At 65.4% G+C, this 113,948-nt stretch carries 108 protein-coding genes, 2 tRNA genes, 3 pseudogenes and 2 riboswitches (1 of these 115 running past the window's edge); of the genes and pseudogenes, 76 read left to right on the top strand and 37 right to left on the bottom strand.

Features of this window, described 5'->3' with window-relative positions:
• A protein-coding gene (locus E3O23_RS00655; RefSeq protein ID WP_134486794.1) for an LCP family protein crosses the window boundary here: on the top strand, positions 1-1,179 show its 3' portion. The gene continues 60 nt to the left of window position 1, outside the view; the window shows 1,179 of its 1,239 coding nt (coding positions 61-1,239); its start codon lies off the left edge, out of view; its stop codon occupies positions 1,177-1,179.
• A gap of 87 nt (positions 1,180-1,266) precedes the next feature.
• Positions 1,267-1,357 (top strand) — tRNA-Ser (locus E3O23_RS00650).
• A 232-nt stretch (positions 1,358-1,589) separates the two neighbouring features.
• Here E3O23_RS00650 and E3O23_RS00645 read toward each other — a convergent pair.
• Positions 1,590-3,350 (bottom strand): hypothetical protein, encoded by a 1,761-nt coding sequence (locus E3O23_RS00645; protein ID WP_134486791.1) that lies wholly within the window; start codon positions 3,348-3,350, stop codon positions 1,590-1,592.
• Positions 3,347-4,600, bottom strand: a complete 1,254-nt coding sequence (locus E3O23_RS00640) for a site-specific integrase (RefSeq protein ID WP_134486788.1) — start codon at positions 4,598-4,600, stop codon at positions 3,347-3,349. The genes E3O23_RS00645 and E3O23_RS00640 overlap by 4 nt, the downstream gene beginning before the upstream one ends.
• 184 nt (positions 4,601-4,784) lie before the next feature.
• Here E3O23_RS00640 and E3O23_RS00635 point away from each other — a divergent pair, with 184 nt between their 5' ends.
• Positions 4,785-5,123 carry a hypothetical protein gene (locus tag E3O23_RS00635; RefSeq protein WP_134486785.1) on the top strand — a complete coding sequence of 113 codons (339 nt, stop codon included), beginning with the start codon at positions 4,785-4,787 and terminating at the stop codon, positions 5,121-5,123.
• 353 nt (positions 5,124-5,476) lie between these two features.
• Here the strand turns inward: E3O23_RS00635 and E3O23_RS00630 are convergent, their stop codons facing one another.
• Together E3O23_RS00630 and E3O23_RS17925 are read right to left on the bottom strand one after the other, a co-directional pair.
• On the bottom strand, positions 5,477-5,830 hold the full coding sequence (locus E3O23_RS00630; RefSeq protein ID WP_134486782.1) for a hypothetical protein: 354 nt from the start codon (positions 5,828-5,830) through the stop codon (positions 5,477-5,479).
• A 107-nt stretch (positions 5,831-5,937) separates the two neighbouring features.
• Positions 5,938-6,090, bottom strand: a complete 153-nt coding sequence (locus E3O23_RS17925; RefSeq protein ID WP_166790354.1) for a hypothetical protein — start codon at positions 6,088-6,090, stop codon at positions 5,938-5,940.
• 420 nt (positions 6,091-6,510) lie between these two features.
• On the opposite strand from E3O23_RS17925, the gene E3O23_RS00625 reads away from it, so the two are divergent.
• On the top strand, positions 6,511-7,110 hold the full coding sequence (locus tag E3O23_RS00625) for a Helicase associated domain protein (protein WP_134486779.1): 600 nt from the start codon (positions 6,511-6,513) through the stop codon (positions 7,108-7,110).
• 312 nt (positions 7,111-7,422) lie between these two features.
• Here E3O23_RS00625 and E3O23_RS00620 read toward each other — a convergent pair whose 3' ends face one another.
• Positions 7,423-7,683 carry a DUF3892 domain-containing protein gene (locus tag E3O23_RS00620; protein WP_134486776.1) on the bottom strand — a complete coding sequence of 87 codons (261 nt, stop codon included), beginning with the start codon at positions 7,681-7,683 and terminating at the stop codon, positions 7,423-7,425.
• 513 nt (positions 7,684-8,196) lie between these two features.
• On the opposite strand from E3O23_RS00620, the gene E3O23_RS00615 reads away from it, so the two are divergent.
• The 7 genes from E3O23_RS00615 (at position 8,197) to E3O23_RS00585 (ending at position 16,747) form a co-directional block, all read left to right on the top strand.
• Positions 8,197-8,562 carry a restriction endonuclease subunit S gene (locus E3O23_RS00615; protein ID WP_134486773.1) on the top strand — a complete coding sequence of 122 codons (366 nt, stop codon included), beginning with the start codon at positions 8,197-8,199 and terminating at the stop codon, positions 8,560-8,562.
• Positions 8,559-10,076 (top strand): type I restriction-modification system subunit M, encoded by a 1,518-nt coding sequence (locus tag E3O23_RS00610; protein ID WP_134486770.1) that lies wholly within the window; start codon positions 8,559-8,561, stop codon positions 10,074-10,076. The genes E3O23_RS00615 and E3O23_RS00610 overlap by 4 nt, the downstream gene beginning before the upstream one ends.
• Positions 10,069-10,293: a hypothetical protein gene (locus E3O23_RS00605; RefSeq protein WP_134486767.1), complete on the top strand. Its 225-nt coding sequence runs from the start codon at positions 10,069-10,071 to the stop codon at positions 10,291-10,293. Before E3O23_RS00610 ends, E3O23_RS00605 begins: the two co-directional genes overlap by 8 nt.
• Positions 10,290-11,516, top strand: a complete 1,227-nt coding sequence (locus E3O23_RS00600) for a restriction endonuclease subunit S (RefSeq protein WP_134486764.1) — start codon at positions 10,290-10,292, stop codon at positions 11,514-11,516. The genes E3O23_RS00605 and E3O23_RS00600 overlap by 4 nt, the downstream gene beginning before the upstream one ends.
• A complete protein-coding gene (locus E3O23_RS00595; RefSeq protein WP_134486761.1) occupies positions 11,509-14,739 on the top strand; it encodes a type I restriction endonuclease subunit R in 3,231 nt (1,076 codons plus the stop codon). Before E3O23_RS00600 ends, E3O23_RS00595 begins: the two co-directional genes overlap by 8 nt.
• Positions 14,736-15,449 carry a M48 family metallopeptidase gene (locus tag E3O23_RS00590; protein WP_134486758.1) on the top strand — a complete coding sequence of 238 codons (714 nt, stop codon included), beginning with the start codon at positions 14,736-14,738 and terminating at the stop codon, positions 15,447-15,449. Before E3O23_RS00595 ends, E3O23_RS00590 begins: the two co-directional genes overlap by 4 nt.
• Positions 15,450-15,976: 527 nt before the next feature.
• On the top strand, positions 15,977-16,747 hold the full coding sequence (locus tag E3O23_RS00585; RefSeq protein WP_134486755.1) for a hypothetical protein: 771 nt from the start codon (positions 15,977-15,979) through the stop codon (positions 16,745-16,747).
• A 396-nt stretch (positions 16,748-17,143) separates the two neighbouring features.
• On the opposite strand, the gene E3O23_RS00580 is transcribed toward E3O23_RS00585, so the two are convergent.
• The 5 genes from E3O23_RS00580 to E3O23_RS00560 are packed head-to-tail and all read right to left on the bottom strand — an operon-like array spanning position 17,144 to position 22,471.
• Positions 17,144-18,631: an aldehyde dehydrogenase (NADP(+)) gene (locus tag E3O23_RS00580; RefSeq protein WP_134486752.1), complete on the bottom strand. Its 1,488-nt coding sequence runs from the start codon at positions 18,629-18,631 to the stop codon at positions 17,144-17,146.
• On the bottom strand, positions 18,628-19,545 hold the full coding sequence (locus E3O23_RS00575; protein WP_166790352.1) for a nitrilase-related carbon-nitrogen hydrolase: 918 nt from the start codon (positions 19,543-19,545) through the stop codon (positions 18,628-18,630). The genes E3O23_RS00580 and E3O23_RS00575 overlap by 4 nt, the downstream gene beginning before the upstream one ends.
• 47 nt (positions 19,546-19,592) lie before the next feature.
• Positions 19,593-20,873 carry an amidohydrolase family protein gene (locus tag E3O23_RS00570; RefSeq protein ID WP_134486746.1) on the bottom strand — a complete coding sequence of 427 codons (1,281 nt, stop codon included), beginning with the start codon at positions 20,871-20,873 and terminating at the stop codon, positions 19,593-19,595.
• Positions 20,866-21,648 carry an amidohydrolase family protein gene (locus E3O23_RS00565; RefSeq protein WP_166790351.1) on the bottom strand — a complete coding sequence of 261 codons (783 nt, stop codon included), beginning with the start codon at positions 21,646-21,648 and terminating at the stop codon, positions 20,866-20,868. Before E3O23_RS00565 ends, E3O23_RS00570 begins: the two co-directional genes overlap by 8 nt.
• Positions 21,649-21,667: 19 nt before the next feature.
• Positions 21,668-22,471 carry an IclR family transcriptional regulator gene (locus E3O23_RS00560; RefSeq protein ID WP_134486740.1) on the bottom strand — a complete coding sequence of 268 codons (804 nt, stop codon included), beginning with the start codon at positions 22,469-22,471 and terminating at the stop codon, positions 21,668-21,670.
• Positions 22,472-22,600: 129 nt separating this feature from the next.
• Here E3O23_RS00560 and E3O23_RS00555 point away from each other — a divergent pair, with 129 nt between their 5' ends.
• From E3O23_RS00555 to E3O23_RS00510, 10 genes are all read left to right on the top strand, one after another.
• Positions 22,601-23,572 (top strand): 5-dehydro-4-deoxyglucarate dehydratase, encoded by a 972-nt coding sequence (locus E3O23_RS00555; RefSeq protein ID WP_198415096.1) that lies wholly within the window; start codon positions 22,601-22,603, stop codon positions 23,570-23,572.
• The gene (locus E3O23_RS00550) at positions 23,569-24,039 is read left to right on the top strand and encodes a RidA family protein (protein ID WP_134486737.1); all 471 of its coding nucleotides are present in this window, start codon (positions 23,569-23,571) and stop codon (positions 24,037-24,039) included. The genes E3O23_RS00555 and E3O23_RS00550 overlap by 4 nt, the downstream gene beginning before the upstream one ends.
• The gene (locus E3O23_RS00545; RefSeq protein ID WP_134486734.1) at positions 24,036-25,148 is read left to right on the top strand and encodes a D-cysteine desulfhydrase family protein; all 1,113 of its coding nucleotides are present in this window, start codon (positions 24,036-24,038) and stop codon (positions 25,146-25,148) included. Before E3O23_RS00550 ends, E3O23_RS00545 begins: the two co-directional genes overlap by 4 nt.
• The gene (locus E3O23_RS00540; RefSeq protein ID WP_134486731.1) at positions 25,145-26,746 is read left to right on the top strand and encodes an ABC transporter substrate-binding protein; all 1,602 of its coding nucleotides are present in this window, start codon (positions 25,145-25,147) and stop codon (positions 26,744-26,746) included. The genes E3O23_RS00545 and E3O23_RS00540 overlap by 4 nt, the downstream gene beginning before the upstream one ends.
• An 87-nt stretch (positions 26,747-26,833) precedes the next feature.
• The gene (locus E3O23_RS00535; RefSeq protein ID WP_134486728.1) at positions 26,834-27,775 is read left to right on the top strand and encodes an ABC transporter permease; all 942 of its coding nucleotides are present in this window, start codon (positions 26,834-26,836) and stop codon (positions 27,773-27,775) included.
• Entirely contained in the window at positions 27,772-28,692 is a 921-nt protein-coding gene (locus tag E3O23_RS00530; RefSeq protein ID WP_134486726.1) for an ABC transporter permease, read from the top strand. Before E3O23_RS00535 ends, E3O23_RS00530 begins: the two co-directional genes overlap by 4 nt.
• Position 28,693: 1 nt before the next feature.
• Positions 28,694-29,713, top strand: a complete 1,020-nt coding sequence (locus tag E3O23_RS00525) for an ABC transporter ATP-binding protein (protein ID WP_134486724.1) — start codon at positions 28,694-28,696, stop codon at positions 29,711-29,713.
• Complete coding sequence (locus tag E3O23_RS00520; RefSeq protein WP_166790350.1) at positions 29,710-30,735, top strand: oligopeptide/dipeptide ABC transporter ATP-binding protein; 1,026 nt, start codon at positions 29,710-29,712, stop codon at positions 30,733-30,735. Before E3O23_RS00525 ends, E3O23_RS00520 begins: the two co-directional genes overlap by 4 nt.
• A 13-nt stretch (positions 30,736-30,748) precedes the next feature.
• Positions 30,749-31,885, top strand: coding sequence for an aminotransferase class V-fold PLP-dependent enzyme (locus E3O23_RS00515; protein WP_134486721.1), 1,137 nt, complete (start codon positions 30,749-30,751; stop codon positions 31,883-31,885).
• Positions 31,882-32,865: a Gfo/Idh/MocA family protein gene (locus tag E3O23_RS00510; RefSeq protein ID WP_166790349.1), complete on the top strand. Its 984-nt coding sequence runs from the start codon at positions 31,882-31,884 to the stop codon at positions 32,863-32,865. The genes E3O23_RS00515 and E3O23_RS00510 overlap by 4 nt, the downstream gene beginning before the upstream one ends.
• Here the strand turns inward: E3O23_RS00510 and E3O23_RS00505 are convergent.
• Positions 32,826-33,173: a hypothetical protein gene (locus E3O23_RS00505; protein ID WP_134486718.1), complete on the bottom strand. Its 348-nt coding sequence runs from the start codon at positions 33,171-33,173 to the stop codon at positions 32,826-32,828. The two genes, E3O23_RS00510 and E3O23_RS00505, sit on opposite strands and share 40 nt — an antisense overlap.
• Positions 33,174-33,243: 70 nt before the next feature.
• Between E3O23_RS00505 and E3O23_RS18785 the strand changes: the two genes are divergently transcribed.
• Positions 33,244-33,888: a hypothetical protein gene (locus tag E3O23_RS18785; RefSeq protein WP_420897627.1), complete on the top strand. Its 645-nt coding sequence runs from the start codon at positions 33,244-33,246 to the stop codon at positions 33,886-33,888.
• 216 nt (positions 33,889-34,104) lie between these two features.
• On the opposite strand, the gene E3O23_RS00495 is transcribed toward E3O23_RS18785, so the two are convergent.
• From E3O23_RS00495 to E3O23_RS00485, 3 genes are all read right to left on the bottom strand, one after another.
• Entirely contained in the window at positions 34,105-34,461 is a 357-nt protein-coding gene (locus tag E3O23_RS00495) for a DUF202 domain-containing protein (RefSeq protein WP_134486716.1), read from the bottom strand.
• Positions 34,458-34,835, bottom strand: coding sequence for a YidH family protein (locus E3O23_RS00490; RefSeq protein WP_134486713.1), 378 nt, complete (start codon positions 34,833-34,835; stop codon positions 34,458-34,460). Before E3O23_RS00490 ends, E3O23_RS00495 begins: the two co-directional genes overlap by 4 nt.
• A gap of 268 nt (positions 34,836-35,103) precedes the next feature.
• Complete coding sequence (locus E3O23_RS00485; protein WP_174776571.1) at positions 35,104-36,003, bottom strand: formylglycine-generating enzyme family protein; 900 nt, start codon at positions 36,001-36,003, stop codon at positions 35,104-35,106.
• Positions 36,004-36,426: 423 nt separating this feature from the next.
• Here E3O23_RS00485 and E3O23_RS00480 point away from each other — a divergent pair, with 423 nt between their 5' ends.
• From E3O23_RS00480 to E3O23_RS00460, 5 genes are all read left to right on the top strand, one after another.
• Positions 36,427-37,431: a LacI family DNA-binding transcriptional regulator gene (locus E3O23_RS00480; protein WP_134486710.1), complete on the top strand. Its 1,005-nt coding sequence runs from the start codon at positions 36,427-36,429 to the stop codon at positions 37,429-37,431.
• A gap of 315 nt (positions 37,432-37,746) precedes the next feature.
• Positions 37,747-38,526 (top strand): carbohydrate ABC transporter permease, encoded by a 780-nt coding sequence (locus tag E3O23_RS00475; protein ID WP_166790348.1) that lies wholly within the window; start codon positions 37,747-37,749, stop codon positions 38,524-38,526.
• Positions 38,523-39,359, top strand: a complete 837-nt coding sequence (locus E3O23_RS00470; RefSeq protein ID WP_241983250.1) for a carbohydrate ABC transporter permease — start codon at positions 38,523-38,525, stop codon at positions 39,357-39,359. The genes E3O23_RS00475 and E3O23_RS00470 overlap by 4 nt, the downstream gene beginning before the upstream one ends.
• Positions 39,360-39,409: 50 nt before the next feature.
• Complete coding sequence (locus E3O23_RS00465) at positions 39,410-40,783, top strand: ABC transporter substrate-binding protein (RefSeq protein ID WP_134486704.1); 1,374 nt, start codon at positions 39,410-39,412, stop codon at positions 40,781-40,783.
• Between the two features lie 119 nt (positions 40,784-40,902).
• Complete coding sequence (locus E3O23_RS00460) at positions 40,903-42,249, top strand: sulfatase family protein (protein WP_166790347.1); 1,347 nt, start codon at positions 40,903-40,905, stop codon at positions 42,247-42,249.
• A 19-nt stretch (positions 42,250-42,268) separates the two neighbouring features.
• Here E3O23_RS00460 and E3O23_RS00455 read toward each other — a convergent pair.
• The 3 genes and pseudogenes from E3O23_RS00455 to E3O23_RS00445 form a co-directional block, all read right to left on the bottom strand.
• Positions 42,269-43,240 (bottom strand): annotated as a pseudogene (locus tag E3O23_RS00455) (IS481 family transposase).
• A gap of 400 nt (positions 43,241-43,640) precedes the next feature.
• Positions 43,641-43,919, bottom strand: coding sequence for a cupin domain-containing protein (locus E3O23_RS00450; protein WP_134486698.1), 279 nt, complete (start codon positions 43,917-43,919; stop codon positions 43,641-43,643).
• Positions 43,920-43,986: 67 nt separating this feature from the next.
• Positions 43,987-45,237, bottom strand: a complete 1,251-nt coding sequence (locus tag E3O23_RS00445; protein ID WP_134486695.1) for a PucR family transcriptional regulator — start codon at positions 45,235-45,237, stop codon at positions 43,987-43,989.
• 214 nt (positions 45,238-45,451) lie between these two features.
• Between E3O23_RS00445 and E3O23_RS00440 the strand changes: the two genes are divergently transcribed.
• From E3O23_RS00440 to E3O23_RS00430, 3 genes are all read left to right on the top strand, one after another.
• Positions 45,452-47,497 (top strand): hydantoinase/oxoprolinase family protein, encoded by a 2,046-nt coding sequence (locus E3O23_RS00440; RefSeq protein WP_134486692.1) that lies wholly within the window; start codon positions 45,452-45,454, stop codon positions 47,495-47,497.
• Positions 47,490-49,469 carry a hydantoinase B/oxoprolinase family protein gene (locus tag E3O23_RS00435; RefSeq protein WP_134486689.1) on the top strand — a complete coding sequence of 660 codons (1,980 nt, stop codon included), beginning with the start codon at positions 47,490-47,492 and terminating at the stop codon, positions 49,467-49,469. Before E3O23_RS00440 ends, E3O23_RS00435 begins: the two co-directional genes overlap by 8 nt.
• Positions 49,470-49,796: 327 nt before the next feature.
• On the top strand, positions 49,797-51,182 hold the full coding sequence (locus E3O23_RS00430) for a purine-cytosine permease family protein (protein WP_092323286.1): 1,386 nt from the start codon (positions 49,797-49,799) through the stop codon (positions 51,180-51,182).
• Positions 51,183-51,283: 101 nt separating this feature from the next.
• On the opposite strand, the gene E3O23_RS00425 is transcribed toward E3O23_RS00430, so the two are convergent.
• Entirely contained in the window at positions 51,284-52,750 is a 1,467-nt protein-coding gene (locus E3O23_RS00425; RefSeq protein WP_134486686.1) for a PucR family transcriptional regulator, read from the bottom strand.
• A gap of 97 nt (positions 52,751-52,847) precedes the next feature.
• Here E3O23_RS00425 and pxpA point away from each other — a divergent pair, with 97 nt between their 5' ends.
• The 11 genes and pseudogenes from pxpA to E3O23_RS00380 all read left to right on the top strand — a co-directional run bounded on the left by pxpA (position 52,848) and on the right by E3O23_RS00380 (position 62,433).
• Complete coding sequence (pxpA, locus tag E3O23_RS00420) at positions 52,848-53,585, top strand: 5-oxoprolinase subunit PxpA (RefSeq protein WP_092323289.1); 738 nt, start codon at positions 52,848-52,850, stop codon at positions 53,583-53,585.
• A gap of 83 nt (positions 53,586-53,668) precedes the next feature.
• Complete coding sequence (locus tag E3O23_RS00415) at positions 53,669-53,905, top strand: acetyl-CoA carboxylase (protein ID WP_134475495.1); 237 nt, start codon at positions 53,669-53,671, stop codon at positions 53,903-53,905.
• Between the two features lie 34 nt (positions 53,906-53,939).
• Positions 53,940-55,295: an acetyl-CoA carboxylase biotin carboxylase subunit gene (locus tag E3O23_RS00410; protein ID WP_134486683.1), complete on the top strand. Its 1,356-nt coding sequence runs from the start codon at positions 53,940-53,942 to the stop codon at positions 55,293-55,295.
• On the top strand, positions 55,292-56,185 hold the full coding sequence (locus tag E3O23_RS00405) for a 5-oxoprolinase subunit B family protein (RefSeq protein WP_092323293.1): 894 nt from the start codon (positions 55,292-55,294) through the stop codon (positions 56,183-56,185). The genes E3O23_RS00410 and E3O23_RS00405 overlap by 4 nt, the downstream gene beginning before the upstream one ends.
• On the top strand, positions 56,175-57,140 hold the full coding sequence (locus E3O23_RS00400) for a 5-oxoprolinase subunit C family protein (RefSeq protein ID WP_134486680.1): 966 nt from the start codon (positions 56,175-56,177) through the stop codon (positions 57,138-57,140). Before E3O23_RS00405 ends, E3O23_RS00400 begins: the two co-directional genes overlap by 11 nt.
• Positions 57,141-57,189: 49 nt before the next feature.
• Positions 57,190-57,384 carry a tautomerase family protein gene (locus E3O23_RS00395; protein WP_134486677.1) on the top strand — a complete coding sequence of 65 codons (195 nt, stop codon included), beginning with the start codon at positions 57,190-57,192 and terminating at the stop codon, positions 57,382-57,384.
• Positions 57,385-57,746: 362 nt separating this feature from the next.
• Positions 57,747-57,851: riboswitch (TPP riboswitch) on the top strand.
• Between the two features lie 96 nt (positions 57,852-57,947).
• A complete protein-coding gene (locus tag E3O23_RS00390; RefSeq protein ID WP_241983249.1) occupies positions 57,948-58,388 on the top strand; it encodes an ECF transporter S component in 441 nt (146 codons plus the stop codon).
• Positions 58,358-58,897: pseudogene (locus E3O23_RS18780) on the top strand (ATP-binding cassette domain-containing protein); the annotation flags it as partial. The gene E3O23_RS00390 and the pseudogene E3O23_RS18780, both read left to right, overlap by 31 nt.
• Positions 58,871-58,976 (top strand): annotated as a pseudogene (locus E3O23_RS18775) (ATP-binding cassette domain-containing protein); the annotation flags it as partial. The pseudogenes E3O23_RS18780 and E3O23_RS18775, both read left to right, overlap by 27 nt.
• Entirely contained in the window at positions 58,958-60,790 is a 1,833-nt protein-coding gene (locus E3O23_RS00385) for an ATP-binding cassette domain-containing protein (RefSeq protein WP_420897629.1), read from the top strand. The pseudogene E3O23_RS18775 and the gene E3O23_RS00385, both read left to right, overlap by 19 nt.
• A 38-nt stretch (positions 60,791-60,828) precedes the next feature.
• A riboswitch (TPP riboswitch) is annotated at positions 60,829-60,927 on the top strand.
• Positions 60,910-62,433, top strand: a complete 1,524-nt coding sequence (locus tag E3O23_RS00380) for a bifunctional hydroxymethylpyrimidine kinase/phosphomethylpyrimidine kinase (RefSeq protein ID WP_166790346.1) — start codon at positions 60,910-60,912, stop codon at positions 62,431-62,433. It overlaps the preceding riboswitch by 18 nt.
• 25 nt (positions 62,434-62,458) lie before the next feature.
• On the opposite strand, the gene thiE is transcribed toward E3O23_RS00380, so the two are convergent.
• On the bottom strand, positions 62,459-63,103 hold the full coding sequence (thiE, locus tag E3O23_RS00375; protein WP_134486671.1) for a thiamine phosphate synthase: 645 nt from the start codon (positions 63,101-63,103) through the stop codon (positions 62,459-62,461).
• A 70-nt stretch (positions 63,104-63,173) separates the two neighbouring features.
• Here thiE and thiO point away from each other — a divergent pair, with 70 nt between their 5' ends.
• The 10 genes from thiO to E3O23_RS00325 all read left to right on the top strand — a co-directional run bounded on the left by thiO (position 63,174) and on the right by E3O23_RS00325 (position 73,324).
• Positions 63,174-64,442, top strand: a complete 1,269-nt coding sequence (gene thiO / locus E3O23_RS00370; protein ID WP_134486669.1) for a glycine oxidase ThiO — start codon at positions 63,174-63,176, stop codon at positions 64,440-64,442.
• Positions 64,435-64,689 (top strand): sulfur carrier protein ThiS, encoded by a 255-nt coding sequence (gene thiS, locus E3O23_RS00365; RefSeq protein ID WP_241983247.1) that lies wholly within the window; start codon positions 64,435-64,437, stop codon positions 64,687-64,689. The genes thiO and thiS overlap by 8 nt, the downstream gene beginning before the upstream one ends.
• A gap of 2 nt (positions 64,690-64,691) precedes the next feature.
• Entirely contained in the window at positions 64,692-65,483 is a 792-nt protein-coding gene (locus E3O23_RS00360) for a thiazole synthase (RefSeq protein WP_134486667.1), read from the top strand.
• Positions 65,480-66,652, top strand: coding sequence for a molybdopterin-synthase adenylyltransferase MoeB (gene moeB, locus E3O23_RS00355; RefSeq protein ID WP_134486665.1), 1,173 nt, complete (start codon positions 65,480-65,482; stop codon positions 66,650-66,652). The genes E3O23_RS00360 and moeB overlap by 4 nt, the downstream gene beginning before the upstream one ends.
• Positions 66,653-66,816: 164 nt before the next feature.
• Positions 66,817-68,064 carry an ROK family transcriptional regulator gene (locus E3O23_RS00350; RefSeq protein ID WP_241983246.1) on the top strand — a complete coding sequence of 416 codons (1,248 nt, stop codon included), beginning with the start codon at positions 66,817-66,819 and terminating at the stop codon, positions 68,062-68,064.
• 166 nt (positions 68,065-68,230) lie between these two features.
• Positions 68,231-69,148, top strand: a complete 918-nt coding sequence (locus E3O23_RS00345) for a BadF/BadG/BcrA/BcrD ATPase family protein (protein WP_134486661.1) — start codon at positions 68,231-68,233, stop codon at positions 69,146-69,148.
• Entirely contained in the window at positions 69,145-70,449 is a 1,305-nt protein-coding gene (locus E3O23_RS00340; protein WP_134486658.1) for an extracellular solute-binding protein, read from the top strand. The genes E3O23_RS00345 and E3O23_RS00340 overlap by 4 nt, the downstream gene beginning before the upstream one ends.
• Before the next feature lie 5 nt (positions 70,450-70,454).
• The gene (locus tag E3O23_RS00335; RefSeq protein WP_134486655.1) at positions 70,455-71,417 is read left to right on the top strand and encodes a carbohydrate ABC transporter permease; all 963 of its coding nucleotides are present in this window, start codon (positions 70,455-70,457) and stop codon (positions 71,415-71,417) included.
• Positions 71,414-72,262 (top strand): carbohydrate ABC transporter permease, encoded by an 849-nt coding sequence (locus tag E3O23_RS00330; RefSeq protein ID WP_134486651.1) that lies wholly within the window; start codon positions 71,414-71,416, stop codon positions 72,260-72,262. Before E3O23_RS00335 ends, E3O23_RS00330 begins: the two co-directional genes overlap by 4 nt.
• Before the next feature lie 9 nt (positions 72,263-72,271).
• Positions 72,272-73,324: an SIS domain-containing protein gene (locus tag E3O23_RS00325; protein WP_134486648.1), complete on the top strand. Its 1,053-nt coding sequence runs from the start codon at positions 72,272-72,274 to the stop codon at positions 73,322-73,324.
• Between the two features lie 60 nt (positions 73,325-73,384).
• Here E3O23_RS00325 and E3O23_RS00320 read toward each other — a convergent pair whose 3' ends face one another.
• Entirely contained in the window at positions 73,385-74,056 is a 672-nt protein-coding gene (locus E3O23_RS00320; protein WP_134486645.1) for a GntR family transcriptional regulator, read from the bottom strand.
• 217 nt (positions 74,057-74,273) lie between these two features.
• Between E3O23_RS00320 and E3O23_RS00315 the strand changes: the two genes are divergently transcribed.
• The 10 genes from E3O23_RS00315 (at position 74,274) to E3O23_RS00270 (ending at position 85,919) form a co-directional block, all read left to right on the top strand.
• On the top strand, positions 74,274-75,746 hold the full coding sequence (locus E3O23_RS00315) for an aldehyde dehydrogenase family protein (protein ID WP_134486642.1): 1,473 nt from the start codon (positions 74,274-74,276) through the stop codon (positions 75,744-75,746).
• A gap of 78 nt (positions 75,747-75,824) precedes the next feature.
• A complete protein-coding gene (locus E3O23_RS00310) occupies positions 75,825-77,099 on the top strand; it encodes an ABC transporter substrate-binding protein (RefSeq protein WP_166790345.1) in 1,275 nt (424 codons plus the stop codon).
• 182 nt (positions 77,100-77,281) lie between these two features.
• A complete protein-coding gene (locus tag E3O23_RS00305; protein ID WP_198415095.1) occupies positions 77,282-78,166 on the top strand; it encodes a carbohydrate ABC transporter permease in 885 nt (294 codons plus the stop codon).
• A gap of 17 nt (positions 78,167-78,183) precedes the next feature.
• Entirely contained in the window at positions 78,184-78,996 is an 813-nt protein-coding gene (locus E3O23_RS00300; protein WP_198415094.1) for a carbohydrate ABC transporter permease, read from the top strand.
• Positions 78,993-80,687, top strand: a complete 1,695-nt coding sequence (locus E3O23_RS00295) for an N-acyl-D-amino-acid deacylase family protein (RefSeq protein ID WP_166790344.1) — start codon at positions 78,993-78,995, stop codon at positions 80,685-80,687. The genes E3O23_RS00300 and E3O23_RS00295 overlap by 4 nt, the downstream gene beginning before the upstream one ends.
• Entirely contained in the window at positions 80,674-81,603 is a 930-nt protein-coding gene (locus E3O23_RS00290) for an aldo/keto reductase (RefSeq protein WP_166790343.1), read from the top strand. The genes E3O23_RS00295 and E3O23_RS00290 overlap by 14 nt, the downstream gene beginning before the upstream one ends.
• 73 nt (positions 81,604-81,676) lie before the next feature.
• Positions 81,677-82,837, top strand: a complete 1,161-nt coding sequence (locus E3O23_RS00285; RefSeq protein ID WP_134486624.1) for a D-TA family PLP-dependent enzyme — start codon at positions 81,677-81,679, stop codon at positions 82,835-82,837.
• Entirely contained in the window at positions 82,834-83,880 is a 1,047-nt protein-coding gene (locus tag E3O23_RS00280) for an ornithine cyclodeaminase family protein (RefSeq protein WP_134486622.1), read from the top strand. The genes E3O23_RS00285 and E3O23_RS00280 overlap by 4 nt, the downstream gene beginning before the upstream one ends.
• A 106-nt stretch (positions 83,881-83,986) precedes the next feature.
• A complete protein-coding gene (locus tag E3O23_RS00275) occupies positions 83,987-84,529 on the top strand; it encodes a YgjV family protein (RefSeq protein ID WP_166790342.1) in 543 nt (180 codons plus the stop codon).
• A gap of 505 nt (positions 84,530-85,034) precedes the next feature.
• Complete coding sequence (locus E3O23_RS00270; RefSeq protein WP_198415093.1) at positions 85,035-85,919, top strand: CHAP domain-containing protein; 885 nt, start codon at positions 85,035-85,037, stop codon at positions 85,917-85,919.
• Here the strand turns inward: E3O23_RS00270 and E3O23_RS00265 are convergent.
• Together E3O23_RS00265 and E3O23_RS00260 are read right to left on the bottom strand one after the other, a co-directional pair.
• Positions 85,916-87,484 carry a carboxylesterase/lipase family protein gene (locus E3O23_RS00265; protein ID WP_134486613.1) on the bottom strand — a complete coding sequence of 523 codons (1,569 nt, stop codon included), beginning with the start codon at positions 87,482-87,484 and terminating at the stop codon, positions 85,916-85,918. The two genes, E3O23_RS00270 and E3O23_RS00265, sit on opposite strands and share 4 nt — an antisense overlap.
• 5 nt (positions 87,485-87,489) lie before the next feature.
• Complete coding sequence (locus E3O23_RS00260) at positions 87,490-88,224, bottom strand: flavodoxin family protein (protein ID WP_134486610.1); 735 nt, start codon at positions 88,222-88,224, stop codon at positions 87,490-87,492.
• A gap of 165 nt (positions 88,225-88,389) precedes the next feature.
• Here E3O23_RS00260 and E3O23_RS00255 point away from each other — a divergent pair.
• Positions 88,390-88,465: transfer RNA gene (locus tag E3O23_RS00255), tRNA-Arg, on the top strand.
• A gap of 256 nt (positions 88,466-88,721) precedes the next feature.
• Positions 88,722-89,828, top strand: a complete 1,107-nt coding sequence (locus E3O23_RS00250) for a hypothetical protein (RefSeq protein WP_198415092.1) — start codon at positions 88,722-88,724, stop codon at positions 89,826-89,828.
• Positions 89,829-89,852: 24 nt separating this feature from the next.
• Here the strand turns inward: E3O23_RS00250 and E3O23_RS00245 are convergent, their stop codons facing one another.
• The 3 genes from E3O23_RS00245 to E3O23_RS00235 form a co-directional block, all read right to left on the bottom strand.
• Entirely contained in the window at positions 89,853-92,411 is a 2,559-nt protein-coding gene (locus E3O23_RS00245; RefSeq protein ID WP_134486607.1) for a hypothetical protein, read from the bottom strand.
• 361 nt (positions 92,412-92,772) lie between these two features.
• Positions 92,773-94,002 (bottom strand): GAF domain-containing protein, encoded by a 1,230-nt coding sequence (locus tag E3O23_RS00240; protein WP_134486604.1) that lies wholly within the window; start codon positions 94,000-94,002, stop codon positions 92,773-92,775.
• A gap of 99 nt (positions 94,003-94,101) precedes the next feature.
• Entirely contained in the window at positions 94,102-94,293 is a 192-nt protein-coding gene (locus E3O23_RS00235) for a DUF1918 domain-containing protein (RefSeq protein ID WP_134486601.1), read from the bottom strand.
• A 104-nt stretch (positions 94,294-94,397) separates the two neighbouring features.
• Between E3O23_RS00235 and E3O23_RS00230 the strand changes: the two genes are divergently transcribed.
• Complete coding sequence (locus tag E3O23_RS00230) at positions 94,398-94,817, top strand: DUF302 domain-containing protein (protein WP_134486598.1); 420 nt, start codon at positions 94,398-94,400, stop codon at positions 94,815-94,817.
• 294 nt (positions 94,818-95,111) lie between these two features.
• On the opposite strand, the gene E3O23_RS00225 is transcribed toward E3O23_RS00230, so the two are convergent.
• The 3 genes from E3O23_RS00225 to upp form a co-directional block, all read right to left on the bottom strand.
• On the bottom strand, positions 95,112-95,561 hold the full coding sequence (locus tag E3O23_RS00225) for a MarR family winged helix-turn-helix transcriptional regulator (protein ID WP_241983245.1): 450 nt from the start codon (positions 95,559-95,561) through the stop codon (positions 95,112-95,114).
• A 352-nt stretch (positions 95,562-95,913) separates the two neighbouring features.
• The gene (locus tag E3O23_RS00220) at positions 95,914-96,615 is read right to left on the bottom strand and encodes a winged helix-turn-helix domain-containing protein (RefSeq protein ID WP_134486595.1); all 702 of its coding nucleotides are present in this window, start codon (positions 96,613-96,615) and stop codon (positions 95,914-95,916) included.
• Between the two features lie 501 nt (positions 96,616-97,116).
• Entirely contained in the window at positions 97,117-97,749 is a 633-nt protein-coding gene (upp, locus tag E3O23_RS00215; RefSeq protein ID WP_134486592.1) for a uracil phosphoribosyltransferase, read from the bottom strand.
• A gap of 32 nt (positions 97,750-97,781) precedes the next feature.
• On the opposite strand from upp, the gene tadA reads away from it, so the two are divergent.
• Positions 97,782-98,261 carry a tRNA adenosine(34) deaminase TadA gene (gene tadA, locus E3O23_RS00210; RefSeq protein WP_134486589.1) on the top strand — a complete coding sequence of 160 codons (480 nt, stop codon included), beginning with the start codon at positions 97,782-97,784 and terminating at the stop codon, positions 98,259-98,261.
• Here the strand turns inward: tadA and E3O23_RS00205 are convergent.
• Together E3O23_RS00205 and E3O23_RS00200 are read right to left on the bottom strand one after the other, a co-directional pair.
• Positions 98,218-98,931, bottom strand: coding sequence for a glutamine amidotransferase (locus tag E3O23_RS00205; protein WP_134486586.1), 714 nt, complete (start codon positions 98,929-98,931; stop codon positions 98,218-98,220). The two genes, tadA and E3O23_RS00205, sit on opposite strands and share 44 nt — an antisense overlap.
• Positions 98,928-99,890: a cation diffusion facilitator family transporter gene (locus E3O23_RS00200; RefSeq protein ID WP_134486583.1), complete on the bottom strand. Its 963-nt coding sequence runs from the start codon at positions 99,888-99,890 to the stop codon at positions 98,928-98,930. Before E3O23_RS00200 ends, E3O23_RS00205 begins: the two co-directional genes overlap by 4 nt.
• Positions 99,891-99,961: 71 nt before the next feature.
• Here E3O23_RS00200 and proC point away from each other — a divergent pair, with 71 nt between their 5' ends.
• Positions 99,962-100,810 (top strand): pyrroline-5-carboxylate reductase, encoded by an 849-nt coding sequence (gene proC, locus E3O23_RS00195; RefSeq protein ID WP_134486580.1) that lies wholly within the window; start codon positions 99,962-99,964, stop codon positions 100,808-100,810.
• A gap of 118 nt (positions 100,811-100,928) precedes the next feature.
• Here the strand turns inward: proC and E3O23_RS00190 are convergent, their stop codons facing one another.
• Entirely contained in the window at positions 100,929-101,600 is a 672-nt protein-coding gene (locus E3O23_RS00190) for a potassium channel family protein (protein WP_134486577.1), read from the bottom strand.
• Positions 101,593-103,035 (bottom strand): TrkH family potassium uptake protein, encoded by a 1,443-nt coding sequence (locus E3O23_RS00185; RefSeq protein ID WP_420897626.1) that lies wholly within the window; start codon positions 103,033-103,035, stop codon positions 101,593-101,595. Before E3O23_RS00185 ends, E3O23_RS00190 begins: the two co-directional genes overlap by 8 nt.
• A 75-nt stretch (positions 103,036-103,110) precedes the next feature.
• Here E3O23_RS00185 and E3O23_RS00180 point away from each other — a divergent pair, with 75 nt between their 5' ends.
• From E3O23_RS00180 to E3O23_RS00160, 5 genes are all read left to right on the top strand, one after another.
• Positions 103,111-103,554 (top strand): ArsR/SmtB family transcription factor, encoded by a 444-nt coding sequence (locus E3O23_RS00180; RefSeq protein ID WP_134486571.1) that lies wholly within the window; start codon positions 103,111-103,113, stop codon positions 103,552-103,554.
• A gap of 109 nt (positions 103,555-103,663) precedes the next feature.
• The gene (locus E3O23_RS00175; RefSeq protein ID WP_134486568.1) at positions 103,664-103,858 is read left to right on the top strand and encodes a helix-turn-helix domain-containing protein; all 195 of its coding nucleotides are present in this window, start codon (positions 103,664-103,666) and stop codon (positions 103,856-103,858) included.
• Positions 103,859-103,940: 82 nt separating this feature from the next.
• Entirely contained in the window at positions 103,941-104,039 is a 99-nt protein-coding gene (locus E3O23_RS00170; protein WP_003792170.1) for a 30S ribosomal protein bS22, read from the top strand.
• 169 nt (positions 104,040-104,208) lie between these two features.
• A complete protein-coding gene (locus tag E3O23_RS00165) occupies positions 104,209-104,478 on the top strand; it encodes a glutaredoxin family protein (RefSeq protein ID WP_134486565.1) in 270 nt (89 codons plus the stop codon).
• Positions 104,475-104,774: a Dabb family protein gene (locus E3O23_RS00160; protein WP_134486562.1), complete on the top strand. Its 300-nt coding sequence runs from the start codon at positions 104,475-104,477 to the stop codon at positions 104,772-104,774. Before E3O23_RS00165 ends, E3O23_RS00160 begins: the two co-directional genes overlap by 4 nt.
• Before the next feature lie 69 nt (positions 104,775-104,843).
• Here E3O23_RS00160 and E3O23_RS00155 read toward each other — a convergent pair whose 3' ends face one another.
• Both E3O23_RS00155 and aspS read right to left on the bottom strand, forming a co-directional pair.
• The gene (locus tag E3O23_RS00155; protein WP_134486559.1) at positions 104,844-105,785 is read right to left on the bottom strand and encodes a hypothetical protein; all 942 of its coding nucleotides are present in this window, start codon (positions 105,783-105,785) and stop codon (positions 104,844-104,846) included.
• Positions 105,786-105,909: 124 nt separating this feature from the next.
• The gene (gene aspS / locus E3O23_RS00150) at positions 105,910-107,223 is read right to left on the bottom strand and encodes an aspartate--tRNA(Asn) ligase (RefSeq protein ID WP_420897628.1); all 1,314 of its coding nucleotides are present in this window, start codon (positions 107,221-107,223) and stop codon (positions 105,910-105,912) included.
• A gap of 80 nt (positions 107,224-107,303) precedes the next feature.
• Between aspS and E3O23_RS00145 the strand changes: the two genes are divergently transcribed.
• Genes E3O23_RS00145 through ccsB form a run of 5 tightly spaced genes read left to right on the top strand, consistent with a single transcriptional unit; the run spans position 107,304 to position 112,000 of the window.
• Positions 107,304-107,948: a histidine phosphatase family protein gene (locus tag E3O23_RS00145; RefSeq protein WP_134486553.1), complete on the top strand. Its 645-nt coding sequence runs from the start codon at positions 107,304-107,306 to the stop codon at positions 107,946-107,948.
• The gene (locus E3O23_RS00140) at positions 107,945-108,544 is read left to right on the top strand and encodes a TlpA family protein disulfide reductase (RefSeq protein ID WP_134486550.1); all 600 of its coding nucleotides are present in this window, start codon (positions 107,945-107,947) and stop codon (positions 108,542-108,544) included. Before E3O23_RS00145 ends, E3O23_RS00140 begins: the two co-directional genes overlap by 4 nt.
• A 2-nt stretch (positions 108,545-108,546) precedes the next feature.
• Complete coding sequence (locus E3O23_RS00135; RefSeq protein ID WP_134486547.1) at positions 108,547-109,305, top strand: cytochrome c biogenesis CcdA family protein; 759 nt, start codon at positions 108,547-108,549, stop codon at positions 109,303-109,305.
• Positions 109,289-110,959, top strand: coding sequence for a cytochrome c biogenesis protein ResB (resB, locus tag E3O23_RS00130; RefSeq protein ID WP_134486544.1), 1,671 nt, complete (start codon positions 109,289-109,291; stop codon positions 110,957-110,959). Before E3O23_RS00135 ends, resB begins: the two co-directional genes overlap by 17 nt.
• Before the next feature lie 51 nt (positions 110,960-111,010).
• Positions 111,011-112,000, top strand: a complete 990-nt coding sequence (ccsB, locus tag E3O23_RS00125) for a c-type cytochrome biogenesis protein CcsB (protein ID WP_134486817.1) — start codon at positions 111,011-111,013, stop codon at positions 111,998-112,000.
• A gap of 118 nt (positions 112,001-112,118) precedes the next feature.
• Here ccsB and E3O23_RS00120 read toward each other — a convergent pair whose 3' ends face one another.
• The 3 genes from E3O23_RS00120 to E3O23_RS00110 form a co-directional block, all read right to left on the bottom strand.
• A complete protein-coding gene (locus E3O23_RS00120; RefSeq protein WP_134486542.1) occupies positions 112,119-113,099 on the bottom strand; it encodes an o-succinylbenzoate synthase in 981 nt (326 codons plus the stop codon).
• A gap of 80 nt (positions 113,100-113,179) precedes the next feature.
• Positions 113,180-113,446 (bottom strand): hypothetical protein, encoded by a 267-nt coding sequence (locus tag E3O23_RS00115; RefSeq protein ID WP_174776568.1) that lies wholly within the window; start codon positions 113,444-113,446, stop codon positions 113,180-113,182.
• A complete protein-coding gene (locus E3O23_RS00110) occupies positions 113,443-113,772 on the bottom strand; it encodes a DUF7882 family protein (RefSeq protein WP_134486539.1) in 330 nt (109 codons plus the stop codon). The genes E3O23_RS00115 and E3O23_RS00110 overlap by 4 nt, the downstream gene beginning before the upstream one ends.
• Positions 113,773-113,948: the final 176 nt, after the last annotated feature.

The following is a 113,948-nucleotide window of genomic DNA, read 5'->3' as shown; positions in this document are numbered from 1 at the left end:
GGCCGGCTGAAGAAGTCCAACCCGGTCACGACCGTGTTCAAGTTCCTCGCGGCCGCCCTGGCCGTGCTCATGGTCAGCAGCGTGTCCGTCGCCGCGATCGCGGCCTACGACGTCGCGTCCAGCGTCAAGCCCGGCGTCCACCTCGAGAACGAGGTCAAGGGCAAGCCCGCCCAGGAATTCAGCGCCATCAAGGGCGGCGTGAACCTGCTGCTGGTCGGCAGCGACAGCCGCAAGGGCCAGCCGGCGGTCTTCGGCGCCGAAGACGCCACCGGCGACCTCAACGACGTGACGATGCTGCTGCACATCTCCGAGGACCACAGCAACGCCTCGGTGATCAGCTTCCCCCGCGACATGTACGTGCCCATTCCCGGCTGCCCGGACGGCAAGGGCGGCACCTACGACGCGATGAGCAGCCAGAAGATCAACACCACGCTCACCTACGGCGGGCTCGCCTGCACCGTGCTCACGGTCGAGGCGCTCACCGGGCTGAAGATCCCCTACGCGGCCGAGGTGCAGTTCAGCGGCGTGATGGCCATGTCGACCGCCGTCGGCGGCGTCGAGGTCTGCGTCGCCGAGGACATCGAGGACAAGCACACCGACACCTACCTCAAGGCCGGCAAGCACACCCTGCAGGGCCTGGCCGCCCTCCAGTTCCTGCGCACCCGCCACGGCATCGGCGACGGCAGCGACCTGACCCGCATCAACAACCAGCAGGTCTTTATGTCGGCCCTGCTGCGCACGATCAAGAGCTCCGCGACCCTCTCCGACCCGACCAAGGTGTACTCGCTCGCCAAGGCGGCGACGGCGAACATGCAGCTGTCGACGAGCCTGAACAACGTCGACACGCTGATCTCGATCGCGCTGGCGCTCAAGGACATCGACCTGAACAAGGTGATCTTCGTGCAGGTGCCCACGGGCAACGTCGACAGCGGCGTCATCCCGATCCAGCCGGACTTCGACGACCTGTTCACGGCCGTCGCCTCCGACCAGCCGCTCCAGCTCGGCGGCTCCACCGGCCGGGGCGCGACAGTGGACCCGAACGCCCCGGCGACGCCCGCCCCCACCGCCACGCCCACCCCGACCCCGGGCGCCCCGGTCACGGTGCTCCCCGACACGGCCACCGGCCAGACAGCCGGCGAGTTCACCTGCTCGGTCGGCCGCACGCTCAACAACCAGTAGGCCGGCCGGCGGCATCCGGGCCTCGATTCCTCCGGATGCCGTCAGTGCGGTTATGATTGCTCTCGTGTGTTTGCGCGCAAGCACCAAGGAGACGTCGCATAGTTCGGCTTAGTGCACCACCCTGCTAAGGTGGAGTGCCCTTCACAGGGCACCGTGGGTTCAAATCCCACCGTCTCCGCACTGGCCAATTCGGTTTTTTCAGCGATCGAGTTCGTTAAATTCCGACGATGCCCGGATATGTGCGGGTTTTCGGCCAATCGGCGCCCTATTTGTGCGGGTTTTCATTCCGGAGCGCCGTTGATTTGATGCGTTCGTTGTGCGCGGGTGTTTAAATGATGCTTCGCCCTGCTTTTGGGCAGGGCGAAGCATTCGGTACGCGGGTGGAGCAAGAATTGTTGGTGTCGCTGGGGCTAGTCCTCCGGCGGCGGCGACTCCGGTGGGGTGGCGGCCGATTTGTTGTCGTAGCTGGGCAGGTCTTCGGCTGAGTAGTAGGTGTTCTCGAACGAGCGGTTCTTTGAGGTCACTTCCACGCGTGAGAGATGCGCGCGGATAAAGGTGAGAATCTTCCGGATGTTCGCGCTCACCAGTGCCATGGTCACGGCGAGCGACGCGAAGGTGTTACCGCGCGCTCGACGTTTCTTGGGGTCCTCGATGTCTTCGGTGGACGAGTCCTTGATGTACGCGTTCTGGGATTCCACGGTGTTGCGGAGTCCGTAGTACCCAGCCCACTTTTCTTCGTCGTGAGGGTATTCCTGGCCGAACTTGACCGCTTCGTGTGCCTTGTCGCCTTTTCCTGTAGCCAAGGGAACGACGATGGTCTTCTTGTCGATGGAGAGCAGTTCGCCGGTCTTTGGGTTGGCGACGGTGTACGTACTGGGGTCTGGGTACATGAACTGGCGCGAACCGTTCGGGCGTCGGATGCCCTTCGGCTTCATGCGGAATGTCTTGCGCTCTGAGAGCCGTTGGGTGAGATTCTCTTTGGCGGTACGGATTGCTTCCTTGTCCTTGCCGGCCTTCTCGTGGGCCTGCTCGTATAGGGCGTGCGCGTTGATGAGGGATTTGGGCATGATGTTGATGTACCAGACACCGCCGACCAGAATCAGGTCTTCGTACTGCGCCATCTTGCCGCGCTCCTTGTCCTTGTAGTCGAAAACGAGCTTCACGCCCAACTTGGCCAGCGGGAGTTGCAGCTCTTCGGCGACGGAGTTCGGCAGGTATGCGCGGTCCGCGATGAAGTGGTCGATGATGTATCCACGGCTAAGGAGTGATTCGACGAGCCGAAGCCCTTCGCCCTTGATGGCTCCTGGCTTGTGGAAGCTGACGCCGTTGGCAAGGAGTGGAAAGGTTGCTGCTTCGCCGGGGGTGTTCGCGACCATCGTGGTGATTTCCGCTTCGATGGCCCAGCAGCGTTTGTCGTGCGAGGTCGAACCGCTGCCGTCGTGGCTTCCGTTTCGTACCCACCAGCCGCCGTCGTAGCTTGCGCTCAGGTGATGCCCGTCCGGACGAGCTGAACTCGGGCCGCCGTATTTGCCGTTGAGCGGAATCTTTGTCGCATCCAGTGCGTGGTTCCCTTGGAAGCGTCGACGCAGTTCGCGCGGCATGAGGAGCACGGAGCCCTCGACCAACCTGTTGCACAGCAGGGAGAGCCTCACTCGCTTGCGCTCGCAAGCTTCTGGGTCCCGCGCAGCAAGGATGGCCGCGTAGCTCTCAGGAGTGGGTAGCTTCTTCCGCGGGCCGGGGTAGGCGTCGACGAGGCGTTGGAGGCGCTCGACAGCGCTCCAGATGCGGTCGTACCAGTTTGACTGAGTGATGTCGTGTTTGCGGATGCCCATGCGCTCGCGCTGCGAGTTCGTGAGCATGGTGATGGTGTTGGCCATGTTGTTGAAGCGCAGGTCGCCGTCGACGCGCATCTGAACAAGCATGAGGGCGATGACGGCGCGCTCGCTGATGATTTGCTTGGCGCCCCGTGGGCCAAGTCCTTCTTCGCGTCGCCATTTGGGGATGAGGTCGTCGACTCCGGCGTTGTCCATGACGCGCAGCGCGTCATGGAGGCAGACCTCGAGGCTCTCCTGTCTCTGCTTGCGCGTGTAGCGCCGGTTGGTCATCCCGAAGGATTCCTGCATCCACGCCTCAGCGTGATTGACGCGGTCGTGATGGCGAGCCGGAATCATCGGTTCGCCTCCCCGCGGAGGTGGCGACGGTATTCGACGGTGTCGAGTTCCGGGACGAACTTCAGCAGCCGGGCGAGATTTTCGAACTTTTCGACACCGCCGGCACGCATGAGCGCACGCATGTTCGTGCGGTTCGCGAGGTGGGTGACGAGCCAGGTCGCTCGCATCCGGTTGGTTTGGGGGACAGGCATTTTCGCCGTCCTGCCGACACGCTGGATGAACTCGTTGACCACATTGCGACTTCCCTGGCGGGACGGGTCGCCAAAGACGAAATCACCGTCGTGCAGGTCGGCAATAGCCTCCTGCAGCCACGGTTCCCACTTAGCGAGCAGGGGCACGTACCGCGCCTTTGCGCCGCGGACGGTCGCGAGTACGCCGTCTTCGTCGAAGAGAAAGTCCTCGTGGCGTGCGGTCAGTATTTCGCCTGCCCAAAATCCCGCTCCCATGCTGAGAGAGAGCAGGACCATGGCGTTCCGTTCGCGCTCCGGAGACTTCTGCCCGCGTGCCCAGTTCTCGAGGCGCACCTCCTCGTTCGGCGTGTATGGACGCATCGAGTCCTTCGCGCTCAACGGTTTGAACGCCGTGGCGGGCGCGTCAGGAAGGAGCACCTCCGACACGCGCATCAGCGTTGCGCGGTAGTTGCGCCGAGTAGTCGCTGCGAGGTTCAGGCTCGGGTGGCTGACATAGCGTGCGACGACCTCGGGGCGGAACAGAACATCGGCGCGAAGCGGGAGCCCGGCCTCGTTGACCGCCCAGTCGACGAACCTGCCGCAGATGACCAGGAGGCGTTCCTGAGTGTAAGCGCAGCGTGGTGCCGCGATAGCGGTGGCGTCTTCGACGAAGACCTGGATGCGTTCCCATCGCGCTGTGCTGATGTTGCGTGGCGTGTAGGTCGTCATGGCGCGCACGCACACGTCGGGGAGGCCCCGGTGAACTCGCGTCGCCGTGTCGGCAACAGCGGCGGGCAGGTCGGCGGGAAGGGCGCGGAGAAGCCCGACGAGGAGGACGAGCGCGGCAGCGTGTGCCCGCACGCGGCTCGAATCACCCCAACACGGCCGCGCGAAGCACTGCGCAACCGAGCCGTCCGCGGGGTGTACTCGGAGGTCGTCATCGTCGTCAGTCAGACGGTTGTTGGCGGTCGGTTTGAGGGAGGCGTGGCGGAACGGCAGGGACAGGTACGGTTCCTTGTCGGGCAGGGGCCGGTCGGCCACCGCGATTTCTTCTCCGTTCTTGCGATTTTGCCAGAGCACGACAGAGTCGGCCGCTTCGGGGGTTGAGGGACGGTTTGGGTTCAGTTGCGTTGTATTCACATATACCCAATGCGCGGCACTTCGCGCCGGCTGAGTTTTGCCCCAATTTTCGGATGCACTGACAGCGTTGGCGTGCTAGCACCGCGTATTTACGTCCTATCAGCGTGCGACTATGCTCGTCAGCATGGCTGAATCCATCGATGACCTTCGCTGCCCTCGTGACCTCACGGAGGAGCCAGACGGATTCGGACGGGTCCGGGCGTTGCCGTGGAAAACAGCGGTGTCGAGAGAGTCGGAAGCGTTTCTGCTCGTCGCGCAACGGCAGCACACCTACTCGGTCCGAATCCGGCGTCGCATCAAAGAGACGGGAAGTAATCTGAAGGCATATGCGCGTGAAGCCGGCACGAGTTACGACCGTTTGGGGAAGTTGCTCCGTGGTGTGATCGTGATGCGGTTGGAGGATATTGCGATGGCTGACGTCGTCCTCGGAGGCATCAGCGAAGCCCGCGATTACCAACCGTGAGAGTGGCATGCACCCGGTGTCAAGCCGGGCGCTTCGGCCTGCAATCAGATGGTCGATTCTGATCGGGAGGAAGGCTGAGAGTGGCCTTACCCCTGATCGAGTGGAGCGCCCCTCAGGCTTCCACGCCCGGTTCACTCTGCGCCTTACCCAGGCTGGCCGACACGACCATTCCGGAGATCGGGGACGTGACGTGCAAGTTGGTGGACCTCGTCGCCGGTCTTCGGCGATCTGTCGCGCTTCCGGGGCACCACCCAGCTCGCACTCGCAGTCGGTGCCGACTGGAAGCTAGTTCGCAGGGTGAGAATGGAACGACGGTACGACGCGAGCCTATGACGGATGGAGCACGCCGCGCCTCACACGCCCACGCCGGATCCACTTTGCACCTGGTTATCCAAAGCCGGCGGCACCTGCCGGGAAATGCGGGAGATCGTGGATGAAATGTGCCAGTAGTATTCCACGTCAGGCGAGGGCTGGTCCTCGTGCATCGTCCACTCGCCGCGATCGCCAACCCGGCACCAATCGATTGAGCGGATGGGACGCGTCTGGTCATTGACGGTCGGCACGGAGGCGGGGCCCGGTAGTCGGGTAATGGTCATGGCGTCGAGATCGAAAATGTGGACGCTGGAGACCGTGAAGACTTGCCAGACGCCTCCTTCGTCACCGGTGAGTTCGGTGACGCTGTCGTCACCGTGGATGTCATTTTGCACTGGAGCTCCTTTCGATGGGTGTTGCGTTCTGGCTCGGGAGCCGGGGATTCTCTGATCGCGGTGATGCGGTCTGCCTGCGGCGAGAATCGCGCCAGGCTCTGGCGCAGCTACTGCTGAGCATCCCCACGACCCGTCTCGAGGACGTCGTCCCAGGTGCCGACTACGCCGGTGAACTCGGCGATGAGTGACGAGTTCCCCAGGCCGGGTCCGATCCGATCGATGCTCACCACGGTGGTGGTGACGCGTGTTGTGCAGGCCACGCCAGCGTGGCTCAGGTCCACGAGGAAGATCGCCGGGCTCCCGACGGTGAGTATGACGATTTCCAGCAGAAGGAGGGGGCTTCGTCCCTGCGGAGGGGATTTGGCTCCTGGGTGCGCGCCGTCGGATGCCGCGTGAGCGTCGAGTTGTCCAAGTCAACCTCGTAAACCGACGCGGACGTTGTCGTCACGACCCAGCAGCCTCCAGAAGCGCCGACCTGCATGATCATGGGTTCTCCTTCGCCTTCTCCGTGCCACCTCTGGCCGTGATCTGCCATTCGTCCTATTTGGTGTTGCAGTGGCGTGAACATAACGGGCCTCCGACATAGCCGTTGGCGTGCAGGAAGACGGCCTGTCCCTCACCGCGAAGTGCCGCGCATAGGGCTTCCGACACCGCGTATCCGTGCGGGTCGGAAAGGCACCATGTCCCCCTCAGCCGCCGTGCAAGCGCTGCACCAGTTCTATACCGAGTTGAGCCAGCGCGGATCGAGGTCACAGACCGGAGACGAGGTGCTGTCGCTTCGCTTCTATCGCACCGACCTCGCCGTCTTCGCGGACCCCCACGCCTTCGTCGGTAGGCGCGAACAGGTCGCGCGCTGGACATTGAACACCCACGATCTGGAAGCGTTCGTTGCCCGAGAGGATCGCATTCCGCGGCAGAACAACCGTGCGCGAGAGAGGATCTCCGATGAGGAGTGGCGCCTCGCCGGCTGGCTGGCCGACGAGCGCGCCGCCATCCGCACTGGCTGCCGCTGCGCGTATCAGGCAGAGCGCCTGTTGTGTATTCCGGGAGTCAGCCTCAATCCCCTTGGCGACCTGTGGGATGCCCAGTTCGAGAAGTATCGCCGGTTTATCGATATTCACCGGCGGGCGCCGCTGGAACGGAGCGATGACGAGTCGGAGGGCCGTCTCGCGGGGTGGGCCGCCAAGCAGCGTCTGTACTACCGGGCCGGCACACTGCCGCCTCACCGGGCGGAGGCACTCTCCGGTCTGGAGTTCTGGACTTGGGGTAAGTCGAGGTGACTCGAACATCGCGCGAGGTTGCCCATCCAGTGGGTTCCCATCAACGCCAACGCGCTGAACACGTTCAGGAAGTGCCCTAACCGTACTTGAGATGGTGCGCGAAGTCCGTCAGGCCGACGCCGTACGGTGGCGGGCTGAAGTCATCTCCTGGCTGCAGGAGTTCGGGGGTGAGTCCATTGGCGCCGGGCCAGGCTGATCAAACGATTCCTTCAACAAGTTCTAACCCGTGCGGACTCATCGACCGGTGTGATCGTCGGCTGTGCGAGCGCGGGCGGACGGCCGGCGTGGCTAACCGCCCACCCAGCGCTCGGACTAGCAGTTCGGCAGGTCGTCGAGGTTGTTCTTCATGGTGTTGTCGCGGTCGGTGCGAAGGTACTTCCCGCCCGGACCGCTCACCACCCTGATCTCAGTGCGCCCGCTCGTCCACGGAACGAAATACGTCTGCAGTCCATACTCAATGTCCGCGATGACGTTGGCGCTACCGCGTGGCGACCACCCGGCCCCCACATCGCCAAGCGCGGTGATGTTCCCATTGACGTCTTTACGGCTCTGCCGTACGGCGCGATCAGTCATTGTTTTGCTCCCAAACGCAACGCGGCCAGAGCGCCCCTTGGACATGTGGTGCTCAAGTTCTAGGGGTTAGGCTTGTGTGATTCCTGTCTAGGGAAAATCGCACGAGCCTCGTTCAGCCGCTGCCTCATCTGATGGCCAGCACCATGCTGACCGAGGCTTGTCGCGTCTAGGCCGACTCTAGCGGAATCCGATCCACATTATTTGCAGTTAGGTAATACTGCACGGATTTCGTGTGTGTTACAGTTCTCAAATAGTGCGGGGAACGCGGAAGGAGCTGCTTTGAGACTGTCAACAATGTGCACAGTTCAATCTGGCTTATCGCTTCGAACCGGGTTGGAGATAAGCGATGAGGGAGTCCTCGCTGTGCAATCGGGCGACCTCGAGTCTGGCCGGCTCCTTGACCCGCCGACAGCGCGGATAGCCTCCAATGGAATTGCACAGCGCCACTTGATCGGTCTAGGGGATGTGCTATTCAAATCTCGAGGTGTGCGCCACGCGGCATGGGCAGTGAGCGTGGAACTCAAAGAACCGGCAGTGGCGATAATGCCCTTGTTCGTTCTGCGGCCGCTCGCAGATGTTGTTGATGCCGGGTATCTGGCATGGTTTTTGAACCAGCAGCCGGCGGAGCAGCACTTCGCGCAAGGCGCCACGGGCACAACGGTTCGTATCGTTAATAAGCCGATCCTAGAGAGTTTGGACGTCATCCTTCCTCCCTTGGAAACCCAACGGAAGATCGGATCGCTCGCGCTTTGCGCCGCTACCGAGCGGAACCTCATCGAGCGCATCTCTGAGCGTCGGTACGAGCTTCTCAATCGCCAGCTTGCCGACCTGGTCAACAACTTCGCGCAGTCCCACATGAACGAAAGGCCACACACGTGACAGACCAGATCACCCAGCAGCGCATTAACCAGGCTGCATGGGCAGCATGCGACACGTTCCGCGGCGTGGTCGATGCCACGCAGTACAAGGACTACGTGCTCGTGATGCTCTTCCTGAAGTACATCTCAGACATCTGGGTTGACCACAAGGTCCAGTACGAGAAGCAGTTCGCGGGCGACAGCAGGCGGATCGACCGCCGTCTTGAGCGCGAGCGCTTTCCGCTCCCCGAGGGTGCGAGCTTCTCGGACCTGTACAAACAGCGCGAAGCCGCGAACATCGGCGAGCTCATAAATGAAGCGCTGGAGGCGATCGAAGACGCCAACCGCGCCAAGCTCGACGGTGTGTTCCGCAACATCGACTTCAACTCCGAGGCGAACCTCGGGCAAGTGAAGGATCGCAACCGACGCCTGAAGAACCTGCTTGAGGACTTCGCCAAGCCCGATCTCGACTTGCGGCCGTCGCGAGTGAGCGATGACATCATCGGGGAAACCTACATCTACCTGATCTCACGCTTCGCCTCCGACGCAGGCAAGAAAGCCGGGGAGTTCTACACGCCCAGCTCGGTCTCCGAGCTTCTGGCGAAGATCGCGGCGCCGAAGTCCGGCAATGAGATCTTCGACCCCGCCTGCGGGTCGGGCTCGTTGCTGATCCAGGCGGCGTCCGAGGTTGGATCGCACGACTACGCATTGTACGGTCAGGAATCCAACGGCGCCACGTGGGCGCTTGCGCGCATGAACATGTTCATGCACGCCAATGACTCCGCGCGCATCGACTGGTGCGACACGCTCAATAACCCGACGCTGCTCGAACATGACCAGCTGAAGAAGTTCGACATCGTTGTGGCCAACCCGCCGTTTTCGCTCGACAAGTGGGGTGCCGAGAACGCAGAACACGACCGCTTCGGCCGTTTTTGGCGCGGCGTGCCTCCCAAGGGCAAGGGCGACTACGCCTTCATCAGTCACATGATCGAGACGGCTAAGCGCCTGACGGGTAGGGTCGCGGTGATCGTCCCCCACGGTGTCCTGTTCCGGGCTGGCTCGGAGGGTCGTATCCGCCAGGCCCTCATCGAGGAGAACCTGCTCGACGCAGTTGTGGGGCTGCCCGGAAACCTGTTCACCACCACCGGCATTCCCGTCGCCATCCTCGTGTTCGATCGGTCTCGTGAGGCGGGCGGCGCCAACGAGTCACGCACAGATGTGCTTTTCGTAGACGCAAGCCGCGAGTTCACTCCTGCCAAGGCGCAGAATCTCCTCGATGCTGGGCACATCGCGAAGATCGTCGACGTCTACCGCAGGCGCGCCGACGTCGATAAGTATTCGCACCTGGCGAGCCGCGAAGAGATTGTGAGCAATGAGTTCAACCTCAACATTCCTCGTTACGTCGACACCTTCGAGGCGGAAGAGCAGGTAGATGTTGCCGCCGTACAGCGAGAGATCGAACAGATCGAGGCCGAACTGGTTGAGGTGCGCGGCCGGATGAAGGGCTACCTCAAGGAGCTAGGGCTCGATGACTGAATTCATGGAGGCCGCGGTCGAGAGCTCGCCGCGTATGACCGACCCTAGGTCGTTGGATGGCGCGGCGCGACAGACCCGAGCACAGCTCCCGGAGCGGTTCCCGACGACGGGACAGGCGAGGACGGCGGAGGATACCGCGGACGCCGATGCCGCGGACATCGCCGAGTCCGGCCGGTTGAGGTCTGAGCTGAAGCTGGTTGGAGACCTGACGAAATGAACCCAGAATTCCGTAGCTACTCACTCGGTCACTTGACTTCGCTGATCACTAGTGGTCCCCGTGGATGGGCTGGCCACTATTCCGATTCGGGCTCTCCATTCTTGCGGATTGCCAACCTGGGCCGAGGAGGAATTCGACTTGACCTGGATGTCGAGAAACTCCGCTTTGTACGCCCGCCCTCGGATCGATCCGAAGGGACGCGAACGAACCTCAAGTCAGGTGACGTGCTGATTTCGATCACAGCGGAACTTGGCAAGATCGGCTACGTGGCTGAGGCATTTCCGGGGCAAGCTTTCGTGAGTCAACACCTGTGCCTCGTGCGTCCCCGCCCGGACAGGGTCGACGGGGAGTATCTCGCCTATCTCCTTAGCTCTGCTCCGTATCAAACCAAGTTCAATCGGCTCAGCGACGCCGGCGCGAAAGCGGCGCTGAATCTCCGTGCAGTTCGAGAACTTCGAGTCCCAGTGCCCTCCCTTGATCGCCAGCGCAAGATCGCCGAGATTCTCTGCGCCTGGGATGACTCGATCGATGAATTGGTCCGCCTGCGTGACGCCCGAAAGTTGGAGTTCACGGGCTTGCGAGTTCAGGTGTTTGGTGAACAAAGTGCGATTCGTGAGCGATGGGCTGCCGTATCAATCCGCTCAATCGCCACGAGGGTGGTCCGCAAGTCAGATGGGGCAGCACACCCCGTCATGACTGTCTCCTCGAGGTCCGGTTTCGTACTTCAGTCCGACAAGTACAGTCGGGATATGGCGGGGTTGAGCGTCGCCAATTACACGCGCCTTCACGAGGGCGAATTCGCGTACAACAAGGGCAACTCACTCACGTACCCGCAGGGTTGCGTCTTCGCGCTGTCCGCTTCGTCGGCGTTGGTTCCTAATGTGTATTTCTGCTTCAGACTAAATGGTGACCTCAACCCGCGGTTCTATGAACATCTGTTTGCAGCCGGAACCTTGAATAGGCAGCTGGCACAGGTGATCAGTTCAGGGGTCCGGAACAACGGTCTTCTCAACTTGAGCGCTGAAGATTTCTTCAACTCTCGAGTTCCAATGCCGTCCCGAGCCGAGCAGGACGCGGTTGCAGATGTCTTTGACGCAGCCACGCAGGAGATTGACCTCCTCGACCGGAACCTGGCGCTTCTCCGCACTCAGAAGCGAGGCCTCATGCAGAAGCTGTTGATCGGTGACGTCCGCCTCGCCCCCGAGGCGGCCACCCTTGTCTGACGAAACGTTCAACGCAACCGAGAAGCACCAATCGCAGATTCCGGCGCTGCAGCTGCTGGTTGGGGTCGGATTCACCCCCTTGTCGCAGGCGCAGGCGCTGGTCCTGCGGGGGGACCGGAAGCGCAATGTGCTACTCGAAGATCTTCTTGCAGAAAAGTTGCTGGAGCTCAACTCGTTCACCTATCGCGGCCGTGAGTACGACTTCGATTTGGCCGACGCCCACGAGGCCATCCGCAAGCTCAAGCCCAGTCCCGACAAGGTCTCCGGGCTGCAGGCCACGAGCCAGCAGGTGTACGACACCCTCGTGCTCGGTACCACCATCAGCAAGACCATCGGCGGGGACAGCAAGAGCTACTCGTTCCGTTACATCGACTGGCACAAGTCCGCCAACAACGTCTTCCACGTCACGGCCGAATACAGCGTCGAACGCACCGGCAGCACCACCACAAAGCGCTGCGACATCGTCGCTTTTGTCAACGGAATCCCATTTATCGTCATCGAGAACAAGCGCCCTACCGAGTCGATCAAAAAGGCCGGTAGCCAGCTCATCGGTTACCAAGACGCCGACAATATCCCACAGCTTTTCCACTACGCCCAGGTGCTGCTCGCCATGAATCGGCAGGAAGCCCGCTACGCCACCGTCGGCACCCCCCGCCGCTTCTGGCACACCTGGCGCGATGACGAAGACATCGAAACCACCATCGCGGCCGCCGCCAACCGGAAGCTCACCGACACAGAGAAGGACGCCCTGTTCAGCGGCGATTTCGCTCCCGCCCGCCCCTATTTCGACGCGCTCGCTGCCGCTGGTCCGCGCGTGATCAGCGAACAGGATCGACTGCTGTACGCCCTCTGCCGTCCGGAGCGCTTGCTCGACCTCGTGCGCCGGTTCACGGTATTCGATGGCGGCATCCGGAAGATCGCTCGTCACCAGCAGTACTTCGCCGTGCGCAGCACCGTCGACCGCGTGGCAGGCCTCACCCCGGACGGTGTGCGTCGTGGCGGCGTTGTCTGGCACACTCAGGGGTCCGGCAAGTCACTCACCATGGTGATGCTCGGCAAGGCGATCGCGCTTGACGCGCGCATCCCCAACCCGCGCATCCTGATTGTCACCGACCGCGATGACCTCGACAAGCAGATCGCAGGCACTTTCCGTGCCTGCGACATCACCCCCGTACGCGCCACCAGCGGCAGCCACCTCGCCCAACTGCTCAGCGCCCGCACCCCCCTAATTACCACAATCATCAATAAGTTCGACACCGCCACCCGGCGAGCGGATCTCAGCGACGACGACCCCAACCTGTTCGTGCTCGTCGACGAAAGCCACCGCAGCCAGTCGGGAAAGTACGGCGGGCACGGCACCTTCGCGGTCGCCATGCGTCGGATGCTGCCGGCAGCCTGCTACCTCGGGTTCACCGGCACCCCGCTGCTTGGTAGCGAGAAGAATACAGTTGCGAGCTTTGGCGGTCTCATCCACCGATACACAATCGACCAGGCCGTCGCCGACGGTGCCGTCGTGCCGCTTCTATACGAAGGTCGGATGGTGGAACAGCAGGTCGCCGATGATGTCATCGACCGCTGGTTTGAGAAGATCAGCGACGGGCTCACCCTCGAACAGAAGGCCGATCTGAAACGCAAGTTCTCTCGGGCCGACGCGCTCTCCAAGGCGGGTCAGGTCGTCCGGGCCAAAGCCTTCGACGTCTCGGAGCACTACCGCCGGCACTGGCAAGGTACCGGGTTCAAGGCGCAACTCGTCGCGCCCGATAAGGCCTCCGCGATCCGTTTCAAGGAAGTGCTCGACGAGATCGGCCATGTCACCAGTGAAGTCATCATCTCCGCGCCCGGTGAATACGAAGGAACCGAACAGGTCGATCAGGAGTCCCGCGATCTCGTGCGACGCTTCTGGGACCGACAGATCGCGCGGTTCGGCGGAGAAGCCGAGTACAACCGGCAGATCATCGAGTCGTTCAAGGGAGCCGATGACCCCGAGATTCTCATTGTCGTCTCCAAGCTGCTCACCGGCTTCGACGCTCCGCGCAACACGGTGCTCTACCTCTGCAAACGACTCAAGGAACACACACTCCTGCAGGCCATCGCTCGGGTCAACCGCCTTTTCGAGGAGGACGGCACCGAGAAGGAATTTGGAATCATCATCGACTACGAAGGGCTGCTCGGCGAACTCGACAAGGCACTCACTGCTTACTCCGCCTTGAGCGGATACGACGGTGACGATCTTGTTGGAACCGTTCACGACATCCGGGAGCAGATCAGACTGCTTCCCGTTCGCTGTGCTGACGTGTGGGACGTGTTCAAGGCGGTGCCTAACAAGCTCGACATGGAGGCCCTCGAACGACACCTCGTTGACGAGGCAGTCCGTCAAGAGTTCTACGCGCGTTTGGCTGTGTACGGTAAGTGCCTGCACATCGCCCTCTCCAGCGACAAACTCCACGAAGTGATTGACGACGCTCAGGTGCGCGTCTATAGGAATGACTGGAAGCACTTCAGCCAACTGCGGCGAGCCGTGCGCGTACGTTACCAGGAGGTTGTCGACCTGCACGACTATGAGCCGCGTATCCAGAAACTGCTTGACGATCACGTCACCGCGCTGCCTGCCGAGGTGATCATCGGACTCGTTAACGTGAATGATTCCGACGCCCTGAGGTCCGTCGTCGAAGAGACTGGGGTGTCCACTGCCTCGAAGGCTGATCGCATTGCCAACGCCACCAAGAAGACCATCACGGAGCGTATGGATGAGGATCCCGCCCTCTACCAACGTTTCTCGCGAATGCTGCAAGACACCATCGATGACTATAGGGCATCGCGCCTCGCCGAGCGGGATTATCTGCAGCGGATCCTTGAGCTCGCCGAACAGGTTGGTGCGCGCAAGCGGGACAACACCCTGCCAAAGTCGATCGAACACGACGATGATGCCGCTGCAATTTACGGCGCGCTCGACGGGCTGTTGGTCGGCGCGAACGCTGAGGCCGCGCCACTCGGCCACGAGGCACTCGCGCAGATCGCTATCGAAATGCTCTCTATTGTTCGCGAACACCTGATCGTGGGCATCTGGTCGAACGGGCCCGCGCAGAATGCGCTGCTCAACGCGCTCGATGATTATTGCTTCGATGAACTGGAAGCAAAACGACATGTCGACGTTCCACCTGAGCTGACCGACGAGCTGCAGCAACGCATTTTGTCCATTGGAAGGGCTCGATTCCCACGATGACTGCCGTTCATCAGGTGATGTTCGGCGGCATCAAGATTGAGTTTCAACTGGAACGCCGTGACCGCGTCACTCTGGAAATCTCCGTGCTGCCGGACGGCCGCGTACTTGTCGTCGCGCCCGAGTTGGCATCGCTTGACGAGGTCTCCGCTCGCGTGCGCAAACGCGCGCGGTGGGTTCAATCGCAGCAACGCTACTTCGCCCAGTTCGCCCCACGCACTCCCGTGCGGCGGTACATCCCTGGAGAGACCCACCTCTACCTCGGTCGCCAGTATCGGCTCAGGTTGCAGCCGGGCGAGCAGGGAAAGGTTCGGATGCTGCGCGGGTTCATCCAAGTCGAAGGCGTTGAGTTCGACGACAGCGTCAGCGTCGAGCGTCTCGTTACTGCCTGGTATCGCGAGCGGGCGAAGGTCCAGCTCCCGCGCCGACTTGAGATCAACTACGCACGTTTTGCCGAGCCCGACCGATTCAGGCCGATTGAAGTTCGACTGCACCGGATGAGCTCGCGTTGGGGTTCGATGTCACCGAGCGGCCGTCTGCTTTTGAACCCCGAGCTCGTTCGGGCGCCGGTCGACGCCATTGACTACGTGATCACCCATGAGCTTTGCCACCTCGCGGTGCCGAATCACAGCCGTCAGTTCTACGACCTGCAGAGGCAAGTAATGCCGGATTGGGAGCAGAGGAAGCTGCGCCTCGAACGGGCTTTGGCTTGAGACAAGCCCCAGACCCCGAAATACCGTGCACTCGATTTGCGGGTTGATACCTCGAGGTTAGTGCTCGTCCACCCGCCACGCTTAGTTCACGAAGCTGGCCTAAGCCAAGCCTGATCGCGGCCTTGGTACTGCGGCCGGAAGTGACTTCAGGAAATGCCGAAAGCGTTTCCGTCGAACCTCGTTTTGACAGAGACAGATCTCATCTGTCGCGAGAACTGATACCCGCCTGAGAATGACTGGAGCGGAGGGCGGGAAGTCGAACCCTCGCGTTCAGCTTGGGAAGCTGCCGGGCCGCCGTGGAGCTATAGCACGGATGGACGCGAGCACGTCCTCTCGGTCGCTATGTTGGGATAGGAATAGCGGCAGCAATCGTCTCGCCGGCACGGGATTGATTCTTGGGGTGGCAGTTGGAGCAATTAGCGACGTACACGCCGAGCATCGATCCGGGACATTGATCCGAAATCGGTCCTTTCGTCACCGGATCCGTCACGGAAGCCGCCCCGCTCACGGCGTATTCCGAGCGTGAGTTGTTCACGGCGGTGACGCCAATGGTTCTGTGGGCGTGGAAAGGCGCGGACCTTCCGTTGCGGCGCGACGCAGTGTTCGTGCAGCACATCATCGAGCGTTACGTCGACGAAGGCATGGCCAGTTACACCGATGCAGGCCGGGGGACGATCCGCTCACGACTGCTTCGAACCGCGGAGGCGCTCACCGGCATGACGGTCGACAAGGCTGCGCTGCAAGGCCTCAGCCCCTCCGATCCGACAACCCCGTATTCGAAGGGCGATCTCGCAACACTGCGAACGTGGGCACAGTCGCAAGCGACCGGTGGCCGGCAGACCAGCGCGGCGGTCCTGCTGGCCCTCGGCATCGGTGCCGGGCTGGCCGGCCGGGAAATTCTGGCGGTTCGAGTCCGCGACATCGAAGTGAGCGACCACGGCGTGGTCGTAACCGTGTGCGGTGACCGACCGCGCGACGTGGGTGTTCTCCGCTCGTGGGAAGCGGCGCTGATCGACCGGTCGCGGTCCGGGGATGCTGACAAATACGCCTTCCGTGAGGCGCGCACCTCGGAGAACCACAACGCCATCACCGACTTCGTTGCGCGTTCGGCGGCGCCGATCACGATCCAGGCGCGACGAATGCGCACCACCTGGATCGTGCACCACGTGAATGCCGGAACGCCGATCCCCATCTTCCTGGAGGCCGCCGGGATCCAGTCGCTGGAGGCCTTGGACCGCTTCCTGGTCTTCGCCGACAAGCCGAGCCGGGCGGAGTCGCTGCGTTCCCTGCGCGGGTAGCCCGGCCAGCCGGCGCCTCCTGCTCCGGACATATGGATCGTTATCGGCGCCCTCATGAGGGGGAACTTTGGGTCAGATTGGTGCGAGGCTCACATCGGCGTTGCAGCCGGCATCGCCCGGGACCGCCTGATAGGCCTTGGTCGCCCGATTGAACGGGGAAGATCTGGTTCCACGGATATAGCGGATGTCAACGACGCGCTCTCCGAATCGGCTCGATGTCCTGTCGCCGTCCCTTTTTTGGGTCGGCGATCGGATTAGTCGCGGCCAAATTCATTCCGCGGGGGAGCTCGGCGGACGAATTCGCGCCATGACGTTCGTCGCGTTTGCATGATCGGCTGCGATTCAGCAGCGGGATGACACGGGTTGGAGCCTGAGCGTCTGCAGTCCTGACCCTGCCTAAACCGATCGGTACGACTCGCCCCACGACCGGGATTCCCCAGCGGCCGCGCGCTGCTGCGGAACGTGCCAGGGGTTGTCATCTCTGAGCGGCTCGGGCAGCAGTCGCTGCGGAACCGACTGGTAGGCGACGGGGCGCAGGAATCGCGAGATCGCGGTGCCGCCCACCGAGGTGCCCGTGTCGTTGGTGGTGGCCGGCCACGGTCCGCCGTGCTGCTGCGCGGAGGTTACGGCAACCCCCGTCGGCCAGCCGCCGAAGAGCACGCGCCCGGCGTGGCCGGCGATCCAGGCGATTAGGGATCGCAGCGCGGACGAGTCCTCGTCGCGGCCTGCGTGCACGGTGCCGGTGAGGTTGCCGTCGAAGAGCTCGTCGACGAGGGCGACGAGGGACTCCTCGCCCTCGTACTCCACGATCACGGAGAGCGGGCCGAACGCCTCGTCCAGCAGCCTGTCGCGCTGAGCGATGAGGTCACCGGCGGAGACGCGCACGATCGTGGGGGTGGCCCAGCCCTGCGCCTCGTTGTCGAGCCGCAGTGAGCCCTCGACGATCGTCTCTACGCCCGGGGTAGCGAGGATGGTGTCGCGCCGCTCGCGGTATCCGCCTGCGATCGAGGGGTTGAGTAGGCGGTGCTCCGATGCGGCGACTCGTGACGCGATGAGTTCGGCGAAGCCCTCGGCGGCGGGTGCGAACAGGAAGCCCGGTTTGGTGCAGAGCTGGCCGGCCGACCCCGAGACGCTCGTGACGAATTCATCGGCGATCTCCTCCGCCCTCTCGTCGAGCGCCGCCCGAGTGACGAAGACTGGGTTGACGCTTCCCAATTCGCCGTAGAACGGGATGGGCACAGGCCTCGCGGCCGCAATGTTGGCGAGCATGCGGCCGATGCGGGTCGAGCCCGTGAAGCTTCCCGCGGCGATGCGCGGATCGTTGAGCAGATCAATGCCGGTCTGCTGCCCCGCGACGAGCTGCAGGATCCCGCTGGGTGCGCCGCTGCCCTCGAGCGCCGCTGTGACGATCTCGACGGTGCCCAGCGACAGGCGCGGATGCCCGGGGTGGCCCTTGACGATGACGGCGCAGCCCGCTGCTAACGCAGACGCCGTGTCACCGCCCGCGACGGAAAAGGCGAAGGGGAAATTGCTCGCCGCGAAGTTGAGCACGGGACCAACCGGCTGGCGGTAGCGGCGCAGGTCGGGGCGCACGCCGAGCACGAACTCGGTATCGGCTTCGTCGATGCGTACGTCGAGGTACCCGCCATCGACGACGACGTCGGCGAACATCCTGAGCTGTACGGCCGTGCGCATGAGCTCGCCGTTCAGCCGCGCCTCGGTGAGGCCGGTCTCCTCTCGGGCGATCCGGACGAGCTCTTCCTGCGCCGGCGTGAGGGCGTCGGCCGCGGCGACGAGCGCACGTGCCCGCTCGCGCGGCGGCATCGCCGCCCACGCCGCAGAGGCTGTCGCGGCGGTGCTGGCGACGACGTCAAGGTCGATCATGCCGCGGTCTCCGCGAGCTTACCGGCGCGGTGACGGCGGCAGCGGTTGAGGAAGTCGTCGAGCAGCTCGATGTCGAACTCCTTGACGATGTCGGCCGCCGAGAAGTCGGACGACTCGCTCGTGATGAGCACGGAGCCCAGTCGGCCCGGGTCGTGCACGCCGACCTCTGGACCGTACTTCTTGCGCGCTGCGGCGAGCTTCTCCCAGTTGCCGTCGAGGTGGGCGACGGCGAAATCGAGGTTGATGCGCTGCGTGACGTGGGGGAAGTAGTTGGTGCTTTCCTTGAGGGTCTCGCCGAGCGGTGAGATGATCGCCGAAGGGGCGGGTGGGCGGATGCACGCCGCTACGTAGGCGCGCAGCGAGTAGGCCCAGTAGTTCTGCATGAGGCTGCCGTGGTACTCGGAGCTGAAGATGATGAGCTCCGGCTTCGCCTGCGCGTACTGCGCGCGCAGTTCCTCGAAGTTGAGGTCGAAGCAGATCGCGGCACCCACTCGGCCAAAGTCCAGGTTGAAGACGGTGGGCCCTGTGCCGTATTCGAGGCCGATTTCCTCGTTCTCGGGAACCGTGGGGTGGTTCTTTACGTACTCGCCGACGATCGCCCCGGAGCGGTCGATGATCTGGGTCGCATTGCGCTTTCCATCGTCGTCAATGAGTCCGCTCGAGTAGGCGATGTAGCACCCGTTCTCCGCGGCGCGCGATGAGAAGTAGTCGCGGACGCGCATCCCCCGGTGCACGTAGTACTCGTGCTGGCGATCGGTGCGGAAGCCCGTGCTGTCGGGACGGTCGGCTGCCTCGGGCAGCACGATGATGTCGGGTCGGTCGGGCAACACCGCCTCGAGCCGCTCGGCCCAGTGCGCGATCTCTCGGTCGATGACCTCATCGACCGACACGTCGGCTCCGATCGTGAGAGGCACAGCTGTGAGACAGCTGACGGTGACGGGTCGAGACATGGTGGTCCTTTCTACGGCCGTGCGGGGTCGATGAGTTCGGGAACGATCAGGCGCGAGTCGGCCACGATCAGGCGGCCGTCGCGGTAGACAGATCGCACCTCGCCCAGTCGCTCGCTCGCGTCAGTCCCGTCGAGCACGACCAGGTCGGCGATGTACCCGGATGCCACGAGCCCGACCTCGCCATCGATCCCGAGCGCCTTCGCGGCGTTGCGAGTAGCCATTGCGACCGCTTGGGCGGGTGTGACCTGAAATCCCTCGATACCGCAGCGTAGGGTCTCGTCGAAGCGCCGGAACGGGGTAAACCGCACTCCGGCGTCGCTCGCGAGCACGAGGGTGATGCCCGCCTCCCAGACCTCGCGGGCCCACCGGTAGTCGGTGGCGAGCGCACCCGTCGGTGAGGCAGCCTTGGCCGCCTGCTGCTCGATGGGGCTTCCCGGTTCGCGGTCGGGCAGCAGCGCCCGCGCGATGCCTGCCATGGTCACAACGACCGATGTGCTCGTCGGTGCGAGCAGGGCGATGAGATCGGCGGTGTCGCCGTAGCGGCCCGTCTCGTCGCGCCAGTAGCAGTGTTCGAGCGTATCGACGCCCGCCGCGACGCTGCGGCGGATGCTCTCGGCGTTGAGAGAGTGGGAGGCGACGGGCCGGCCGAAGCGGTGCGCCTCAGTGACAGCGATACGCAGCTCGTCGACCTCGAACTGGGGTAGCAGTACGTTGGAACCGCGCGTCATTGCGCCGCCGCTCGACATGATCTTCACGAGGTCGACGTCCTCCGTGCATATGGTGCGCACGGCCTTGCGGATCTCCTCCGGCGAGTCGGCGGCGTTTCCGCACCAGTGCAGGTGCCCGCCCGTCGTCGTGAGCGGGGCGCCCGCGGTCAGGATTCTGGGCCCCACGAGGGTGCCCGCCCGAACCGCATCGCGCAGCCCGCGCACGACGTAGCGGGTATCGCCGCAGTCGCGCACCGTCGTAACCCCGCCCAGGAGCGCTTCCTGCGCGTTACGGCTGCCGACGATCGAGAGCTCTGCCGTGCTCGACGACTCGAAGCGGGCACGGGTGGCTTCATGATCCACGTCGCATGTGAACAGCAGGTGAACGTGAGCGTCGATGAAGCCGGGGGTCACGGTGCTGCCGGAGAGATCGGTTGCGGCATTCCGCTCGGCCTCGGGCACGTTATCCCAGGGGATGACCGCGCTTATGCGACCATCGCGGATGCCCACCGCGACATCGGTGCAGGGAGGTTCCCCGCTGCCGTCTATGAGAGTGCCGCATCGCAGCCACTGCACGCTATCCACCGAATACCCTTTCGAAGTTGCCGCGCAGCACCGCGCGTCGCTCGGCGGCGCTCGCGCCCTCGAGCACGGTGAGCACTGGTTGCATTGATGTCTTGTACTCGGCCACCGGCCAGTCCGAACCCCACAGAACCCGCTCCGACCCGAAGCTGTCGAGCGCGCGCTCGAGGAACGGCACGAGGTCGAGGTGGGGAGCCGCGACGGCCGAGAAGAACGCGGAGTCCGGGGTCTTGGCGAGAATGTTGGGGTGCCGTGCGAGGTCGAGGAAGGCGTTGAACTGATCCGTGTCAGGTCCGGATGCCACATCCGGCCGGCCGAGGTGGTCGACGAACACGGTGAGATCCGGATGATCCGCTGCCACCCGCCCGACGGCGCGGAGCTGGTCCGGCCGACAGTGGAACGTGAGCGACGTCGCGCGGTCGGCGAGCACCTCGAGCAAGGGGGCGACCGTGCCATCGGCGAGCCACGCGACATCCGCGTCGTCGAAGATTGTGAACCGCACCCCGCGAGCACCGCGATCGAGCAGCTCTGCAACCGTGCCAACGACCGTGCCGACGAACACGTCGAGCTTGAGGATGGCGACGAAGCGGCCCGGGAATTCGGCGAGTGCCTCGAACACCGGGCTGTTATCGGAGCCCATCGGCTGTGGCACTACCGCCGCCGCGGTCTCCACCCCCGCCGCGTCCATCACGGCCACGAGCTCTGCCGCGTTCGTGGAGCCCGATGCGGTGCGCTCAAGGTGCACGTGTGCGTCGTGCGGGCGGAAATCGAGGTTCATGTTGGTCTCCTGGCAGTGGTCACAGCGTGGCGCCATAGCCCTCGCCCATGGGCGACTGGCGCTCGATGGCGGCAGCGGCGGCGAGCATGACGCTGACGATCTCGGCCTCGCGCTTCTTGGTAAGCCGAGCGAGGGGAACGGAGCAGCTGATCGCATCGAGTACCGGGTTCGCATAGCGCAGGGCGAAGCCGAAGCATTTGAGTCCCGCAGTGTTCTCCTCGAGGTCGATCGCATAGCCACGGTCGCGAGTGGTGCTGAGATCGTCCAGGAGCACTCTGCGGTCGGTGATGGTGTGTGGGGTCAGTTGAGGGAGCGGGGTCATTAGGTGCGCGTCGAGGTCGACGTCCATGCGCTGTGCGAGGAGGGCCTTGCCGAGGGAAGTGGCCGAGGCAGGAAGGCGCCGACCGACGCGATTGATGACCCGCAGGTACTGGGACGACTCACGCGTCGCAAGATAGATGATGTCGTTGCCGTCTAGCCGGCCGAAGTGCACGGTCTCATCGAGTTGCTCGTTGAGCGAGTCGAGCATGGGCTGCACGAAACGGAGGTGCGGGTCTGCATCGAGGTAGCTCATTCCGGCCATGAGGGCGCGGATGCCCACCCCGTAGAGCGTGCCCGTCTCGTCGCGACGAACCCAGCCGCGCTGGCTCAGGGTGCGCAACAGTGCGTAGCAGCTGCTCTTGGGAATCCCCAGGGCCTCGCTGATCTCGCGTAGGCGCGCCGGCCTGTTCTGGCGCGAGGAGAGCAGCTCGAGAATTTCCACCGCGTAGGCGGCGGACTTCACCTCGCGCACTCCGCCCTCGGGCGGGTCTGTTTCAGTCATGCATGAAACCTATCTCCACGGTATTCGGCGCTGCGGTAACTAATCCGCAATAACTCTTTACTTCAACTTATCTAATCATGTAGCCTCCGTCTTGTACAGTACACAGCGTCTACACATGGAGACAACATAGTGCAACTCACGACCGATCTCGAGGCGACCATCCACCGCGCAGAGCGCATGGCGGAGGTTCTAAAGGAGCGCATGGGTGCCGGAGTGCTCGCCTTCCCCCTCAGCCCCTTCACCGTCGACGGCGCCGACATTGATGTCGAGGCGTTCCGCGGGCATCTGCGACGCCATATCAGCGCGGGTGCGAGTGCCCTCTTCGTCTGCTGCGGGACCGGCGAGTTCCCCGCGTTGTCCGAAGACGAGTACGCCCAACTCATTGCCGTCGCGGTCGAGGAGGCCGGGGGAAAGACTCCTATTCTCGCGGGCGTCGGCTACGGCTGGGCGCAGGCCGTGCGCTTCGCGCGCATCGCGGACGAAGCCGGTGCCGACGGCGCCCTGGTCATGCCCCACTACCTCGTGCACGGTACCCAGCTCGGGCTCGTTCGCCAGATCGAGGCCATCGCAGGTCGCACGGAACTGCCCCTCATCGTGTACCAGCGCGGACTCGTGTCGTACTCCGTGCCTTCGATCCGGGCGATCTCGGCTATCCCCACCGTCATCGGGCTCAAAGACGGGCGCAGCGACTTCGGCCAGTTGCAGCAGCTCAAGCTCGCGACGGCACCCGAGTTCCTCTACTTCAATGGCGCCCTCACCGCCGAGATGCAGGCTCGCCCCTACTCGAGCATCGGAGTGAGCGCATACTCCTCCGCTGTGCACAGCTTCGCACCCGAGATCGCCTCCGCCTTCTTCGCCGCCAACCAGGCCAGCGATGACGCGACCATCGACCTGCTGCTGCGCGAGTTCTACTCGCCCTTCGTCGAGCTGCGCGACCGCCAGGCGGGCTACGCCGTCTCGCTCATCAAGACCGCCGCCCGTCTACGCGGCGACCAAGTCGGACCCGTGCGGGCACCCCTACTCGACCCCGTCGGCGCCGATCTGGCCGACCTCGAGGCCATCGTCACGCGCGGGCTCGCGCTCGTGGGGGCGTCACTGTGAATCCCGCCATCGCGACGAAACTCGCCGACAACGGAGTGACGCTGCAAGTGCAGCGGCCGCCGCGGTACCGCTACGTTCCGTTCACGCGGGCGGGTGACATCCTCTACTTCTCGGGCAAGACGGCCATGAGCGACTCGGTCGTGCGTTACGCGGGCCGGCTGGGCGCAGAGTTCGGCATCGAGGAGGGCAAGGCGGCCGCACGGCTGTGCGCCGTCAACCTGCTCTCTGCCATCGAGGCGGGCATCGGGCTCGAGAACGTGCGCAGTGTGCTCAAACTCACGGGCTTCGTCGCCAGCACGCCGGAGTTCTTCGAGCAGGCGACCGTGATCGACGCGGCATCCGCCCTCATCGCCGATGTGCTGGGTGAGGCGGGCGAGCACGCGCGGTCGGCTGTCGGGGTGGCAGTGCTACCCGGTAACTCGGCCGTAGAGATCGAACTCGTCGTGCGGACGGTCGCGGCGGAGTGAATGCCACCGAGGCGGTCCAGGACCGCATCGCCACCGGGCGCGCCGCACTCGCGCGACTGCCGCACGTCTCACTCGCCGCCCTGCCGACACCGCTCGATGCCTGCCCGCGCCTCACGGAGGCCCTCGCCGGACCCACGATCCTCATCAAGCGGGACGACTGCACCGGGCTCGCCTTCGGCGGCAACAAGGTGCGCCAGCACGAGTACGTGCTCGGATCGGCGATCGCCGCGGGCGCCGACTGCCTCGTGCAGGGCTCCGCCTCGCAGTCCAACCACTCGCGCCAGCTCGCCGCGGCGGGCGCCAAGCTCGGCCTCGAGACCTTCCTGCTGCCCAAGCTCGACGCCATGAGCAGCCCCCTGCAGGGGAACTACCTGCTCGACCACCTGCTCGGAGCCACGATCATCCCTATCGCCGCCGAGCAGAGCACGATAGAGGCCAAGGCGGCCCTCGTGACGCGGCTGCGCGCCGAGGGCCGCACGCCCTACGTGACCGGCATGGGGTCGGATGACGCGCTCGCACTCGCCGCGGTCGCCTACGTCGATGCGGTGTTCGAGATCGTCGAGCAACTTCCCGAAGGGCGCACGCTGGACTGGATCTACACGGCCTCGCAGGGCAGTACTCAGGCCGGGCTGCTCGTCGGCTGCGAACTGCTCGGCCTGCCTACGCGCGTCGTGGGCGTCAGCCCGATGTCGGACAGCCACGAGGCCTACATCGCCCCGAGCGGCGTGCTTGATCTCGTGCGGCAAACCGCGTCGGCGCTGGGTTTCGAGTCCCGGGTCACGCTCGACGACATCCTGGCGGACTCTGACTTTGTCGGTCCCGGCTACGGCCAGGTCAACGACGCAACCATCGAGGCGATCCGCACCCTCGCGAGCGTCGAGGGAGTGCTCCTCGATCCCGTCTACACCGGGAAAGCCTTCGCGGCTCTCCTCTCCCACACTCGTGCCGGTCGATTCACTGCCGATGAGACAGTCGTGTTTCTGCATACCGGCGGGCTGCCCGGGATCTTCGCCTACAGCGATGAACTCGCGCACCCGTACAGAGGAATTACCCAGCCTCCGGAATCCGGCGGTACCCCCAAGAAATCGAGAGAGGAACCAAGAGAATGAATCACACGAAAGCGGCAGTCGGGCTCGCGATCGCGGTCAGTTCAGCGCTGCTGCTCGGAGCCTGTTCCACCGATCCCTCGGAGGGCGGAGGTCCCACCACCCTCAATATCGTGTCCACAGAACCATCGTCGGGTCTCGACCCGGCAACCGCGGTCACGCAGTCCTCCCTGCGTGTGATCGAGCTCATGTACGACACGCTCATCGACTACGACGAGGACAACAACCTCATTCCGATGGTTGCGGAATCGTGGACGGTATCTGACGACGGCCTCACCTACGACTTCGTCATCCGGTCGGACGCCGAGTTCAGCGACGGCACCGCCATCACAGCAGACGACGCGGCGTACTCCATCCAGCGCGCCGCCGACTCTGACGCCCTCAAGGCGCCGCTCGCGGTCATGGACTCGATGACGGTCGTGAGCCCCACCGAGCTGCAGATGACCCTGACCGAACCGTCGCGCGTCTTCCTCAACGCTCTCGCCTCAACTGGAAGCGCCGCGATCCTTTCGCAGAAGGCCGTCGAGGCCGACCCCGACTACTTCGTGTCACCGACGGTCACATCGGGGCCATGGACGCTCAAGGAGCTGGTTCCCAAGAGCCACGCCACCTTCCGGGCCAACCCCAACTACTGGAACAAGGGATTCCCCAAGTTCCAGACCATCACGTACACCTTCAGCACGGACACCACGGCGAACGCCGCGACGCTGGAGACGGGCACGGCGGACATGACCTACAACATGGTTCCTGCTGACGCGGTGCGCCTGGAGAAGGCCGGCTCGATCCAGTTCTTCGAGGCGCCGAGCCCCGGCATCCTGATGTGGGGTCTCGACAAGTCGCAGCAGCCCTTCAACGACGTCAACGTGCGCCAAGCCGTCGCGTACATGGTGCCGCGCTCCGACCGCCTCGAGGCCTGCTGGAGCGGTGTCGGCCCTGTGTCGTACGGCGACCTGATCTACGAGGGCAACCCCCTGTTCGCCGAGGGTGCGCAGCGCTTCGACGTTCCGGCCGATGAGGCGCTGGCCACGGCCGGCGAACTGCTCGACGAGGCTGGCTGGGTCATGGGTGCCGACGGCGTTCGCGAGTCAAATGGCGTCGGGGGCATCGCGGACGGCACGAAGTTCGCGGTCGACGTGCCCTACGAGAGCACCTGGCAGCAGGCTCGCTGCAACACGGAGACACTGCAGCAGTCGCTCAAGCCGCTCGGTGTTGCCGTGACCCCGCAGGCCTACGACTCGGCCAGCTTCTACACCGATGTCGCGGCCGATAAATTCACGATGTACCACGCGGGCAACAACTACGCGACGGAGGACGCCTACTTTGCGCAGTCGCTCACCTGCGACGGTTCGGTCACCAACCTGATCGCCAAGTGGTGCAACGAGGAGGTCGACGCGCTCATCGCGCAGGCCCAGGCCACGTCCGACATCACGGAGGCGGCAGATCTCTACCGCCAGGTGCAGGACATCATCCTGGACGAGCAGCCCATGATCACCACGGGCGCTCAATACGCTGTGATCGGAGCGTCTCCGCGACTGAAGGGCTACTACCCGCGGGCTGATGCATCCAACCGGGGCCTGATCTACGCGACCCTGACGCAGTAAGCACACCGGTCGTACCGGGCGGGACAGCTCCCGCCCGGTACGGCCACCTCGTCCCCACCCCCGTCCCCGCTAGCCGAAGGAACCTAGGTGCTCCAGTACGTCATACGACGCATACTGATCGTGATTCCCCTGCTGCTCGCGCTCTCGGTGCTGCTGTTCCTCTATGTGCACGCCGTTCCGGGCGATCCCATCGCGGGAATGCTCGGACCCAACGGCAGCCCCGAGCTCATCGCCCAGATCCGGGCCGACCGCGGCCTCGACCGCCCCCTGCTCGAGCAGTACGCCGACTGGCTCGCGGGCCTCTTCCGCGGCGACCTCGGAGTCTCGCTGCTGACCGGCCAGAAGATCACGCCCGTCGTCATCGCGCGCATCCCGGCCACAGTGCAGCTCACCCTCATGAGCCTCTTCTTCACGATTCTCATCGGACTTCCCGCGGGATTCGTCGCGGGCCGCCACCGCGGCACCTGGATCGACAAGGTGCTCTCGCCCGCCGCACTGCTCGGGCTGTCCATGCCTGTCTTCTGGATCGGCACGCTCCTCATCCTCGTTCTCGCGGTCAATCTGCACTGGCTGCCCACAGGCGGGTACATCCCCTTCACCCAGAATCCCGCGAGGAGCCTGCAGCTGACGTTCATGCCGGCCTTCGCGCTCGGAATCCACCTCTCGCCGTTTCTTGCCCGCATGGTGAGGGCGACGACGATCGAACTGCAGCAGGAGCAGTTCGTCATCCAGGCCAGCATGAAAGGTCTGCTGCCGCGCACCATCACTTACCGATACCTGCTGCGCAACGCGATCGTGCCCGTGCTCGTCATCCTGGGGCTGCAGCTCGGCACCCTTCTCGGGGGCCAGGTCATCATCGAGCAGCTCTTCAACTGGCCCGGGATCGGCCGACTGCTCGTGGAGGGCGCCATCCAGCGCGACTACCTCGTGGTGCAGTCGCTCATCCTCGTCATCGCGGCCGTCTATGTGATCGTTAACCTGGGCGTCGAAGTGCTCCACGCCTGGCTGGACCCGAGGGTGCGACTATGAACACGAACATGCTCGACGCCATCAACGCCGCGAAGCCCAAGCTCCGCAGGCGCATCACGACCGTTCCCGTCGGCGGGGCCAAGGCCATCACCTTCCAGGCCGTGGTCGGACACCGCCGGGCACTGCTCGGCGCCATCCTCACCGCGATCGTCGTGCTCGTCGCGGTCGTGAGCATTTTCTGGACGCCCTACGATCCGACCGCGTTCAAGACGGGCGCACCCTTTTCTCCCCCCGACCTAGCCCACCCGATGGGAACGGACGTCTACGGACGCGATATCCTCTCCCGCATCATGGCGGGAGCGCAGGTCTCGCTCACCGTCGCGGCGAGCGCCGTCGCGGCCGCCGCGATCGCGGGAACGGTCATCGGCCTCGTCGCGGGCTTCGTAGGCGGCGTGCTCGACCTTCTCGCCACCCGCATCGTGGACATTATGCTCGCGATCCCCGGACTCGTCTTCGCTCTCGGCATCGTCGCACTTCTTGGTCCCTCTGCGCGGTCGGTCACGGTCGCCCTTGCGATCGTCTACACGTGGCAGTTCGCACGCATCGTGCGCAGCGTCGTGATCTCGGTGCGCAGCCGCTCCTATGTGGAGGCCGCCCGCGGTCTCGACGTGGGTCCGCTCACCATTATGGGCAAGGACATCTTCCCCAGTGTGCTGCCGATCCTGATCGTGCAGGTCACCACGGCGCTGGCCTGGGGCATCCTCGACGAGGCGAGCCTCGGATTCCTCGGCCTGGGAGTGCAGCCCCCGAATCCCTCATGGGGTTCGCTGCTCATCGAGGGCCGCCAATACCTCTACGACGCGCCGTGGCTCGCGCTGGGTGCCGGATCCGTCGTCGTGGTGGCCGTGCTCGGGGTCAACTTCCTCGGCGACGGACTGCGTGAGATCGTCGACCCGCGTTCAGGACGGAAGAACTGACATGACCGAACCACTCCTCAAGGTCACCGGCCTCACCGTCGAGTTCCTGGGACGGCACGGAACCGTGCGCGCCGTCGACGACGTGTCGTTCACGATCGGGCGCGGCGAGATCATCGGGCTCGTCGGCGAGTCGGCCTCGGGCAAGAGCACGCTGGGTCTCGCACTCATGCGCATGGTTCCGTCGCCGGGCCGCATCAGCTCGGGTTCGATAAGCCTCGAGGGGCAGGATCTCGCGGCCTTGAGCGAGGCGGAGATGCGCACCGTGCGCGGCAGCCGCATCTCCCTCATCGTGCAGGACGCCCTCGCGACCATGAACCCTGTGACAACGATCGGCGAGCAGATCGAGGAGGTCATCCGCGACCACGGCGACCGCTCGAGCCGCGCCGAGCGCATGACCCGTGCGGCGACCATGCTGCGCGAGGTGCGGCTCCCGAACGTCGACCAGAACCTACGCCGCTTCCCGCACGAGCTGAGCGGCGGCATGCAGCAGCGCGTCGCGATCGCCGAGGGCCTCGTGCTCGGACCGCAGGTGATCATCGCCGACGAGCCGACGACCGCGCTCGACGTGACGGTGCAGGCGCAGATCCTCTCCCTGCTGCGCGAGATCTGCGACACCCGCGGCACGAGCATCGTCTTCGTCACCCACGACCTGGCGACGGTCGCCGAGATCTGCGACCGCGTGATGGTGATGTACGCGGGACGCATCGTGGAGTCTGGGACTGTGCGCGAGGTGTTCCGGCAGCCCGCCCACCCGTACACTAAGGCGCTCCTCAGCGGTCTGCTGCCGCTCGCGGGCGAACCGCTGGCCGAACTCGATACCCTGTCCGGCCAGCCGCCGAGGCCGGAGGACTGGCCGACGGGCTGCCGCTTCCACCCGCGGTGTCCGTTGGGGGAGGCTCTGGATCATCCGGAGATCTGCATGACCGACGACCCGCACGTCGACGAGTCTCAACCGCACTGGGCCGCATGCCACTTCGCCGAGCTGCAGCAGCCGGCCCTGACAGAGGAGGTGGCCGGATGACCGAGGAAGCGCCTCTCTATTCCGTGCACAACGTCACGAAGGACTTCGCGCGCGGCCGTCGGCGCAGCGTGCGCCCGGCGCTCTCCGAGGTCTCGCTCGTGATCCGGCGCGGCGAGGGTTTCGGCATAGTCGGCGAGAGCGGGTCGGGCAAGACTACCCTCGGCCGCCTGCTCGTCGGATTCGACACTCCCACCGAAGGCGAGATCGTGTTCGAGGGCCGTGCCGTCGTGGGGATGAAGCGCGCGCAACGCCGGTCGTTCCGGCAGGGGGTGCAGATGGTGTTCCAGAACCCGTTCGCCTCGCTCAACCCCTTCCGCAGCATCCGCGACACCCTCTCGGACGGGTACGCGCACCGGCGAATGTCGTCGGGCGAGCGTGATACCGCCATGAAGGACCTGCTCGGCCTCGTGGGCCTGCACGAGTCGATGCTCGACCGCTACCCGCACGAGTTCAGCGGCGGCCAGCGCCAGCGCATCGTGCTCGCGCGGGCGCTCTCGGTGAATCCGTCGGTGCTCGTCGCCGACGAACCCGTGTCGGCGCTCGACGTGTCGATCCAGGCCCAGGTGCTCAACCTGCTGAACACGCTCAAGAAGACCCTGGGCCTGACCGTCATCATGGTCACCCACGACCTGCGCGTCGTGAACTTCTTTTGCGACCGCATCGCCGTGATGTACATGGGGCGGCTCGTGGAGGTGGGCGATCGCGACACGATCATGAACGAGTCCTCGCACCCGTACACGCGCATGCTCATCTCCGCGGCGCCCAATGGAGACCCGGAGGAGCGCTCCGAGCGTCCCTGGGTCAGCAGCGAGCTCGCGGCCTCCGAGCCCCCCGCCGAGGGCTGCATCTTCGCCCCCCGGTGCTGGCTGCGCCAGCAGCTCGGCAACCCCGAGGAGTGCGTCACGACGCAGCCACGCGCGCGCCCGCTGCTCGACGGCCCCGCGCCCGACGAGGCACACCTCGCCGCTTGTCACTTCGCCGAGGACGTGCCCGAGCAGGCGCGCCTCGCCCAGGTTTCCTGATGATGGTCCCCCGATGACGGACGAACTCGCCGGGCGCGTGCTCGACGCGCTACGGGAGCGCCCGAGCGGCGTCTACCTGAACTCGGCCGCCGAGGGGCTCTTCCTGAGGTCCCACGCCAGCGCGATCGAGCGCTACGCCGAGGCGAAGTCCCGCGGCTCGCGCGGCCGTGCAGCGCTTGGCGAGATCGAGGAGCGGGCGCGCGGCCTCTTCGCGGGGCTCCTCGGCGCCGCAGCGGGTGACATCGCCTTCGTGGCGAGCACCTCGCGCGGCCTCGACGCTGCGATCAAGTCCATCGAGTGGGATCCGGGTGACAGCATCGTGCTGGGCGACGCCGAGTTTCCCAGCGCGTTCTTCTCGGCGGCCCTGCTCCAGCGCGAGGGCGTGACCACCACGCTCGTACCGTACCGGGACGGCGCGGTGCACGAGAGCGACATCGCCGCGGCGATCGACGACAGTACGCGGCTCGTGGTCGTGAGCCTGGTGAGCTACAAGACCGGCCAGCGCATGGACATCGGCGCGATCGCCGCCGCGGCCCACGCGCACGGCGCGCTCGTGTTCGTCGACGCGGTGCAGGCGGTCGGTGCCGTCACTGTCGCGCCCGACGGTGCCGACTTCCTGTGCGCAGCCACCTTCAAATGGATGCTGGGGGCCCACGGCCTCGCCGCGCTCTACGTCGCCCCGCGGGTGGCCCAGCACAGCCGTCCACCCTATGCGGGTTATCGCAGCGTTTCGGAGCTGTTCCCGCCCGACGTGCGCCACTTCGAGCTGTACGAGGACGCCCGACGCTACGAGGAGGGCATGCCTAACCTGCTCGGCATCAGCGTGCTAGAGAGCGCCCTCACACACATGAACGAGATCGGCATCGCCGAGATCGAGCACCACAACCAGGCCCTCGTGGGCAGGCTGCGCGACGGCCTGCACCATCTCAGCGTGCCCGTACTGTGCCCGGATGACGTGACCACCCGCGGCTCGATCGTATCGTTCGAGAGCGCTCGGGAAACCGAGATCGCAAGCTATCTCGATAGCCTCGACACGACGGTGTGGGCACGGGACGGACGCGTGCGCCTCGCCCCGCACGCCTACAACACCCAGGCCGACATCGACACGGCCCTCGAGCAGCTCGCCGCCTTCCCCGGAGGACTCTCGTGACCATCGGCATCGCGATCCTCGGTGCCGGCCGCATCGCCCACTCCCACGCCCAGGCGATCGCGCGCTCGCCGCACGCGAGGCTCGTCGCCGTCGCCGACCGGGATGCCGCGACCGCAGAGCACTTCGCGCGCGCGTACGGCGCCCCGCTGCACACCACCGATATCCGCCGCGCGATCGGCGCTCTCGGCGTCGAGGCCGTCATCGTGTGCAGCCCCACGACCCTCCACCACAACCACGCAATCGCGGCCCTGGAGGCGGGACAGCACGCGCTCGTCGAGAAGCCGTTCGCGGTGGACGTGGCCGAGGCGGCCGCGATGATCGGCGTCGCCGAGACTTCCGGCCTGCAGCTCATGAGCGGCCAGGTGCTGCGGTTCATGCCCATGTTCAGTTTCGCGAAGCAGTTCATCGAGGCTGGCCGGCTCGGCTCGCCCGTGCAGTCGGTCGAACGCCGACTGACGTTTCGGCGCGACCAGTTTCCGTGGTGGAAGGACCTGCCGCAATTTCTCGTGTCGCACTGGGGCTCGCACTCCCTCGACATTCTCTGCCACCTGCTCGACGACGACGTCGATCAGGTTCTGTGCTCCGGCTCCTCGGTGGTGAGCGAGTTCGGTGTCATCGACGACTTCACGTTGCAAGCCAGGTTCCGGTCCGGGTTTCGATCGGCGATTGCCATGTCATTCACCTCGCGGTTCCCGGTGCACGACATCGTCCTCATCGGCGAGAACGCCACCCTGCAGTTCGACTGCTACCGCCGGGTCACCGTTGACGGTGAGGTAGTGATCGAGCGCGCCGATCAGCAGATGATGGACGAGGGCTTCGACGCGCAGCTGCGATCCTTCGTCGGGGCGATCCGCGGAGAGCACGCCCTCGAATCCTCGGGCAGCAGCGTGCTGCGCAGTCTCGCGGCCCTCGCCGCAGCTGAAGCCTCCGTGTCGACCGGTCAGCCGGAACGGCTCGGGACTGAGCCCTTAGCTACTTGAGCACGGCTGGAACGATGCTGCCCCCGCCGCTCAGCGCGACGCATCAATATCTGGTTTACGCGGTCGAGGGCACGGAAGAACTCAACGAACGAATCCTCCTTACCGCGCAACGCACCCCAGAAGGCGTCGAGGGTTGCGCTCCCCGCGACTGCATCCATCCGTGTTCTGCGCTCGCTCGTGTTCTCAATGAATTGGCTCAGAAGATCAATGCTCCGCGGATCGGCTCCCTGACTTAGAATCTTCAGCTCTACACCCACGCCGTCGAAGAGGCTGTCGTAGGTGAGCGTGACCGACGTCCACAGTGGCATCGCGGCGCCTGCGGTGGCTGCTGACCGGAGAGTATGAGCGAGCACGACCGGACAGTGTCGTGGGGTAGTCGTGGAACGCATGTCGGGCGTACGACTCGAAGGGGTTGTAGACGGCGGCATCGAGCTTGTTCTCGATGATGACCGCGATGCCGAGCGCGCCGTTGGTGCACCCCACGGGACGCCGTGCCAGCGGCACGGACGAGCATTGATGGGTACAGCGACGGACGACCTAGTGATCGGGCGCGCGGTCTTGCGCGGCCTCGGCGAGAAGCGCCGCCCGCGCTACTTGCGTCATGTGAGTTCTGGTCGAAATGCCGAGGGCGCTGACTTGAACGGCGGTTGGCGCTCAGAACACGAGGTCGGGATCGGCGGCTGGGTAGCGGTCGATTATCTCGTCGGCGCGAGCGAAGGCTCGGGTGGCCTCGTCTGGCCGCCCAAGGTCGTTACACAGCTTGCCCTCGCGACGGAGAAACACAATCACCCATGTCTCTTCTGTGCGGCCTCGGCGTCTTCCTGTTTGTTGCGTTTGGCGCAGTTGTCCCGCGTCGGGCGACCTGCCCTGCTCTGGAACGACACTGGGGCCGCGCAAGCAACCCTCGACCTTGTGGCCCAGTTCGGAACAGAGGCATTGGTTCGACGAACCGGGTCCGTTCCCGTCGCCTCCTTCACCACGACGAAGCTTCGTTGGCTCCGCGATATTCCGTATTCATGGTGACCCGTTCGTGCGGTGGTGAAACAGCGAACGGGGTTGAAGTTTACGAAGGCCGACTACGGCCCGTTGTGCTGGGACCGGCGACCGAGAATTGGAACTCGCCCAGAATTGCTAAGGAGCTGAGCAATGCAGCCTGCCTTCCACGGAGCAATCATCCTGCGCGGCGGCTCGCGTCTTGCCACACAATGTCGGCTCCAGACTGGTGACCCGTGAGAATGTTTAGCCAGCCAGCTCGATGAGGATCGTGAAGGCCAACCCGAACACCGCAAGGCTGAATACGACGACCGCCCATGCGAAGAGCGGCACCGCGCTGGTCAGGGCCACGCGCTTGCCAGAGGATCCGACCAGGATCGCGTGCGCGGAGCGATAACGGCGGTGGCCAATCACGAACAGCATCGCCGTGATGAGAAGTCCGGTCGCGGCTACGAGAATACTCAGGATGCCGAAATCGACGACCAGCAGGCGCGCGGCGACAAGAAACCCTACGGCAGAGGACAGTGTGGTGCGTTGCCAGGACAGCGCTGTCCGTTCGGCTTGGAGACCGACATCGAATGGTCGGTCGAGGGTGCCGCTCACGAAATCAGCAGGCCGATTCCGAGAAGGAGCCCCGCGATGGCCACCCCGATCCCGATGGGTCCCGCGAGGCTCGGCATGGGAAGGGGACGTTCCAGTCGGAGAGCCCGCTCGACGTTCATCCAGCCGAACCAAGCCTGGAGAGGCGCGAGCACCCCGAGGGCTATCAGGAGGAGCGATGCTCCCAGTCTGAGGCCCGGTGAGATCGGGAGGGCGAAAGCCTCCAGCGCGATGCCTCCAGCGATCAGGGCTAGGGAGGTACGGATCCAAGCGAGGAAGGTGCGTTCGTTGGCGAGGGTGAACCGGGCGTCCGGTTCAGTGCCGACGTCGTAAACGCGGCGCGGGAATCTGCGCGTTTCGCGATCGGGTACGGTCAAAGCGTGCCGTAGACAGTGCAGCGGGCGAATTTGCAAACGAAAAGGACTACCGGTGCCACCGCACCCCGAGCAGTCAGCATGATCACGATCTGGCGATATTCATCATGCTGTCGACTCTATCGCGTGGCAGCGCAGCAGTGAGGTCTCTAAAGAACCGTCTAGCCGGTCCTGACTGGCGCCAAAATCAGCTGATGGAGGTTCTGGCAGCTGATTGCTCGGTCTGCGCCATCGGGTGACGGTGCCACTATCCTCGGGCCGTGCCTTTGTGCTAAATTCCGACGGTTCGGAATCCGGCGTTGCCCATCGAGGAGTCCGGAGTATTCGATGATCTTGCGGAGTTGCGGTAGCGATTGCAGTACGACGAGTGGCACAGGTAGGAGCCCCCACGCATGACACGTGACGCTCCCTCGCTGGGACCGGTCGGGGAGGTTAATGGTGATCGGAGATAGTAGCTGGCGTCGAACCAGTCAGCGCACCACTCCCAGACGTTGCCAACCGTCTGCCATAAACCGTACCCATTCGGTTCATAGGAACGGACCGGTGCCGTCGTCGACCAGCCGTCCTCTGACGTGTTCCGGTTGGGAAACTCACCTTGGAAGATATTGACGCGCCAATGCGGCGCCATCAAGTCCTCACCCCAGGGATACCGCGCGCCGTCGAGACCACCTCGCGAGGCGAATTCCCACTCTGCCTCAGTGGGCAGGCGTCTTGCCGCCCAGTCGCAGTAAGCGACAGCGTCGTTCCAACTGACATGCACGGCAGGATGATCATCCAGGCCATCGACAGACGATTCGGATCCGCCCGGATGTCGCCAATCTGCTCCACGAACCCCGTACCACCAAGGTACCCCGGTAGCCGGACCCATGATCTCGTCCCGCAGTGCCTCGACCGCGAGGTGGAAGACGGCGGAGAATCCGAAGCTCTCCGCTTCCGTGACGTAACCGGTCGCATCGACGAAACGTGCGAAATCGGCGTTCGTCACGCTGGTGACATCGATCGAAAAAGGTGCGACTTCGACCTGATGCACCGGCGTCTCCCCGTCGGGCCGGTTCCCGTCGCCCGTCGAGTCACCCATCAGAAACCGCCCGCCCTGAAGCGCCGCCTGCTCGATGCAATGGGTGCCGCTACCGTCTACTCCACGAACTGTCGCACTCCGCGTCATTCGCATATCAGGTGCTCGGCTCGGAGCGCAGCACGAATGGGCGTGATCGGCCTCGTCGGCAGAACGACGCAGGTCGGGAGCATTCGACCGGCTGGCCGCCGCCGGTCCGCTCAGCCGTTCATCAACGTGTGACATGAATACCACGGTACCTGCACCCACGGTCGGATGCGCGCTCACGTGCCAGAGACGAGCCGTGCGGGCGCAGAGCGAGGGGAGCTGGCCCTTCCCGAGGCGACCGCGCGCCTCGTCTAGTGGGAAGCAGCCGGCACCGCGAGCTCCCTGCGGTCGGAGGACCTTGGTCATCAATCTCGATGGTGCTGCGAATACGGTCGACGCCATCGCGGAGCGCTGGACGAAAATCGTGCTCGGTCCTTCGCTGGCAAGCACGTGTGGCAGCGCTGGGACAGTGCTTGCGATACTGTGCATTAAATGAAGCGAGTGACCCTACAAGATGTGGCCGAGCACGCTGGAGTTTCCAGGGCGGCGGCATCGATGGTCGTTCGAGGTACTGGACGCTTGAGTCCGGAAACTCGGATTCGGGTCCGGGCTTCGATGGAGACGCTCGGATACGTCTACCATCGCGGTGCAGCGACATTGCGTACGAATCGAAGCGGGTTGCTCGGGTTGCTTCTGACGGACGTCTCGAATCCGTTCTTCTCGGCGATGACACTCGGCTTTGAAGAGGTCGCGTCGGAGGCAGGACTAATGACGATGGTCACGAACACTTTTGATGAGCCAGCTCGGCAGCAGCGTCTGGTTCGAGCAATGCTCGAATACCCCGTGGATGGATTTGCTTACACGCCGGCGGTCGGCGGCGAGGAATCGCTCGTTCTTCGCGCCGGGACGAGCCTGCCTGTTCTCGCGATCACGCGCAGATCCATGAGCGAGATCCCCAGCCTCGTGCCTGACGACGTGCAAGGCGGAGCCTTGGCCGCCGAACATCTCGTTGCCGTCCACGGTGCTCGACGGTTGATCTATCTTGGCGGACCGGAGAAAGCCGGGCCTAGGTACGATCGCATGACCGGCGTTGAGCAGGCCTTGAAGGCGCATCCAGGTGCGGAGCTCATTCGCCAGTTTCCCGGAGAAACGAGCATCCGGAGTGGTATGACGTTAGCGTCACAACTTCTCAGTTCGGATATTGAGTTTGATGCGGTGGTCTGCCACAGCGACGTGATCGCGTTCGCTCTGCTGCACGCTCTTAGGCAATCCGACCTCGATGAGCGGCTAATCAGCGTGATCGGATTCGACGGCTTGCCGGAATCTCAAGTGTTTTCGCCGGCGGTAACGTCGGTCGCCGTGGGACCGGAGGCACTTGGCGGCCGCGCCGCGGCGTGGATTTTAGCCAGATTGCGAGGCGATCGTCCGCCTGATCTCGCACCGATGACGATGCATCTCGAAGTGCGCGCATCCTGCGGGTGTCCCACTACCAGTTGAATTGAACTCGTGTACCTGTTAACATCAGCTAGATCGATCTAGCGCTAGATCGATCTACCACCGAATCAATGATGCTTGGATGGGAATCAGCGTGACAAGACTGCACGAGAGCCTGACGTGCCAACGGTGCAATTCGCGCGGACTCGTTCGCTCTGTGGTCTTTTGATGAGTACCTCAGGTGCTGCGCTCGCCACAGTGCGCTTGCGTCGACGACGCCCCGGATCGAAAACGGCCGGGACCGCCGTCATTGCGTTGTTACCGTTCGTGTTGTTCTGTCTCGCGCTTGGTGCGCTTCCCTTCGCGCGGGTAATACAGATGGCCCTGTCAACGGTGAATCTGGGGGCCACCGGATTCAGTTTCGATTGGGCCGGGATCGGTAACTTTCAGGCAGTCCTCGCCAGCAAGGACGCTTGGGAGGCGTTGGGTAACACGGCGGTGTTCATTCTCGCGACGATGATCGGCAGCATCGTCGCCGGACTCATTCTTGCGCTCCTCGTCAACAGAGCTGTGGTGATGCTCCCTATTGCACGCAACGTGCTCATATGGCCCGCCGTGGTCGCTCCGGTCGTGGTCAGTTTGATCTGGCTTTTAATCCTGAGCCCGACCGCGGGCGGTCTGAATAAGCTGCTTGAAACCTTCGGATTATCCGGTCAGGCGTGGTTGGACACTGGCCCAGGGGCGATGCTGAGCCTGATCGCTGTCGATATCTGGCATTGGACGCCGGTCGTCTTCCTCTTTATCTACACCGCTCTGCAGTCAATCAGCGAGGAACTGCTCGAGGCTGCGCGGATGGACGGAGCCAGTGAGCGACAGATTCTCCAGAGGGTGATCCTGCCGCTTCTCGCACCAGCCATAGGGGCGGTCGCGCTCGTTCGTGTCGTCATGGGCGTCAAAGTCTTCGATGAAATGTACCTCCTGACATCCGGGGGGCCAAATGGGGCCACCACGCTGGTGTCCCAGCGCATCCAGCTGTGGTTCTTTCAGGACCTGAACTACGGCGAGGCCGCCGCGTTCAGCATCCTGGTCGTGACGATAACCATCGCGATCCTCCTGCTCGCACTCTTCACCCGGTCAAGAATGGCAGGTCGCTCATGAGCATCAAGCTGAAGTCGCGTCGGCCGAACATCATCGTCGAGATTTTACTCATCGCGGTCCTGATCGCTGTGATTGCCCCGATCGCCTGGGTAACCCTGCTGGCTTTCCTACCCAACCGTGCGATCGTAAGTTCGTCCTGGGAGTTCCCGTTCTGGGTTGGCAACTACGCCGACATTTTCGCCGGAGGCACGCTGTTCCTTCAACTGCTGAACAGCGTCGGCATCGTCATAGGCACGGTGTTCATCTGCCTCGTCATCGGTTCAATCAGCGGATACTCCCTGGCGAAACTCTCGCCACCGAGCTGGGTGAAGATCCCGGCACTGGTCCTGGCCGGCGTTATTCCGCTCCTCCCGCCAGCGACGCTCGTGCCCGGACTCTACGTGTTGCTCGACAACGTTGGTTTGCTCGGGACTGTGCCGGGGCTAATCCTGGTCAACAGCCTCTTCAACCTGCCGTTCGCTGTGCTCCTCATGAGCAACTACTTCTCGACTCTTCCCAACGAGCTACGAGAGGCCGCGCTCGTCGACGGCGCCCACGAGATGCGAACGTTCTGGCTCATCATGCTGCCACTCGTGCGGCCCGGCCTCGCGGCCACCGGCGTGTTCGTTGGAATCATGGCGTGGAACGAATTCCTCATGGGCCTCACGCTGACCTCGGGCGGAGAGACCGCACCCATCACTGTGGGCATCGCAGGCTTCCTGCAGCAGTACGCCGTGACCTGGGGTCAGCTCGCTGCTGCCGGCACAATCGCGGCGATCCCCATGATCCTCCTGGCCGTCTTCGCCAACCGTCACATCGTTGCAGGTCTGACGGCAGGATCTGTCAAAGGCTGAGACGGCCCATTGAACCCCACCCTGCAACACCACATCAAAGGAGATACGGAATGATGAAAGCAGCACACGCACCGCGTAGTACGGTGCTCCGCGCCACGTCGGCGACTCTCGCCGCGGCTGTCGCTCTGCTTGGCTTTACAGCCTGTACCAGCGGAGGGGGTTCCCCCTCCGCGAGCGGCGACTCGGTTACCCTCACGGTACCGACGAGTCAGGCACCATGGAACCCCGCCTACGACAAGCTGATCCAGGAATATCAAAAGGAGACGGGCAACAAGGTCAAACTGCGCCCGTTCCCGAATCCGGACGTGAAGACGCAACAGGTGAATGACGTCCAGAGCCAGAGCCACACCTTCGACGTCTACCAGATTAACGAGCAGGACCTCGTCCAGTTCAACGAGAACGGCTGGATCCAGCCGTTCACGGATGTGGATCCGAATTACTCGCCAGATGACAGCATTTACAGCTACAGCAATGTCGGCCTCTGGAATGCTGACAAGAAGATCTTCGACAGCTCAGGTGAGCTCACCAACCTTCCGATTCTGGGCAACGTCGACATCTTCGTATATCGCAAGGACATCTACAAGAAGCTCAACCTCGACGTTCCGACGACTTGGGAGCAGATGATCGCCAACGGAAAGAAGATCCAGGAATCTGGCGAGCTCAAGTACGGAGGCGTGTATCGCACCCAGGGCGTTCCCGGCACATACAGCACCACCTTCGAGTTTCAGGCTCTCTTGAACGGCGCGGGAGGATCATGGTTTAAGGAGCCGGGAACTGACTGGACTCCGACAGCGGACAGCAGCGAGGCGATTACGGCCGCAACTCGGTTGCGTGATCTTGCCAAGCAGGGGCCGGAGGCGACAACGACGATTGGCCAGGCGCAGGCCATCGCTGCGATGCAGGCTGGCGACGCGGGGCAAACGTACATGGTCGCCGCCGCCGCCGGGCAACTCGAGGACGAGGCCAATTCCTCGGTGACTGGGAAGGTCGGCTTTGCACCGTTGCCGAGCACGCCTTCTGGTGACTCATCGTCCGCCACCGGCCTGTGGTCTCTCGCCATCCCTAGCGGCCTTCCCAAAGCGAGAGCCAAGGCGGCACTCGAGTTCATTACGTGGATTACCTCCAAGAAGGCGCAGATCCTATTCGCTCAGTCGGGCGGAATCCCGGTGCGAGAAGACGCATACAGCGTGACCGGCCTGCCTACAGGCACGAAGCAGGCGCTGGCGGCGGTCAAAGAAACGGCAGCAGGGCTTTCGGACGACCCAACCGCGCTGCGTTATTCGTTCTCATCCCAGATGTTGAACTTCACAGAGCCGGATCTACAAGAGATCGCCGCTGGCAACGTCTCGCCGGAGGAAGGGATGCAGAAGATCCAGGACCAGCTGGCTGCCTTGATTCAGAAACAAGGACTGCCGACTAGCTGAACCGGACACGCTGAGTCGGTGCAGCTGATCGCTGCACCGACTCAGCACATAGTGAGCCGCGCCGATATAAACCCGTGCAGAACGGGACAGATCGAACCATTATGAAAAGGAACCACCACGTGAACCAGCCACTGCATCCCGATATCGTTCTCATTCACTGTCACGATCTTGGCCGGTGGTTGAACATCTATGGGATGCCTAACGTTCCCTCGCCGAATATCGCGCGGTTCGCCGAGCACTCCGTTGTGTTCGAGAACGCCCATGCTGCAGCTCCTCTCTGCTCTCCGGCCCGCGGGGCCCTCTTCACCGGAATGTCACCGTATGCAAACGGCATTCAAGGCCTCAGCCACAACGCATGGCGATACCGTGAGAACGTCTTGACAGCACCAGAGCGCCTGCGACCGCTGGGATACCACTCAGCGCTCATTGGGCTCCAGCACGAGAACGTCGATCCGACCGTCCTCGGCTTCGACGAATGCCCCGGCCAGGGGTTCCTCCCACGCGTCAATCAAGTAGTTGACGCCACAGAAGACTGGCTCTCACAACTTGCACCCGTCGGAACCCGCGACCCTTTGTTCCTGACCATTGGGACATGGGAGGTTCACCGTCCATGGCCGCACGAGGATTATTCCCCCGCTGATCCTGCACAGGTCGACGTGCCTGATTTCCTCCCAGACAACGCGGGTACACGCTCTGATATCGCCGATTTCTACGGTGCCATCTCCCAATTCGACGATGGCTTCGGCCGCCTCATCGCAGCCCTCGACGTTGCCTTGGACTCCGCAAACACGATGGTGATACTGACCACCGATCACGGCGCCGCCTTCCCGGGTGGAAAGAGCACCCTCCGCGATTCGGGCACCGGCGTCACTCTGGTCATCAGACCACCGGCGTCATGGGAAGTTGCGCCACATCGTGTATCCAACGTTGTCTCGCACATGGATGTCGTACCAACCCTCATCGACCTCGCGGGCGGCGGAGCGCCAGCCGAGCTGGAGGGCGTTTCCTTGCTGCCCATGCTGACTGGAGAAGCTGAGGGAGACCCGGGCCGATTGGTGTACTCCGCTAAGGACTACCACGACACCTACGACCCGAAGAGAGCAGTTCGCTCGAAGTCCTTCGCGTACATTCGCAACTATGAGCCTGGCCCCAAACTTCAACTCGCCATCGACCTCGAGAAAAGCAAGACTCGCCAATCGATGGGGGACGCGCATATGGAACCTCGCCCGAACGAGGAACTCTACGATCGAGGCATCGATCCCGCCGAACAATACAACCGAGCCGGCGACCCCGAATACGCGCACATCAAGGCCGAGTACGCAGCAGCATTACATGAGTGGCTTACCAGCATCGGTGACCCCATCGACAAGGCGCCAACTCCGCCGGCTCCTGCACGCAGCCGTGTCGTCGACTCGCTACCAGCCGTCGGTCGTTCAGCGGCACCGCGCGCAACCGCAGACTGGTGAAGTACCTAGGTGTACTGAGTCATGACGTTGGTGACACTCGGCTGATCGGGGTTGCTTCGATGCCGGTGTGGATGCGTTCAGTGTTGTAGTAGTTCAGCCAGGGCGCAAGAGCGTCTCGTCGGGCCTGGTTGCTGGTGAAGATCTGCCGGTAGGTCCACTCGGTGGCCAGTGTCCGGTTGAGGCGTTCGACTCCCGTTGGTCCAGGGGCAGTGCGGTTTGATGAAGCGCTGCTCGGCTCCGAGCAGCGCGACGGCGTCCTTGAACGCGAGCGACTTCCGGTAGGCGAAGGCGTTGTCAGAGATGACGCGTTCGATCCGTGGGATGCCGTTCTGGGCGAAGAACTCGGCGGCGCGGATGAGGACGCCGGCGGCGGTGGTGCCTTTCTCGTCGTCGTGGATTTCGGCGTAGGCGAGTCGGGTGTGGTCGTCGATGACATTGTGGACGTAGTCGAATCCGACGCGTTCGCGACCTGTTCTGTGGTTGCGGCGGTTCTGGGCGGGTTCTGCCCGCCAACCGCCGCCGTCAGGGATCCGGCCGAGCTTCTTCACGTCGACATGGACCAGTTCTCCGGGGCGTTCGCGCTCGTAACGGGCGGCAGTGGCGCGGGAGGCGCGGATCAGCTGCCCGGTCAGCGGGTCGCACCAGGCCAGCCGCGGAACCTGATGTCGAACCAGGATCCGAGAGACCGTCCGGGCTGGCACCCCGGTTGCAGCGGGGATGCGCAGCGGCCCGGCGCGCAGGTCGGTTCGGGCCGCGAGGACGGCGGCCTCCCGGCTGGGCGCGGTGCGCGTGGGTGAGGAGCGTGGGCGGGACGACCGGTCAGTCATCCCGTCGGCGCCCTCGGCCCGGAACCTCGCACGCAGCGGTGGGTGCATTGGCGGGAGACGCCGAGTTCTTTGGCGACGTGGGCGACGGGGCGGCGGTCTCCCATCACCCGATCGATGAGCAGGAGTCTGCCCCGAACGGTCAAACGCGCGTTAATGTGTGACAAGAGAACCTCCACCACTCAGCGGGACGTGACCGAGCCCGTGCCCGGGCCAACGAGCAGGACCGCTTTGATCGAGATCCGATTCCTGAAGTCAAGCCGATCTCACGATGGACCGCGGGTGTGATTCGCCGATTCCGGCCTTCAGCTGCGACGGTCAGAGGCCAGACCGGAGAATTGAGGTCGCGGCACCGTTGGACGCGACCAAAGGTCATACAGGCCCGTGGAATTTATTCGGCGATGTGATGGAAAAGCGACTTGGGAGCAGCTCGGAGTTCCGCGCCACCACTGGGCATGCGGAATTTAATGAACTACCCGCACTGGGGAATTCAGCTTTTTCCGTGTGGGGAGTTCAGCTTGTGCAGCGGCCGAGTTCGTTGAATTCCGAACTGCGCGTTGAGGGTCGCTAGGACAGCTTCTCTGTTTCGACGAACACGATCGTGGCTGTACCTCGGTTCGCCACGGTGTGCTCGGCGCCCGCCGGGCGAGTGTAGCTCTGACCGATGCGCAGTTCCGCGGCAATCTCCGACCCGTCGGCGTTCGTGACATACATCGTGTCGTTGACGAGAGGCACCACGACGTACTCGAATTCGTGCGGGTGCATGGGGATCGCTCCACCGGGCTCGATCACCCACTTCGTCACCCGAAAGATGCCGTTGTCGATCTGGGTCTCGCTGATGGCCATAGCGGTTCCTTCGATTGTGTTGTCGTTGAGCCGAGCATACTTGCCCCGCTTGCCCGGGTCGCGCCGCTTACCCGGCGGCCGCTACGTCGTGTTGGTGGCCCAGCGCACGTTGACGCCCCAGCACAGGACTCTGGAGGCACAGGTACAGGTTCGTCACGAATGCCGCAGACGTGACCGGCTCGCCGAACAGCTCCTCGATCTTCCCGAGTCGATACCTGATCGTGTTGGCATGCACGAACATGGCCTGCGCGGTGGCTGAGATATTCAGATCCAACGCCAGATACGTCACCAGCGTTGCGTGCAACGTCTCGGCATCGCGGAGTTCGTGCAGAATCGGGCCCATGCGTGCCAGCAACTGCTGTCCATCCACCTGGGAGAGCAGCCAGGTCGCGAGGTCGACTTCGTCCAGGCGCACGATCTCGGTCGCTGTCGCAGGGCCGGCGTCGGCTGCAAAGGAGCGTGCCCGCGACCGGGCGATCTCCAGCGCCGTTTCGGCCTCGCGGAATGCTCCCGGGGTTTCCGCTAACGCCCCGAAGGGCGCCGACGTGCCCACGGTGAGCGTCTGCGCGACCTGATTGAGCCACGCCTCGGCACGTCCGGACGCGGGAATGACCGCGCTGATGGTCGCCGGTGTCTCTTGATCAAGCCTGCGGATCGAAATGAGCAGTGCCACTCCGAAGCTCTTAGCCGAATCGATCAGCCGTTGCACGTGCGCCTCGGTCGCCGATTCGCCCCCGGGCGCCGCCGCCTCCAGCGCGCGCAGCGGCACATAACTCGGGAACTTGTACTGGGCCAGTCGTCCCCAGTGCCGGTGCTCGCGCGAAGGCAGGACCCCATCCTGCAGCGTGGCCAGCACGTGCGCGTTGTCTCGGCGATCGCGCAGGCTCGCCCCGTGCTGGATGCCATTCACCGCTGCCAGCATGCGCTCGGCGGTGTCGAGCAGCACGTCACCGAGCCGGGGCAGCAGGTCCTCGCTTCGGGTGCCAATGGCCAGCACGTGCACGCCGTCGTGCAGGGCCACCGTGCGGGTGCGCAGGTGCCATCGGCCAATCGAAAACTCCTGATCGGTCGCGTGCGAGGCTGCCACCTCGTTCCAGATCAGCCGGGTGGGGGCCTCGCCCGTGCTTTCGACAATTGCCCCGTCGGCGTCATACACCACGGCCGCGCCATGACACAGATCGGCGACCCGTCCGACGAGCGCCTTCACCGGCTCCTCCATAGACACGGCGTTCAGTAGCAGGTTGGTGACTTTGAGGGTGAGGGTTAGCTCCGCGGCCTGGTCCGCAAGCGACGGGTTTGAACCGGTTCCCTGCTCCATGACTCTCCTCCGCGCCCGAATTTTGCCCGCGCGGAGGAAAAAAAAATCTGAGAAAGTTCAGATGAGGTCCTGCGTTGTCCGGGGGGTTTTGGAGATTCTACAGGCGTGCCCCGGTCGAGGTTTGGATATTTCTAATGACGAACGGGAACCGTGCCCCCACAGTTGTCATCAATCCATTCATTGACCAGTCCCAGAAATCCCAGGAGGAACACCGATGACACAACTCCGCGTAGCCGTGGATGTTGGCGGAACCTTCACCGACGTGTGCATCTTCGACGAAGATACGAAGACCATGCGGGTGACAAAGGTTCCCTCAACACCGCATGACCCAATGATCGCCGTCATGAACGGCGTGGAACGGGGTGAGATCAACCTGTCCGACGTCAGCCTGTTCTCGCACGGCACCACCGTGGCGACCAACGCCCTGATCACGAGGAAGTTTCCGGCCGCCGCCCTCGTCACCACCAAGGGGTTTCGTGACGTCATCGAGATTCGCGACGGTACCAAGGACGACCTCTGGGATGCCTACAACGACGTTTCTGGTCCCTACATTCGCCGCCGTGACAGATTCGAGGTGAGCGAGCGTATCGACTTCTCGGGACGCACGGTTACCCCGCTCGACGAGGAGGAGGCCCGCCGGGTGGCGGCCCTGCTGAAACGGCGCGGCGCCAAAACCATCGCCGTCTGCTTCCTCAACTCCTACGCGAATCCGGCCCATGAGACCCGTATGCGCGAGATCCTCGAAGAGGAGATCCCGGATGCCACCGTCTCGACCTCGGCCGAGATTCTGCCCGAGATCTTCGAATACGACCGGTTCAATACCGCAGTCGCGAACGCGGTGCTCGCTCCGCTCGTGTCGGGCTACGTGAACCGCCTCGCCACCCATCTGAAGGATGGCGGCTACGCCGGCGATCTGCTGCTGTTGCACTCGGGTGGCGGCTCGATGACCCCTCGCATGGTCGAGAAGTACCCGGTGCGCCTGGCCGCCTCGGGCATCGCCGCGGGGGCGATCTCCGCAAAGCACATTGCCCAGCAGTGCGGCTACGAGAACGCGGTCAGCCTCGACATGGGCGGCACGTCAACGGACATCGCCCTCATCGCTGACGGCGAGCTGCGCATCACCAAGGAGTGGCAGGTGGAGTACGGCCACCCGATTATCTTTCCCTCGATCGAAGTGCTCACCATCGGCGCGGGCGGCGGATCGCTCGCCCACATCGACATTGCCGGGTCACTGCGCAACGGCCCCCAGTCGGCCGGGGCGGACCCCGGGCCCGCCTGCTACAGCATGGGCGGCGACCAGCCGACAAACACCGACGCCAACGTGGTGCTCGGCCGGCTCGGCACCTCGCTCGCCGGCGGCGCCAAGAGCCTCGACAAGCGTCTGTCCGCGGAGGCCATCACCCGATTCATTGCGGCGCCACTCAACCTGGAACTGGCCGAGGCAGCCCACGCGATCGTCGCGGTCGCCAACGCGAACATGGCAGACGCGGTGCGTCTCATCTCGATTCGTCGAGGCTACGACCCGCGCGACTTTGCGCTGCTCGCCTTCGGTGGCGCGGGTGCGCTGCACGGTGCTGACGTTGCCCGCGAATTGAACATCCCTGTCGTCATCGTGCCGCCGAACCCCGGCGTCACTTCGGCGATGGGATGCCTGCTCGTTGACATTCGTCACGACCTGTCACAGATGTACACCGGGCTGGCCGCAAACGCGGACGCCGATGACCTCGAGGCAAGCTTCACCGCCCTCGAGTCTGAGGCATCCGCCCGCTTGCGGCATGAGGGTGTCGCCGACGAAAACGCGCTATTGCAGCGGCAAGTGTCGATGCGCTACCTGGGACAGTGGCGTTCTCTCTCGGTGCCGATGGGGTCGGGCGAGGGAGCGCTCAAGCAGGCGATCACGGCGTTTCACGAGCAGTACGAGCGCGAGTTCGCCTTTCGACAGGATGGCGAGCCGGTGGAGATCTACCAGTTGCACCTCGCCGCCATCGGCAAGACACCCAAGCCCTCGTTTCGACCGCATGCGCGCACGTCGACCCACCCCGGGACGCCGATCGATACCCATCCCGTGTACTTCGGCGCCGACGGATGGCTGGACACACCGGTGTACGACCGCGACACCATCCCGGCGGGGGCCAGGTTCCGGGGCCCGGCCATCATCAACCAACTCGACTCGACCACGGTGGTGCCGCCATACACACACGCGGAGATCGACGAATGGCTCAACATCCGTATTCACCTCGAGGAGATACTCCATGGGTAACACCGCAACGGCAACCGCCCCCCTGACCACGCTGGATCCGGTCACTTTCGAGGTGCTCAAGAACGCCTTCGCAACCAGCGTTGACCTCATGAGCGAACAGATCCTGCGTACCTGCTACTCCTTCGTCATCTATTCGCGCGACTTCTCCTCGGCATTGTGTGATGCCGAGGGCAACACCGTGATGCAGGGTTCAGGGGACATCGCCGTCCACGTCGGCACGCTGCACTTCCAGTGCAAGGCCGTGATTGAGGAATTCGGGACGGACATTCACCCCGGCGACGTCTTCGCTATCAACGACCCATATCGAGGGGGCACTCACTTCAACGACGTGTCATTTATTCGTCCGATCTTTGCCGATGGCGAAGTGATCGCCTATGCGCAGAACAAGGGACACTGGGCCGACATCGGTGGCAACGTGCCCGGTTCCTTCGATGTGAACGCCAAGGAGCACTTTGGGGAAGGCCTGCGCATAACTCCGGTGCGGGTCTGGTCCAAGGGCGTGTTTCTCCACGATGTGGCGCAATTGCTCGTCTCCAACACGCGTGCGCCTGCGCAGGCTATGGGCGACCTGCACGCCCAGTCCGAGGCGACCGCCGTGTGCGAGCGACAAATGCAACGCCTCATTGGCCGATACAGCACCGCAACGGTGAAGACCGCGCTCAAGGAGACACAGGACTACGTGGAGCGAACCGTGCGCCGCCGCCTGGAGACGCTGCCGCGTGGCACCTGGGAAACAGTCGACTACATGGATGCCGATCCCGGAAAGGGTGAGGGGCTCGTACCCATCAAGATCAAGCTCACCCTGGACGGCGAGGGCATTCACTATGACCTCACCGGCTCGGCACCGGTTGTTGAAACATTCCTCAACTCGGGCTATGGCACAACGTTCTCAGCCATCTACGCCGGCACCAAGACGTTCTTTCCTGACGTGCCACTCAACTCGGGATTCTATGCGGCCGTCACCGCGGACATCGGGCCCGAGGGCACCGTCGTGAACGCTGGATGGCCCTACGCGGTCACCGGCTTCTGCTCCGGCCCCTACGAGAAGCTGATGAACGGCATTTTCGAAATTTGGTCCCAGGTCATGCCTGAGCGGGCCATGGCGTGTGCGTTCAATCTCGAATACCTGCTCGTGGGCGGCCGCGATGCGCGCAGCCAAAAGAAGCCCTACTTCATGTGGTACGACTGGATGGCTGGCGGCTGGGGTGGCCGCGCGTCCAAAGACGGCTCGACGGCGACCGCACCAGTGTTCGGCCCCGGCCTCGCCGTGCAGCCGCTCGAAGGTCAGGAGCGTCTCTCGCCCGTGCTCACCTCGGTGCATCAGATTGCCGTCGACTCGGGTGGCCCCGGTCGTTTTCGGGGTGGCTGCGGCATCGAAAAGGGCGGGACGTTGACCGACGCCGAGTCCACGGTGATGAGCTACTCCTGTGACCGGGCTCGTTCCATCACCTGGGGCATTGAAGGCGGGCTGCCCTCGATCCCGCACGGTGTGTGGCTCAACCGCGGATCTGACAACGAGAAGTTCCTCGGCTCAAACTTCTCGTCGGTGCCCCTGCAGCCGGGAGACACCTTCATCCGCCCCTCCGCCGGTGGCGGCGGGTACGGAGACCCGCTTGAACGCCCGGCGGAAGAAGTGCTGGACGACGTCATTGACGGCTACGTTTCGCTGCGTCGCGCTGCCGAGGACTACGGTGTGGTGATCGATGAGCTCGATGCAGAGCTCGATGACTTCCGAATCGATTTTGCCTCCACCGCTGCCAAGCGCGAGTCAATCTCCGCGCAGCGGCAGGGGTGGCTCGAAGTCGACCCCGCGGTGATCGCAGAAGGCTACAAGTCGGGCGAGATCGACATGCTCGATGTGATCCGCCGCCATGGCGTCATCCTCGACTGGGGCACGGGCGAGCTCTTTCCCACGACCACCGATCAGTTCCGTGCGCTGATGGAACGGCGGTCGGCGCAACACTGGGGCTGACCGCAGCAGACGCCCTGGAGGTCTGGGGCGGGCATCCGACCGGGCATGCGCAGGCACGCGCGGTGCAGGATGCCCGCCCAGATATTGTGCAACAGCACAATAATTCGAATATTCCTCGGGCGCATGCCCACTTGTTAGCACCTGCAGTATTTACCCATGATTGCTGAATGTGAAAGCCTCGCGGCGCTCACACTCTCCCTCACCACGAATGGCTGGGGCCGCGCACCGCTCGGCTCCCAGGCACGGCATCACCACACGACAGCCGCATGCGAGCGCCACCCACAACGACGTTCCGGCCGTTCGCGCCTGTCACTATCGGAGGTAACAGTGAACTTGAATTTGACCGGCAGCAACGACACCGTTGAGGCCACGGATGCGCTCTACAGAGAGGGCAACGATGAAGATCAGATGACTCGCGGCTCGCTCTCGATGGCGTGGTACGGCGTCGCCAGCGCGATGTTCTTCGTCTATATCGGGGCCGCCATGGCGATGGCCTACGGCACCCTCAACGCTGTTATCGGCCTCGTGCTCACGATCTTCGTCTACGGTCTGATCAACCGGGTGCTCGCCAAGTACGCGATCAACAACCGCACCACCGTGGCGTTGTTCTCGCGCACCATTCTCGGAACTGCCGGCTCGTCCATCGCCACGATTATCTTCGCCCTCGTCGCCATCTACTATGCGGTCTTCGAAGGATCCATCGTCGCCTACGCTTTCCAGACGGCATTCGGCGGCCCGACGTGGATGTGGTACCTGATTGTTGTGGTCTACTCCACGCCGCTGATCCTCGGCGGCGCACGCAAGTTCATCGACAAGCTCAACGGATGGCTCCTGCCCATCTACCTGGGCGGGCTCATTGCCGCCGTTATCTGGGCAGGCGTGCAGTACGGATTCACCGACACCTGGCTCACGCAGCAGGCTGACCTCGCTGTGCCGCTCGCCGTCGGCGGACCCGGCTGGCTGGCGACCTTCGCCGGCTACATGGGCGTGTGGATCATGATGATGTTCACCATGGACTACGCGGCCCTCGGCAAGCGCAAAGACATCAAGTTCCACCAGCGCTGGAGCTTCGGCTGGCTGTTCTACATCGTCGCTTACGGATTCAGCGCAATCGTGGGCATCTTCCTCACCTTCACCATTCCCGGCATGGAGGTCTCGGAGACCGGCGTGGCAGGCGGTCTCGTCTCCATGATGGGCATCCTCGGCCTGATCGTCGTCTTCGTCTCGCAGACCCGGATCAACACCGCCAACTATTACCTCGGTGCAGCAAACCTCAAGTCATTCGGGGAGCGCGTTTTCCGCGTCAAGCTGCCCAACCTGGTCTGGGTGCTCATCTCGTCGCTGATCATCTTCCTGCTCATGTTGCTGCCCATCGTGCAGTACATCCTGCTCGCGCTGGCGTGGCAGGGCGTCCTGGTCACGGCGTGGGTGGCGATCGCGCTGACGCACATTCTGCTGAACCGTGGCAAGAATGAAGAACATGGCATGCTCGGCGACGCGCACTACCGCTCGTTCAACAACTCGGGCCTCATCGCCTGGATCGCGGCCACAGCCATCGGCATCCTCATGCTCCAGCTCGGGGCGATCAACCCGGACCTGGCCGGTGTGGGTGCGACCTGGGGCCCGATCACCACTGCGGTTGTTGCTGCGGTTGTCTACGCGCTCCTCTGGAACGGCACTTCCTCCAGAACCGCGCTCCGCGTCAAGCGGTAACCGCCGCCGCGGCTCACACAGGTGGGGGCACCCTTCGGGGTGCCCCCACCTTTTTCATGCGCCCGCCCGTGCCGCGACGGCCGCGTCGGCGGAGTTACTGACTAGTGCGTCTCGAGGCCCGCGAGGCGCAACGCAAACAGGCTGGTGGCCTGGCCGTCGACGGTGTCAAGCTGCACTCGGAGCAGGTTCTCGATCTGGCGAAGCCGGTAGTTGAGCGTGTTGCGGTGGATGAACAGCGCGTCGCACGTTCGGGACGGTTGGGCGTTATGGCGCAGATACGTGCTCAGCGTGTCGAGGAGTTGGCTTGAGCGTTTGCTGTCATGTTCGACCAGCGGGGCGAGGAACCTGTGCGCGGCTTCACGCGCCCCACGGCCCGCGGTCGCGGTGACGACGGCGCTCAGCCCGAGCTCTGGCGCGAGCTGAGGCCGCTCGATGTGTCGCACAAGGTCGAGCGCGTGAGCGACCGAGAGCCGCAACTCGAAGAGGCTTGTGGTGGGTGCTTTAAGCACGAGCGGCTGTCTGGCGTGGATCCGAAGGAGTCGCTGGGCGACCGTGTCGAAGTCTTCCCGCGGCAGCTGCGCAAAGGCGACCAGCCGGCCGTCGAACTCGGTAACGCGCACCGTGTGGAAGGTGTCATGCAAGGCGACTCGGAGCTGCCAGGACGTGGACGCGAATTCGCCGCTCATGTCGGCGACGAGGAGGGTGGTCTCGGAGCGCCGGTCGAGCCCGAGCGTGTTGAATGCTTTGGTGACGTCGGTGTGGGTCGCTTCTTCCCAGGCCTCGCAAACGGTCACGAGGAGCTTGATTTCCTGATGTCGGCTCGCGTCGACGACGACGGAGCGATTGAGCTGCAGCGCGATGATAGACGCGACCGGCCCGAGAAGTGATGCCAGCGGGGTGTCATTATCGGGTTGCCGTACGGCGAGGTGGCACGGGTTGTTGAGCCCCATGGGGAGGGGGATGTTGAGTACTCCTGCCCTGGGCTTCTTGCTGATTCCGGGTGCCCAGGACACGATCTCCGGGTACTGGGCGATCACCGTCCCGTAGGCGTCGTAAACCGCGAGCGGAGTTTGAACGGTGTCGAAGACTGCGGCGAGCAGGGTGACGACTTCGGCGCCCTTGTTCGCGAGCCGCGCGCACTCGTCCGCGAGGGTCCAGCCACGGTTCACCACAACGAGGCGTTCTGCCTGCATGACACTTTCGACATGCCGGTCCACCTGGAGCGGCGGCACGACAGAGGGGACTTCGAGCAGCGGCACGTCGTACGTGGCGCAGGCGGTGACCAGCCCCGGCGGAAGCACCCGGTGGGCCATCCCCGTCGCGAAAACGATCGCTGAAACGGGCACGTCGGCCAGGCGCTCGACGAAGGCATCCCAGGTTCGTTCTTCGCTGAAGTTCATGCCGATGCCGCTGGTGAGCAGGAGCGAGTCGGGATCGAGGTAAGGGGTTGGATCCATGAGTTCGGTAGGTGAGCAGCCGCTCACTTCGCGCTCAAGCCGAGCCTTCGATGATGGCGTCTGGAGCCGGAGTTGAAGGGAAGGCTCAAGGAGAAGGTCAACAACGCGCATCAAAACCTCATTTTTTGTAAGCCTGCACAAATTTTGCTCAAAGCTTAGGGCAATTGCCTACTGGGAGCGACTCGGGGCGCGGGCGTAGCGTGACTTTATGCTCCCTGCACAACGACGTTCAGAAATTCTGATTAATTCCGACATGGGTGAAGCGTTCGGTCTCCACAGCTTCGGCAACGACGAGGCCCTCATGGCGTTAATCGACGTGGCCAACGTCGCCTGCGGATTCCACTCCGGTGATCCGGACACGATGGATGCCACAGTGGCCCTGGCCAGGAAGCACGGCGTTCGCGTCGGTGCGCACCCTGGCTTGCCCGACCTGGTCGGCTTCGGCCGCCGCGAAATGAAGCTCAACCCCGAAGAGGTTGAGTCCATCATCCGCTACCAGGTCGGCGCTCTCACTGGGTTTCTCGACAAGTACGACATGCCCCTCAACCACATCAAGCCCCACGGCTCGCTCTACGGCATGCTCGCCCGTGACGAAGCCCTCATGCAGGGCGCCGTGAACGTGGCAAAAACCTACGGGGTGCCCGTGTTCGGGATCGCCGGCAGCGCGCACCAGCGCGTGGCCGAGCGTGAAGGCGTCGAATTTGTTGGCGAGCTGTATGTGGACCTGGACTACAACCCGGAGGGTGGACTCATCATCCTTCGCCGCCCCGAGCACACCGACCCCGGAGCAGCCTCAGCACGTGTGCGTCGCGTGCTCGAAAATGGCACGGTTGCCGCGGTCGACGGTACGCTGCTCGAAATTCCCTTCGGCAGCGTCTGTGTCCACTCGGACACTCCCAATTCGCCGGAGGTCGCGGAGGCAGTCCGCGCGGCGCTGCGCGACTGACTGCCTGAACCCACCTGGACCCACCGCACGCGAAGCGCGGACCGCGTCTGTGCCACCCAAGATCTCCCAATGAAAGAGAGCCCATGAGCGAGAACATCATCTCCCCGCTGCCCGGTATTTTCTACCGCAAGCCCGGCCCCGGCAAAGACCCCTACGTGAACGAAGGTGACACCGTCGAGGCGGGCCAGACCATTGGCCTCATCGAGATCATGAAGCAGTTCAGCGAGGTGCGCGCCGAGACCGCCGGCATCCTCACGAGGTTTGAAATTGAAGACTTCGGCATGGTCAACCCCGGTGACGTCATCGCCGTGACCAACTAGTGCCAACGATGCACCCTAATCACGGGATTACTTCATGAAGAAACTGCTCGTAGCCAACCGCGGCGAGATCGCGGTCCGCATCATCCGCACCGCCCATGAAATGGGCATCGTCGTCGTCGCCGTCGTCAGCGAGGCCGACAAGACGTCATACGCCGCCGAACTCGCCGACGAAGTCATCGTCATTGGACCGGCGCCTGCCAGCCTCAGCTATCTAAACCAGGACGCCGTCCTCAAGGCAGCCATTGAGAGTGGCGCCGACGCGCTGCATCCCGGCTACGGCTTCCTCTCGGAGAATGCGGCATTCGCCCGCAAGGTCATCGCAGCCGGAATCACCTGGGTCGGCCCGTCACCGGAATCCATCGAACTCATGGGCGATAAGTCCCGGGCCCGCCAAGCGGCGATCGACGCCGGCGTTCCCACGCTGCGCGGCACGGAGGGGGCGCTCCGCGACGACGACGACATTGTCAGCATCGCTGCCGGAATTGGGTACCCGCTGGTCGTCAAGGCGTCCGCCGGTGGTGGTGGCCGGGGGATCCGCCTGGTCGCAAGCCCCGCCGACCTCGTTTCCACGGTCGGAATCGCGCAGGCGGAGGCGCTCGCCGCATTCAACTCGTCAGACGTCTATTTCGAACTTTTTGTCACGAAAGCCCGCCACGTTGAGGTGCAGATTTTTGGTGACGGGGAAAACTATGTGCACCTGGGTGACCGCGACTGCTCCATGCAGCGCCGCCAGCAGAAAGTGCTCGAAGAGGCTCCGGCGCCCGGGCTGCCGGACCATGTGCGTCAGCTGATGCGGGACTCGTCTGTTGACCTTGCGCGTCAGACCTCCTACGTCGGCGCCGGGACGGTCGAGTTCCTCTACGATCCCGAGACAGAGGAAGTGGCGTTCATTGAGATGAACACACGGCTTCAGGTCGAGCACCCCATCACCGAGGCGATCACGGGCATCGACCTCGTGCGCGAGCAGCTGCGCATCGCCTCCGGTGAGAAGCTGGGTTACTCGCAGGAGGACGTCGCCTTCACCGGGCACGCGCTTGAGTTCCGAATCAACGCCGAAGACCCCAGCAACAACTTCATGCCCAGTCCTGGAGTGATCTCCTCCCTCCACCTGCCAGGTGGTCCAGGGGTGCGAGTCGACTTCGGCTTCATCGCAGGCAACGCCGTGGCCCCCTTCTACGACTCGCTGCTGGGCAAAATCATCGTGTGGGCGCCCACCCGCGACCTGGCGATTTCGCGGGCCGAACGCGTTCTCGGCGAGGCGCGCATCGAGGGTGTCAAAACCACCGCAGGACTGTTGCGCACGCTCGTCGCACTCGATGACTTCCGTCAGGTCACCCACCACACCGCTTACATCGAATCCGTACCCGACTTGTTGGGAGTACCCGCATGACGCAACAATCCCAGGCGCGCTACACGTGGGGCGGCGACGAGTTCCTCTTCATTGAGATCGCGGAAGGGATGTCTCTCGAGGCCAACTTCATCTCGAACAGCATCGCGAACGCACTCGAAGCGAAGGCGCTGGACGGGGTCATCGACATCTGCCCCGCAAATGCGTCACTCCTGATCCGCTTCAACCCGGATACGCTCCCACCCGCCGAGCTCGAACAGGTGGCGCGTTCTCTCGAGGCAGAGGTGCGTGCATCCACCAGGCAAGTGCTGGAAACCCGCATCGTTGAAATTCCCGTTTGGTACAACGACCCGTACACGAACGAGACCGGTGCGCGCTTTCGTGCCGGCTACCACCAGCGACCCGAGGGCAACGACCTCGACTATGCCGCCGAAGTGAACAATCTTGCCGACGCCGCCGAATTCATCAAGCGGCACCACGAATCGCCCTGGCTCGTTTCCATGGTTGGTTTCGTGGCCGGTCTGCCGTTCCTCTATCAGCTCGTCGACCGCGAGCACCAGCTCGAGGTGCCAAAATACCTCAGCCCCCGCACCGATACCCCCGCCCTGACGATCGGTCACGGCGGATGCTTCAGCTGCATCTACTCGGTGCGTGGCGCGGGCGGATACCAGATGTTCGGTGTTGCCGCCGCTCCCATCTTCGACCCGGGTCAGGAGCTGGCAGACTTCGCGGACTTCATGGTCTTCTTCAAGCCCGGCGACATCGTGAAGTTCAAGCCAGTCGACGAGGCCGAATACAAGCGCATTCAAGCCGAAGTCGAGGCGGGCACATTCACCTATCGGCAGGCGCCGGTTTCGTTTGATCTGGCAGCGGCACTCGCTGACCCCGAAGGCTACAAGGCGACGCTTCTGGAGGCGCTCAATGGCATTTGAAATTCGAGAGCCAGGCCTCTCCACCACAGTTCAGGACCAGGGCCGGATCGGTTATTACCGGTACGGGATCCCCCAGGGCGGGGCCATGGACCAGTACTCCGCATCTCTCGGTAACCGCCTCGTTGGCAATACCCCTGCAGAGGCCGTGCTCGAGTGCACCTACATCGGCCCGAGGGTTGTGACGACGACGGATGCCATAGTTGCCGTCACGGGCGCGCCCGTCGACGTGTTCATCAACGGCATGCCTGCCCCCCAGTACGCACGCCTGGCGCTTGCGGCAGGAGACGAGCTGCGGTTCGGCGTGATTCAAGGCGGCACGAAATACTTCATTGCCGTGCACGGCGGCATAGATGTGCCATCGGTACTCGGGTCGCGCTCCACCTACCCGATTGGGGCAATCGGCGGATTTGAGGGCAGGGCGCTCGCCGCCGATGACGTGCTGCCCGTGGGTGCGCCGATTGACAATGGGTTGCCCGTTTTGTCAACGATTGCAGAGGAAGACCGGCCGGTCTTCTCGCGCGATGTGAGCGTGCGCGTCATGCTCGGTCTCTATGAGCACCACCTCTCCCCGGAGGGGATCGACAACCTCTTGAACGCCGAGTGGACACTGACCCCGGTTGCCGACCGGATGGGTCTGCGCTACAGCGGCCCGGGTGTCCAGTGGCGGGAGCGCGAACAGCCGTTCGGCGCCGGCCAGGACCCGTCGAACATTGTGGATGCCGGGTATGCGGTGGGTTCGATCCAGATTCCGGGCGGTACCCAGCCGATCATCCTGCACCGCGACGCGGTGTCGGGCGGAGGCTACGCGATGGTCGCCACCGTGATTTCAACCGACATGGATCTTGTGGCGCGGTGTGCGCCGGGCACAAAGACGCGCTTCGTGGCCGTCACGATGGATCAGGCGCTTGAGGCCCGGCACGAACACGCTGCGCAGGTCGCGAAGATCTGGTCGTAGGTCGGCTGCCCCCGATTCTGCCTTGCCGCAATACTGAAGGAGAAAGACAATGCCGTTCGTGACTGTGAAGGTCTTCGAAGACCGTTTGTCGGATGATGAGTTTGCGGGCCGGCTGACATCGGCGGTGACCGAAGCTGTGGTGTCGGTGTGCGGTGAGAGCTCACGAGAGAACACCTGGGTAGTAGTCGAGGGTGTGCCTCGAAGCCACTGGTCGTTCGGTGGGGAGCGAAAGCTCTCGCTGTAACTCCCAAGGACGTTGTGAACGGCCTGGCCTGAGTTAAAGGGCGAAGAACCGGTTGCTCGCATGGAATTAAATAGGCGTTGTGATGGAAAAGTAATTCTGGCGCGGTCGTCCACACCGCGCCACCACTGTGGATTCGGAATTTCGTGAACTACCCGCACCGGGGAGTTCAGCTTTTTCAGCGATCGAGTTCACGAAATTCGATGAGCGTGCTGTTCGACGAGCGATTCCCATCGATCTGTGCTGTCCAATGGCGCAATTTCCGTCGATCCGCACGCTCGAGGGTGCGGCTCACTCGCGCTCGTCACAAAGTGAAATGCGCCGCACGACCGGTCCCGTCGGGCGCGTGCCCATGTAGCATCATCGGTGAACGACAGGGGAGCGCTTCACTGCGCTGAGAGTGCGGGAAGCCGCAGACCCTCGAACCTGCTCCGGTTAGCACCGGCGAAGGGAGTCGGGAAATCTCACGAGCCTTTCTGCTGCGCCCCGCCGGGTTCACCCGGGCGAGCGCGGCATGAGGGAACGTCCCCGCGGTATCCATCGGAATCCACGGGAACAGGAATCACATGACCACGCAACACACGACGGTGCGGGCCGCGACGCGGTCCGCCGTACCCAGCACCATCCTCGCCTCCGGCCGGTTGACCGCCTGGCGTGGAGTAGACCTGATCACCGCCGCCATGCTCGCAGTGGCGTTCGGTGTGGTGTTCTGGGGATTCGACACATTTGTCTATCCGCTGGTCAGCGCCATGACGGTCGGTTTTCCGCCGGCGAGTGAGCTGGCGCTCGGCGTCTGGCTGATCCCTGCCGTCGTGGGCGGGCTGCTCATCCGGCGCCCCGGCGCCGCGCTCTTCACCGAGCTCGTCGCGGCCAATATCGAGCTGCTGCCTCGCCTGCGGTGTCGCGTCCGGCGCTGTGATTGCGGGCCTCGGCGGCCTGGCGCTCGTGCGGGCTCTCGCCCGCTCCGGTGCCCTCAATGCCTTCCCGGCCGGCCTGGAAGTCCGTGAGTCGCGCGCGACCCGCTGACGGGCCCGCGCCCGTCGCATTTCGAGCACCTCGGTCGCCGCGCACGGACGGCGCGCTGGTCGAGGTACTTGAGCTGACCTGGCGTCCCTTCGGGCGTGAGCACCCGGTTCTGAACGAGGTGACCCTCCGGGTCGAACCGGGCGAGCGGATCCTGTTGGTCGGCCCCAGCGGCTCCGGCAAGTCGACCCTGCTCCGCGCGCTCGCCGGGGTGCTCACCACGACGCAGTCCGGCGACCTTGCCGGATCCGTGGCCGTCGACGGGCGTGACACCCACGAAAGCGGGAGCGCGGTCGGCCTGCTCGTGCAGGATCCGGCCGACGCCATGGTCGCCCGTCACGTCGGGCGCGATGTGGCGTTCGGCCCTGAGAACCTCGGTCTGCCCCGGGAGCGGATCTGGGCCGAGGTGCGGGCGGCGCTGGCAGCCGTCGAGTTTCCGTACGGCCTCGAGCATCCCGTGGACGGGGTTTCCGGTGGGGAGGCGCAGCGCCTCGCCCTCGCCGGAGTGCTCGCCCTGGGGCCGCGGCTCGTGCTGCTCGACGAACCCACATCGATGCTGGACCGATCGGCCGCGGCCGCGGTGCGGGAAGCGATCTGGTCCGCGGGCCGTGAGTCCGGCGCCACGATGGTGCTGGTCGAACACCACGTCGACCCGTGGCTCGACGAGGTCGATGCGGTGATCATCCTGGACGCCGGCGGACGAATCTGCGCCAACGGCACGGTAGTGGAGACGTTGCACGAGAACGCCGCGTTCCTGGCCGAGCAGGGCATCTGGGCTCCGGGAATCCCGGCCCCGGTTCCCCGGGAGCTTGCTGCCGCCCTGTGCACCCCTGCCGACCCCGGCGGGCCCACCGGCTCGGTCATGATCACCGCGGATAGCGTCAGTGTTGTGCGCGGCCCGCGCGCCGGGCTCGCGTCGACCGGACGTGAGGGTCGGCCGGCTACCCGGCAGGCGTTGTCTCACGTGGACGCCAGCGTGCGCTCAGGCGAGGTGCTGGCCGTCATTGGGGCGAGCGGCGCCGGCAAATCAACGCTAACGGCGCTGCTCGCCGGACTCGAGCTGCCGTCCTCAGGTGAGGTGAACGCGAGCCGCGAGTTCGCCGCCGGCGCCGGCCCGTGTCCGGCGCGGTGGTCGACGACGGACCTCGCTCGCCGCGTCGGCTGGGTGCCCCAGCAGGCCGAGCTCGCCGTGGTTGCACGCACGGTCCTGGATGATGTGCTCAGCACGAGCCGGGCGCTCGGCCTGGACGAACAGGCGTCGGTGCGGCGGGCCGACGGCCTCATCGAGGCGCTCGGCTTGTCGACGCTGCGGGACGCCGATCCGCACGAGCTCTCCGGCGGCGAACTCCGACGCCTGGCGCTCGCCGGGGCGATCGCGCACGGGCCATCCGTGCTCGTGCTGGACGAGCCGACGGTCGGCCAGGACCGCCTGACGTGGGCGGCCGTGGCCGGGCTGATCGTGTCGGCCAAGGCCGCAGGCGTCGCAGTGGTCGTCGCCACCCACGATCCGCTGCTGATCGGCCTGGCCGACAGGCTGATCCACCTCGACGACGGCCGGGTGACCCAGGCGACGGCGACCGCGCCAGGAGCTTCCGGTGCCCTAGCCGGTGCCGGTGCCGCAGCCGCAGTCGATGCCGCATCCGCAGCCGGTGGCCGCCGGCCACCGCCCCGCTGGCCCGGCCTTGCCGCGCGCTGTGGTCCGCTGTCGCTGCTCGGGTCATCCCTGCTCCTGATCATCGGTGCAATGGCGATCACCGACATCCGTGCCGCCCTCGGCGGGGTCGCGCTGGAGCTGCTTTTGGCCCCGCTGGTCCTCGGCTGGCTCCGTCCGTCCATGCGGCTGCTGCCCGGGCTGCTCGCCGTGGCCTCGGTTGGATTTTCGAGCTGGTTGTTGAGCGTCGGCCAGGACCCGCTGGTCGGCGTGACGGCCGGACTGCGGGTCGCCTTCTTCGTGCTGCCCGGCGTGCTGCTCGCGGGCTTCGCAGATCCGTTCGCGATTGGTGATCACCTAGCGCAGCGGCTCCGATTGCCGGCGCGACCCGTTGTCGCCGCCGTCGCCGCCCTCGAGCGGTTCGAGGGGCTCGGCGGGCAGTGGGACCAGCTGCGGCGCATCCGTCGCGTGCGTGGACTGGACCCCGGGGCCTCGCCGGCGGCCAGGGGCAGGCAGGCAGCGGCCCTGACGTTCGCCCTGCTGGTCCAGGCGCTGCAACAGGCCGGGCGGATGGCGGTGGCCATGGAGGCCCGAGGCTTCGCCGCGGCCGGCGCCTCCGGCGTGCGCCGCACTTGGGCCGAACCGGCCCCGTGGCTGCCGGCCGACTCCGCTCTGCTCGCCCTCGGTCTCGTCGTGGCCGCCACCCCGACTCTGCTTCAGGCCATCTGGCCGTAACGCGCACCTGCCCCGCCGGACGCACCTTATAGGCTGTCCTGATTGACACGGGGTGCTCCGCCGGACGCGGGAGCTGAGATGAAACCCGTTGAACCTGTCTAGTTAGCACTAGCGAAGGGATGTCGCAGATGAACACGCACGCCGCATCAGGGCTCGAGTTGAGAGCCACACCGAGAGTGCTCAGTATCGCCGGGACCGACCCGACCGGCGGCGCGGGCATCCAGGCCGACCTGAAGAGCATCGCCGCGAACGGCGGCTACGGGATGGCCGTGGTCACCGCACTCGTAGCGCAGAACACGTGCGGGGTTCGCGCCGTGCACACACCGCCGGTGGAGTTCCTGCGGCAGCAGCTGGACGCGGTCAGCGACGACGTGACCATCGATGCGGTCAAGATCGGCATGCTGGGCGACGTCGACGTTATCCGGGAGGTGCGGTCTTGGTTGGAGGCCACCCGCCCCCCGCTGGTCGTGCTCGACCCGGTCATGGTCGCCACCAGCGGCGACCGGCTCCTGGCGCCCTCCGCCGAGCAGGCGCTCCGCGACCTGGTGCCACTGGTCGACCTGGTCACCCCGAACCTGCCGGAGCTGGCCGTGTTGCTGGGGGAGTCGCCGGCGCAGAACTGGGCGGAGGCGCTCGAGCAGGGCAAGCGACTGTCGACCGCGACCGGGGCCACCGTGCTCGTCAAGGGCGGGCACCTCACCGGCGCCAGGTGCCCCGACGCGCTGGTAAACACGCACGGGCTGCTGGCCGACACCGTGGTGGAGTTCGCCTCGCCCCGGGTGGAGACGAGCAACACCCACGGCACGGGCTGTTCGCTGTCTTCCGCGATCGCCACGGTGCAGGCGCGGACCGGCGACTGGGCCGACTCCCTGTCGCGGGTCAAGTCCTGGCTGCACGACGCCCTGCTTCATGCTGGCGACCTCGAGGTCGGCACGGGCAACGGGCCGATCCACCACTTCCACCGGCTCTTCGCAGAGACACCCCCCGTCGGCCAGGAATTCAGCCGGGCCCTCTGGCGGGACATCGAACACACCCGCACGGCGATCTTTGACCTCCCGTTCATCCAGGCGCTGGGCGATGGAACCCTCGATGAAGTGGACTTTTCCTATTACCTGGCCCAGGATGCCCTCTACCTGAACACCTATTCGCGCGTGCTGGCCAGGGCCAGCGCCCTCGCACCGACCGAGGCCGCCCAGCTGTTCTGGGCCAACTCCGCCCAGGTGTGCCTGGAAGTCGAATCTGACCTGCACCGCACCTGGCTGAGTGAACACGCCGCGCCGCGGGAACTCGGGCCCGTCACCAAGGGCTACCTGGACCACCTGCTGGCCGCCAGCGTGCAGGGCAGCTACGCGGTCCTGGTTGCGGCCATCCTGCCGTGCTACTGGCTCTACGCGGAGGTGGGCGACCGGCTCCACGCCCAGTTCCTCGGGCGCGGGGACGACAGCGTGCACCCCTACGCGACCTGGCTCGAGACCTACGCCGACGAGGGCTTCGCCGCCGCCACCCGGCAGGCCGTCGCCTTCACCGACGCGGCTGCCGGCGCGGCGTCGGCGCAGGAGCGAGAGGCCATGAGAACGGCCTTTGCCCACTCCTCACAGTGCGAACTCGATTTCTTCGACGCGCCCCGGTTCCATGCTCGGTGACGTGCGCCCGGCCCGGCCGGGCCGACTAACCCAGCGTGGGCAGGTGGGCCCGGAGTCGCTGGGCGGCAGCCGTCGGGTCATCCGCCTCGGTTATCGCGCGCACCACGACGACGCGGCTCGCGCCGGCCGCCACAACCTGCTCAATGTTGGTGAGGTCAATGCCGCCAATGGCAAACCAGGGCAGGATGCTTCCCGCGTCGATGGCGCGCTCGGTCGCGTATCGGGCCAGCTCCAGGCCCACCGCGGCCCGTCCCGGTTTGGTCGGGGTCGCCCAGAGCGGACCGACACAGAAATAATCCAGCGTCTCCGCGGCCAGGGCGGCGTCGATCTGCCCTGGCGTGTGGCTGGAGAGGCCGATCGCGACGGTGTCGCCGAGCAGCCGGCGGGCGGAGGCCGGCGGGAGATCCTTTTGGCCGATGTGGAACACCGGGGCCGCGGCCAGAGCGGCGACATCGGCGCGGTCGTTGACTGCCCAGAGCTTCCCGTGGCGCTCCGCGACGTCTCGAAGGACGCCCAGCAGTTCCAGCTCCTCGGCGGCTTCGATGCTCTTGTCCCTGAGTTGGATAATGTCCACGCCGCCGGCGAAGGCGGCATCCAGGAAATCGGCGAAATCGCCGCGCTCCGTCCGTCCGTCGGTACACAGGTAAAGCCGGGCGTCATCGTGGTCCATGTGACCAACCATAAAGGCGATTTTCGCGAACCGGCACCGCTCCTGACCCATACCGCAATGCACCGGCTCCGTGGCTGAGCGCGGCGTGGACGTCGTCGTCGTCGGCGCCGGAATCGTCGGGCTGGGGATCGCCTGGACGGCGGCGCAGTCCGGCCGCACGGTCGCCTTTGTCGACCCGAAACCTGCCACGGGCGCAACGTATGCCGCCGCGGGCATGCTCGCGCCGGTCAGCGAGTTGCACTACCAGGAAGAGGACCTGCTCGAACTGACGCTCGCCTCGGCGGCGCTGTACCCCGCATTCGTCGAGTCGCTGGGTGTGCGCCCCGCTGAGGCCGGGTACCGGTCCACGCGCACGATCACGGTCGGCGCGGACGCAGCGGACCGGCGGTCGCTGGCCGACCTGCGCGAGGTGCAGCGGGGGCACGGGCTGGCCGTGGAGCCGCTGACCATCCGCGAGGCCCGCGCCATGGAACCGCTGCTCAGCCCGCAGTTGTCGAGCGCCTTCAACATCGAGCGGGACCATCAGGTTGACCCTCGGCGGTTGGCCGCCCGGCTCCAATCCGCGATCGACGGCGCCAGCTCCCGAAACCGGTGGACCCACGACCACGCGATCCGGCAGAGCGCCGTCGGGTTGCGGCACGAGAGACCGGCGGATGCCGCCTCCCGCGTCACTGGGGTCATCCTGGCGGATGGCTCCACGGTGGCGGCCGGCGAGGTCGTGGTCGCGAACGGACTGGCCGCGGGGCAGCTGGGCGGGCTGCCCGACTGGCTGGCGCTGCCGCTGCGCCCGGTGTACGGAGACATCATTCGGCTCCGCGTGCCTGGGCATCTTCGGCCGCTCCTCACCGCCACCATCCGCGGCCTCGTCCGCGGAGTCCCGGTCTACCTCGTTCCACGCGACGACGGAACGGTGGTCCTCGGCGCCACGCAGCGCGAACACGGATCCGCCGCTGTGTCGGCCGGCGGTGTGCACCAGCTCCTGCGGGATGCCCAGGTGCTCGTGCCGGCGGTCGCCGAGCTCGAACTCATCGAAGTGACCGCCCGCGCCCGACCAGGCACACCGGACAATGCGCCGCTGCTTGGACGGGTCGCCGACGGCCCCGGGCAGCCGGCAAGCGACATCCCGGGCCTGATCATCGCGACCGGATTCTTTCGCCACGGTGTGCTGCTCACACCGATCGCGGCGCAGCACTGCCTGCACTTGCTCGACGGCACGGCTGACGGGCGCTGGGCTCGCTTCCGCCCCGACCGATTCTCGCGCCCCATGGCGTCCGAACCCCCGTTTTCCCGCACACCACAGTCTTCCCCGCACACCCCGAAGGAGTCCGCCCGTGATTGAACCCCAACCTGCCGCGATCACCGTCAACGGCTCGGCCAGAGCCCTGAACCTCGGTGAGACCGTCACCGACCTGGTCAGAGAGGCCACCGGTCGCCGGATCGGTGACGACGGCCGGGCCACGGACGGGAAGCGCCTCGGTGTCGCCGTCGCCCGGAACGCCGGCATCGTGCCGAGAAGCCAGTGGGCCGCGACGGCCCTCGCTCCGGGTGACGGCATCGAAATCGTCACCGCAGTCCAGGGAGGGTAGCAATGGCACTCGCCACACCCATGGCCCACGATGCGCTTATGATCGACGGGGTCCCGTTGGGCTCGCGCCTGATCATGGGTACCGGCGGTGCGCCCAGCCTGGACGGACTCGGCGCCGCGCTGCTGGCGTCCGGCACCGAAGTCACGACCGTGGCCATGCGCCGCCACAGCCCGGGCGCCGCCGGATCGCTGTTCGAGTTGCTGGTCGACAACGGCATCCGGGTGCTGCCAAACACCGCCGGCTGCTTCACCGCCCGGGATGCCGTGATGACGGCCGAACTGGCCAGGGAGGCCCTGGAGACCGACTGGGTGAAACTCGAGGTCATCGCCGACGAGCACACGCTCCTCCCCGACGCCGTCGAACTCGTGGATGCCACCGAACAGCTGGTCGCGCGCGGATTCAAGGTGTTCGCCTACACCAACGACGACCCGGTGCTGGCGCTGAGGCTCGAGCACCTCGGTGCCGTCGCCGTGATGCCGCTCGGCGCGCCGATCGGCACCGGCCTAGGCATCCTCAACCCGCACAACATCGAGCTCATCGTCGCCCGCGCGGGCGTTCCGGTCGTGCTCGACGCCGGTATCGGCACAGCCTCGGACGCGGCGTTCGCCATGGAGCTCGGCTGCGACGCCGTGCTGCTGGCCACCGCCGTGACGCGCGCACAGGACCCGGTCAGGATGGCCGACGCGTTCCGGCATGCCGTCATCGCCGGCCGGCTGGCCGCCCAGGCCGGGCGCATCCCCAAACGGCAACATGCGCTGGCCTCGTCGGCGATGGACGGACGCCCGGACCTGTGAGCGCCGCCCTCTCGCCCCTGGTTGAACCGGGCGCCGACCTCACCGGGACGGAGGTGGAACGCTACTCCCGGCACATCCTGATTCCCGAGATCGGCGCGATCGGCCAGCGCCGGCTGAAGAATGCGCGGGTGCTTGTGGTCGGTGCCGGGGGGCTGGGCTCGCCGGTGCTGCTCTACCTGGCCGCCGCGGGCCTCGGCACCCTCGGCATCGTCGACGACGACATCGTCGACCTCAGCAACCTGCAGCGCCAGGTGATCCACGGCATGACGGATGTCGGGCGGTCGAAGTTGGAGTCTGCTCGCGACGCCGTCGCCGAACTCAACCCGCTGGTCACGGTTCGGCTTCACCAGAGCAGGCTCGACCGGGCCAATGCGCTGGCACTTTTCGCCGATTACGACCTGATCGTGGACGGATCGGACTCCTTCGCCACCCGGTACCTGGTCAATGACGCCGCGGCGATCCTGGGCAAACCGTACGTCTTCGGATCTGTCTCCCGCTTCGATGGGCAGGTCAGCGTGTTCTGGGCGAAGCACGGCCCCAACTACCGCGACCTGTACCCGGAGGCCCCACCGGCCGGGTCGGCCCCGAGCTGCGGTGAGGGCGGGGTGTTCGGCATGCTCTGCGGGGCGGTCGGAGCGATGATGGTGTCGGAGGCGGTGAAACTGATCACCGGCGTGGGCCGGACGTTGCTCGGCCGCGTACTCCTCTTTAATGCGCTGGGCGCGTCCTGGCGCGAAATCACGGTCTCCAGGGACCCCGCCGGCGAACCGGTCACCGAACTCCTGGACTATGAGCTCTTCTGCGAAACGTCCCACCCGCCGGACACGGATGCCGGCGCCGGTCTGTCCGTTCGCGAGTTGGCTGGCATGCTGGACGCGCGAGGGCGCGGTGAATGCGACTTCGAGCTCATTGACGTGCGCGAGCCGGGGGAGCACGAGATGGTGCGCATCCCCGGTTCGCGGCTCATCCCTATGGCTCTGATCCTCGGCGGAGACGCCGCGTCGCAGGTACGGCTCGATCAGGCCATCGTGCTGTACTGCAAAGCGGGACTCCGGTCGGCTGAGGCATTGTTTGAGCTGCGACGGCAGGGCTACAGCCGTCTTCAGCACGTTAACGGGGGCGTGTTGGCGTGGGCGAAGGAAATCGATCCGTCCCTGCCCCTGTACTAAGGCGCACCTACTGCGTCTCGAAGCCCGCGGTGACGGTCGGGACCAGCGCGCAACGGAGGTCGTGGACGTCGGGAGCGTTTGCGTCCGAAGTCGTGCTGCGCGTGCCGCGAATGTTAATGACACAGTGTGATAGAAAAGATTGACCGCACTGGGATGCGATCTGGATGACGAGGGGTGCTGTGTCCAATCACAGGAAAAGTACCGCAACTACGAGCACCCTCGCGCGCGTAAACCAAACTGCAATTCTGGAAGAGCTTCGCAAATCGGGCGCAATGTCCAGACAGCAGCTCGGCGCTTCCACGGGGCTTAGCCCGGCTACGATCAACCGATTGACGGCGACCCTGATCGAGCAGGGCATTATTGTCCCTGCGGGTCAGGAGCCCTCAACTGGGGGCCGCCCGTCCGTTCTGCTGCGCTACGCCGGTGGATCCCGTTTGGTCGCGGCGCTGCAACTGCACCCGAACAAGGCTTCAGGGATCCTGGTGGATTTCGATGGCACAGTCGTCTTCCGACGAGAAGTCGACTTTGGTCCTCGGTTATTCCCTCTCGGTACGCTCGATGCGGCGGAAGGCGACCGCAATCAGCGGGGTCGCTTAGAGAAAATAGTTCAGTTGTTTGACTCGCTCATTCTGACTGCCGAGACGATGGGAACACCGTGCCTCGCGGTAGGCGTTGCAGTGCCCGGTGTGGTCAAGTACCCCGAGGGAAGCTTCGAGCGGATACCGGAGCTGGGTTGGACTGAAGTCCCCCTCGGCCGACTGCTTCGCGAACGCACGACACTCCCAATCGTGGTGGACAATGACGCAAACGCTCTGGCCTTCGGCGAGCTCCACCGAGGCGCAGGGAGGGGGCTCACAAGCCTCGTTGCGCTGTTGTTCCTGGAGAGCGGCCTCGGTGCAGGCATCATCACGAATGGCGAGCTCCACCGTGGGGCGCGTGCGGGGGCAGGCGAGATCGGCTATCTGCTCATGGAGCGCTCGTCACTCGAGCGCTCGTACTCCGAATCCGGGGATCTTGAGGATCGAATTGGCCCGATTGCGCTGACGAAGCGGGCGCGCGAGCGGGGGATTCCGATCCCGGAGAAGGGCGTGCTGAACGCCGAGGACATCTTCGAACTGGCCGGCGGCGGGAACGCGGCCGCTCGCGAACTCGCGGACGAGATTCTCGACATGATGGCTATTGCCATCGCAGCCATGGTCATCATTCTTGACCCGGAACTTGTCGTGGTGGGTGGCAGCCTGGTGGGACGCGCGAACACCGTGATCCCCGCGATTCAACAGCGGCTCACCGGTCGCATCATCCACGTTCCCCGCGTTGAAGTGGCGACTCGCCGCGATGACGCCGTACTTCTGGGGGCGGCGGAACTTGCTGCAGCCGAGGTCAACGGCTTCGCCTACATCGCCGGCCGGTAGCCAGGCGCTGACAAGCGCGAGCCTCTGGCCTCGGTCAGATAACGAATCGACCGCGCGCTTGACACTTCGTCATTTCGGCAGCTAGATTTACACCAACTTCTTATCACTTAGATAGGAAAGAAGTAGCAGGGTTGCTCGGTCGGTCCTGGAATGATGAGGAGCAACGTTGCTGGTTGGCATCGACATTGGCGGCACGAAAACGCACGTCCTGATCGAGGACGCCGGCGGGGTCGTGCTGGACCGGTCTGTGTCCACAAGCGGCTGGCAGCGTGGCGGCTTGCTGGATGACACTGGGAATGTCGCCCGACTGGTCAAGGTCTTCGCCGACATCGACGGAGCCGAATCGGCTCCCCTCTTGATTGGCGCCCACGGACTGGACAGCGACTGGCAACGACTGGAGTTTCAAGCCCGTCTGGAGCGAAATCATCGCGGCGTGGTTCGGGCGGTCAATGACGTGGAGCTCCTCGCGCCCGCTGCGGGTTTTGATGAGGCCATCTCCGTCGTCGTCGGCACCGGCTCCAAGGTCGTCGCGCACACGGGCAACGGCGAACTCATTTCTGCTGGCGGTCACGGCTTCCTGCTCAGTGACCCCGGCAGCGCGGCTGCCCTCGTACGGGAGGCCGTCCGGGCCGTTCTGCGAGCGTTTGACGGAGGCCGTGGGGCCGATGTGCTCGGTCGCGAGCTGATGAAGCAATTCGGAGTCGCCGATGAGATTGCGCTCTCGTATGCCTTTACCGCCGCCCCTCGCCTGACCACGTGGGGGAGTCTTGCTCCGCTCGTATTTGCATGCGCGGATGCCGGCAGCGAGCTGGCCGCAGCGGTCGTTGACCACGCAGCGAAGGAACTCGCGTCGGACGTCGGTCTCGTGTGGGGACGGGGCGCTCTGGGCTCAGATGTTGTCTGTGCCGGCGGAGTGATCACTAATCAGCCGCGCCTCTATGACGCGCTTGTGCGACACATCGACGACTTGCACCTCGGATTGAGCGTGCACCTATTGTCGGTGGCCCCCGTCGTGGGAGCAATCGAGCTTGCAAGAAGACTACCCAACCAGGCACTGTCCAATGATTCAAGGAGGAATACATGATTTACAGGACCCAACGGGCTTACCGCTCGACCGCAGGGGTCGGTCTGTTAGCGGCGGCAGCGCTGCTGCTGTCGGGCTGCAGCGTCACCGGTGCCAGCTCGGCAAGCAGCGACAATGAGGGCGACGGCACCGGGACGATCAATGCGCTCTTCATGAAGCAGGCCGGTTACTCCGAAAGCGATGTCGCCGGAATGATCAAGGATTTCGAATCGAAAAATCCCAAGATCACCGTGAAGCCGACGTTCGTCGCCTACGAGGCCCTGCACGACAAGATTGTCACCTCGGCGCCGGCCGGAACCTATGACGTCGTTCACCTCGACGTGATCTGGCCTGCTGATTTCGCATCGAAGGGCCTCATCACGGATGTCACGGAGCGATTCCCCGCGAACTGGAAGTCCGAGATGCTCGGCGGCGCGCTCACCTCGGCCGAGTACAACGGCAAGTTCTACGGCGTACCGTGGGGGCCGTCGACCAAGATGTTCTTCTTCAACAAGGATATGGTCGCCAAGGTCGGGGCCAGCCAGAGCGACCTCGCCACCTGGGAGGGCGTGCTCGCCGTTGCCAGGAAGATCAAGGATGCCGGCCTCGTGAAATACCCGCTCGCCTGGAGCTGGTCTCAGGCGGAGGCTCTCGTTTGCGACTACACCCAGCTGCTGGGCGCATTCGGCGGAGAGTTCACCGACTCCAGCGGCAAGTTGGTCATCAACAAAGGTGCTGGTGTCGAAGCACTCGCCTGGATGAAGAAGACCATCGATGACGGGCTGACCGACCCCGCATCCCTCACCTTCCTCGAGGACGACGCCGACAAGTCCATGGCCGCGGGGAAGACCGCCATGGAGATCAACTGGGAGTCAACGTTCCGCGACCAGAACGATCCGTCCATCTCCAAGGTCGTCGGCCAGGTCGTTGTCACACCGACGCCGGCCGGTCCGAATGGAGACCACCCGGGCGTCAACGGATCGATGGCCCTGGCGATCGGCGCGAAGTCGAAGCACCAGCTTGCGGCGTGGAAGTTCATCGAATATATGACGAGCCAGCCCGTCCAGGAACAGTACGTCAAGAGCTCAATGACCAACTGGAAGTCGAGCTACACCAAGCCCGAGGTCACCCAGTCGAACCCGGACGTATTCAAGGCCGCCGGAGTCGCCTACGACACGATGATCCTTCGCCCGCCGGTACCGAACTACAACTCGGTGTCGCAGACCCTGCAGGTCGAAATCCAGAACGCGCTGCTCGGAAAGAAGACGCCGCAGCAGGCGATGGATGACGCTGTCGCGGCGGCCAACGCGAACCTCGGGTAACGAACATGTCAGTTGCCAGCGCGGAAAGAGCCGAGACGTCCGGGGGGCGCCCTCCCCAGGAGGACGGGCGCACTCCCCGTCGTCGGAAAGAAAACCAGGGGCGGCTTGCCTTCTGGCTGCTGCTCCCGGCGGGAGTGGCCGTCTTCGGTGTGATCCTCTACCCGATCTTCCGAACCCTCGTCATCTCCTTCTTCGAAGTCACCTCCGCGCTGGCAACTGACACTCCCTTCATCGGCATCGACAACTACGTTCACGTGTTAACAAGTGCTTCTTTCCGGGAATCGATGGGGCGCACTCTCTACTTCACGATCGTGTCGACGGCGCTTGAGCTTACGTTCGGCCTCATCGTCGCCGCCCTGCTCAACGCGAAGCTAAGGGCACGCTGGCTATTCCGCGCGATCGTCGTCATACCCTGGGCAATCCCGACGATCGTCAACGCCGCGATGTGGAAGGGCATATTCAACGCGCAGTACGGCTCATTGAACGCTGTGCTCGCGCAGCTGGGAATCATCAACGAATACCAGGCCTGGCTTGGCGATCCGGCCACGGCGCTGAACATGGTGATCCTGGCGGACGTGTGGAAGACCACTCCGCTCGTTGCCTTCTTCCTGCTCGCCGGACTCACCTCCATCCCGTCCGAGCTCTACGAGGCCGCCAAGCTGGATCGTGCGCGCTGGCCGCGCATTTTCCGTTCGGTGGTTTTGCCCATGCTCGTTCCTTCGATCTCCATCGTCCTCGTACTGCGAACAGTCGAGGCCTTCAAGGTGTTCGACATCATTTATGCGATGACGCGCGGTGGCCCGGCAAACGGCACCCAGACGGTGGCCTACTACGCCTACACGACCGCTTTCTCCGACCAAGACTTCGGCGTCGGCTCTGCCCTGTCGTACATCATCGTGGTCGTTATCCTCGCGCTGAGTGCGATCTACCTTCGACTGCTTCGCAGATCAGAAATGAGTCTCCTGTGAAGAGGTCCACCCGGAATTCGATCCTCATCCATGCCGCAGCCGGGGTCGTCTCGCTCCTCATCCTCGCGCCGTTCGCGTGGATGGTCATGGCGAGCATCACGCCGCAGCGAGTCCTGATCACGACGCCCCTTCGCTGGATCCCGGAAGAGTTCGATTTTAACCGATATATCCAGATCTTCAGCGGTGGTGCGGAGAGCGTCGGCGCGACGTTCCGTGCCGCGATGGTGAACTCCGCTGTTGTAGCCGTCGGTACCGTCACCATCTCCATGGTCGTCGGGATCCTGGGCGCGTATGCGTTCGCACGATTGCGCTTTCGCTTCCGTCGCGCGACTCTGATGGTCTTTCTCGCAACCTACATGCTCCCGCAAATCGCGCTTCTGATCCCCCTCTACCTCATCCTGAATTCGCTCGGCCTGCTCGACACAACGACCGGGCTCATCCTCGTTGACTGTGCGCTCGTCATCCCGTTCGTGCTCTGGATCCTCAGCAACTACTTCATGACGATTCCGGACGAACTCGAGGAAGCGGCGCGCATCGATGGCACGACCCGTCTGGGCGCGCTCTTCTGGGTGGTGCTCCCCGCTGCTCGACCCGGCATCTTCGCGGCCATCATGTTCTCGTTTCTGCTGGCGTGGGACGAGTTCATGTACGCGCTCATCTTCACGTCGTCGGATGCCGCGAAGACGCTTCCGGTGGCCATCAGCGAATTCGCCGGTCGCTACACGACCGACTTCGGGCTCGTCGCGGCCGGCGGCATCCTCGCTGCCCTTCCGCCGCTCATCGTCGCCATCATTTTCCAGCGTTATGTCGTTTCAGGCATGGCCGCCGGGGCCGTCAAGGGATAAGGAACCCACATGTCAAGCAACGCACTCTTCGTCGACGCCATGCGCGCTCAGCCGAAAAACCTCGCTCTCGCCCACTCCACACTGACGCGCGACCTGCAGCGCGCGCGGCTGGTCGAGTGGAAGCCAGGCGACACCGTGGCGGTCGTCGCAATGGGCGCATCCAGCCACACAGGCAATGCGTTCGTCGCAGTGCTCGCGGAGGCGGGATTCCGGGCAGTCAACCTCACGGCCTCGGATGTCCTGCTGGCCGCTGACGGATTCCAGCCGGCCGACCACTACGTGATCGTCTCCGAATCCGGGCGGAGCCCCGAGACGATCGAAGCGGCCCGCCGATTGACCGTAGGGCGCCGAATCGGCATCAGCAACTTCCCTGAAGCCCAGATCGGTGGAGTAATTGATGCTCCGATCAGCCTCGGCGGATTCAACGACTCTCCCGTCTACACAATTGGATACACGGCAACGCTACTTGCTTACGCGCTGCTCCTGGATCGTGTGGGGAAGGTGCCCGCCGGCCCTGAGGTCGAGCGGATACCAGCGATCGTAGGCAACGCATTGAACGCCTACGACTCGATTGCGACGCGCATCAGTCGCTTCGTCGCCGATGCGTCGGCCATCGATGTGATCGGCCGGGGAACCTCATTTGCGTCGGCTGCCGAAACGTCGCTGATGATCCGCGAGGGCCTGCGCATCCCAAGCGGTAGCTACGAGACGTTCCAATACCTCCACGGTCCGATGGAATCCGCCGCAGAGGGGAGCGTCCTGATCATCTTCGGAGACGGGCGGGAACTCACCATTCCGGACTCCGTATTGGATTCAGGCGTGCAGGTCATACTCGTGACGGCCGCACCGGAAAGCGCAATCCCATCCGCCGGTCACGCCAACCTGACGATCGTGCCGTTAGCCCCCGGCCTGGGCGGCTTCGTCCGGCCGATCGTGGAGATCGTCTTCGCCCAGCTCCTGCTCGCCCATGCGATCGACCGGAAGCCGTTCCTGATCGAGAAGTTCATCTACGAGCAGCACGACACCAAGGTCGAGGAAGTGATTGTGGCCGAGCGGGTGTGAGCGTCGTGGCTCAGGCTCAGCCCCACGGGTGGTGCCGTGCACAATCGAGCGAAGGGCAGGTCAGCGGATGCGGTTGAGCACCTTTTCCAAGCCGTCAAAGACCCGTGCGCGGGCAACCTGTTCGGAGAGCACGGGATCGCGCCCCATCAGTGCCCGGACGAGCTCCTCATGTCCTTCGATGGAAATACGCACCTCCTCGTCGGACAGGAAACCTGCGATGCGATGGATGAAGTAGTACTGGCTGTTGCGATGAATCTGCTCCGCCAGGAGTTGGTTGCGCGCGGCAGCGATGATCGCTTCGTGGAAGGCGTCGTTGTGCTCGACCAGATGCCCGCGGCTGGAGCTTTGAATCGAGTCGATATAGCTCTGATGGATCGCCTCAATGGCCGTGAGCTCCGCGTCCGTTGCTCGCTGGGCTGCCAGACCGGCGGCGAACCCTTCAAGTGCGGCGCGGATCTCGTAGACCTCTCGGATCTCCTCGGCAGAATGTTCGCGCACAACCCAACCGCGGCGCTGGCTGACTATCAGACCGTCGCCCGCGAGTCGCAGCATGGTCTCGCGTACCGGCGTGCGGCTCACCCCCAGTCGCTCGGCAAGATCGCTCTCAATCAGGCGCTCGTTGGGCCGGATCGATCCTTCGACGATGGCCTGGCGCAATTGCTCGTAGACCTCTGTGGTCCGATTGATCGGAGCCGGCGCCAAACGCTGGTCCGTTCGCCCAAGTGGGGGCATCGGTCATCTCCTTCAATATCGTCCCATCGTGGGGGACGACTTCCATGGCACTGACTGTTGTCGGTGCCTTGCCGTGCAATTCAGTATGCGTACATGCATACAAAATCATATCCGCGTGAGGGTTGGTCTTGCCGCCTGGCCACGGCCAGATTTTTGGCATCAAAAAGAGATCAGAAATTGCTTGACCGGCACCACACCGTCCTGCATACTTCGTTGCATGCAAACTTTTCTACCGAATGGTCAACTGACGTGCGGACTCCTGATCGGCGACGCCTGGGAGGCTGGCGAGGGCGCCCACCTCATGGCGGTGCGTGCGCCGTTCGGCGGCCGACTCCTGGCGACACTCAGAGAGTCCACGCCGTCCGAGGTTGATGCAGCGGTGGCGCAGGCGGCGGCGACGTTCGCCGCCCAGGAACTCAGCCCGTTCGCTCGGGCGGCGATCCTTCGCCGGACCTCAGAGCTGATCGCGGAACGAGCGGAGGACTTCGCCCGGTCAATCGTCGCTGAGGCCGGCAAGTCCATCCGAGACTCGCGCGCCGAGGTTGCCCGCGCGGTCCTCACCTTCGAGCTGTGCGCCCAGGAGGCCACCCGCCTGACGGGCGAGGTTGTTCCGGTCAACGCCACTCCCGGCTCGGAAAACCGCCGAGCATTCACGATGAGTCGACCCGCCGGGGTTGTGTGTGCCATCACGCCGTTCAATGGCCCCGTGAATCAGCTGTCCCACAAGGTGCCGACCGCGATCGCGGCCGGGTGCACTGTCGTGGTCAAGCCCGCAGAAGTCACACCCCTGTCGGCAATCATGCTTGTGCAGGCAATGCTCGATGCCGGGCTCCCGCCCGGGCACGTCACCATGGTGCAAGGGCGGGGCGAGACGGTCGGCCAACAACTCCTCGAGGATCCCCGCTTCGCCGTGTACACCTTCACTGGTAGCACTGCCGTGGGTGTCCACATCCGACAAACGGTGGGACTGCGCAAGACCTTGCTGGAACTGGGCAGCAATTCAGCCAACATCGTTCACAAGGACGCGGATCTGGATCTGGCGGCCAATTCGTTGGCGCGGTCCCTGTCCATCTATGCCGGCCAGGTTTGCATCAGTGCGCAACGGATCCTCGTGCATGACGAGGTCTTCGACCGCTTTACGGCGCAACTTTCCGAGCGAGTCCAGGCGCTTGTCGTCGGTGACCCGTCGGAAGAGTCCACGGACGTGGGGCCGATGATCTCCCTCGAAGCGGCCACGCGCGCTGAGGAATGGATTGTTGAGGCCGTCTCCGACGGCGCTGAACTGGTGTGCGGTGGCAAGCGTGAGGGCCAGTTCCTGACCCCGGCTGTGCTCACGCGGCCATCCCTGCAGTCGAGCCTTGCCTGTCGTGAAGCGTTTGCGCCCGTGGCGGTGCTCATCCCCTACGCCACGCTGGGAGAGGCACTGGCGATCGCGAATGCCACCGAGTACGGCCTTCAGGCGGGCATTTTCACCGCAAGCGTGGACGTAGCGCTGGCCGCGGCCCAGAGGCTCGACGTTGGCGGAGTGATCGTCAACGACGCTTCGTCATACCGGGTGGACTCCATGCCATACGGAGGCGTGAAGCAGAGCGGAACCGGTCGAGAAGGAGTCCGTTACGCCGTGGAGGAGATGACTGACTCCCGCCTGGTCGTCCTCAACCTCCGGGACCCTCAGGGCGAAGGCCTCTAGCTCCGCTCCCCGTTTCCCCCACTTGCCTGATCTTTTTTCGTTCCGCACCATACCCCCAACAGAATGGAAGGCTCCACAATGATGAAATCCCCGTTCGCTCGCTCAGGGCGGCGCGCGCGCCGAGCCTTGGCACTGGCCCTGGCGGTCGCCACAGTGGCCTCCCTGGCCGCATGCGGAAGCTCGAATGACTCGGCCAGTGGGGGTGAAGTTGAGTTGCGTTTCCTCTTTCCGGAGTACAGCGCGAAAACCACACCGCTGATGAAAACCGTGGTGGACGACTTCAACGCGGCCAACAAGGGTGAGATCAAGGTCAACCTCGAAACCGCGCCCTGGGACAAGATGCACGACAAGCTGGCGGTGAGCATGGGCTCCGACCAGGCTCCCGACGTCTTCGGCTACGCGACACGATGGATCTCAGAGTTCGCCGGGTTGAAGCAGCTCGCACCGCTGGACGACGTTCTGACGTCGGACTTCCGAGAGGGCTTCAACCAGAAAGTGCTCGAGGCCGGCGTTTACGAGGGCAAGACCTACGGTCTGCCGGTGGCAGTATCGGCCCGGCTGCTTTTCTACCGCACCGACGTACTTGAGAAGGCGGGCCTGTCCGCACCCAAGACGTGGGACGACCTGATGGAGGCAGCCACTGAGACGGCCAATCCGCCGGAGCTTTACGGGCTGGGCGTGCCTGCGAGCGGGATCGAGGTGGACACCTTCTTCAACTACTTCCTGTACAACAACGGGGGCGACATCCTCGATTCGGACGGGAAGTCGATGCTGAGCGAGCCTGAGAGCGTCGAAGCGCTGGAGTTCCTGACCGACCTGGTCAAGAGCGGTGGCAGCCAGCCTGAACCGAGTGGATTCACTCGGGAGCAGGTCATTGAGAACTTCAAGGCCGGCCAGTTGGCGATGTACCCGACTGGGCCGTGGCTGACAGCCATGATCAAGGCGGACAACCCGTCCCTGGAATTTGACGCAGTGCCGTTCCCGACCAACGATGGCAAGGAACAGCAGACCGTCTCGGTCACGGACTCCCTCGGGATGTCGGCAAGTGGCGCCCATCAGGCGGAGGCCTGGAAGTTCATCGAGTTCATGTATCAGCCCAAGTACCGTCAAGTCTTTGACGAAACCGAAGGCATGCTGCCTGAACTCAACGCTGTGGCGGAGTCGGCCTACTACCAGACCCCTGAGTACAAGCCCTTCATTGACGCACTGTCAACAGCCAAATTCCAGCCCCAGCACCCCAAGTTCGAGCAGATTCAGCAGATCGAAACTGTGGCCATCCAGAAGGCCCTGAGCGGGCTGGCCAGCCCGCAGGAAGCCCTGGACGAGGCAACAGCCAAGATCGACAAGCTTTGACCGTCGGCGGGTTACCGGTGATCCCCCTCGCTGGTAACCCGCGGCACAACGAATGAGGCACGTGGGTCACCAGTGCCCGTCACTGGTGACCCGCGTTACTCCGAATGAAGGACGGAATGGATATGGCTGTTTTAGAGGCGGACCGCGTGCGGTCCGGCAGGTCACCGCGAAGGCGGCTGCGGATGCCGCGCTCGGAGCCGCTGGTAGGGCTGCTCTTCATCCTGCCCACCGTCGTCCTGGTGGGCGTCATCGTCTTCTACCCCATTGTGGAGACGGCGCTCATGTCGTTCAGCACCGTCAACTCGTTGGCACAGCGGGAGGGATTCGCCGGACTGGCGAATTACGAAGCGCTCCTCTCCGACACGGTATTCCTCCGTGTTCTCGCCCAGACCGTCTTTTGGACCGTGGCCGTTGTCGGAATCACGACAGTTGTCTCAATTCCGGTGGCCCTGGCCCTCAACCTCAATTTCCGTGGTCGTCGACTGGCCAGGGCGTTGCTGATCGTGCCCTGGGCGGCATCACTGATGATCAACGCGATCATCTGGCGCTGGATACTCGACGGCCAGCACAGCATCATCAACGGCACGCTGATGAGGCTGCACCTCATCGACCAGCCGATCATCTGGCTGGGCTCCGAGCAAACGGCCTGGGCAGCGATCATCCTTGTCGGGATCCTGGTGTCCATCCCGTTCACCTCCTTCTCGTTGCTCGCGGGGCTGCAGTCGGTCCCGAGTGAACTCTACGAGGCGGCAATGGTCGACGGCGCCGGCTTCTGGGCCAGTTTCTGGCACGTCACCCTGCCCTTGATGCGACCGGTTCTCATCGTGACCACACTGCTCAACGTGATCTACGTTTTCAACTCTTTTCCCATCCCGTGGGTACTTACTCAGGGATCCCCGGCGTACCGTACGGACATTCTGGTGACCTATATCTATAAGCGTGCGTTTGCTGAGGGTCAGTTCGGCCCGGCAGCCGCCATGGCGATGCTGATCTTCGTGCTCCTGCTGGCCTTCAGCCTCACGTTCTCTCACATCACGAAGGAGCGGGCCAAGGTGGGCATCAAATGAGGCGTCATGAGCGCGGGTTGTCCTGGTGGCTCCTGCTGGCCTTCCTCGCCCTGGTCGTGGCCGTATCGATCTTCCCTTTCGCATTCGCCCTGTCAACGTCGCTGCGGCCACGCGCGGAACTGTTCAGCTTCCCGCCGACCTGGTTCCCGAAGACGTGGGCCTGGGAGAATTTCGTCACTGTGTGGTCGGCAGTGCCGTTATTGCGATACGTGCTCAACAGCCTTGTCGTGTCCGTGCTGGCAACGTTGCTGAACATGGCTTTCGCGATACCCGCGGGCTACGCCCTGGCAAGGCTGAACTTTCCGGGCAAGCGCCTGTTCCGCCAGGCTCTGCTGGTTACGCAGATGTTCTCGCCGGTGGTGCTCCTGATCGGCCTGTTCCGCTTCATGAACCAGGTCCACTTGTTGGACAACAACGCGTCACTGGTCATCACGTATGCGGCATTGAGCCTGGCCTTTTCGGTCTGGTTCCTCGCCGGATACTTCGAGTCGATTCCCATTGAGATCGAGGAAGCAGCCATGATGGATGGCTGCACCAGGGTGGGCGCGCTGGTCCGCGTCGTGCTGCCGATGTCCAAGCCCGCCCTTGTGGCTTCCGGGGTCTTTGCCTTCATCTGGGCATGGAATGAGTTCATGATCGCGCTCACCTTCATCTCGACCCCCGATAACCGCACGCTTCCACTGGGCATCTACTCCTTCCTCGGGCAGTACTCGGTCGAGTGGAACTACCTCATGGCCGCGGCACTGATCGCCATCGTGCCGGTTCTCATCCTGTTCCTGTTGATCGAGAAGAATCTGGTGAAGGGCCTGACGGCCGGTGCGGTCAAGTGAGCGAGGCGACCGGCCTCGTCGCCGACGTCGACCTGCTCATTCGCGGCGGCCGCGTGGTGGATGGGACCGGTAACTCCTGGCGCTACGCGGATGTGCTTGTGCGCGGGGACCGCATCGTTGATGTGGTCGCGCCGGGCCAGTTCCGGGGCACGGCCGGCGAGGTCCTGGACGCCATCGACCATGTCGTGGCGCCTGGTTTCGTCGACATGCACTCCCACTCGGATCTTGCACTGATTGCAGAGCCGGGCGCGCAGCAGAAGCTGCGTCAGGGAGTCACGACGGAGATAGTGGGCAACTGCGGTATTTCCGTGGGCCCGATAACCGAACAGTTCAGACCGGAATCCCGCCAGTACGCCACGCCAGTGCTTGGCTTCGGAGAGCTCGCCTGGGACTGGTCCGATGTGGACGGCTACCTGGCCCGTGTTTCTGCGGCCCGACCGGCCGTGAACGTGGCCACTTTTGTCGGGCTCGGTTCCCTCCGCTGCGCTGTCAGCGGTTTCGACGCGGGTGCGCCCTCGCCGCAACAGCGCCGCGCCATGGTGGATCTTGCCGCAGCGGCCCTGCGCCAGGGGGCTGTCGGTCTCAGCAGCGGGTTGGTTTATGCCCCCGGGTCCTATTCCTCACACGAGGAGATCTGCGAGCTCGTCGACGAGGCTGCCCGCGCCGGAGCACTGTATTCCAGTCATATGCGGGACCAGGGGGATGGTTTTCTGGATTCCGTGGCCGAGACCCTTGACGTGGGCCGACGCACCGGCGCGGCCGTGCAGATCGCGCATCACAAGGTTGTCGGCGGGCGGAACTGGGGGAAGGTCAGCCAGTCCCTGGCCATGCTTCGCGAGGCACGCGCCGAGGGGATCGACGCCGGGTCGGATGTCTACCCTTATCTGGCGGGCAGCACCACGATGACCGCGCTCCTGCCGGACTGGGCTTTGGCCGGCGGACTATCGGCGATGCTCCCGCGCCTCGCGGACCCGGCCGAGAGAGCAAGAATTAAGGCCGACTGGATCAGCGGGCGACCCCAATGGGATAACCGCGTTGCGAGCATCGGTTGGGAGAACATCTACATCAGCCATGTCGTGACGGAGGGCAACCAGGAGCTCGTCGGTCTCAGCGTGGCTGCGGCAGCCGCCTCCCGTTCCGGGTCGGCGGATCCCGGGGACTTCCTACTGGATCTCCTCATTGCCGAGGACGGGGCCGTCAGCAACATCCAGGTCGCCTGCTCGGAAGAAGACCTGCGTGAGGTCATGAAGGAGCCAAGCACGTGCTTCGGCAGCGACGGTCTTCTCGCGGGGGGCCGGCCGCATCCACGCCTGCACGGAACTTTCCCGCGGATCCTGGGTGAGTACGTCCGTGATGCCGGCATCCTCACCCTGGAGGACGCGGTGCGGAAGATGACGTCGCAACCGGCCCGTCGCCTTGGGCTGACCGGTATCGGTCTGGTTGAGCCGGGCTACCATGCGGACCTCGTCATCTTCGATCCTGCACAAGTGGCGGGCCCGGCAACCTATGACCATCCCACCCAGGATCCGGTGGGTATCCGCGACGTTCTGGTGTCCGGGCGGTTCGCCGTCCGCGACGGCCAGCCCACCGGCATCCGTGCTGGTCGCACGCTGCGACGACACCAGCCCTACCTCGATCAGCGTCCGCCGGCGCTGGAAACCCAAACGAAGGAGCACCATGAGCATCATTAACCCCCTGGAGCTGCGCCAACTCGGCAATACGCACATGAAGGTCACCGCCGTCAGCCTGGGCGGCGCCGGTCTGGGCGGAATCTTCGGCCCGGTCGGAGACTCGGACGGCGTCGCCGCAGTGGAAAAGGCCCTCGAACTCGGCATGAACTACCTGGACACGTCCCCCAAGTACGGCGAGGCCGAACGCCGGATGGGGCTGGCGCTTCGCGGGGTTCCCCGTGATAGCTACTACATCTCCAGCAAGGTCGGAACGCACCCGCAGAAGCCGGGTGACTACTCCGCAGAAGCGGCGCGATGGACCGTCGCTCGCAGCCTGGAGGTCCTCGGCGTGGACTATCTCGATCTTTGTCACATTCATGAGCCCGAGCCTGACCAGCTGGCTGCTGCGCTGGCGCCGGGCGGCGCAATGGAAGCGCTCGTGGCGCTCAAGGCGGAAGGCGTCATCCGCTCCATTGGCATCGGTGTGCAGGACCATGATCTCCACCGCCAGGCCGTGGACAGCGGCCATCTTGACGTCTGCATGATGGTCAATGACTACACGTTGTTGCGTCAGAACGCGGACGACATCTTCGCTCTCGCCGAGGCGCGCGGGGTGGGCCTGGTCAACGGCGCGGCCCTGGCCATGGGGCTTCTTTCGGGGCGCGACCCGGAAAGCGTCGGCACCGTGCGGTGGACTCCGCCGGCTGCAGAGGTTTGGGCGGCCAAGCAAGTCCACGCGTGGTGTGACGAACGCGGCATACCTGTTCTCGCCCTCGCCCTCCAATTCAGCGTGCGGCAGCCTCGCTTTGACTGCACGCTCGTTGGCGCGGCCACCGCATCGGAGGTCGTGGGCTGCTGGGAGGCGCTCAACTTCGAAATTCCCGACAAGGTCTGGGAGGAACTCCCGGCGCTCCTGGACGCCGTTCGCGTTCCTTGAGAAACCCGAATCCCATCCAAACCCGCACCAGAGCCGCAAACGCGGCAGCAGTGCCCCACCTAGGCAGATAACTATGACGATCACCACGCATCTCGCTCACCCAGAGGAACTGCTGGCGCTCGATCCGCAAGCGCAGCTCCCTCTCGACCTCGAGAGTGAATTGCTTGATACGCCCGCACTCCTCGTCGACTTGCACGTGTTGGAAAGAAACATCGCGTCCATGGCTGACTTTGCGACGCGTCGGGGCATGGCCTTGCGCCCTCACGCCAAGAGCCACAAAAGTACGTTCATCGCAGACCTGCAGCTGGCCGGCGGTGCCACGGGACTGTGCCTGGCGACGGTCGGCGAGGCAGAGGTCATGTGGCTGCATGGCGTCAGGGACCTGCTGCTGGCCTACCCGGTCTTCGGGGAGGCCAAGCTCCGCCGTCTCGCGCCGCTCGTGGACGCGGGGGCGCTGACGGTCGTTGCCGATTCGATCGATGTTGCGAGGGGATACAGCAGGATCGCCACTTCGGTTGGTCGTGAGCTTCCGGTGCTGATTGAAATCGACTCCGGCATGCATCGGGCCGGGGTCCTGCCCGAACACGCCGGCGCCCTGGCGGCCGAAGTCGACAGGCTCCCGGGTCTGCGCGTGCGAGGCATCCTCACCCACGCCGGGCAGGCGCACCAGGCGGTGGACCAGCAGGGCATCGAGCAGGTGGCTCGCGATGAGGTACGGGCCATGCAGCGCGCCCGGGAAGCGCTCGAGGCCGAGGGGCTCCAGGTTGACGTCGTCAGCGCGGGCTCCACCGTGACGACGCCGTACCTGTCCGCTGACGACGGAATCACTGAAGTTCGCCCAGGGACATATGTCTTCAACGATCTGCGCACTCTGGGGCGGTACGCGTGCACGCCAGATCAGCTCGCGCTAAGCATGCTGGCCACTGTGGTCAGCCGCGCTCCCGGGCGTGCCACATTGAACGCCGGCAGCAAGAGCATTACGACGGCGCGCACGGACCAGCACGGAAACGGTCACCTGGTGAACCGGCCGGGCAGCGGGTTTCGCCAGGTCTCAGAAGAGCACGCCGTACTCGGGCTTGCTGCCGAGGATGAGGATCTGCGGCTCGGGGAACGCGTGAGGCTCCTGCCCATTCACAGCTGCGTGTGGATGGACCTGCAACGAGAGGTGTACGGCACCCGCAACGGTCAGATCGTGCAGCGGATCCGAGTTGATGCCATGCGGCGCAGCCTGTGACGTTCGCCGCGACCCACCCCCACCCTGTGACCCCTACCAACGCTCATTGGAGAACTATGTCCGGCACCGAACCCATCCTGATGCTTGATCGCGAGGAAGTCCGCAGCCTGCTGACCTGGCCCGAATTGATTGATGCGACGCAGCGCGCCCTGATCGACCTGGCCGAGGGCGACGTTCTCCCGAGCATCTCCAGTCAGCTTGTTGTGCCCGGGGCCTCCCTGCACCTCAAATCCGGGGCCCTCACGGAGCCGCCGATAATCTCGGTCAAAGCAAACCTTCGGCCCGCGGCTGGAAGCACCTCAGGGGCCATCCTGGTTTTCGATTACGAGAAACAGCGCCTGCAGGCCGTTATGGCCAGTGGTGACCTCACCGCCATGCGCACCGCGGCCATCGCAGCCGTCGCGGCCAGGGCCCTGGTGGGTTCGGAGCCGGTCCGGGTCGCGCTCATTGGCGCGGGTCCCGTGGCGCAAAGAATCGACGAAGCGCTGGAGCACCTCGGCATCGCGGCTGACGTGCGGATCTGGAGTCGCACGCACGAGCATGCGACTGGCCTGGCGGCCGCGTACACGGGGCGGGTCGAACACCGCGCCTGCCAAACCATCTCGGACACGGTGATCGGTGCTGACCTCGTCATCACGTGCACCCCCTCGCAAACGCCGCTCGTATCTGTGGAGGACCTGCTCCCGGACGCCGTGGTACTGGCGATGGGAGCTGACAGCGTTGGGAAACGCGAACTGGCTCCCGGCGTTCTCGACTCCGCTGAGGTCTACGCGGATGTCCGGTCAGATGCGTTGGTAGTTGGTGAGTGCGCTTACCTGGGCAAGGAGTCCGCGCTGCGGGTTTCAAGCATTGGGACCGTGCTCCGAGCAGGAATCGGGTCGCGGACGAGTGGCCGAAGGATTGTCTTCGACTCCGTCGGCTCGTCTGCAGTGGACGCGGCCGTCGTCGGCCTCGTGATGCGCCAGGCGGCACAACAAAATCTCGGACGACGCTTCGACCTCGACGGTGGAGCTCCTCAGGTGAATCCGACGGTCGTGCTCTGACGTCCACGTGTTGAGTTGAAGCTGTGCGCATCGTTGACGCAGACCAGAAGAAGCAGGACGCGATACGGACAACAACATGGAGGAACGAGTGGACTGGACTTGGTGGGTGGGTCAGGCCCTGGGTTTCGTCGGCATCGCCGTCATCCTTTGGTCCCACTGGTCGCGGCACCGCCGAACCACCGTCGTGCGGAATGCCGTGGCCTCCGTGATCCTGTGTGCCTCCTACCTGTTGCTGGGCATGCCCGGGACAGCTGCGATACCCGCGCTGGCGGCTGTTCGCGGCTGGGTTGTTGCCCGCTCTGACGAGGCTTCGTGGGCGCGGAGTCACTGGTGGACTCCGGCGTTCGTCACCGCTATCTGGATCGCTTACCTGTCACTGAACGGGATCCCGACGTGGTGGGCCGCGTGGCTGCCAATCCTGGGTTCGGGGCTCGTCATCGTCGCGTTGTCGCTTCGGGATGTCCTGCATGTCAAAGTCGTCATGTTCTTCGGCGTTGCGACATGGGTCACCTATGAGGTCGCCTTTGGCCTGTGGGGAGTGCTTGGCGGAGAGATCATCGGACTGGGCCTGATAGCAACGGCATTCATGATGATCGTGCGGCAGCGTCGCGCGCTCGCCGAAGTCGCGAGATCATCCGTGAAGGTCTAGACCTCGATGCCGCTCTGCTCCCATTCGCACCATGCACTCGTGCACTTGTCGGTCCATTCCAGGGGCCCCAGGTCGGGGTGTGACAAGTACTCTCCGAGCTTCACAGCGCCGGAACCGCATTCGGGACAAGTCTGAGTCATCATTCGAACGAGACTAGTTCGTGCTTCCCAGGCATCAAAGGGATTGCCAGCAGACTCGAATTCATCTATGGGTTGGCCGCGGGCTCCCGGGTGGCGTTCACCGCGCAGTTCCGGCTGGTCAGGAGCAGGGGACCTCTGGGTCGGATTCCTCGAGGGCGGCGATGATTCGCGACCAGTGGGACGTGACCTGATGCTTGTCGAGAATCCCGGGTGCGGCGACCAGGCGTGAGTCCGGGCAGATGCCGCTCAAGGATGTCGCCATGGCTGCGCGGCCCCAGGGACAGCCGGGGACTGCGCGGCCCCTTCTGGGGGTGAGCGCCAGCCGTGCGCCCGCTGGCATAGTGGTCAGGGCGAAGGGGGGCATGGTGAGCGAACACGACAGCATGAGTGCGGTCTCGGCCCAGGGCGCCCTGTCCCGCCGCTCCGTCGTCGCCGGCGGCCTGTCTGTGGCCGCCTTCGGCGCCATCGCCGCGAACCTCTTCGATGACGACCTCGCCCGGGCCGCGACCTGGCCCACGACCGCCCCGACGCAGTCCCTCGCGACCGTCGTCGCGGCGGCGCGGCTGCAGGGCGGCAAGGCGTCCCTGGACTGCCCGGCGACGGAGGGCTGGTCCAGCCGCTCCACCTCAGTGGGCTGGTGCGACCGTTTCACCAACTGGTTCCTCCGGGCCAACGGGGCGCCGCAGACCCTCGGCTGCACGGCGCTCTACAACGCCTACGCCGCCCTCGGGCGCACGGGCACGGTGGCGAAGCCGGGCGCCCTGATGTTCATGGACTGGAGCGGCACGGGCACGAAGCAGCACGTCGGCCTGGTCACCGACCTCGGCGACGGGCGCACCCGCACGATCGAGGGCAACACCACGCCCACGGTCCTGCCGGCTGGCGCGTACGGCAACGGCACCGTGCAGAACAAGGACCGCACGCTCAACCGCCCCGCAAACCAATGGTTCGCCTACCCGGTCTACCTCGGCTACGACTCCATGGCCGGGGTCAGCGCCGCCGGCCTCCAAACCCCCATCGCGCAAAGGAACAACGGCATGTCATCTCTCTACTCCACGAAGGACGCCATCGGCACGATCTATGCGCTCGCGGGAGACGGTCGCGGCCGCGCCGCCTGGCTCGAGACCCGCGACGCCACCCTGGCGACGGCGTGGGCGGGGCAGCACGGCATCGCCGCGTACCTGAGCCCGGGCACCTTCACCGCGTGGAAGGCCAGCTACCTCTCCGCCGAACCGACCGTCGCCGGCTAAACGTCGGGCATGAACTCCCGCCAGCCGGCCCGCCGGTCGCCGCGCGGGTCCGATTCGACGCGATCGACCGTGTCGATGATCAGCGTCAGCCGTTCGCCCTCTGAGTAGGCAGGCCACGCGTCGCTGACCCGGCCGGTGCAGGCGAACTGCAGCCAGTGCCGGCGCATCCGCTCGCCGGCGCTCGTGTACGTTCCGCGGCCGCCCAGCGCCGTCATCGTGCGGGCCTGCCGACCGTTGAGGCTGTCGAACAGGGCGTACATCTCGATGCCGTGCGTGGCGTCCAGGCCGAGCAGGCGCATCAGCCGGGGCGCCACGTCGAACCGGTACACATGCACCCGGGCGACCCGGGAATGGTGTTCGCCCACGAGCACGCTCGGGTACCAGAAGGCGTAGTCCCCGCCGAAATCCGAGGCCGGCCGTTTCAGGGGGAGCCCGGGGTAGGCGTTGCGCATCGCGTCGTGCGAGCTCGCCGGCGCCTGCTCGAAGATGGCCTGGATGCGCACCGGGGACTTCGGCAGGATGTCCAGCTGGCCGCGAAACACGGACCCCTCCCGGTCGTTGGTGCCGATGATCAGCGGCACCGGATGCGCCTGGCCGTGGCGGAACGCATCGAGGGGCCGCTCGGGCAGGAAGTCACCGTCTACCACCGGGGCCATGCAGAACGTGCCGGGGCTCTTGGCCGGCGTACGCACCTGCAGCACAAGCGCCGCCCGGGTGAGGTCGGTCACTCCGGCCGTGCAGAGGAGTTCCCCGGGCGGGGCCGCGGAGGCGTCCCCCGGCGTGAGGGCGCGCAGCTCCTCGACGAATTCCGCGGCCCATCCGGCGGTGACCTCGCGTGAGTAGGCGGCGTTGGACGGCGCGCTCTGGGCGATGCCCCTGGCGAACAGGCCGCGCGCGGCCGGCGTCGCCATCAGTGTGATCACGGCGTTCCCGCCGGCCGATTCGCCGATCACCGTGACGTTGTTCGGGTCCCCGCCGAAGGCTCGGATGTTGGCCCGCACCCACTGCAGCGCGGCCACCTGGTCGCGCAGGCCGAGGTTGCTCTCGATCGGCCGCTCTGGCGTCGAATAGCGGCTGAAGTCCAGGTAGCCCAGGGCGCCCAACCGGTAGTTGAAGCTCACATAGACGACCCGGCCGGTCCGCACGAACCCCTCGCCCTGGCCGGTGAAGTCCTGCGAGGAGCCGACCGTGTAGCCGCCGCCGTGGATGAAGACCATCACCGGCATGCCCAGCCGCTTCCGGGGGATGACCGCCGCGGTCAGCACGTTGATGGTGAGGCAGTCCTCCCCGGAGGGGACCTTCGGCGAGGCGCCCCGGAACTGGCCCTTGTAGATCTGCGGCGCCACCCTCCCGAACCGGGAGGCGTCACGGATGCCGGGCCACGGGAGGACCGGTTGCGGCGCGCGAAACCGGAGCTCGCCGACCGGCGGCGCCGCATACGGGATGCCCCGCCAGGCGAGCACGCCGTCTTCGCGCACCCCGCGCACCCCGCGCACGACACCGCCGGTCACCCGCACATCGAGGCGGCTTCGGGGTGGTGCGGGGGCGTCGAGGCGGACCAGCATGGGCGCTACCTGGGCTCCGGGCCCGGCTCGAAGCCGAAGCGTTCCCCGCCGGCCCAGTCCTTCGGCAGGTTCCCGTACGCGGGGATGCCGCCGTTCGCCTTGAGGATCGCGGCGAGGTGCATGAGGTTCCAGGTCATGAAGGTGATGTTGCGATTGGTGAACTCGTTGTCCCGCCCGCCCGACCCGGGGTCGAGGTAGCTCGGGCCGGGGCCGATCTCGCCGAGCCAGCCGGCATCCGCGGCGGGCGGGATCGAGTAGCCGATGTGCTGCAGGCTGTACAGGACGTTCGCCGCGCAGTGTTTCACGCCGTCCTCGTTGCCGGTGATGATGGCCCCGCCGACCTTGCCGTAATAGAGGTACTGGCCGTCGTCGTTCAGCTCGCCGGCCGTGGCGTACAGCCGCTCGATGACCCGCCTCGTGACCGATCCGTTGTCGCCCAGCCAGATCGGCCCGCCGATGACCAGGATGTCGGAGGTGAGCACCTTGTCGAAGAGGGCCGGCCAGGCATCCGTCGCCCAGCCGTGCTCGGTCATGTCCGGGTAGACGCCGGTCGCGATCTCGTGGTCGACGGCACGGATCATCTCGACGTAGACGCCCTGTCCGCGCATCAGGTTCGCGCTCAGGTTGATCAGGCCCTGCGTGTTGCTGATCTCCGGGCTCCGCTTGAGCGTGCAGTTGATGAAGAGTGCGCGCAGTCCCGTGTAGTCGAAGGATGCCCGGGTGTTGCGCTTCTCCATCATGTCGCCAGTAAATCACCGGGCTGTGGACCCGGCTAGGGGTTGCGTCGGCCGTCGCGGAAGGGTTCGTCCGGCCGGCCTGGACCCGGCAGTGGACAGAGCGGGGTCCGGTTTCCTGTTATAGTTTCTAAGTTGTCTTCGAGCGTTTCAGTTCGAAAACACGCCAACGCGCCCGTAGCTCAACGGATAGAGCATCTGACTACGGATTAGAAGGTTGGGGGTTCGAATCCCTCCGGGCGCACCAGTTGACAAGCCCCTCTCACCGGCACATTGCCCGGAGAGCGGGGCTTTTCTCATGTCCGGCTCCGCCGAAACCCAGATCGATTGTCCGGCAGCATTCAGCGGCCCCGATCGTCCGTGATCGCTGATCCGAGCGGGAGTAGGGTGGGCTTGCTTGTGCATCGCCGTGACTCGGCACTTGTCTGGCGACCGAGCCGCACCCCAGAGCGCCGCCAGCGCCGCAGCCTGGCGGCGTCCGTCGCGAAGGAAGAGTGGGCCCGATGATTCAGGATAATTGGCGTTCCTGCACAAAATGTGGAGCCCTCTACGCGGATGGTGGGCCGTCGATCTGCCCTGGAGGCGACAAGCATGACGAAGGAGCGAGCGCGCACTACATCCTCACCGACAACACGTTCCTCCAGGGAACGGGCCTCGGCAAGATGTGGGGAGTCCTCGGTGTGAGCAAGGCTGGGCCGGGGGTGCGGGGTGTGAGCGACGCGACCGGAGTGGTGGGCGAAGGTCTGGAATACGGAGTCCACGGCATCAGCGGAGACGGCCGCGCTGTCTTTGGCGAGGGCAGCGGCGAGGGCGACGGCGTAGCGGGTACCAGCCAGTCGGGCACCGGCGTCTTCGGGGAAGGCGCCCGACACGGCGTGCATGGCAAGAGTGGGGCGGGTTCTGCCGTTTACGGCGAGCAAACGGCCGATGGCGACGGCGTAACCGGCCTCAGCCAGAACGGCACGGGAGTGTTCGGGGAGGGTGAACAGAACGGCGTTCATGGCAAGAGCGGCCAGGGACGCGCTGTCTTCGGCGAAAACACGGCTGACGGAGACGGTGTTGCCGGCTTCAGCGACTCGGGAACCGGCGTGGCAGCCATCAGCGCCACGGGCACCGCCTTGTATGCACGGAGTACCTCTGGCCGCGCCGGATACTTTCAGGGCCACCTCGAGGTGACGGGGGAAATCCGGATGCTCGGTGCGGACTGTGCGGAAGAGTTCACAGCTCCCGAGGGTGTCGCCGCCGGCTCGGTCATGGTGATCGACGACGAAGGCGGTCTTGCGCTGTCGAGCGGGCCATACGACAAGCGCGTCGCGGGAGTAGTGGCAGGCGCGGGCAGCTACCGACCTGCACTCGTGCTCGACGGCGCAGGGGAAGCGGGCCCCGGGCGGGAGCGACGACCGATCTCGCTGATGGGCAAGGCCTACTGCCTCGTCGACGCTCGTGAAACCCCGGTTTCTGTCGGCGATCTGTTGACCACCGGTGAGGCGCCCGGCTGTGCGATGAGGGCGAGCGATCGCGATCGGGCATTCGGTGCAGTATTGGGTAAGGCACTTGCCCCTCTCAGCCACGGCACCGGGCTCATTCCCATACTGGTTGCGCTGCAATAGCCGCCGGCGGTTCGCTGCTGTGCTTTAGGCCCAAATGCCGCGGCCGATCACGACACCGCCGAGAGGCGCACGGATCGAGAATCGCTTGTGGGAGGCGCCGAGAGTGGGCCTGTCGCCTCCGATACCCGGCACGATCCACACGACAGCGCCGTCAGGCACGGCTGCGGCAGCCTGGGTCAGGGTGTTGACTGGCCCGTCGAGGGCCGTGTCGGGCAAGTCGAACTGAACCCAAACATCCGCTTCTCGCACATCAACCGTGCTGCCCTCGTTGGCCGTGGGCGGATGCTCGGTGGTCGCGCCACCGAGCACCACTCCGCCAATCGGGGCGATGAGGTTGACGCGTTTGCCGCCCGCGCCGAGGGTGCTGCGCTCCGTCGTCGCGCCCGGTACCAGCCGCACCGTGCCGGCATCCCGCACGGCTGCAATCGCTGCTGCCAGCGAATTGAACGGTCGGCAAACGTCTCCCTCGGACTTCCCCTTCCATTCGAAGTCGAGCCACACCTCGCTGTCGGGACCGGCGATCTCAACCTCGCCGGTCTCGGACGTGCGTCGCGGATGCGCGGCATCCGTCATATCCAGCGTGATCGTGGTCCTGCGAAAAGAATTGGCTATCTCGACCACCGCATCACGCGGGCTGTTCATGATCGTGCCGTGCAGCAGTCCTTGCTGGGGCTTGCCGGCATCGCCCACCGCATCCAGAGGGTCTCCATTGCCGTAGCTGATGGGGAAAATCTGCGCACCGAAGATCGATCCTCGGTTGAAGCCGCGGGTTTGTCGCTTGCTCCAGATGACTACGTCAAGCCGGTTGCCGTTCCGCGTCGTGTAGGTGAAGGGCTCGTTGTCGCGCAGTTCTATGGCGGGGTTGCGACGTACAACGTCTGCAGCAAACGCCTCCAGTGTGACCCCCGGGTGGAGCCAGGTGTCGAGGGCCTCGAGAAGTGCGAAGCCGTTGGCCGCTTCGAAAGTGGCCAGGAAGAATCCGGGGCCACCCGGTTGCCCGGGGGATGAGCTGCGGTTCACGAAGCGAAATCCGCTCCCCGCGACCTCGGGGACCCTCTTTTCAATCTGGCTGTCTGTCGCGGCCTCCACCCACGAGGGCCAATACACGCGGTGCCCGCAGGCGAAGTCCGGGGCGACGCCATAGTTCCGAGCGGGATCGTCCTTCAGGTGCCAGAGCGGGACCTTCACTCCGAGCACCTTGTCCTTCTCGATTCCGAGCTCGGCAAATGAAGAGAACTGGATGATGGAACTGGCATAACCCTCGGGGTACGCGCCGCCGCCGGCGCCGGTGGGCATGAAGGATGTCGTGACCGCTACCCCCAGCTGTTGGCGTTGACCGTCGGGTTGGGCCTTGCCGGCGATGTCAGGATCGATCGCATAGCCGCTCGGACTGCCGCCGGCCGTTATCAGGTAGCTGGGTGATCCCGCGTAAATCTCCATCTCGTCGCTGTTGCGCCCATCGCCCTGTTCGCGTTTCCGGGGCGTCCTGTGCAGCCTCTGGAAGTACCTGCGGTGCAGGTCGTTGACAAAGAGATCATGGATTGGTGCAGGCAACCGGTAATCGCTGAGTGCTTCGATGGCGAGCTTGCTGTCACCCTTCGGCCAGCCGCACGTCGTGCCGTCAATGGACTCGTACGCGCGCGTGTTGCCGGCCTGCAGGGCAAAATACGTGCTCATCGGGTCGGCTCCACGACGAAAGTCGCCCTGCTCGAGCAGGCCTATCGTCATTGTTCCGCCCTCGTCGGTGTCGACGTTGAGCCCTTCGTTGAGACGCCGGAACGGCACCATGCGCCTTAAATCGTTACTCGACACGGCGATATGGGCAGCGACGTAATCGAGCACCATGCGTGCCCCCAGTCGCACTTCGTGATCGTAGGCATACGTGCACAGATTGACGAGAGCCCACCTGCTCTCCGTCTGGTACGGCTTGGCGTTGTATTCCGAGAAGTCGCACTGAAGGATGCGCCGAAAGAGTGAAAGCAGGATGGACAGGCAGGTTTGTCCCGCCGAATTGGAGTTGCGGCGGTTATCGTGCTCGACCGTGCCGTCGCGCTGGAAGAGCAGTTGATTGGTCAGGTATCGTGCGGTGGCGATCATCAGGATGTGGTTCTCGGTCTCACCGATGTTGATGCTCTTTTCAAGCAGACCCACGTGGCCGGCGAGGTCCCAGTCGTCCGGGGGTATTCCGCTCGTGAATGTGTCGAGGAGCTCGGGGCGCTTCATCCGCCCCCGCGCAAGGAGGAGCACGATGAGGCGTTCGCGGGCATCCGGTGAGAGGTCCGGGTAGTAGGAGTAAGCCATGGCGAGCAGGTGCATCTGCGTCATGTCGTAGTTGCCCTCGAAACCACCTTCGAGCAGGCCCACTATGTCGGCGACTCCCGGGCCGAAGGTGCCACACCATCCGGTCTTTGCTCCGAGCACAGCGCCCGACACGATGGATCGCAGCCCGACTCCGGTTTCATGGGCGGTGGGAAAGTAGTCGAGGTAGGCGAGAGCCGTCAGTGACTTGGCCGTCGGGTGGAGAACGGGCTCTGACTTGCCGGTGTACCACTTGAGTTCGAGCAGGTCGCGATCCTGGAACATCGGAACTTCTGGGCCCGGGGGAAGGGCGACGACGGGCCAGACTCTCACCGGACCCTGTGGCCCGGTGCCATTGACCGCAACCCCGGCGCTCACGATGGCTGCAGCGCGCGCGTCGAACAGCGCGCGCGCCTGCGGCACCCGGTCTCCCGGGCCGTACGCAGGAAGTCGAACGTTTGAGAGGTCAACACGAGTGCCGTCGGATGAGAACTGGTCGCTGGACCAGTTCAGCTGTCGCGCAGGCCGCCGGTAATACGGGGAATGTGAGGACACCTCCATTAGCGTCCTCGGCCTGTCCACCGCCGTCAAGCCCCAGGGTTTGGGCAAAGCAAGCACCAGTGCCGGACCGGTGAAACACTCCGCGTCAGAGGACCGGCGCCCCGCGCCGAAGCTCGCCCTGGACGGCGAGGGCGAGCTCACGGAGCAGCACCAGGTCGATTTCCCCGGCCGGGCGGGGCATCGGATCGAACACGCACAGTGCCCCGATCCGCTCGCCGGAGGGCGATTCCACCGGGAATCCGGCGTAGAAGCGGATGTACGGTTCCCCGACCACGAGCGGATTGTCTCGGAATTGCGGGTCGGTCATGGCGTCCGCCACGACCAGCGGCCCCGGGTCCCGAATGGTCACGTCGGAGAACGAATTGCTCCGGGGGATTTCCTGCGGAAGCGGGCCGACGTTCGCCTTGTCCCACTGCCGGTCATGGTCGGTCACCGTGAACGCCGCCCACCGCGTGCCGAACGAGCGCTGGGCCAGCGCGACGATGCGCGTGAACCGCTCTTCGGGATCCGTGTCCAGGATGCCCAGCCCGTCGACGGCGCGCTGGCGGGCCTCCTCGAGCACCCGGGCGTCCTTCGGGACGTCTGCCGGTGCGGCGCCGTCGACCGCGAGGTGCTCCGCGTCCAGGGGAGCGGTCATCGAGTTGGCCAGGAGCTCCGCCCAGTTGCGATAGTCGGTGGCCGAGCGGAAGCGGCCGGGTTCGCCGTGGGCCGCGGCCGTCATGGCGATGAAGGTCGTCCGGGGCAGGGCCTGGCAGATCTCCGCCGCCACCCGATCCAGCGCGACACCGTGCCTGGCGCCCACCGCGCCGAGCGCGGAGGCGAAGACCGGGATGGAGCGAACGGGCTGGTTGCCGAGCAGGAAGATTTGCGTGGACCGCGAGGACTCCCGTTCCACCAGGCGCAGCAGCGCGGTCAGCTCCCTCCGCCAGACCCGCAGCGAGGTCAGGTTGAGGGCGTCCCGGGCGCCGAGCGTGATGACGATGGCGTCGAAGCGCCAGAGGCGAAGCGCGGCCAGCTCACGGGGCGCGGTGCCCAGGGAGGCCGAGGGGCTGGCGGCAAGGTCGACGTCGACGCCGCGCCCGGACCGGGTCGAGATCGCCCGGGCCAGGGCTCCCGGCAGGGCGAGGTCGTGGCTGAGGACGCCCCAGCCGAGCGCCGGGCCGCTGCCGAAGAGCAGGATGCGGTCGCTGTCGGTTCCGGGGGAGTGCGCCTGGGGCGCATCCGTGGGTCGGGGGATGTCCCGATAGGCGGGCGATTGCGCGGCGACGTAGGCCTTCATGATCGGCAGGCTCACCCACCGCGCCAGTCCCCGCACGATACCCCCCTGACGCCACCTGAACAGACCGGGCAGAGACGTCGCCGTGACACCGCCCCCAGCGAGGGCGCCTCTGCGCTCACTCTACTGGGCCACGGCCTAATCGGATGCCGCGTGTTCGATCACGAAATCCGAGCCAGGAAAGACCACGCTCTCGTGCCCCTCGCTGAAGCGGACGAGGTAGGGCGGCGCGCCGTCCACTCCTCGGACCTCGATGATTTCGCCGTGACGATCCGGCGTTTCCACACTCTTACCGCGGATGATGATCCGGTCCCCTTGTGCTGCGTGCATCGCACCCACCTCCTGGCCGTAAGGGTACGCCCGGACGCGAGTCCGGCACAGGGGATCCGGCACCGACTCTTCCCAAAATACCCGCTGGGGTATATTCTTGAGCGATGACCTACGCCAACACGATCTCGCTCAGCCGCCCCTTCGCCGAAACGGTTGGGCTGGTGAAGGAATCCCTGGGCGCGCAGGGCTTCGGGATCCTGACCGAGATCGACGTCTCGGCGACCTTCACCGCCAAGCTCGGCGCGGAGGCCGGCGAATCGGTGGGCGACTACCTGATCCTGGGCGCGTGCAACCCTCCCCTGGCGCAGCGGGCCATCGCGGCGGACCCCGACATGGGCGTCCTGCTGCCGTGCAACGTGGTCGTGCGCCGCGGCCGCGGCTCCTCGGAAACCCTGGTCCAGGCGATTGATCCGGCCACCATGGTGCAGCTGAGCGGCCGGCCCGGGATGCAGGCCATCGCCGACGAGGTGGGCGCCAGGCTTGGCGCCGCGCTGGCCGCGGTGGAAGCGGCTGAGGGGTGCTAAACGCTCCACTCTTGGGCCGGCGCATCCGGCCCGTCGGCTCGCGCCCAGTCGGACGTGAGCTATCCTTAAGAATCTGTACTGCGCTTGAACGCTCCATCGCGTGCCGTCATCGACGGCCGCCCGGCTGATCGTTGAACCGTAGCTTCTCCCCGGGCATCAGTTCGGGTCGTCCGGGTGAGATAGGCATTCCCGCAAGGGCTTGCCTCGCTGGGGCGAGGGGTAGGGCCCTCGCTCCAGCGTCAACAGTGCGCCGTCAACAGTGCGCCGTCAGCACAGGTGCCGCAACCCGCCGGGTCAGCCGTGATCCCGGGTGATGCCGGTTCTCAGGCGATCGCATAGCTCGGTGAGCTGTTTCAGCTCGTCTTCGCTGAGCGCGTCGCCAACGTGCTCGGTGATCGAGTTCATATGCAGGGCCGCCACCCGGCGGAACACCTCAAACCCCGCCGTCGTCAGCTCCACGATCGCGCCCCGGCGGTCTTCCGGGTCGCCCAGCTTGCGGAGATAGCCCCGGGACACGAGTCGGTCGACCAGGCGGCTCACGCTCGGCTGGGTCAGCAGCACATGCCTGTTGAGGTCGCGCAGCCGGAGGCGCCACTCGGGGCACGTCGACAGCGTGAACATGACGTCGTACTCGTTGAACGAGATGTCGCGTGAGGGGAAGTCGGCGGCGAGCCCGCGCATGATGGCGACCTGGGCGCGAAAGAGGGCTTCCCACGCGCTGACTGCCACGGCTCGATCGGCCACCCGGACTCCTATCCCTGATCTCTAAGAATAGGGACTGCGCGGCGAATGTCGATGCAGGCGGTGCACGAAAACTCTTCGGAGAATATCGGGCCGATCTCTGGCGCTCGTTACCCGTTCGTTATATATTCAGAGAGCGTCAAACGTTTGCTGTGGCGGATGGCGCGAAATGTGATTGCAGGACACTCTTGGTGCAAGGGAAGAGGGTCGGTCGCTTCGGCGACCGGCCCTCAATCACGTTAATGGCGCAGCCACGTTCAGGGCGCAGCCACGTTCAGGGCGCAGCCACGTTCAGGGCGCATTCACGTTAACGGCGCAATCAGGCAAAGCGTGCGACCGCGTGGGTGGACCCGCTTCAGAAAACGTCGGGGCTGGGCGTGCTTGCCTGGCGGATGGAGACATCCGCGTGGCGGTCGAAACGGTAACCGGCGCCGCGGACGGTGCGCACGATGTCCTCGTAGCGGCCGAGCTTCGCGCGGAGGCGGCGAACGTGCACGTCGATCGTGCGTTCGTTCGGGGCGTCCTCGTCGTCGGTGGCCGACCAGAGCGAGGAAATCAGCTCCGCGCGCTCGATCGTGCGACCCTCGCGCAGCACCAGGTACTGCAGCAGCTCGAATTCCTTGTAGGTGAGCGCCGCCGTCTCGTTGTCGAGGATGACGCGCTTGCGGGAGATGTCGACCACCACGCCGCCGGGCGCGCGGTCCGGGTCCTCGGCGGGGGCGCGGTGCTTGGCGAGTGCCGCGGGGTCCTGCAGGGCGAGGCGCACGACGTCGACGTCGCGGCCGCCGGCGCCCTCCGGGGCGATGGCGACGGCCGCGTAGGTCTCGGCCGTGGGGGCGAGGCCGGCCGTCAGGGCCTTGAGGGCCTCGACGATGCGGTGCAGGCTGGTTCCGGCGGCCGCGGCCTTCGCCTCGTCGATGCCGACGTAGAGGACGAACCCCCGAGCCTGGGTGCCGTCGGGCACGGCCCGGATGCGCGGTGCCGCCGGGGCGATGTCCTGGCGGACGACGTGGGCGGTGTGGGCGGAACGGGCGGTGTCGATGTGTGCGAGTGACATGGGATCAAGGTCCTTTGTGATGATGATGCGGCAAACCCGACGCGTCAGTCGCGTGAAATGGGTTCGGAAGTGTGCGGCCGATGGCCGGGATGCGGAAGCGTCGAGGCTCCGGGGGAGTTCGCTCGGCCGGCGAGATTCAGCGCGGCGGGAACTCGGCGAGGGGGTCGCGTGTCAGCGGGACATTCGGCAACACATGACGGCGTCGCTGCCGGGCATCATCATGCCGGCAGTCCCAGGGGCCTCGGAGGAGGTCAGGGGGAGCACGTTGGTTGTCATAAAGTCGAGTAAAGCCGACTGTGACGCCGTGTGTCAATTCAGTGACGCGGGATGACCCGGTGTGACGCGCATCACGTCCACCGGGCTCCGTGGGCGGGCGGAGGATCCAGCACGAATTCCCGATTCGTCAAAGATTCCTCGACGAAAACGAATTTCATCAAAGATTCTCGAAGTTCGACCCGCAGGGCGTGTCGCCCGTCGCAGGTCCTGCGGAGCTCGGTGGGGCTAGACCAGGCCGTAGAGGCGGTCGCCGGCGTCGCCGAGGCCCGGCACGATGTAGCCGAGTTCGTTGAGGTGGTCATCCACGGCGCCGAGCACGATGGTCACCTCGCGGCCGGCGAGGGCCTTCTCCACCGCTGCGAGTCCCTCGGGGGCGGCGAGGATGCAGATGGCCGTGACATCCACCGCGCCGCGGTCGAAGAGGAAGTCGATCGCGGCGATCAGCGACCCGCCGGTGGCGAGCATGGGGTCCAGCACGAAGCACTGGCGGTCGGAGAGGTCGTCCGGCAGCCGCTCGGCGTAGGTCGTCGGCTGGAGGGTCTCCTCGTTGCGGGCCATCCCGAGGAATCCGACTTCGGCCGTGGGCAGCAGCTTCACCATTCCCTCGAGCATGCCGAGCCCGGCGCGCAGGATCGGCACGACGAGCGGCTTGGGGTCGCTGATCTTCACCCCGCGGGCCTCGGCGACCGGAGTCTGCACGGTCACCCCTTCCACGCGCACGCCCCGGGTCCCCTCATAGGCGAGGAGGGTCATCAGCTCCTCGACCAGCGCCCGGAACAGGGGCGACGGGGTGTTTTTGTCGCGGAGCACCGTGAGCTTGTGGGTGATGAGAGGGTGGTCGGCAACGTGGACTCGCATAGGCTCAATCTACTAGTTGAGAGAGGTTCCGCATGGGGCAGCAGAGCGGCCGGCACGTTGAGTGGATGCGGCTGGCCCTCGCCGAGGCCCGCGCGGCGCTCGCCACGGGCGATGTCCCGGTCGGCGCGATCGTCCTGGATACCGACGGACAGGTCATCGGGACCGGGCGCAACGAGCGCGAGCTCCTGCAGGACCCGACCGCGCACGCCGAGATCGTGGCCATCCGTCAGGCGGCGGCGGCCACCGGTGACTGGCGCCTCACCGGATGCACCCTCGTGGTGACGCTCGAGCCCTGCGTGATGTGTGCGGGCGCGATCGTCGCCGCGCGCGTCCCCGTTGTGGTCTTCGGGGCCTGGGACGAGAAGGCGGGCGCCTCCGGGTCGGTGTACGACGTGCTGCGCGACCGGCGGCTCAACCACCGGGTGGAGGTGTACCCCCAGGTGGATGCCGAGGAGTGCGGGGACCTCCTCAGGGAGTTCTTTGAGGATCCAGCCCGTCGAGCCACTCGCTGAACATGGCGCGCGACGCGTCCTGCATGGCCGCCGAGTAGCGCGCTCGCTCCCGGCGCAGGTCGTCGGCGTCGACGCCCTCGGCCAGCAGCTCTGGCGCGGAGGCGGCCAGCCACTGCTCGTGCATCTCGTCGGTGACCTCCGGGTGGAACTGCACGGCCAGGGCCCAGTTGCCGATCCCGAATGCCTCATTGCCGTACTGGGGCGAACCGGCCAGCCGGGTCACGCCCTCGGGCAGGTCGAAGGTGTCGCTGTGCCACTGCATCACCGGCACGCCGGCGATATGGCGGAGTGGAGATGCCGCGCCGGCCTCGGTCGGCTCGACCGTGCGGAAGCCGATTTCGTTCGTCGGACCGGCATAGACCGCCGAGCCGAGGGCGCTGGCCATCAGCTGCGCGCCGAGGCACACGCCGAAGACGGGCCGCCCGGCGCCCAGACGGCCGGCCAGCAGCTCGACCTCGTCGCGGAGGGCGGGGAACCGATCGGCGTCGTTCACGCCCATGTCCCCGCCGAGGACGACGACGAGGTCGGCCGCCAGCGCGTCGATCCCGCGGACATCGTCCTGGAGCGTGTCGACGTGGCGCACGTCGTAGCCGTGCTCACGCAGCACCGGCGCCAGGTTGCCGAGATGGATCGTGTCGTCGTGCCTGAGCACCAGGGCGGTGCGGCTCACTCGAGTCCCTTGATCACGATCGCGTCGGTGGGCGGGTTGACGAGGTTCGGGTCGACGTAGACGTCCGGCTCCAGGTAGATCGCCCGGGCGATCGGCACGGCCTTGCGGATGCGGGTTTCGATCGTGTTGATGGCGATGGCCACCTCGGAGAACCGGCTGCCGGAGTCGAAGGCCAGCTTGGCCGCGACCAGCAGCTCGTCCGGGCCGAGGTAGAGCGTCTTCATGTGGATGATGCGCCTGGTCTCCGGGCCGGCCAGGATCGCTTGTTCGATGTCGGCGACATCCGTGGTGCCCGCGCCCTCGCCGACCAGCAGGCTCTTGGTTTCCACGCCCAGGATGATGGCCACCATCACGAGGAGCGCGCCGATGGCGAGCGTGCCGACGGCGTCCCAGATCGGGTCGCCGGTGAGGATCGTCAGGCTGACGCCGAGGAAGGCGAACACAAGGCCGGCGAGGGCGGCGAGGTCTTCGAGCAGCACGACGGGCAGCTCCGGGGCCTTGGCGTGCCGCACGAACTGCACCCAGGACTGCGTGCCGCGCACGTGGTTGGACTCTTTGACGGCCGTGCGGAGGGAGAAGCCTTCGAGCACCATCGCCACGAGGAGCACGACGATCGGCAGCCACGGCACCTCGAGCGGATGCGGGTGCTGCAGCTTGTTGAACCCCTCATAGAGGGAGAAGACGCCACCGATCGAGAAGAGCACGATCGACACGACGAAGGCGTACACGTAGCGTTCCCGGCCGTAGCCGAACGGATGCACCGCGGTGGCATCCTTCTTCGCCTTGCGGCCGCCAAGGAGCAGCAGCAGCTGGTTTCCGGAGTCGGCCAGGGAGTGCACGGCCTCGGCGAGCATCGAGGATGAGCCGGAGAAGGCCCAGGCCACGAACTTGGTGATCGCGATGCCCAGGTTGGCCAGGAGTGCCGCCACGATTGCCTTGTTTCCACCGGATGCGCTCATGCAAACATCCTAGGACGCTTGCCGATCGCGCGGCCGTCGCCCAGCGGTGCCCGGAAAAGTAGACTCGAAGGATGACTTCCCCAGACTCGACCACGCTCCCCGCAATCGCCTTCCTCGGTGCCGGCTCGATGGCCCGGGCGGTCCTGGCGGGGCTGCTCAAGCCGAGTGTGACGGTGGAGGGCGGCATCCGCGCCACCAACCGGACCACCGCGAAGGCCGACGAACTGGGCGGTGTGGAGGGCGTCACGGCCTTCGCCACCGAGGTCGACCCCGACGCCAACCTCAAGGCGGTCGCCGGCGCCCGCATCGTCGTCGTCGCGGTGAAGCCCGGCATGGTGCCGCGCCTGCTCACCGAGATCGCCGGCAGCCTCGAGCCCGGGACGCTCGTCATCAGCGTGGCCGCGGGCGTGACCATCGCCACCTTCGAGTCGCTGCTGCCCGATTCGGTGCACGTCATCCGATCCATGCCGAACACGCCGGCCATCGTCGGCCAGGCGGTCACCGGGCTCAGCGCCGGCACCCGCTCGAGCGCCGAGGACCTCGCGCTCGCCACGGCCCTGTTCGACACGGTCGGCGACGTGCTCGTCGTGCCGGAGGAGAAGCTCGACGCGCTCAGCACCATTTCCGGATCCGGGCCGGCGTACGTCTTCTACCTGATCGAGCAGCTCACGGCCACGGCGATCGACAAGGGCTTCACGCCGGAAGAAGCGGCGACGATGGTCAACGGAACGTTCCTCGGCGCGAGCTCCCTCCTCGCTGTCTCGGACAAGACCCCCGGGGAACTGCGCCGCCAGGTGACCAGCCCCAACGGCACCACCGAGCGGGCGGTCTGGGAGCTCGAAAAGGGCGGCCTCAAGGCTCTCTTCGACACGGCCACGGATGCCGCGCTCGCCCGGGCCCGCGAGCTGGCGGCGTCCTGACCCGCGTCTCTCAAACGTTGGCAAGGAACGATGCGCCGGTAGTGCGCCGCTGGGCGGGAGTTGCGCCACCCGCGCAACGGCGCAGCACCTGCGCAGCTCGAAATCCCCGGTCCGGCAGCTAGGAGCCGAGCGCCGCGAACCGTTCGATGTCGCCCTCGGTGCCGGCCACGATGATCAGGTCCTCGTCCGTCACCACGGTCTCCGCCGTCGCGTAGGTGAACGGGCGGCCCGGGCTCTTCACGCCCACGACGGTCACCTTGTGCGTGGTCCGCACGCCCGAGTCGGTGAGGTTGAGCCCGCGGATGGGCTTCGGCGGGTACATTTTAACCAGCGCGAAGTCGTCGTCGAACTCGATGAAGTCGAGCATCCGGCCGGAGACGAGGTGGGCGACGCGCTCGCCGGCCTCCGCCTCCGGGTAGATCACGTGGTTGGCGCCGATGCGCTCGAGGATTTTGCCGTGCGACTGGGAGATCGCCTTCGCCCAGATCTGCGGGATCTTCAGGTCGACAAGGTTGGCCACGATCAGCACGCTGGCCTCGACGGATGACCCGACCGCGCAGACCGCAACGGTGAAGTCCTGCGCGCCGATCTGCCGGAGCGCGTCGATCGACTTGGCGTCCGCCTGGACCGCGTGGGTGACTCGTTCGGCCCACTTCTGCACGAGCGCTTCGTTGTCGTCGACGGCCAGCACCTCCCGGCCGAGGCGGTCGAGCTTTCCTGCCGTCGCCGCCCCGAATCGACCGAGGCCGATGACAAGGACGGGTGCGTGGTGTTTGATCCGGTCAACCAACGATGGGCCTTTCCTCCGGGCGCTTGAACAACTGCCTGCTCTGGCTCGCGGCCAGCGCCGCCGCGAGAGTCACTGTACCAACCCGGCCCATGAACATGGTCGCCGCCATCACGTAGACGCCGGCGGGCGGCAGGTCCTGGGTGAGGCCGGTGGACAGCCCGCAGGTCGCGAACGCTGAGATGACGTCGAAGAGCACCAGGTCGAAGGGTTGCTTCGAGATCTGCAGGATGAGGATGCTGGACACCGCCACCGTGGTTGCCCCCCAGAGCACGACGCTGACGGCCAGGCGCAGGATGTCCGCCGGGATCCTGCGGCCGAAGGCCTCCATCTGCGCCCGTCCGCGCGCCTCGGCGAAGGCGGCCAGGAACAGGATCGCAAGGGTGGTGACCTTGATGCCGCCGGCGGTGGAGGCCGAGCCGCCGCCGATGAACATCAGCATGTCGCTCACCAGCAGGCTCGACCCGTGCAGGTCGCTCACCGTGATCGTGGCGAACCCGCCCGACCTCGTCATCACCGACATGAACAGCGACTGGAAGATCGTGTCCCCGGCGTTCAGCGAACCGAACGTCTTCGGGTTGTCGAATTCGAGCACGATGTAGACGATCATGCCCGCGACCAGGAGGATGAACGTCGTCACGAGGGTCAGTTTGACGTGCAGCGACCAGCGCCGGGGGCTCAGCCAGCCGCGCGCGAACGCGTAGATCACGGGGAAGCCGAGGCTTCCGAGGAACACGCCGAGCATCAGCCCGCCGAGGAGCCAGTAGTCGTTCGCGAACTGGTCGAGGCCCCCGGCGTTCGGGCTGAAGCCGGTGTTCGTGAACGCCATCGCGGCGTAGTAGACGCTGTGCCAGGCGGCCTCGCCCAGGGGGACCCCGTCGAGCAGCATCCGCGGGAACAGGATCGCGGTGACCACCGCCTCGATCACCAGGGTGCTGATGGCCACCGTGGCGAGCAGGCTGCCGACCTCGCCGAGCCGCACCGCCTGGCCCTCGTTGATCGGTCCGGCGTGGATGCGGGAGGGGTTCGAGTCGCTCGCGGCGAGCAGCTTGGCCCGGAGCCCGAGCCGGCGGGAGATGACCATGCCCATGATCGACGCGAGGGTGAGCACGCCGACGCCGCCGATGTTGACCCCGACGACGACGAGGATGTTGCCGAACGGCGACCAGTGCGTCGCCATGTCGACGGTGGAGAGGCCGGTGACGCAGATCACCGAGACGGCGGTGAACAGCGCGTCGTGCAGCGGCGTGATCGTCGATGTCGACGAGGCGATCGGGAGCGAGAAGAGAACGGTGAAGAGCAGAACGAGGGCGGTGAAGACGAGAATCGCGAATCTCGAGGGCGACTTGCGCACCAGGTCGTCGACGAGATCCCGGCCCCGGGCGTACCACGACGAGTTCGGCGCTGGGAAACGAGTCTCGGAAGAGACGAATGGCACCTGTGGCTCCCGCTTCCGTTGTGGCCGGCGACGATATGTCATCGTACCGGCAGGGCGAGTGACTAATCTTGGGTCATGGCAAACATCTTCGACGTGGTGGCGGACTCGACCAGGCGCGACATCCTGCATATTCTTCTGGAGCGCTACAACCAGTCGGCCGACGCGGTGGGGGAACTCAGCGTCTCGGACATCGTGAGCCGGCTCGGCCTGAGCCAGCCGACGATCTCGAAGCACCTCAAGGTCCTGCGCGAAGCGGGCCTCGTGGGCGTGCGCGAAGAGGGCCAGCATCGCTTCTACCACCTCGACTACGCGCCGCTCGAGGAGATCGAGGACTGGCTGATCCCGTTCCTCAGCGTTGACTTCGACGTGACCGCCGAGGAAATCGACGCCGAGGCCGGCCTGAAGTCCGAGCAGCGCGCGTTCGCCGCCGCCATCGGCAAGGCCTTCGCCGACACGTCGTTCCAGATGAGCCACGCGGTGAAGGACGCCACCTCCAAAAAGTGGCGGAAAAACGACTAGACGACCGCTCACGCTTGCGCCTAGAGTTACCGTCAGGCACGCGGGTAACACCCGTAACACCCGGTGCTCTCAGAGTTGACTCGCCGGGATTCACAAAGGGTTCACGCGAATGGCACAGGACTTGTCCGAGGTGCGCTTCCTCACGGTGGCTGAGGTCGCCGCGATGATGCGCGTGTCGAAGATGACGGTGTACCGGCTCGTTCACTCCGGGGAGCTCCCGGCGATCCGCTTCGGGCGCTCCTTTCGCGTGCCCGAGTCTGCCGCCCGGGCGGCCATCGAACGGCCCGTCGCGGACTCTGCGTAGGAGCGCCTGCTTTTTCCGGTTAGAATGGTGTTTTCGTGTCGGTCGCAGATCCGCGGCTCAACCAAATACTTGTGAGGTCCGTGTGGGTTCTGTAATTAAGAAGCGACGCAAGCGCATGGCGAAGAAGAAGCACCGCAAGCTGCTTCGTAAGACTCGCCACCAGCGTCGCAATAAGAAGTAGGACGGCCTCTGGCCGTACTGGCGTGAGCGTCAGGCCCCTGGGGCCTGGCGCTTTTTGCTGCCCGCAGCGCGGCCTTGTGGGAGGCGGAGCAGTGAGCGGATGAGCCTGGTTCGTCCCCTGGAACCGGTTCGGGGAGCGAGCTCCCAGCCGGCCCGCCTAGGCTGGAGGAATGGCTACCGCACTCCTCACCCTGATCGGCAAGCCCGGCTGTCACCTCTGCGACGACGCCCGGGACCTCATCGACAGCGTCGTGCAGAAGGTCGCCGGCCATCCTTCGGCCCCCGAGATCGTGCTCGAGGAGTTGTCGATCCTCGACGACGCCGGGCTTCACGAGCAGTACGTCGAGGAGATCCCGGTGCTTCTGATCAACGGCAAGGTCCACAACTACTGGCGGATCGACCCCCTGCGCCTGCGTACGGCCCTGCTGGAGGTGCGATGAGCATCCGGCACGTCGTCTCCTGGCGGCTCGCCTCGACCGACCCGGCCGAGAAGGCCGAGCACGCGGCCCGGATCATCGCCGGGCTCGAGTCCCTGGTGGGCGTGGTCGACGACATCCGCTCACTCACCGTCGGCGCGGATGTCGCCGGTGGCGACAACTGGGACGTCGTGCTGATCGCCGACTTCGACGACATGGACGCGGTCGCCCGCTACCAGGCGCACCCCGAACACCAGAAGGTGGGCGCCTACATCCGCTCGGTCGTCTCGGCCCGCATGGCCGTCGACCTGAACTTCTAGCCCCCTTCCTCCCCTTCCCCCCTCCGCGAAACCGCACTTGTGCGCGTTATTCGCGTGTTTTAGCGCGCACTACTGCGGTTTCGCGGGGGTCTGCTGGGCGAGGACGCGCCGCACGCGGTTGAGGAACGCCCGCCGGTTCGTGAAAACGTCGTCGGGGACCACCCGGATGACCCGCCACCGGTCGGCCTCGAAGGTCTCGCGCCTCGTGATGTCCCCGCGAAAGCGCTCCTTGCTGACCCGGTGCCCGTCGCCTTCGTACTCGAACAGGAGGCGAGCCCACGGATAGGCGAGGTCGGGTTTCCCGAGGCGCCGCCCGTCGCCGTCGAACACGGCCTCGTTGACGACCGGTTCAGGCAAGCCATCATCGACGAGGATGAGCCTCAGCCACGTCTCCGGGCGCGAATCCACGCCGGTGCGCACCCTGCCGATCGCCTCCCTCAGGTTCTTCGCGCCGCGTCGGCCGGAGTGCCGCAGCACACCGGCCCGCAGCTCGGCGATCGTGGCCAGCGGGGGCTCGCGGCCGGCGTCGGTGACCCGTCCGGAGACGAGGAAGTCGCCGGCGGCAATGAGGTCGTAGAGCGTGAGCAGGGTGGATAGCTGGCACCAGGTGGATACCGGGTCGGTCACCACAAACCCGTGGTGTTCCCGGAACGCGGCCTCGATTCCGCCGAGCGCATGCCCGACCACGCCGACGACCCGCGGCGGTTGCCGGCGCTCGTTCACGGCAACGTGAATGGTCTGGTCGCCGGCGAGGAACGGCGGGAGGGGGATCAGGTAGAGCTGCGCCGCCGTGACGTGGCTGAACGCCTGGCCGGCGGGCATCCGCGGCAGGTAGCCCTCGCACCGGCCGTGGATGGCCGTGAAGTCGAGGTCGATCGCGCGCACGCCGCGGGATGGTCGCTGCACATCGGGGGCGAGCAGCCGGCCTCGCCCGAGGGTTTCCGGCGGGACATCCGTGGTCAGGAACGCGCGTCCGCGGAGCGGGACTGGGAGGATCGTTCGGTTTCGCACCCGGACATGATGCCTTTTTCCGTCCGCGCGCGCCGAACCTGTCCACAGCCCGCCGCGAAACCGCAGTTGTGCGCGCTAGAACACGCGCATAACGTGCACAACTGCGGTTTCGCGGGGGGACGGGCTAGGGAACGAGACGGGTGGGGCCGCGGAACAGGTAGGTGACCTCGCGGATGCTGGCCTGGTGCAGCATGAGCATCAGCACCCGGGCGAGGCCCATGCCGAAACCGCCGTGGGTCGGCACGCCGTAGCGGAAGAAGTCGAGGTACTCGCCGAGCTCCTCCGGGTCGAGGCCCTTCTCCTTGGCCTGCTCGACGAGCACGTCGATGCGGTGCTCGCGCTGGGCGCCGGTGGAGATCTCGGTGCCGTTGAAGATCAGGTCGTAGCTGTTCGTCAGGCTCGCATCGCCCTCGTGGCGCATGTGGTAGAACGGCCGGATGCTCGAGGCGTAGTCGGTGAGGAAGACGAACTCGTGGCCGTAGGTCTCCTTGACGTACGCGGCGATGCGGCGCTCGCCCTCTGGATCCATGTCGTCGTCGTCGCGCGGAACCTCGTAGCCGTGCTGCTTGACGATCTCCTTCGCCTCGGCGAGCGGGATGCGCGGGAACGGCTTGGTCGGCACGGTCACCTCGACGTTGAAGAGGGCCTTGACCTCGTCTCCGTGCTTCGCCCTGACCGCGGTGAACGCGGCGACGAGCAGGTCCTCGTGCAGCGCCATGACGTCTTCGTGGCTGTCGATCCAGCTGATCTCCGAGTCGATGCTGGTGAACTCGGTGGCGTGGCGGCTGGTGAACGACGGGTCGGCGCGGAACGCCGGCCCGACCTCGAACATCTTGCCGAAGCCGGCGGACTGCGCCATCTGCTTGAAGAACTGCGGGCTCTGCGCCAGGTAGGCCTTGGTGTCGAAGTACTCGACCTCGAACAGCTCGGCGCTGGACTCGCTGGCGCTGGCCATGAGCTTCGGGGTGTGCAGTTCGATGAAGTCGTTCTCGATCCAGTACGTGCGCAGGGCGTGCTCGAACGTGGTCTGGATCCGGAAGATGAGGTTCTGCTTCTGGTTGCGCAGGTCGAGGAAGCGCCAGTCCATCCGCTTGTCGAGGCTGGAGTCCGCCGCGATCGGCGTCTCCGGGATGGCCAGGGTGACGATCTCCAGGCCGGCCAGCTTGATCTCGATGCCGCCGAGCTTGACGCGTTCGTCGTGCTTGAGCTGGCCGGTCACGGTGACGAAGCTGCCCTGCGAGAGCGAGGAGATGCTCGTGGCGGGCTCGTCGGCGATGACGACGCCGTCGGCATCCGAGTTGCGCGGGTTGACCAGCTGCACGGCGCCGGACTCGTCGCGGAGCACGACGAACTGCACCTTCTTCTGGTCGCGCACCGTCTCGACCCATCCGGACACCGAAACGGGGCCGTCATCGAGGGCGGACAGGTTCTTGATCAATATGCGCGCAGTCACCCGCCAAGTTTAGCCGCACGGGCTCTCGGCGAATTCGCGGCCGGGCCCTCCGTAGACTGGAGCACGTGGTAGCTAGCCAGGTACATCTCGTGCGGCACGGTGAGGTTTTCAACCCCGAGCGCGTCCTTTACGGCAGGCTGCCGGGGTTTGGACTGTCCCCGCTGGGCCGGAAGATGGCCGAGGCGGCCGCGGCCGACCTCGTCGACCGGGGTCGCCCGGTCGTGCGGATCGTCTCCTCGCCGCTGCAGCGCACGCTGGAATCGGCCGAACCGATCGCCGCCCTGTTCAACCTCCCGGTCAGCACCGACGACCAGCTGATCGAGCCGAAGAACCGCTTCGAAGGCACCCGGCTGACCGGTCCCGGCGGCGCGCTCCGCGACCCCCGCAACTGGCCGTCGCTGGCCAACCCGCTCCGCCCGAGCTGGGGGGAACCGTTCCGCTCGATCGCCGCCCGGATGCTCGCCGCGGTCGACGACGCCTGGAACTCGGTCGACGGCGGCGACGTCGTGCTCGTCAGCCACCAGCTGCCGATCTGGATGGTGCACCGCGCGCTCGCCGGGGAACGCCTGGCCCACGACCCGCGCAAACGCCGCTGCGAGCTCTCGAGCATCACCACCCTCTCCTGGCGCGGCGAGGGCTTCGTCGAGGTCGGCTACGCCAACCCGGCCGGGCACCTCCAGGTGCTGGCCACGGATGTCGGGGCGGTATGAGCCGCCGCCGCCTCCTGACCGCGCTCGCCACCGCCGCGGCCCTGTCCGCCCTGCTCGCCGGATGCTCGTCCGACCCGCTGGCCGAGCAGTACCGCGAGGGCAGCAGCAAGGGGTTCATCGCCGGGGACGGCAGCTGGACCGAGATCCCCGCGGCCAAGCGCGGCGACGCCGTGACCTGGAGCGGGACCACCGAAAACGGTGAGACCGTCTCGTCGACCGACTACGCCGACGAGGTCGTCGTCCTCAATTTCTGGTACGCCAGCTGTGCTCCCTGCCGGGCCGAGGCCCCCGACCTGCAGACGCTCAGCGAGGCCTTCGACGGGAAGGGCGCCGCGTTCCTCGGCGTCAACGTGCGCGACCGGCCCGCCAACGCGATCGCGTTCAACGAGAACTACGGCATCACCTATCCCTCGGTGATGGACGTCGCCGACGGCGGCATGCAGCTCGCGTTCAGCGGGAGCATCCCGCCCAATGCCGTGCCCACGACCCTGGTCCTGGACAGCTCCGGCCGGGTGGCCGCGCGGATCCTGGGCCGGGTGTCGTCGCCGTCGATCCTGAAGACCCTGATCCGCGACACGATCGCCGAGGACAACTAGGCGTGGGTGATCCGTTCGGGGAACTCGTCTTCAGCGGCCAACTGTTCATCGCGATCCCGATCGCCGTGCTGGCCGGCCTGGTCTCCTTCGCGTCGCCGTGCATCCTCCCGCTCGTGCCCGGCTACCTCGCCTACATCGGCGGGTTCACCGACGGCCGCACGCCGGCCAGGGCGGACCACCGCGGCCGGAACCGGCTGCTCGCCGGTGTCGGCCTCTTCATCCTCGGCTTCACGCTGGTCTTCGTGCTCACCGGCGTGATGTTCGGCGCGGCCGGATTCTGGCTGAACCAATACCGCGACCTGATCACCCGCGTCGCCGGCGTCATCGTCATCCTGCTCGGCCTCGTCTTCATCGGCCAGTTCGGGGTGATGCAGCGCACGGTCAAGTCCTCGTGGCGTCCGCGGATGGGGCTTGCCGGCGCGCCGGTGCTGGGCGCGGTGTTCGCGATCGGCTGGACACCGTGCACCGGGCCGACGCTGACGGCGATCAACTCGCTCAGCCTGAGCTCCGGGTCACCCTGGCAGGGCGGCCTGCTGGCCCTCTTCTACGCGCTCGGCCTCGGCATCCCGTTCCTGCTGATCGCCCTCGGCCTCAGCTGGGCGACCGGGGCCGTGGCCTTCCTCAAGCGGCACATCCGGGCGATCAACCTGATGGGTGGCGCCCTGCTCATTCTCATTGGCCTGCTCATGGTCAGCGGCGTCTGGAACGCCTGGCTCCTCGACCTGCAAGGGGTGATTGGCAACTTTGTCCCGGCCATCTGACCATTACGATTCCCGCCCGGCAGGCTCCGGCGACGCCGTCACCCAGCCGCGCCTCGGCTCGGCCGGCTGGCTGCGCTGGTTCTGGCGCCAGCTCACCAGCATGCGCACGGCACTGTTCCTGCTCCTGCTGCTGGCGATCGCCGCCGTCCCCGGGTCGCTCGTGCCGCAGCGCAGCTCCGACCCCAACGGCGTCACCCAGTACTTCGCCAACAACCCCGACCTCGCGCCGGCCCTCGACTCCATCCAGGCCTTCGACGTGTATTCCTCGGCCTGGTTCTCCGCGATCTACCTGCTGCTCTTCGTCTCCCTGATCGGCTGCGTGATCCCGCGCACGAAGCACCACCTGCAGGCGCTCCGGGCCAAGCCGCCGAAGACGCCGGCGCGGCTGGCCCGCCTGTCCGGCTTCACCGCTCGCGACGCTCCGGCGGGCACGGATGCCCAGGCGGCGATCGAATCCGCCAGCGGCCTCCTCAAGGCGGGCGGCTACCGGGTCGCCCGCTTCGACAACGGCCCGGAGGTCTCCGTCTCGGCCGAGCGCGGCTACCTGCGCGAGACCGGCAACCTCGTCTTCCACTCGGCGCTGGTGGGCATCCTGATCACCGTCGGCTTCGGCAGCGGATTCGGTTTCAGCGGCCAGCGTGTGCTCGTCGAGGGCCAGACCTTCGTGAACACCCTGCTCGCCTACGACTCGTTCAATCCCGGCCGCTTCTTCGACGACGCGAGCCTCGACCCCTACAAGCTCAAGCTCGACGACTTCGACGTCGCCTACGAGACGAAGAACCTCAAGGCCTTCGGCCAGGCGCTCGACTTCACCGCCGACGTCACGGTCACTCCCAGGGGCGAGGCCGCGAAGCCCGGCGCCGTGAAGGTGAACGGGCCGCTCCGCACCGGCGGCACCGACGTCTACCTGCTCGGCAACGGCTACGCGCCGACCATCACGGTGAAGGACCCCGACGGCACGGTGGTCTTCACCGATTCGATTCCCTTCCTGCCCCAGGACGCGAACCTAACCTCCCTCGGGGTGGTGAAGGTTCCGGACGGGCTGAAGAAGCAGGTCGGCATGATCGGGTTCTTCTACCCGACCCAGGCGGAGGCGCAGTCCGGCGCCTACTTCTCCTCCTTCCCGGATCTCGAATACCCGCTGCTGACCCTGAACGTCTACGCCGGCGACCTCGGCCTCGACGAAGGCGTCCCGACATCCGTCTATTCGCTCGACACCGACAAGATGGATGCCCTGGCCACGCGCACGACCACGGTCAAGCCGCTCGAGCTCAAGCCAGGCGAGACCCAGCAGCTTCCGGGCGGACTCGGCTCGGTCACCTTCGAGGACGCCAACCCGGGCGCGAAGAAGGGCGACTTCTCCGGCTCCGTCCTGCGGTTCGCCTCCTTCGACATCCACCACGACCCCACCCAGGGCTGGGTGCTCCTGTTCGCGGTCCTCGTGCTGCTCGGGCTGCTCACCTCCCTGTTCATCCCGCGCCGTCGCGTCTGGGTGAAGGCCATCGAGCAGGGCGACGGGTCGGTGCGGCTCGAGTACGCCGGCCTCGCCCGCGGTGACGACCCCGCCCTCGAGGCGGCGGTGGCGGACCTCGCCGACCGCCACGGCGCCCAGCTGCCGGCAGCCCCGCTCGCTCCCGCCCCCGATCAGACTTAGGCTGGCACAGTGAATCTCAATGAGCTCTCGATCCTGAGCCTGTACTCGGCCATGGGCGTGTACGCGTTCGCCTTCATCGCCTTCGCGATCGACCTGGCCCGGCGCTCCTCCGCGGTGGATGCCGCGGTGGATGCCGCGCAGGCCGGCACGCGGGCCGGCGCGGAGGCCGGCGCGAGGCTCGCCGCCGAGGCCACAGGATCTGCCGCGGCCGGGTCAGGGGGCACAACCACCCTGACCCGCATCAGCACACGCATCGCCAATGACGCGGCCACCCCCTACGGCCGCTCGGCCAGCCTCCGCGTCGGCGTCTCGCTGACCGTGCTCGCCTGGGCGTTGCACCTGGCCGCCGACGTGCTCCGCGGCCTGGCCGCCGGCCGGGTCCCCTGGGCGAACATGTACGAGTTCGCGATGACCGGGACGCTCCTGATCGTGACCGTGTTCCTGATCGTGCTGACCCGGGCGGACCTGCGCTTCCTCGGGACCTTCGTCACCGGCCTGGTGCTGATCCTGCTGGGGATCGCCGCCCTCCGGTTCTACGTCGAGGTCGCCCCGCTGCCGCCGGCGCTCCAGTCGGTCTGGCTCGTCATCCACGTCTTCGTCGCCTCGCTCGGCACCGGGTTCTTCGCGCTCGGCTTCGCCCTGTCGGCCGTGCAGCTGCTCCAGTTCCGGCGAGAGAGCCTCGTGGCCGAGGCCCGGGCGACGCGGCTGCGGTTCGTGGCCACGCTGCCGTCCTCGGCGACCCTGGAGAACCTCGCCTACCGGGTCAACATCATCGGCTTCATCCTCTGGACCTTCACCCTGATGGCCGGCTCGATCTGGGCCGAGAAGGCCTGGGGCCGGTACTGGGGCTGGGACACCAAGGAGGTCTGGACCTTCATCATCTGGACCATCTACGCCGGGTACATCCACGCCAGGGCTACCCGCGGCTGGCGTGGCTCACGCTCGGCGTGGCTGGCGATCATCGGTTTCAGCGCCGTCATGTTCAACTTCGGCATCGTGAACGTGTTCTTCAAGGGCCTGCACGCCTACTCGGGCCTCTGATCTCGACCAGCTCGATCAGGATGCCGCTGAGTTGCGGACAAAGTACCTTCATTTGGCTCGGGAAGGTACTTTGTCCGCGACTCAGTTGAGCCGCGTCCAGGCCTCGGCGAGCTTGGCGTCAGTCGGCCAGGAGCGCCCTGGTGCGGGCGAGGCGTTCCAGCCACCAGTCGCGACGGTCCGCGGCCGCCGCGTGGCGCTCGAGCAGCGCTGCATCGGGCGTGACCCGGCGCACGGCGACGCGGCCGCGGACGGGGACGAGCGGTTCGGCGGTGACATCCGCGGCCAGCAGCGCGGCCGTCCCCAGGCCGCAGTCGAAGGACAGCTCCGGGATCGCCGCGGCGAGGTGCGCGCCCATCGAGATGCCGATCGAGGTGTCCAGCGCGCTGGAGACGACGACGGGCAGGCCCGCCTCCGCCGTGAGCGCCAGGGCCGAGCGGATGCCGCCGAGCGGCTGGGCCTTGACCACCAGGATGTCCGCGGCTCCGGCCCGCGCCACCGCGAGCGGGTCCTCGGCGCGGCGAACGCTCTCGTCCGCCGCGATCGGCAGCCCCATGTACCTCGTCCGGAACCGGATTTCAGCCAGTTCCTCCACGGTCGCGCAGGGCTGCTCGACGTACTCGAGGTCGAACCCGGCCAGGGCGTGCAGGGCGTGCTCGGCCTCATCCACATTCCAGAGCCCGTTCGCGTCGACGCGGATGCGTCCCTCCGGCCCGAGCGCGGCACGCACGGCGCGGACCCGCGCCACGTCATCGGCCAGGGTCTGGTCGGAGGAGGCGACCTTCACCTTCGCGGTGCGGCAGCCGGGGAAGCGGGCGAGGACGCCGGCCACGTCCTCGGGCGCGACCGCGGGCACCGTGGCGTTCACCGGGACGCTGGTGCGCAGCAGCGCCGGTGTTTCGTGCCAGCCGAAATCGATGGCCGCCCGGAGCCACACTGCCGCTTCGGCGTCGTCGTATTCGGCGAACGGCGAGAACTCCGTCCAGCCGTGCGGGCCCCGAAGGAGCAGGGCCTCGCGACTCTCCAGCCCCCGGAACCGGGTGATCAGGGGCAGGGCGACCACGTGCGCCGTGCCGAGCAACTCGTCCAGTGAGGGCAGCATCCCCCCAGTCTGGCACCCGCGCGGGGATCAGCCCGGGAACCGGGCGACGCCGGCCCCAGCCGTCCTCGGCCCTGGTCGGGTCAGAGAACGTCCCGCATGAACGCGTTGTCCGGCTCGGGCCCGGTGTCGACGCCGTTGTGGTTCGGCTTCGTGTTGACCAGGGCGACCGGAATCCCGGGCGAAATCAACAGATAGGCATCTTCGACGCGTCCCTCGCCGCTGTTGACCTGCAGCCAGTACGGCCGGCCCGCCGCCAGCGCCGTGACCAGCTCCTCCTGGATCGATGCGACCGTTCGACCGCCGAGGGAGTACGGCTTGCCGCCGTAGACGATGTCGACCCGTTTCACGGCATCCCCTTCGTCAGCGTCGTCGGCGTCGGATGGGGCTCGGGAACGATCTGCAGCCCACCGGAGGAATTCGCGGTGAACATGAGTGCTTCGATCCACTCACGATTGAGGCTCGGGGTTCGAGCGCCGAAGTACTTGTACGCGATCGGGATGCCGGGATTCAGCCAGATCGTGCTCCGGCCGCCGCCGCCCTGCGGGTCGTCCCTCCACGTGAAGTAGAACGACTCGCCGCGGCGCAGCTTGGCGCCGATCACCACCTGGATGTGCGCGAGTATCCGATCGTCGAAGTCAGCAGTGAGCGTCGAGTCGTATGTCAGTTTGCCCATTGCACCGCTCCCCGTTCCCCCGTCTTGCGAGACTACCTCGGTTCGAAGCGGCCCACCATGCTCATTTCGGGGGGGGGCCCTATGTTTTTGTCAAGCGGCGAGTGGGTGCTCGGCTTGATAGAGCGTGCCGTCGCGGAGCATGGCGTAGATGACGTCGCAACGGCGGCGGGCGAGGG

Origin of the sequence: Cryobacterium tagatosivorans (genome assembly GCF_004402215.1) — a bacterium.
GTDB lineage: Bacteria > Actinomycetota > Actinomycetes > Actinomycetales > Microbacteriaceae > Cryobacterium > Cryobacterium tagatosivorans.
This window is presented reverse-complemented; position numbering and strand designations above follow the sequence as displayed.

What these genes read in the sequence shown, in the direction of transcription:
- E3O23_RS00235 (WP_134486601.1), bottom strand. Translation starts at nt 94,293, where the DNA reads ATGCACGCAGCACAAGGGGACCGGATCATCATCCGCGGTAAGAGTGTG.
- E3O23_RS00525 (WP_134486724.1), top strand. Translation starts at nt 28,694, where the DNA reads ATGACCGAACCACTCCTCAAGGTCACCGGCCTCACCGTCGAGTTCCTG.
- E3O23_RS00340 (WP_134486658.1), top strand. Translation starts at nt 69,145, where the DNA reads ATGATTTACAGGACCCAACGGGCTTACCGCTCGACCGCAGGGGTCGGT.
- E3O23_RS00250 (WP_198415092.1), top strand. Translation starts at nt 88,722, where the DNA reads ATGATTCAGGATAATTGGCGTTCCTGCACAAAATGTGGAGCCCTCTAC.
- E3O23_RS00350 (WP_241983246.1), top strand. Translation starts at nt 66,817, where the DNA reads ATGACGAGGGGTGCTGTGTCCAATCACAGGAAAAGTACCGCAACTACG.
- E3O23_RS00260 (WP_134486610.1), bottom strand. Translation starts at nt 88,224, where the DNA reads ATGATGGAGAAGCGCAACACCCGGGCATCCTTCGACTACACGGGACTG.
- E3O23_RS00395 (WP_134486677.1), top strand. Translation starts at nt 57,190, where the DNA reads ATGCCGTTCGTGACTGTGAAGGTCTTCGAAGACCGTTTGTCGGATGAT.
- E3O23_RS00485 (WP_174776571.1), bottom strand. Translation starts at nt 36,003, where the DNA reads ATGCGAATGACGCGGAGTGCGACAGTTCGTGGAGTAGACGGTAGCGGC.
- E3O23_RS00305 (WP_198415095.1), top strand. Translation starts at nt 77,282, where the DNA reads ATGCCGCGCTCGGAGCCGCTGGTAGGGCTGCTCTTCATCCTGCCCACC.
- E3O23_RS00265 (WP_134486613.1), bottom strand. Translation starts at nt 87,484, where the DNA reads ATGCTGGTCCGCCTCGACGCCCCCGCACCACCCCGAAGCCGCCTCGAT.
- E3O23_RS00200 (WP_134486583.1), bottom strand. Translation starts at nt 99,890, where the DNA reads ATGAGCGCATCCGGTGGAAACAAGGCAATCGTGGCGGCACTCCTGGCC.
- E3O23_RS00290 (WP_166790343.1), top strand. Translation starts at nt 80,674, where the DNA reads ATGAGCATCATTAACCCCCTGGAGCTGCGCCAACTCGGCAATACGCAC.
- E3O23_RS00530 (WP_134486726.1), top strand. Translation starts at nt 27,772, where the DNA reads ATGAACACGAACATGCTCGACGCCATCAACGCCGCGAAGCCCAAGCTC.
- E3O23_RS00220 (WP_134486595.1), bottom strand. Translation starts at nt 96,615, where the DNA reads ATGTCACTCGCACACATCGACACCGCCCGTTCCGCCCACACCGCCCAC.
- E3O23_RS00315 (WP_134486642.1), top strand. Translation starts at nt 74,274, where the DNA reads ATGCAAACTTTTCTACCGAATGGTCAACTGACGTGCGGACTCCTGATC.
- E3O23_RS00360 (WP_134486667.1), top strand. Translation starts at nt 64,692, where the DNA reads ATGGCACTCGCCACACCCATGGCCCACGATGCGCTTATGATCGACGGG.
- E3O23_RS00390 (WP_241983249.1), top strand. Translation starts at nt 57,948, where the DNA reads ATGACCACGCAACACACGACGGTGCGGGCCGCGACGCGGTCCGCCGTA.
- E3O23_RS00110 (WP_134486539.1), bottom strand. Translation starts at nt 113,772, where the DNA reads ATGGGCAAACTGACATACGACTCGACGCTCACTGCTGACTTCGACGAT.
- E3O23_RS00285 (WP_134486624.1), top strand. Translation starts at nt 81,677, where the DNA reads ATGACGATCACCACGCATCTCGCTCACCCAGAGGAACTGCTGGCGCTC.
- E3O23_RS00560 (WP_134486740.1), bottom strand. Translation starts at nt 22,471, where the DNA reads ATGACTGAAACAGACCCGCCCGAGGGCGGAGTGCGCGAGGTGAAGTCC.
- E3O23_RS00405 (WP_092323293.1), top strand. Translation starts at nt 55,292, where the DNA reads ATGACGCAACAATCCCAGGCGCGCTACACGTGGGGCGGCGACGAGTTC.
- E3O23_RS00515 (WP_134486721.1), top strand. Translation starts at nt 30,749, where the DNA reads ATGACGGACGAACTCGCCGGGCGCGTGCTCGACGCGCTACGGGAGCGC.
- tadA (WP_134486589.1), top strand. Translation starts at nt 97,782, where the DNA reads ATGGGGCAGCAGAGCGGCCGGCACGTTGAGTGGATGCGGCTGGCCCTC.
- E3O23_RS00475 (WP_166790348.1), top strand. Translation starts at nt 37,747, where the DNA reads ATGGCCCTGTCAACGGTGAATCTGGGGGCCACCGGATTCAGTTTCGAT.
- upp (WP_134486592.1), bottom strand. Translation starts at nt 97,749, where the DNA reads ATGCGAGTCCACGTTGCCGACCACCCTCTCATCACCCACAAGCTCACG.
- thiE (WP_134486671.1), bottom strand. Translation starts at nt 63,103, where the DNA reads ATGGACCACGATGACGCCCGGCTTTACCTGTGTACCGACGGACGGACG.
- E3O23_RS00180 (WP_134486571.1), top strand. Translation starts at nt 103,111, where the DNA reads ATGGCAAACATCTTCGACGTGGTGGCGGACTCGACCAGGCGCGACATC.
- E3O23_RS00165 (WP_134486565.1), top strand. Translation starts at nt 104,209, where the DNA reads ATGGCTACCGCACTCCTCACCCTGATCGGCAAGCCCGGCTGTCACCTC.
- E3O23_RS00400 (WP_134486680.1), top strand. Translation starts at nt 56,175, where the DNA reads ATGGCATTTGAAATTCGAGAGCCAGGCCTCTCCACCACAGTTCAGGAC.
- E3O23_RS00160 (WP_134486562.1), top strand. Translation starts at nt 104,475, where the DNA reads ATGAGCATCCGGCACGTCGTCTCCTGGCGGCTCGCCTCGACCGACCCG.
- E3O23_RS00625 (WP_134486779.1), top strand. Translation starts at nt 6,511, where the DNA reads ATGTCCCCCTCAGCCGCCGTGCAAGCGCTGCACCAGTTCTATACCGAG.
- ccsB (WP_134486817.1), top strand. Translation starts at nt 111,011, where the DNA reads ATGGGCGTGTACGCGTTCGCCTTCATCGCCTTCGCGATCGACCTGGCC.
- pxpA (WP_092323289.1), top strand. Translation starts at nt 52,848, where the DNA reads ATGCTCCCTGCACAACGACGTTCAGAAATTCTGATTAATTCCGACATG.
- E3O23_RS00635 (WP_134486785.1), top strand. Translation starts at nt 4,785, where the DNA reads ATGGCTGAATCCATCGATGACCTTCGCTGCCCTCGTGACCTCACGGAG.
- E3O23_RS00480 (WP_134486710.1), top strand. Translation starts at nt 36,427, where the DNA reads ATGAAGCGAGTGACCCTACAAGATGTGGCCGAGCACGCTGGAGTTTCC.
- E3O23_RS00120 (WP_134486542.1), bottom strand. Translation starts at nt 113,099, where the DNA reads ATGCTGCCCTCACTGGACGAGTTGCTCGGCACGGCGCACGTGGTCGCC.
- E3O23_RS00440 (WP_134486692.1), top strand. Translation starts at nt 45,452, where the DNA reads ATGACACAACTCCGCGTAGCCGTGGATGTTGGCGGAACCTTCACCGAC.
- E3O23_RS00410 (WP_134486683.1), top strand. Translation starts at nt 53,940, where the DNA reads ATGAAGAAACTGCTCGTAGCCAACCGCGGCGAGATCGCGGTCCGCATC.
- E3O23_RS00580 (WP_134486752.1), bottom strand. Translation starts at nt 18,631, where the DNA reads ATGATCGACCTTGACGTCGTCGCCAGCACCGCCGCGACAGCCTCTGCG.
- E3O23_RS00140 (WP_134486550.1), top strand. Translation starts at nt 107,945, where the DNA reads ATGAGCCGCCGCCGCCTCCTGACCGCGCTCGCCACCGCCGCGGCCCTG.
- E3O23_RS00505 (WP_134486718.1), bottom strand. Translation starts at nt 33,173, where the DNA reads ATGCCACTGTGGACGTCGGTCACGCTCACCTACGACAGCCTCTTCGAC.
- E3O23_RS00230 (WP_134486598.1), top strand. Translation starts at nt 94,398, where the DNA reads ATGACCTACGCCAACACGATCTCGCTCAGCCGCCCCTTCGCCGAAACG.
- E3O23_RS00520 (WP_166790350.1), top strand. Translation starts at nt 29,710, where the DNA reads ATGACCGAGGAAGCGCCTCTCTATTCCGTGCACAACGTCACGAAGGAC.
- E3O23_RS00620 (WP_134486776.1), bottom strand. Translation starts at nt 7,683, where the DNA reads ATGACTGATCGCGCCGTACGGCAGAGCCGTAAAGACGTCAATGGGAAC.
- E3O23_RS00445 (WP_134486695.1), bottom strand. Translation starts at nt 45,237, where the DNA reads ATGGAGCAGGGAACCGGTTCAAACCCGTCGCTTGCGGACCAGGCCGCG.
- E3O23_RS00605 (WP_134486767.1), top strand. Translation starts at nt 10,069, where the DNA reads ATGACTGAATTCATGGAGGCCGCGGTCGAGAGCTCGCCGCGTATGACC.
- E3O23_RS00320 (WP_134486645.1), bottom strand. Translation starts at nt 74,056, where the DNA reads ATGCCCCCACTTGGGCGAACGGACCAGCGTTTGGCGCCGGCTCCGATC.
- E3O23_RS00325 (WP_134486648.1), top strand. Translation starts at nt 72,272, where the DNA reads ATGTCAAGCAACGCACTCTTCGTCGACGCCATGCGCGCTCAGCCGAAA.
- E3O23_RS00380 (WP_166790346.1), top strand. Translation starts at nt 60,910, where the DNA reads ATGTCGCAGATGAACACGCACGCCGCATCAGGGCTCGAGTTGAGAGCC.
- E3O23_RS00245 (WP_134486607.1), bottom strand. Translation starts at nt 92,411, where the DNA reads ATGTTCCAGGATCGCGACCTGCTCGAACTCAAGTGGTACACCGGCAAG.
- E3O23_RS00565 (WP_166790351.1), bottom strand. Translation starts at nt 21,648, where the DNA reads ATGAACCTCGATTTCCGCCCGCACGACGCACACGTGCACCTTGAGCGC.
- E3O23_RS00470 (WP_241983250.1), top strand. Translation starts at nt 38,523, where the DNA reads ATGAGCATCAAGCTGAAGTCGCGTCGGCCGAACATCATCGTCGAGATT.
- E3O23_RS00465 (WP_134486704.1), top strand. Translation starts at nt 39,410, where the DNA reads ATGATGAAAGCAGCACACGCACCGCGTAGTACGGTGCTCCGCGCCACG.
- E3O23_RS00415 (WP_134475495.1), top strand. Translation starts at nt 53,669, where the DNA reads ATGAGCGAGAACATCATCTCCCCGCTGCCCGGTATTTTCTACCGCAAG.
- E3O23_RS00175 (WP_134486568.1), top strand. Translation starts at nt 103,664, where the DNA reads ATGGCACAGGACTTGTCCGAGGTGCGCTTCCTCACGGTGGCTGAGGTC.
- E3O23_RS00425 (WP_134486686.1), bottom strand. Translation starts at nt 52,750, where the DNA reads ATGCGCGTTGTTGACCTTCTCCTTGAGCCTTCCCTTCAACTCCGGCTC.
- E3O23_RS00540 (WP_134486731.1), top strand. Translation starts at nt 25,145, where the DNA reads ATGAATCACACGAAAGCGGCAGTCGGGCTCGCGATCGCGGTCAGTTCA.
- E3O23_RS00590 (WP_134486758.1), top strand. Translation starts at nt 14,736, where the DNA reads ATGACTGCCGTTCATCAGGTGATGTTCGGCGGCATCAAGATTGAGTTT.
- E3O23_RS00600 (WP_134486764.1), top strand. Translation starts at nt 10,290, where the DNA reads ATGAACCCAGAATTCCGTAGCTACTCACTCGGTCACTTGACTTCGCTG.
- E3O23_RS00385 (WP_420897629.1), top strand. Translation starts at nt 58,958, where the DNA reads ATGCTGGACCGATCGGCCGCGGCCGCGGTGCGGGAAGCGATCTGGTCC.
- E3O23_RS00645 (WP_134486791.1), bottom strand. Translation starts at nt 3,350, where the DNA reads ATGATTCCGGCTCGCCATCACGACCGCGTCAATCACGCTGAGGCGTGG.
- E3O23_RS00310 (WP_166790345.1), top strand. Translation starts at nt 75,825, where the DNA reads ATGATGAAATCCCCGTTCGCTCGCTCAGGGCGGCGCGCGCGCCGAGCC.
- E3O23_RS00435 (WP_134486689.1), top strand. Translation starts at nt 47,490, where the DNA reads ATGGGTAACACCGCAACGGCAACCGCCCCCCTGACCACGCTGGATCCG.
- proC (WP_134486580.1), top strand. Translation starts at nt 99,962, where the DNA reads ATGACTTCCCCAGACTCGACCACGCTCCCCGCAATCGCCTTCCTCGGT.
- E3O23_RS00335 (WP_134486655.1), top strand. Translation starts at nt 70,455, where the DNA reads ATGTCAGTTGCCAGCGCGGAAAGAGCCGAGACGTCCGGGGGGCGCCCT.
- E3O23_RS00450 (WP_134486698.1), bottom strand. Translation starts at nt 43,919, where the DNA reads ATGGCCATCAGCGAGACCCAGATCGACAACGGCATCTTTCGGGTGACG.